The 109,740-nt window shown below is 67.6% G+C and carries 113 protein-coding genes, 1 pseudogene and 1 riboswitch (2 of these 115 cut by a window edge); of the genes and pseudogenes, 64 read left to right on the top strand and 50 right to left on the bottom strand.

The genetic code is table 11. From position 1 onward, the window contains the following. The 4 genes in view from hslV to BDW16_RS16505 are tightly spaced (at most 41 nt apart) and all read left to right on the top strand, a layout consistent with a single transcriptional unit that may run on beyond the window. Positions 1-39 carry the final stretch of an ATP-dependent protease subunit HslV gene (gene hslV / locus BDW16_RS16520; RefSeq protein WP_066576908.1) on the top strand. It extends 513 nt beyond the left edge of the window, so 39 of the gene's 552 nt are visible here — the last part of the coding sequence; the start codon falls outside the window, past its left edge; its stop codon occupies positions 37-39. Between the two features lie 10 nt (positions 40-49). Continuing rightward, positions 50-1,105 (top strand): aldo/keto reductase, encoded by a 1,056-nt coding sequence (locus BDW16_RS16515; protein ID WP_066576909.1) that lies wholly within the window; start codon positions 50-52, stop codon positions 1,103-1,105. A 17-nt stretch (positions 1,106-1,122) separates the two neighbouring features. After that, positions 1,123-2,415 carry an ATP-dependent protease ATPase subunit HslU gene (gene hslU, locus BDW16_RS16510; RefSeq protein ID WP_066576910.1) on the top strand — a complete coding sequence of 431 codons (1,293 nt, stop codon included), beginning with the start codon at positions 1,123-1,125 and terminating at the stop codon, positions 2,413-2,415. 41 nt (positions 2,416-2,456) lie between these two features. Continuing rightward, positions 2,457-3,473, top strand: a complete 1,017-nt coding sequence (locus BDW16_RS16505; RefSeq protein ID WP_066576915.1) for a hypothetical protein — start codon at positions 2,457-2,459, stop codon at positions 3,471-3,473. 9 nt (positions 3,474-3,482) lie between these two features. On the opposite strand, the gene BDW16_RS16500 is transcribed toward BDW16_RS16505, so the two are convergent. The 3 genes from BDW16_RS16500 to BDW16_RS16490 form a co-directional block, all read right to left on the bottom strand. Beyond that, positions 3,483-3,887, bottom strand: a complete 405-nt coding sequence (locus tag BDW16_RS16500) for a copper uptake system-associated protein (RefSeq protein WP_066576923.1) — start codon at positions 3,885-3,887, stop codon at positions 3,483-3,485. After that, positions 3,887-5,929 carry a TonB-dependent receptor family protein gene (locus tag BDW16_RS16495; protein ID WP_066576926.1) on the bottom strand — a complete coding sequence of 681 codons (2,043 nt, stop codon included), beginning with the start codon at positions 5,927-5,929 and terminating at the stop codon, positions 3,887-3,889. The genes BDW16_RS16500 and BDW16_RS16495 overlap by 1 nt, the downstream gene beginning before the upstream one ends. Before the next feature lie 65 nt (positions 5,930-5,994). After that, positions 5,995-6,384: a hypothetical protein gene (locus BDW16_RS16490; RefSeq protein WP_066576927.1), complete on the bottom strand. Its 390-nt coding sequence runs from the start codon at positions 6,382-6,384 to the stop codon at positions 5,995-5,997. A 77-nt stretch (positions 6,385-6,461) separates the two neighbouring features. Here BDW16_RS16490 and BDW16_RS16485 point away from each other — a divergent pair, with 77 nt between their 5' ends. From BDW16_RS16485 to BDW16_RS16470, 4 genes and pseudogenes are all read left to right on the top strand, one after another. Continuing rightward, complete coding sequence (locus tag BDW16_RS16485) at positions 6,462-7,985, top strand: fumarate hydratase (protein ID WP_066576929.1); 1,524 nt, start codon at positions 6,462-6,464, stop codon at positions 7,983-7,985. Positions 7,986-7,987: 2 nt separating this feature from the next. After that, entirely contained in the window at positions 7,988-8,458 is a 471-nt protein-coding gene (locus tag BDW16_RS16480) for a hypothetical protein (protein ID WP_198585804.1), read from the top strand. Further along, positions 8,455-9,374: pseudogene (locus BDW16_RS16475) on the top strand (EamA family transporter). Before BDW16_RS16480 ends, BDW16_RS16475 begins: the two are co-directional and overlap by 4 nt. Positions 9,375-9,413: 39 nt before the next feature. Further along, complete coding sequence (locus tag BDW16_RS16470; protein ID WP_066576932.1) at positions 9,414-10,598, top strand: MBL fold metallo-hydrolase; 1,185 nt, start codon at positions 9,414-9,416, stop codon at positions 10,596-10,598. A gap of 16 nt (positions 10,599-10,614) precedes the next feature. Here BDW16_RS16470 and BDW16_RS16465 read toward each other — a convergent pair whose 3' ends face one another. Genes BDW16_RS16465 through BDW16_RS16445 form a run of 5 tightly spaced genes read right to left on the bottom strand, consistent with a single transcriptional unit; the run spans position 10,615 to position 15,734 of the window. Beyond that, positions 10,615-11,241, bottom strand: a complete 627-nt coding sequence (locus BDW16_RS16465; RefSeq protein ID WP_066576934.1) for a nickel uptake transporter family protein — start codon at positions 11,239-11,241, stop codon at positions 10,615-10,617. 17 nt (positions 11,242-11,258) lie between these two features. After that, positions 11,259-11,540, bottom strand: coding sequence for a DUF3325 domain-containing protein (locus BDW16_RS16460; protein WP_066576937.1), 282 nt, complete (start codon positions 11,538-11,540; stop codon positions 11,259-11,261). Continuing rightward, positions 11,537-13,150: a PepSY-associated TM helix domain-containing protein gene (locus BDW16_RS16455; protein WP_066576941.1), complete on the bottom strand. Its 1,614-nt coding sequence runs from the start codon at positions 13,148-13,150 to the stop codon at positions 11,537-11,539. The genes BDW16_RS16460 and BDW16_RS16455 overlap by 4 nt, the downstream gene beginning before the upstream one ends. Further along, on the bottom strand, positions 13,147-13,410 hold the full coding sequence (locus tag BDW16_RS16450) for a hypothetical protein (RefSeq protein WP_066576942.1): 264 nt from the start codon (positions 13,408-13,410) through the stop codon (positions 13,147-13,149). The genes BDW16_RS16455 and BDW16_RS16450 overlap by 4 nt, the downstream gene beginning before the upstream one ends. 50 nt (positions 13,411-13,460) lie before the next feature. After that, positions 13,461-15,734 (bottom strand): TonB-dependent siderophore receptor, encoded by a 2,274-nt coding sequence (locus BDW16_RS16445; RefSeq protein WP_066576944.1) that lies wholly within the window; start codon positions 15,732-15,734, stop codon positions 13,461-13,463. A gap of 163 nt (positions 15,735-15,897) precedes the next feature. On the opposite strand from BDW16_RS16445, the gene BDW16_RS16440 reads away from it, so the two are divergent. Further along, positions 15,898-17,085: a CaiB/BaiF CoA transferase family protein gene (locus BDW16_RS16440; RefSeq protein ID WP_066576947.1), complete on the top strand. Its 1,188-nt coding sequence runs from the start codon at positions 15,898-15,900 to the stop codon at positions 17,083-17,085. Here BDW16_RS16440 and BDW16_RS16435 read toward each other — a convergent pair. The 7 genes from BDW16_RS16435 to BDW16_RS16405 form a co-directional block, all read right to left on the bottom strand. After that, a complete protein-coding gene (locus BDW16_RS16435; RefSeq protein ID WP_066576948.1) occupies positions 17,075-18,025 on the bottom strand; it encodes an alpha/beta hydrolase fold domain-containing protein in 951 nt (316 codons plus the stop codon). The two genes, BDW16_RS16440 and BDW16_RS16435, sit on opposite strands and share 11 nt — an antisense overlap. Continuing rightward, complete coding sequence (locus tag BDW16_RS16430; RefSeq protein ID WP_066576950.1) at positions 18,022-21,216, bottom strand: amidohydrolase family protein; 3,195 nt, start codon at positions 21,214-21,216, stop codon at positions 18,022-18,024. The genes BDW16_RS16435 and BDW16_RS16430 overlap by 4 nt, the downstream gene beginning before the upstream one ends. 88 nt (positions 21,217-21,304) lie before the next feature. After that, on the bottom strand, positions 21,305-22,642 hold the full coding sequence (locus BDW16_RS16425; RefSeq protein WP_083954255.1) for an MFS transporter: 1,338 nt from the start codon (positions 22,640-22,642) through the stop codon (positions 21,305-21,307). A gap of 39 nt (positions 22,643-22,681) precedes the next feature. After that, positions 22,682-23,458: a pyrroline-5-carboxylate reductase gene (proC, locus tag BDW16_RS16420; protein ID WP_066576954.1), complete on the bottom strand. Its 777-nt coding sequence runs from the start codon at positions 23,456-23,458 to the stop codon at positions 22,682-22,684. Beyond that, positions 23,458-24,714: an amidohydrolase family protein gene (locus BDW16_RS16415; RefSeq protein ID WP_241230466.1), complete on the bottom strand. Its 1,257-nt coding sequence runs from the start codon at positions 24,712-24,714 to the stop codon at positions 23,458-23,460. The genes proC and BDW16_RS16415 overlap by 1 nt, the downstream gene beginning before the upstream one ends. Beyond that, positions 24,714-26,075 carry an amidohydrolase family protein gene (locus tag BDW16_RS16410; RefSeq protein WP_066576965.1) on the bottom strand — a complete coding sequence of 454 codons (1,362 nt, stop codon included), beginning with the start codon at positions 26,073-26,075 and terminating at the stop codon, positions 24,714-24,716. Before BDW16_RS16410 ends, BDW16_RS16415 begins: the two co-directional genes overlap by 1 nt. Before the next feature lie 2 nt (positions 26,076-26,077). After that, complete coding sequence (locus tag BDW16_RS16405; protein WP_241230467.1) at positions 26,078-26,695, bottom strand: FMN-binding negative transcriptional regulator; 618 nt, start codon at positions 26,693-26,695, stop codon at positions 26,078-26,080. A 193-nt stretch (positions 26,696-26,888) separates the two neighbouring features. On the opposite strand from BDW16_RS16405, the gene pdxR reads away from it, so the two are divergent. The 8 genes from pdxR (at position 26,889) to BDW16_RS16365 (ending at position 37,870) form a co-directional block, all read left to right on the top strand. After that, positions 26,889-28,349: a MocR-like pyridoxine biosynthesis transcription factor PdxR gene (gene pdxR, locus BDW16_RS16400; protein WP_066576969.1), complete on the top strand. Its 1,461-nt coding sequence runs from the start codon at positions 26,889-26,891 to the stop codon at positions 28,347-28,349. 82 nt (positions 28,350-28,431) lie between these two features. After that, positions 28,432-28,920 (top strand): hypothetical protein, encoded by a 489-nt coding sequence (locus tag BDW16_RS16395; RefSeq protein ID WP_100362787.1) that lies wholly within the window; start codon positions 28,432-28,434, stop codon positions 28,918-28,920. After that, positions 28,920-30,584: an amidohydrolase gene (locus BDW16_RS16390; protein ID WP_174532029.1), complete on the top strand. Its 1,665-nt coding sequence runs from the start codon at positions 28,920-28,922 to the stop codon at positions 30,582-30,584. The genes BDW16_RS16395 and BDW16_RS16390 overlap by 1 nt, the downstream gene beginning before the upstream one ends. Before the next feature lie 175 nt (positions 30,585-30,759). Then, complete coding sequence (locus BDW16_RS16385; protein ID WP_066573869.1) at positions 30,760-32,922, top strand: TonB-dependent receptor; 2,163 nt, start codon at positions 30,760-30,762, stop codon at positions 32,920-32,922. 183 nt (positions 32,923-33,105) lie between these two features. Continuing rightward, entirely contained in the window at positions 33,106-34,146 is a 1,041-nt protein-coding gene (locus BDW16_RS16380; RefSeq protein ID WP_066573867.1) for a substrate-binding domain-containing protein, read from the top strand. Positions 34,147-34,333: 187 nt separating this feature from the next. Then, positions 34,334-35,422: a PepSY-associated TM helix domain-containing protein gene (locus BDW16_RS16375; RefSeq protein WP_066573866.1), complete on the top strand. Its 1,089-nt coding sequence runs from the start codon at positions 34,334-34,336 to the stop codon at positions 35,420-35,422. Positions 35,423-35,426: 4 nt separating this feature from the next. Next, on the top strand, positions 35,427-36,671 hold the full coding sequence (locus tag BDW16_RS16370) for a putative porin (RefSeq protein WP_066573863.1): 1,245 nt from the start codon (positions 35,427-35,429) through the stop codon (positions 36,669-36,671). Next, complete coding sequence (locus tag BDW16_RS16365) at positions 36,671-37,870, top strand: carbohydrate porin (RefSeq protein ID WP_066573861.1); 1,200 nt, start codon at positions 36,671-36,673, stop codon at positions 37,868-37,870. Before BDW16_RS16370 ends, BDW16_RS16365 begins: the two co-directional genes overlap by 1 nt. Positions 37,871-37,957: 87 nt before the next feature. Here the strand turns inward: BDW16_RS16365 and purT are convergent, their stop codons facing one another. The 6 genes from purT to BDW16_RS16335 form a co-directional block, all read right to left on the bottom strand. Further along, on the bottom strand, positions 37,958-39,124 hold the full coding sequence (purT, locus tag BDW16_RS16360) for a formate-dependent phosphoribosylglycinamide formyltransferase (RefSeq protein WP_066573859.1): 1,167 nt from the start codon (positions 39,122-39,124) through the stop codon (positions 37,958-37,960). Positions 39,125-39,216: 92 nt separating this feature from the next. After that, positions 39,217-39,609 carry a DUF1801 domain-containing protein gene (locus tag BDW16_RS16355; protein ID WP_066573856.1) on the bottom strand — a complete coding sequence of 131 codons (393 nt, stop codon included), beginning with the start codon at positions 39,607-39,609 and terminating at the stop codon, positions 39,217-39,219. Between the two features lie 9 nt (positions 39,610-39,618). Continuing rightward, positions 39,619-40,026 carry a DUF1801 domain-containing protein gene (locus BDW16_RS16350; protein WP_066573855.1) on the bottom strand — a complete coding sequence of 136 codons (408 nt, stop codon included), beginning with the start codon at positions 40,024-40,026 and terminating at the stop codon, positions 39,619-39,621. Continuing rightward, the gene (locus BDW16_RS16345; RefSeq protein ID WP_066573853.1) at positions 40,023-40,229 is read right to left on the bottom strand and encodes a hypothetical protein; all 207 of its coding nucleotides are present in this window, start codon (positions 40,227-40,229) and stop codon (positions 40,023-40,025) included. The genes BDW16_RS16350 and BDW16_RS16345 overlap by 4 nt, the downstream gene beginning before the upstream one ends. 19 nt (positions 40,230-40,248) lie before the next feature. Beyond that, the gene (locus BDW16_RS16340) at positions 40,249-40,656 is read right to left on the bottom strand and encodes an SRPBCC family protein (protein WP_066573851.1); all 408 of its coding nucleotides are present in this window, start codon (positions 40,654-40,656) and stop codon (positions 40,249-40,251) included. Further along, on the bottom strand, positions 40,653-40,976 hold the full coding sequence (locus BDW16_RS16335) for an ArsR/SmtB family transcription factor (protein ID WP_066573850.1): 324 nt from the start codon (positions 40,974-40,976) through the stop codon (positions 40,653-40,655). Before BDW16_RS16335 ends, BDW16_RS16340 begins: the two co-directional genes overlap by 4 nt. A gap of 133 nt (positions 40,977-41,109) precedes the next feature. Between BDW16_RS16335 and BDW16_RS16330 the strand changes: the two genes are divergently transcribed. From BDW16_RS16330 to BDW16_RS16320, 3 genes are read left to right on the top strand one after another with little or no spacing between them, the layout of a single operon-like run. Further along, positions 41,110-42,054, top strand: coding sequence for an alpha/beta fold hydrolase (locus tag BDW16_RS16330; RefSeq protein WP_066573847.1), 945 nt, complete (start codon positions 41,110-41,112; stop codon positions 42,052-42,054). Positions 42,055-42,101: 47 nt separating this feature from the next. Beyond that, on the top strand, positions 42,102-42,647 hold the full coding sequence (locus BDW16_RS16325) for a helix-turn-helix domain-containing protein (protein WP_083629791.1): 546 nt from the start codon (positions 42,102-42,104) through the stop codon (positions 42,645-42,647). Between the two features lie 53 nt (positions 42,648-42,700). Continuing rightward, a complete protein-coding gene (locus BDW16_RS16320; protein ID WP_066573844.1) occupies positions 42,701-43,888 on the top strand; it encodes an MFS transporter in 1,188 nt (395 codons plus the stop codon). A 3-nt stretch (positions 43,889-43,891) separates the two neighbouring features. On the opposite strand, the gene BDW16_RS16315 is transcribed toward BDW16_RS16320, so the two are convergent. Continuing rightward, on the bottom strand, positions 43,892-44,689 hold the full coding sequence (locus BDW16_RS16315; RefSeq protein ID WP_100362786.1) for a hypothetical protein: 798 nt from the start codon (positions 44,687-44,689) through the stop codon (positions 43,892-43,894). Positions 44,690-44,978: 289 nt separating this feature from the next. Between BDW16_RS16315 and BDW16_RS16310 the strand changes: the two genes are divergently transcribed. From BDW16_RS16310 to BDW16_RS16290, 5 genes are all read left to right on the top strand, one after another. Next, positions 44,979-45,536, top strand: a complete 558-nt coding sequence (locus tag BDW16_RS16310) for a fasciclin domain-containing protein (RefSeq protein ID WP_066573840.1) — start codon at positions 44,979-44,981, stop codon at positions 45,534-45,536. A gap of 71 nt (positions 45,537-45,607) precedes the next feature. Then, complete coding sequence (locus tag BDW16_RS16305) at positions 45,608-46,426, top strand: outer membrane protein (protein WP_066573834.1); 819 nt, start codon at positions 45,608-45,610, stop codon at positions 46,424-46,426. A gap of 161 nt (positions 46,427-46,587) precedes the next feature. Then, positions 46,588-47,277: an MOSC domain-containing protein gene (locus BDW16_RS16300; protein WP_066573831.1), complete on the top strand. Its 690-nt coding sequence runs from the start codon at positions 46,588-46,590 to the stop codon at positions 47,275-47,277. Positions 47,278-47,566: 289 nt separating this feature from the next. Beyond that, a complete protein-coding gene (gene acnA / locus BDW16_RS16295) occupies positions 47,567-50,239 on the top strand; it encodes an aconitate hydratase AcnA (RefSeq protein WP_066573829.1) in 2,673 nt (890 codons plus the stop codon). A gap of 98 nt (positions 50,240-50,337) precedes the next feature. Beyond that, complete coding sequence (locus tag BDW16_RS16290) at positions 50,338-50,628, top strand: putative quinol monooxygenase (RefSeq protein ID WP_066573981.1); 291 nt, start codon at positions 50,338-50,340, stop codon at positions 50,626-50,628. Between the two features lie 19 nt (positions 50,629-50,647). On the opposite strand, the gene BDW16_RS16285 is transcribed toward BDW16_RS16290, so the two are convergent. After that, a complete protein-coding gene (locus BDW16_RS16285) occupies positions 50,648-50,986 on the bottom strand; it encodes a hypothetical protein (RefSeq protein ID WP_066573827.1) in 339 nt (112 codons plus the stop codon). Positions 50,987-51,079: 93 nt separating this feature from the next. Here BDW16_RS16285 and BDW16_RS16280 point away from each other — a divergent pair, with 93 nt between their 5' ends. Next, positions 51,080-51,439: a hypothetical protein gene (locus BDW16_RS16280; protein WP_066573825.1), complete on the top strand. Its 360-nt coding sequence runs from the start codon at positions 51,080-51,082 to the stop codon at positions 51,437-51,439. 40 nt (positions 51,440-51,479) lie between these two features. Beyond that, positions 51,480-51,800 carry a hypothetical protein gene (locus tag BDW16_RS16275; protein WP_066573823.1) on the top strand — a complete coding sequence of 107 codons (321 nt, stop codon included), beginning with the start codon at positions 51,480-51,482 and terminating at the stop codon, positions 51,798-51,800. A gap of 73 nt (positions 51,801-51,873) precedes the next feature. On the opposite strand, the gene BDW16_RS16270 is transcribed toward BDW16_RS16275, so the two are convergent. After that, positions 51,874-52,272: a PRC-barrel domain-containing protein gene (locus BDW16_RS16270; protein WP_066573820.1), complete on the bottom strand. Its 399-nt coding sequence runs from the start codon at positions 52,270-52,272 to the stop codon at positions 51,874-51,876. Positions 52,273-52,502: 230 nt separating this feature from the next. On the opposite strand from BDW16_RS16270, the gene BDW16_RS16265 reads away from it, so the two are divergent. Then, positions 52,503-52,790, top strand: a complete 288-nt coding sequence (locus BDW16_RS16265; RefSeq protein ID WP_066573818.1) for a CsbD family protein — start codon at positions 52,503-52,505, stop codon at positions 52,788-52,790. A gap of 58 nt (positions 52,791-52,848) precedes the next feature. Then, a complete protein-coding gene (locus BDW16_RS16260) occupies positions 52,849-53,106 on the top strand; it encodes a GlsB/YeaQ/YmgE family stress response membrane protein (protein WP_066573816.1) in 258 nt (85 codons plus the stop codon). A gap of 55 nt (positions 53,107-53,161) precedes the next feature. Here the strand turns inward: BDW16_RS16260 and BDW16_RS16255 are convergent, their stop codons facing one another. Further along, on the bottom strand, positions 53,162-54,094 hold the full coding sequence (locus tag BDW16_RS16255) for a right-handed parallel beta-helix repeat-containing protein (protein ID WP_066573814.1): 933 nt from the start codon (positions 54,092-54,094) through the stop codon (positions 53,162-53,164). A gap of 119 nt (positions 54,095-54,213) precedes the next feature. Here BDW16_RS16255 and BDW16_RS16250 point away from each other — a divergent pair, with 119 nt between their 5' ends. From BDW16_RS16250 to BDW16_RS16235, 4 genes are all read left to right on the top strand, one after another. Beyond that, positions 54,214-55,233, top strand: a complete 1,020-nt coding sequence (locus BDW16_RS16250) for a DNA topoisomerase IB (RefSeq protein ID WP_066573812.1) — start codon at positions 54,214-54,216, stop codon at positions 55,231-55,233. A gap of 10 nt (positions 55,234-55,243) precedes the next feature. Beyond that, complete coding sequence (locus BDW16_RS16245; protein ID WP_066573810.1) at positions 55,244-56,425, top strand: mechanosensitive ion channel family protein; 1,182 nt, start codon at positions 55,244-55,246, stop codon at positions 56,423-56,425. A 156-nt stretch (positions 56,426-56,581) separates the two neighbouring features. Beyond that, on the top strand, positions 56,582-57,046 hold the full coding sequence (locus BDW16_RS16240; RefSeq protein WP_066573807.1) for a MaoC family dehydratase: 465 nt from the start codon (positions 56,582-56,584) through the stop codon (positions 57,044-57,046). Between the two features lie 27 nt (positions 57,047-57,073). Further along, positions 57,074-58,249 carry an acetyl-CoA C-acyltransferase gene (locus tag BDW16_RS16235; protein WP_066573805.1) on the top strand — a complete coding sequence of 392 codons (1,176 nt, stop codon included), beginning with the start codon at positions 57,074-57,076 and terminating at the stop codon, positions 58,247-58,249. 83 nt (positions 58,250-58,332) lie between these two features. Here the strand turns inward: BDW16_RS16235 and BDW16_RS16230 are convergent, their stop codons facing one another. Then, on the bottom strand, positions 58,333-58,803 hold the full coding sequence (locus BDW16_RS16230) for a hypothetical protein (protein WP_066573803.1): 471 nt from the start codon (positions 58,801-58,803) through the stop codon (positions 58,333-58,335). 57 nt (positions 58,804-58,860) lie between these two features. Further along, positions 58,861-59,328, bottom strand: coding sequence for an Lrp/AsnC family transcriptional regulator (locus BDW16_RS16225; protein WP_066573800.1), 468 nt, complete (start codon positions 59,326-59,328; stop codon positions 58,861-58,863). Between the two features lie 120 nt (positions 59,329-59,448). On the opposite strand from BDW16_RS16225, the gene BDW16_RS16220 reads away from it, so the two are divergent. The 3 genes from BDW16_RS16220 to BDW16_RS16210 all read left to right on the top strand — a co-directional run bounded on the left by BDW16_RS16220 (position 59,449) and on the right by BDW16_RS16210 (position 60,791). Beyond that, positions 59,449-59,808 carry a VOC family protein gene (locus BDW16_RS16220; protein ID WP_066573797.1) on the top strand — a complete coding sequence of 120 codons (360 nt, stop codon included), beginning with the start codon at positions 59,449-59,451 and terminating at the stop codon, positions 59,806-59,808. 64 nt (positions 59,809-59,872) lie between these two features. Further along, a complete protein-coding gene (locus BDW16_RS16215; RefSeq protein WP_066573793.1) occupies positions 59,873-60,241 on the top strand; it encodes a YkvA family protein in 369 nt (122 codons plus the stop codon). Next, positions 60,234-60,791, top strand: coding sequence for a demethoxyubiquinone hydroxylase family protein (locus tag BDW16_RS16210; RefSeq protein WP_083954158.1), 558 nt, complete (start codon positions 60,234-60,236; stop codon positions 60,789-60,791). Before BDW16_RS16215 ends, BDW16_RS16210 begins: the two co-directional genes overlap by 8 nt. On the opposite strand, the gene BDW16_RS16205 is transcribed toward BDW16_RS16210, so the two are convergent. After that, positions 60,788-61,189 carry a GFA family protein gene (locus BDW16_RS16205; RefSeq protein ID WP_066573785.1) on the bottom strand — a complete coding sequence of 134 codons (402 nt, stop codon included), beginning with the start codon at positions 61,187-61,189 and terminating at the stop codon, positions 60,788-60,790. The genes BDW16_RS16210 and BDW16_RS16205 overlap by 4 nt on opposite strands. Positions 61,190-61,199: 10 nt before the next feature. Continuing rightward, a complete protein-coding gene (locus BDW16_RS16200) occupies positions 61,200-62,432 on the bottom strand; it encodes a polyhydroxyalkanoate depolymerase (RefSeq protein ID WP_066573784.1) in 1,233 nt (410 codons plus the stop codon). A 152-nt stretch (positions 62,433-62,584) separates the two neighbouring features. Here BDW16_RS16200 and BDW16_RS16195 point away from each other — a divergent pair, with 152 nt between their 5' ends. The 6 genes from BDW16_RS16195 to arsC all read left to right on the top strand — a co-directional run bounded on the left by BDW16_RS16195 (position 62,585) and on the right by arsC (position 68,012). Next, positions 62,585-64,372 (top strand): ABC transporter transmembrane domain-containing protein, encoded by a 1,788-nt coding sequence (locus BDW16_RS16195; RefSeq protein WP_066573783.1) that lies wholly within the window; start codon positions 62,585-62,587, stop codon positions 64,370-64,372. A gap of 170 nt (positions 64,373-64,542) precedes the next feature. Next, positions 64,543-66,090: an N-acyl-D-amino-acid deacylase family protein gene (locus tag BDW16_RS16190; protein WP_066573781.1), complete on the top strand. Its 1,548-nt coding sequence runs from the start codon at positions 64,543-64,545 to the stop codon at positions 66,088-66,090. Between the two features lie 65 nt (positions 66,091-66,155). Then, a complete protein-coding gene (locus tag BDW16_RS16185) occupies positions 66,156-66,599 on the top strand; it encodes an ArsI/CadI family heavy metal resistance metalloenzyme (RefSeq protein ID WP_066573780.1) in 444 nt (147 codons plus the stop codon). Beyond that, positions 66,599-66,943 carry an ArsR/SmtB family transcription factor gene (locus BDW16_RS16180; RefSeq protein ID WP_066573778.1) on the top strand — a complete coding sequence of 115 codons (345 nt, stop codon included), beginning with the start codon at positions 66,599-66,601 and terminating at the stop codon, positions 66,941-66,943. The genes BDW16_RS16185 and BDW16_RS16180 overlap by 1 nt, the downstream gene beginning before the upstream one ends. A gap of 41 nt (positions 66,944-66,984) precedes the next feature. Continuing rightward, on the top strand, positions 66,985-67,605 hold the full coding sequence (locus tag BDW16_RS16175) for an aquaporin (RefSeq protein WP_066573978.1): 621 nt from the start codon (positions 66,985-66,987) through the stop codon (positions 67,603-67,605). Beyond that, positions 67,602-68,012 (top strand): arsenate reductase (glutaredoxin), encoded by a 411-nt coding sequence (arsC, locus tag BDW16_RS16170; protein ID WP_066573775.1) that lies wholly within the window; start codon positions 67,602-67,604, stop codon positions 68,010-68,012. The genes BDW16_RS16175 and arsC overlap by 4 nt, the downstream gene beginning before the upstream one ends. Here the strand turns inward: arsC and BDW16_RS16165 are convergent. Further along, a complete protein-coding gene (locus BDW16_RS16165; RefSeq protein ID WP_125958799.1) occupies positions 68,009-68,401 on the bottom strand; it encodes a hypothetical protein in 393 nt (130 codons plus the stop codon). The two genes, arsC and BDW16_RS16165, sit on opposite strands and share 4 nt — an antisense overlap. A gap of 57 nt (positions 68,402-68,458) precedes the next feature. On the opposite strand from BDW16_RS16165, the gene BDW16_RS16160 reads away from it, so the two are divergent. Both BDW16_RS16160 and BDW16_RS16155 read left to right on the top strand, forming a co-directional pair. Next, a complete protein-coding gene (locus BDW16_RS16160; RefSeq protein ID WP_066573769.1) occupies positions 68,459-69,130 on the top strand; it encodes an HPP family protein in 672 nt (223 codons plus the stop codon). A 139-nt stretch (positions 69,131-69,269) separates the two neighbouring features. Then, the gene (locus BDW16_RS16155; protein WP_066573767.1) at positions 69,270-70,436 is read left to right on the top strand and encodes a saccharopine dehydrogenase family protein; all 1,167 of its coding nucleotides are present in this window, start codon (positions 69,270-69,272) and stop codon (positions 70,434-70,436) included. Here BDW16_RS16155 and BDW16_RS16150 read toward each other — a convergent pair. Both BDW16_RS16150 and rnr read right to left on the bottom strand, forming a co-directional pair. Next, the gene (locus BDW16_RS16150) at positions 70,433-70,735 is read right to left on the bottom strand and encodes a hypothetical protein (protein ID WP_125458946.1); all 303 of its coding nucleotides are present in this window, start codon (positions 70,733-70,735) and stop codon (positions 70,433-70,435) included. The genes BDW16_RS16155 and BDW16_RS16150 overlap by 4 nt on opposite strands. An 18-nt stretch (positions 70,736-70,753) precedes the next feature. Then, positions 70,754-73,060: a ribonuclease R gene (gene rnr, locus BDW16_RS16145; protein WP_066573763.1), complete on the bottom strand. Its 2,307-nt coding sequence runs from the start codon at positions 73,058-73,060 to the stop codon at positions 70,754-70,756. Positions 73,061-73,114: 54 nt separating this feature from the next. Here rnr and glpD point away from each other — a divergent pair, with 54 nt between their 5' ends. Both glpD and BDW16_RS16135 read left to right on the top strand, forming a co-directional pair. After that, positions 73,115-74,248 carry a glycerol-3-phosphate dehydrogenase gene (glpD, locus tag BDW16_RS16140; protein WP_066573758.1) on the top strand — a complete coding sequence of 378 codons (1,134 nt, stop codon included), beginning with the start codon at positions 73,115-73,117 and terminating at the stop codon, positions 74,246-74,248. 143 nt (positions 74,249-74,391) lie between these two features. Next, entirely contained in the window at positions 74,392-74,571 is a 180-nt protein-coding gene (locus BDW16_RS16135) for a hypothetical protein (RefSeq protein WP_066573755.1), read from the top strand. Between the two features lie 45 nt (positions 74,572-74,616). On the opposite strand, the gene BDW16_RS16130 is transcribed toward BDW16_RS16135, so the two are convergent. Then, positions 74,617-76,152 (bottom strand): aminoacyl--tRNA ligase-related protein, encoded by a 1,536-nt coding sequence (locus BDW16_RS16130; RefSeq protein WP_066573752.1) that lies wholly within the window; start codon positions 76,150-76,152, stop codon positions 74,617-74,619. 84 nt (positions 76,153-76,236) lie between these two features. Between BDW16_RS16130 and BDW16_RS16125 the strand changes: the two genes are divergently transcribed. Then, complete coding sequence (locus tag BDW16_RS16125; protein WP_066573751.1) at positions 76,237-77,139, top strand: DMT family transporter; 903 nt, start codon at positions 76,237-76,239, stop codon at positions 77,137-77,139. On the opposite strand, the gene BDW16_RS16120 is transcribed toward BDW16_RS16125, so the two are convergent. From BDW16_RS16120 to BDW16_RS16090, 8 genes are all read right to left on the bottom strand, one after another. Continuing rightward, complete coding sequence (locus BDW16_RS16120) at positions 77,136-77,765, bottom strand: DUF938 domain-containing protein (RefSeq protein ID WP_066573750.1); 630 nt, start codon at positions 77,763-77,765, stop codon at positions 77,136-77,138. The two genes, BDW16_RS16125 and BDW16_RS16120, sit on opposite strands and share 4 nt — an antisense overlap. A gap of 2 nt (positions 77,766-77,767) precedes the next feature. Next, entirely contained in the window at positions 77,768-78,880 is a 1,113-nt protein-coding gene (locus BDW16_RS16115; RefSeq protein WP_066573747.1) for a serine hydrolase domain-containing protein, read from the bottom strand. Between the two features lie 58 nt (positions 78,881-78,938). Next, positions 78,939-80,507, bottom strand: a complete 1,569-nt coding sequence (gene gcvPB, locus BDW16_RS16110; protein ID WP_066573745.1) for an aminomethyl-transferring glycine dehydrogenase subunit GcvPB — start codon at positions 80,505-80,507, stop codon at positions 78,939-78,941. After that, the gene (gcvPA, locus tag BDW16_RS16105; RefSeq protein ID WP_066573743.1) at positions 80,504-81,862 is read right to left on the bottom strand and encodes an aminomethyl-transferring glycine dehydrogenase subunit GcvPA; all 1,359 of its coding nucleotides are present in this window, start codon (positions 81,860-81,862) and stop codon (positions 80,504-80,506) included. The genes gcvPB and gcvPA overlap by 4 nt, the downstream gene beginning before the upstream one ends. A 3-nt stretch (positions 81,863-81,865) precedes the next feature. Next, entirely contained in the window at positions 81,866-82,192 is a 327-nt protein-coding gene (locus tag BDW16_RS21140) for a hypothetical protein (RefSeq protein WP_125958800.1), read from the bottom strand. 89 nt (positions 82,193-82,281) lie between these two features. Beyond that, a complete protein-coding gene (gene gcvH, locus BDW16_RS16100; RefSeq protein WP_066573742.1) occupies positions 82,282-82,653 on the bottom strand; it encodes a glycine cleavage system protein GcvH in 372 nt (123 codons plus the stop codon). Then, the gene (gcvT, locus tag BDW16_RS16095) at positions 82,650-83,819 is read right to left on the bottom strand and encodes a glycine cleavage system aminomethyltransferase GcvT (RefSeq protein ID WP_083954168.1); all 1,170 of its coding nucleotides are present in this window, start codon (positions 83,817-83,819) and stop codon (positions 82,650-82,652) included. Before gcvT ends, gcvH begins: the two co-directional genes overlap by 4 nt. Before the next feature lie 169 nt (positions 83,820-83,988). Then, positions 83,989-84,082, bottom strand: a riboswitch (glycine riboswitch). Positions 84,083-84,235: 153 nt separating this feature from the next. Beyond that, positions 84,236-84,838: a hypothetical protein gene (locus BDW16_RS16090; RefSeq protein ID WP_164513751.1), complete on the bottom strand. Its 603-nt coding sequence runs from the start codon at positions 84,836-84,838 to the stop codon at positions 84,236-84,238. Positions 84,839-84,986: 148 nt separating this feature from the next. Between BDW16_RS16090 and ispH the strand changes: the two genes are divergently transcribed. From ispH to rnhA, 3 genes are read left to right on the top strand one after another with little or no spacing between them, the layout of a single operon-like run. Further along, positions 84,987-85,952 carry a 4-hydroxy-3-methylbut-2-enyl diphosphate reductase gene (ispH, locus tag BDW16_RS16085; protein ID WP_066573734.1) on the top strand — a complete coding sequence of 322 codons (966 nt, stop codon included), beginning with the start codon at positions 84,987-84,989 and terminating at the stop codon, positions 85,950-85,952. 3 nt (positions 85,953-85,955) lie between these two features. After that, the gene (gene thrB, locus BDW16_RS16080; RefSeq protein ID WP_066573732.1) at positions 85,956-86,915 is read left to right on the top strand and encodes a homoserine kinase; all 960 of its coding nucleotides are present in this window, start codon (positions 85,956-85,958) and stop codon (positions 86,913-86,915) included. Further along, positions 86,912-87,355: a ribonuclease HI gene (gene rnhA, locus BDW16_RS16075; RefSeq protein ID WP_066573730.1), complete on the top strand. Its 444-nt coding sequence runs from the start codon at positions 86,912-86,914 to the stop codon at positions 87,353-87,355. Before thrB ends, rnhA begins: the two co-directional genes overlap by 4 nt. Here rnhA and BDW16_RS16070 read toward each other — a convergent pair. Then, positions 87,352-88,278, bottom strand: a complete 927-nt coding sequence (locus BDW16_RS16070) for a LysR substrate-binding domain-containing protein (RefSeq protein WP_066573728.1) — start codon at positions 88,276-88,278, stop codon at positions 87,352-87,354. The genes rnhA and BDW16_RS16070 overlap by 4 nt on opposite strands. 114 nt (positions 88,279-88,392) lie before the next feature. Here BDW16_RS16070 and BDW16_RS16065 point away from each other — a divergent pair, with 114 nt between their 5' ends. Both BDW16_RS16065 and BDW16_RS16060 read left to right on the top strand, forming a co-directional pair. Then, on the top strand, positions 88,393-89,259 hold the full coding sequence (locus tag BDW16_RS16065) for a pirin family protein (RefSeq protein ID WP_066573725.1): 867 nt from the start codon (positions 88,393-88,395) through the stop codon (positions 89,257-89,259). Between the two features lie 139 nt (positions 89,260-89,398). After that, a complete protein-coding gene (locus tag BDW16_RS16060) occupies positions 89,399-90,079 on the top strand; it encodes a hydrolase (RefSeq protein ID WP_066573722.1) in 681 nt (226 codons plus the stop codon). Positions 90,080-90,186: 107 nt separating this feature from the next. Here the strand turns inward: BDW16_RS16060 and BDW16_RS16055 are convergent, their stop codons facing one another. From BDW16_RS16055 to BDW16_RS16045, 3 genes are read right to left on the bottom strand one after another with little or no spacing between them, the layout of a single operon-like run. Next, positions 90,187-90,360 (bottom strand): YegP family protein, encoded by a 174-nt coding sequence (locus tag BDW16_RS16055; protein WP_075153369.1) that lies wholly within the window; start codon positions 90,358-90,360, stop codon positions 90,187-90,189. Between the two features lie 52 nt (positions 90,361-90,412). Continuing rightward, positions 90,413-91,516 (bottom strand): NAD(P)/FAD-dependent oxidoreductase, encoded by a 1,104-nt coding sequence (locus BDW16_RS16050; RefSeq protein WP_066573714.1) that lies wholly within the window; start codon positions 91,514-91,516, stop codon positions 90,413-90,415. Further along, positions 91,513-92,457 carry an alpha/beta fold hydrolase gene (locus BDW16_RS16045; RefSeq protein WP_066573711.1) on the bottom strand — a complete coding sequence of 315 codons (945 nt, stop codon included), beginning with the start codon at positions 92,455-92,457 and terminating at the stop codon, positions 91,513-91,515. Before BDW16_RS16045 ends, BDW16_RS16050 begins: the two co-directional genes overlap by 4 nt. A gap of 49 nt (positions 92,458-92,506) precedes the next feature. On the opposite strand from BDW16_RS16045, the gene BDW16_RS16040 reads away from it, so the two are divergent. From BDW16_RS16040 to BDW16_RS16005, 8 genes are all read left to right on the top strand, one after another. Beyond that, entirely contained in the window at positions 92,507-92,977 is a 471-nt protein-coding gene (locus BDW16_RS16040) for an A24 family peptidase (protein WP_066573708.1), read from the top strand. Positions 92,978-93,029: 52 nt separating this feature from the next. Next, entirely contained in the window at positions 93,030-94,058 is a 1,029-nt protein-coding gene (gene cpaB, locus BDW16_RS16035) for a Flp pilus assembly protein CpaB (RefSeq protein ID WP_066573705.1), read from the top strand. Between the two features lies 1 nt (position 94,059). Then, positions 94,060-95,691 carry a type II and III secretion system protein family protein gene (locus BDW16_RS16030; protein WP_066573699.1) on the top strand — a complete coding sequence of 544 codons (1,632 nt, stop codon included), beginning with the start codon at positions 94,060-94,062 and terminating at the stop codon, positions 95,689-95,691. Positions 95,692-95,712: 21 nt separating this feature from the next. Continuing rightward, complete coding sequence (locus tag BDW16_RS16025; RefSeq protein WP_066573695.1) at positions 95,713-96,348, top strand: CpaD family pilus assembly protein; 636 nt, start codon at positions 95,713-95,715, stop codon at positions 96,346-96,348. Further along, positions 96,345-97,634 (top strand): CpaE/TadZ family protein, encoded by a 1,290-nt coding sequence (locus BDW16_RS16020; protein ID WP_066573693.1) that lies wholly within the window; start codon positions 96,345-96,347, stop codon positions 97,632-97,634. The genes BDW16_RS16025 and BDW16_RS16020 overlap by 4 nt, the downstream gene beginning before the upstream one ends. Positions 97,635-97,684: 50 nt before the next feature. Beyond that, on the top strand, positions 97,685-98,662 hold the full coding sequence (locus tag BDW16_RS16015) for a type II secretion system F family protein (RefSeq protein ID WP_066573692.1): 978 nt from the start codon (positions 97,685-97,687) through the stop codon (positions 98,660-98,662). Between the two features lie 4 nt (positions 98,663-98,666). Continuing rightward, positions 98,667-99,665, top strand: coding sequence for a type II secretion system F family protein (locus BDW16_RS16010; RefSeq protein WP_066573691.1), 999 nt, complete (start codon positions 98,667-98,669; stop codon positions 99,663-99,665). Between the two features lie 61 nt (positions 99,666-99,726). After that, complete coding sequence (locus BDW16_RS16005) at positions 99,727-99,963, top strand: hypothetical protein (protein ID WP_066573689.1); 237 nt, start codon at positions 99,727-99,729, stop codon at positions 99,961-99,963. Positions 99,964-100,024: 61 nt separating this feature from the next. Here the strand turns inward: BDW16_RS16005 and BDW16_RS21135 are convergent, their stop codons facing one another. Next, entirely contained in the window at positions 100,025-100,321 is a 297-nt protein-coding gene (locus BDW16_RS21135) for a hypothetical protein (protein ID WP_125958801.1), read from the bottom strand. A gap of 168 nt (positions 100,322-100,489) precedes the next feature. Here BDW16_RS21135 and BDW16_RS16000 point away from each other — a divergent pair, with 168 nt between their 5' ends. Next, positions 100,490-100,717 (top strand): hypothetical protein, encoded by a 228-nt coding sequence (locus BDW16_RS16000; RefSeq protein WP_066573687.1) that lies wholly within the window; start codon positions 100,490-100,492, stop codon positions 100,715-100,717. Between the two features lie 35 nt (positions 100,718-100,752). Here BDW16_RS16000 and BDW16_RS15995 read toward each other — a convergent pair whose 3' ends face one another. From BDW16_RS15995 to BDW16_RS15980, 4 genes are all read right to left on the bottom strand, one after another. Next, on the bottom strand, positions 100,753-101,262 hold the full coding sequence (locus BDW16_RS15995) for a hypothetical protein (protein ID WP_066573681.1): 510 nt from the start codon (positions 101,260-101,262) through the stop codon (positions 100,753-100,755). Positions 101,263-101,312: 50 nt separating this feature from the next. Continuing rightward, positions 101,313-103,982 (bottom strand): pyruvate, phosphate dikinase, encoded by a 2,670-nt coding sequence (ppdK, locus tag BDW16_RS15990; protein ID WP_066573679.1) that lies wholly within the window; start codon positions 103,980-103,982, stop codon positions 101,313-101,315. A gap of 296 nt (positions 103,983-104,278) precedes the next feature. Continuing rightward, positions 104,279-106,552, bottom strand: coding sequence for a glycine--tRNA ligase subunit beta (glyS, locus tag BDW16_RS15985; RefSeq protein WP_066573976.1), 2,274 nt, complete (start codon positions 106,550-106,552; stop codon positions 104,279-104,281). Next, positions 106,549-107,430 (bottom strand): glycine--tRNA ligase subunit alpha, encoded by an 882-nt coding sequence (locus BDW16_RS15980; protein WP_066573974.1) that lies wholly within the window; start codon positions 107,428-107,430, stop codon positions 106,549-106,551. Before BDW16_RS15980 ends, glyS begins: the two co-directional genes overlap by 4 nt. Positions 107,431-107,802: 372 nt before the next feature. Between BDW16_RS15980 and BDW16_RS15975 the strand changes: the two genes are divergently transcribed. From BDW16_RS15975 to pth, 3 genes are all read left to right on the top strand, one after another. Next, the gene (locus BDW16_RS15975) at positions 107,803-108,648 is read left to right on the top strand and encodes a TraB/GumN family protein (protein WP_066573677.1); all 846 of its coding nucleotides are present in this window, start codon (positions 107,803-107,805) and stop codon (positions 108,646-108,648) included. A gap of 153 nt (positions 108,649-108,801) precedes the next feature. Beyond that, positions 108,802-109,485: a 50S ribosomal protein L25/general stress protein Ctc gene (locus BDW16_RS15970; protein WP_066573674.1), complete on the top strand. Its 684-nt coding sequence runs from the start codon at positions 108,802-108,804 to the stop codon at positions 109,483-109,485. A gap of 167 nt (positions 109,486-109,652) precedes the next feature. Further along, positions 109,653-109,740, top strand: partial view of an aminoacyl-tRNA hydrolase gene (pth, locus tag BDW16_RS15965; protein WP_066573671.1) — the 5' end (the start) only. Its footprint extends 488 nt past the window's final position; the window shows 88 of its 576 coding nt (coding positions 1-88); it begins with the start codon at positions 109,653-109,655; its stop codon lies off the right edge, out of view.

Below are 109,740 nucleotides of genomic sequence, written 5' to 3'. Positions count from 1 at the left end.
GACCGGCTGACCGTCGAAGCGCTCGACACGGCCGCGTAAGGACACCGCAATGCTCTATTCCCGCCTCGGCGACAGCGGCCTGATCGTGTCGCGCCTGTCGCTCGGCACGATGACCTTCACTCGCGGCGGCGGCCTCAAGGCCATCGCCAAGACCGACCTCAAGGACGCTGCCGCGCTGGTCGACCACGCGCTCGCGGCCGGGATCAACTTCATCGACACCGCCGACGTCTATTCGGACTTCGAGTCCGAGGAGATGCTGGGCAAGATCGTCGCCGGGCGGCGCGACGAGCTGGTCATCGCGACCAAGGCCGGCTGGCGCACCGGCCAGCCGCTCAACCGCTCGGGCCTATCCGCCGCGCATCTCCACTGGTCGATCGACCACAGCCTCAAGCGGCTCGGTACCGACCATGTCGACGTCTATATCGCGCATCGCGACGACCGGAACACGCCGCTGGAGGAGACGCTGCAGGCGCTCGACGCGATCGTCCGCGCGGGCAAGGCGCGCTATCTCGGCGTGTCCAACTGGCCGGCATGGAAGGTCGCGGCGGCAATCGAGCTGCAGCGCGCCAATGGCTGGGCACCCTTCACCCATGCCCAGATGCTCTATTCGCTGATGCACCGCGATATCGAGCAGGAATTCCTGCCGATGGCGCGCCGCTACGGCCTGGGCATCACGCCATGGAGCCCGCTCGGCGGCGGCTTCCTGACCGGCAAGTACACGCGCGACAATGCGGGCGGCGCCGACGACCGGCTCGCCAGCCATGACGACATCCCGCTCGACAGGGAGATGGGTTACAAGCTGATCGACACGATGCGCGGCATCGCCGACGGGCATGGCGTCAGCATCGCGCAGATCGCGCTCGCCTGGCTGCTCTCCAAGGATCAGGTGTCGAGCATCCTGCTCGGCGCGACCAAGCTGCACCAGCTCGACGACAATCTCGCCGCGGTGAATGTGAAGCTTAGCGACGACGAGATCGCCGCGATGGAAGAGATCAGCGCCCAGCGCCGCGCCTATCCCGGCTTCTTCATCGACCGCATCGACCAGCCGATCGCGCACGCGCTCGGCGCCCGGCCCGGCGCCCCCTATTCCCCTGCAAAAGCCTGAGAATCGAACCCCCTGGAATGAACGACAACCTGACCCCCAAGACCATCGTCGCTGCGCTCGACGCGCACATTATCGGCCAGAAGGAAGCCAAGCGCGCAGTCGCCGTTGCGATGCGCAACCGCTGGCGCCGCCAGCAGCTCAAGGCCGATCTGCGCGACGAGGTCACCCCCAAGAACATCCTCATGATCGGGCCGACCGGCTGCGGCAAGACCGAGATCAGCCGCCGCCTCGCCAAGCTGGCCGACGCGCCGTTCGTCAAGGTCGAGGCGACCAAGTTCACCGAAGTCGGCTATGTCGGCCGTGACGTCGAGCAGATCGCCCGCGACCTGGTCGAGGAAGCAATCCGGCTGGAGCGCGAACGCCGCCGGACCGCCGTCAAGGACAAGGCCGAAGCCGCGGCGATGACCCGCCTGCTCGACGCGCTGACCGGCAAGGACAGCAGCCAGGCGACGCGCGAGGCGTTCCGCGAGCGGCTCAATGCCGGCCATCTCGACAACACCGAGATCGAGATCGAGGTCGAGGCGACCGGCGGGATGCCGTTCGAGATCCCCGGCGCCGGCCCGCAGATGATCAACCTGGGCGAGATGATGAAGGGCTTTGGCGGCCCGCAATTGAAGCGCCGCAAGATGAACGTCCATGCCGCCTGGGCCAAGCTGGTCGAGGAGGAAGCCGACAAAAGGCTGGACCAGGACGATGTCGCGCGCGTGGCGCTGGCGGATGCCGAGGCCAATGGCATCGTCTTCCTCGACGAGATCGACAAGATCGCGGTGAGCGACGTGCGCGGCGGTTCGGTCAGCCGCGAGGGCGTGCAGCGCGACCTGCTGCCGCTGATCGAGGGTACGACGGTCTCGACCAAATACGGGCCGATGAAGACCGACCATATCCTGTTCATCGCATCGGGCGCGTTCCATGTCGCCAAGCCGAGCGACCTGCTGCCCGAGCTTCAGGGCCGTCTGCCGATCCGCGTCGAGCTGAAGGGCCTGACCGAGGATGATTTCGTGTCGATCCTTTCGGACACCAAGGCATCGCTGCCCGAACAGTATAAGGCGCTGATCGGGACCGAGGGGGTAACGATCGCCTTCACCGACGACGGCATCCGCGCGATCGCGCGCATCGCCGCCGAGGTGAATGCCGAGGTCGAGAATATCGGCGCGCGCCGGCTCCAGACCGTGATGGAGAAGCTGCTCGAGGAAGTCAGCTTCGACGCCGAAGACCGCAACGGCGCCTCGCTCACCGTCGACGCCGCCTATGTCGACGGCCAGCTCGCCAGTATCGCGCGGAACACGGACCTCAGCCGCTACGTGCTCTGACCCTGCTTGCCGCCGCCCCGCCCGGACGGCAGGGTGGCGGCATGCACAGAGGGATCATCGCGCTCGCGGCGCTATCGCTCGGCTGGATGGGCACCGCCGCCGCGCAGGATCGCCCGCCTTGCCGCGAGGTGGGCGACCTGCCCCATATCGTCATCGACCCGCAGGCCGCGCCCCAGCTCGCCCAGATCGGCCTCGACCGCGCCGAAATCTTTGCCCGGATGCGCGAGACCTCGATCCCCGAGACGATGGGCTGCTGGGCGATGCCGGTCGGTAATTTCGACTCGATGCTGGTCTCGGTCGGCATGTCGCAATGGAATTACGGCACCGGCAGCCTCCAGCCCGTCCTCAAGGCGTGGCGCGACGGCTTCCGCAGCCGCGGCCGCTTCAAGCGCACCCTTCGCGATCTCGCCCCGACCTATGGCAAGCTGTTCTTCTCGAAACACTGCCTGGACACGCCCGTCCGCGACACATGCCGCGCCGCGATCCTCGCTGCCCATGGCCCCGACGGAAAGCTCAACCCCGTCGCCCTCGCCGAGCTGACCCGCCTCTTCGAGCATGACGCGATGCTCCAGGTGCAGACCGACACCTATGTCGCGCTGCTGCTCGAAGTCCGTGCCGAGCTGTTCCGCCTCTGGCCAACCGGTCCGATCACGCCACGCAAAGTCCGCTGGGCGATCGACACCCGCGTCCAGCAAAAGACCCTGCCCAATGACGAGGACGCCGCCCGCCTGCGCCGCAAGCTCGCCGCGCTCCCCGTCACCGAGCGCCCGGCGCGGCTCAAGGCGATGCTCGCATGGTACAAGGGGTTGAGCGAAGCGGTCGACCAGGACGGTGTCGGCCGCGACTATCAATGGAATGTCGATCAATGGACCTGCCTGATCGACACCGGCCGGATCAACGACGAGCAGGTCGAGCTGCTCCACCTCACCTTCCTGCGCAGCCGCACCGCCACCGGGAATTCGGGGCGGTGGCAGGCGCTGACCTTCTCGCGCCGCGCCAAGATCATTCTCGGCACCGGCAGCGTCAGCGGGGTCAGGGACGGCGGCTGCACGTCCTGACCCGCGTCGTCACATCTCGACCGTGCCCTTGAAGCTGGCCATGCGCGTCAGCCGCTCGGCGGGAACCGATCGCTCGGCCTCCGCCAGCCCGGCGGCGATCGCCGCGGCATCGGCCTCCGGAACGCGCGCCGCCCGCAGCACCGTCGCATCGCGCAGTGAATCGCCGCTGCACAAACGGATCACCCATTTTCCGCCACGCCGCTCCAACAGTGCACGTCCACCCATCGCCCCCTGAGTCCAGTCGGCCACGGCATGCGCGCCGCTCACCGCGACCGGCCCGGCATCGAGCGGCAATCCGGGCTTGTCGAACAGGCCCCGCATCACTGCGGTGATCGCCGCGGCCTCCCGATCCTGCGACGGCGAACACGCCGCCGCAGGAAGGAGCAGGGCGAGCGCAAGGATCGCCCCGCGCATCAGAAGCGCACCCGCACGCCGCCGAACAGCGAGCGTCCTTCGCCGGGATAGAACACCGCCTGATCGGCGCCATCGGCGTTCACCACCGCCCCGAACTCGGGGACATGGATCTTGTCGGTGAGGTTGCGCGCGTCGGCGAACAGCGTCACACCGCCCGGCAGATCGATCCCGGCGGAGAGGTGCACCAACACGTAGCCGGGCGCCTTCAGCGTGTTGCGATAGTCCACCCACACGTCCTTGGGCCGCCAGTCGAGCATCGGCTCGATCCATGCGCCCACGGGATGCTCGTAGCGCAGCGAGGTGCGCAACTGATGCTCGGGCACCACCGGCAGGCGGTTATCGCCATAGGTCGCGTCCTTCACGAAGGTGAAGTCCGACCAGGCCCAGGTCTGGCGCAACCGCAGCAACGTTCCGCCCGCATCGACGATCCGCCAGTCGACGCTCGCCTCCATGCCCGTATGCCGGGTTCGCTCCGCATTGAAGGTCGCCGCCGGGATGTTCGGCGTAACGTTGAAGTTGAGCATCTCGCCCCGCACCGCGGCGCGATAGGCGGCGACATCCCATGAGAACGCACCGCTGCGCCCGCGCGTGCCGATCTCGACCGTCCAGGCGCGCTGCGGCTCGACGGGCACGAAGGCGAAGCCCGAATAACCCGATTGCGCCAATGCGCCGAAGGTCGGCGGCTCGACCGATTTGGTGATGTTGAAATAGACCTGGGTCCCGCCGCGTTCCCACAGCGCACCGAAGCGCGGGGCGAGCCATTCGAAGTCGGTCTCGTCCCCGCGATTGGCCAGCCGGTTGGTGAAGTCGCGGCTGGCATGGCCCCAGCTCGCACCCGCCACCAGCGCCAGCTCGTCGGTCACGAAGAACCGCCCTTCGGCGAACAGGTCCAGCCCGCTCGCCTTCTGCAGCGCGTCGCCGATCCTCATCCCGTTGGCACCGGCATTATTGACGTAGATCTGCTGATCGACCGCCCCGGTGCGGAAGCTCGCCCCGAAGAACAGATCGGCGCGATGCCCGCCGATCTCGCCCGACAGGTCGAAGCGGCCGAACGCGCCCTCGGTATGGATATCCTGCTCGATCACGATCGGGATCGGGTGGCGCAAATCGGTGCCGGTGGCATAGACCCCGCCCTCGAACACCAGCCCTTCGGACAGACGCAGCCGGGTCTGCAGCGTTATGCGGCGCACATCCTGATCGCGCGACCAGCGGCCGGCCAGCGCCGCCGCACTCGCCTGACGCGGATTGGCGCGCGTCTGCGCCAGCGTCAGCGTGCCGGGCACGCCTTGCTCGATCGTCGCCGCGGTGGCGATCAGGCGAACCTCGCTGTCCTCGCCCAGCCGGTAGCCGAGGTTGATCGTGCCGCGCAGCTGCTCGCTGTCAGAACGCTCGCGATAGCCATCGGCCTTGTAGCCATTGATCGAACCATAGAGGTCGAACTTGCCGATCACCCCGCCGGCCGCGGCCTGGCCGCGCCAGCTGTCATAGCTTCCGCCCTCGGCGCGCAGCAGCAGCGTGGACGGCGTGGTGCGGCCATTGGTGGTGACGAGGTTCACCGCCCCGCCGAGTTGCGCCCCGCCGAAGCGCAGCGCATTGCCGCCCTTGTACACCTCGACCAGCCGCGCGGTGAGCACGTCGGCCTTCTGGAAGTCCGAAAAGCCGTCGGCATCGGCGAAGGACACGCCATTCTCGGCGATCAGCACGCCGCGCTGGTGAAAGCCCTGCCCGATCCCCGATCCGCGGATCGACAGGCGCGATTCCTCGCCATAGCGTTTGTTGGCGAGTACGCCCGGCACGTCGCGCAGCACATCGGGCATGCCGATCGCGAGCCGGTCCTCGAACGTCTCGGCCGCGACCACCGCGACCGCGCCGGGGGTGCGCGAAAGGCGCTCACGCGCTTCGGCAACCACCGGCGGGTCGTCGGGATTGGCCTTGCCGGTCACGATGATCTCGGGCTCGCGCGCCTGTGAGTCCTCGGCCGCCCATGCGGGAACGGCAAGACAAGTGGCGGCGAGCAGCGCCGCCGCAGTGTAGGTTTTCATGTCGAATGGTCCTGATCGGCGCACGGCACTTGCCGCACGCGCGTTTCGTCAATTGGGCGAAAGGATCAGGCGGTCGTCGGCGGTCCGCGCAACGGCGGCCGCAAATAGGGGGGGCGCACAAGCCGCGGCGCGGCCACCGCAACGAAGCCCAGCGCAAGGATGAAGACCAGCGCCGCGGCGAGCAGCACCGCGTCCGCGCCGGGCAGCCATGCCAGCCCCAGCCCGGCAAAGGCGCAGGGCGGGTCCATCTTGGCGGCGTCGTCCGGCTTGGCTGGCATTCCCGGCACGTCGATCGCGACCTGCTGCGGCCCGAATTCGGTGCACACCAGCACCATCATCTGTCCCGGCGCCGCGACGGGCATGAACCCGGCGGGGACGGCCACCTTCATCGCCAGCGCCAGCGCGGTCAGCGCGGCGGCCAGCCTGGGATGGTGGAGGACAAGACGCCGGAACACGCCGCGCGGTTAGCGGGTGGCGCCCGGCCTGTCATCCGCTAAAGGGTCCCGCAAAACAGACATGCAGGGACATGCACATGACCGTCACGATCAAGGCCGCCGATCTGATCGACAGCGTCGCCGACGCGCTCCAGTTCATCAGCTACTATCACCCGATGGATTACATCCGCGCGCTGGGTGAGGCGTACACGGCCGAGCAATCGCCCGCCGCCAAGGACGCGATCGCCCAGATCCTGACCAACAGCCGCATGTGCGCCGAGGGGCACCGCCCGATCTGCCAGGACACCGGCATCGTCAACGTGTTCGTCAAATGGGGCATGGACTGCCGCCTCGACGATACCTCGCGCAGCCTGCAGGAAGTCGTCGATGAGGGCGTGCGCCGCGCGTACCTCAACCCGGAGAACAAGCTGCGCGCCTCGGTCCTCGCCGATCCCGCCTTCACCCGCCGCAACACCCGCGACAACACGCCCTGCGTGCTCCATGTCGAGATGGTCGCGGGCGACAAGGTGCATATCGACGTCGCGGCCAAGGGCGGCGGCAGCGAGAACAAGTCCAAGTTCAAGATGATGAACCCCAGCGACTCGATCGTCGACTGGGTGATCGAGATGCTGCCCCAGATGGGCGCCGGCTGGTGCCCGCCGGGCATGCTCGGCATCGGCATCGGTGGCACTGCGGAGCATTGCGTGCTCCTCGCCAAGAAGGCGCTGATGGAGCAGATCGACATGGCGACGCTCAAGGAACGCGGCCCCCGGAACGATATCGAGAAGCTGCGCATCGAAATCTTCGACAAGGTCAACGCGCTCGGCATCGGTGCGCAGGGGCTGGGCGGCCTCGCCACCATCCTCGACGTCAAGATCATGGACGCACCGTGCCATGCCGCGGGCAAGCCGGTGGCGATGATCCCCAACTGCGCCGCCACCCGCCATGCGCACTTCACCCTCGACGGCTCGGGTCCGGCCTATCTGGAGGCGCCCAAGCTGGACGAATGGCCCGACGTCAACTGGACGCCGGACAAGGCCGCGATCCGCGTCGACCTCGACGCGCTGACGCCTGAGGTCGTGCAGAGCTGGAAGCAGGGCGACCGCCTGCTGCTCAACGGCAAGATGCTCACCGGCCGCGACGCCGCGCACAAGCGCATCGCCGACATGCTGGCGGCGGGCGAGGAACTGCCCGTCGAGTTCAAGGGCCGGGTCATCTATTATGTCGGCCCGGTCGATCCGGTCGGCGAGGAAGTGGTCGGCCCCGCCGGCCCCACCACCGCGACGCGCATGGACAAGTTCATGCGGATGATGCTCGACCAGGGCCTGCTCGCCTGCGTCGGCAAGGCCGAGCGCGGCCCGGCGGCCACCGATGCGATCCGCGATGCGAAGAGCGCGTACCTGATGGCCGTCGGCGGCGCCGCCTATCTGGTGGCGCGCGCGATCAAGGGCAGCAAGGTCGTCGGCTTCGAGGATCTGGGCATGGAAGCGATCTACGAGTTCGAGGTGCAGGACTTCCCCGTCACCGTCGCCGTCGATGCCGAGGGCAACAACGTCCACCAGCTCGCCCCGCTCGTCTGGAAAGAGAAGATCGCGAAGGAAAAGCTGCTCGAAGGGGCGTGAGGTTGGCGGCTGAAGCGTCTCCCCACAACATTCGTGCACTTTTGCGCGAAGCTAAGCAGTTGGCCGCCCGCTACTATATGGCGACCGGAAAACCGCTGGGCGTGACCGGCGAAGTCGCCGAGCTGGAAGCGGCGGAGAAGCTGGGTATCGACCTCGTCCCGCCACGCACGCCCGGTTACGATGCCACGCAAGTGCGTGACGGAAAGCTCTGCCGCATCCAGATCAAGGGGCGCGCTGTTGATCCCGCAGATCGCTATCGCGGCCTCTGCCCCTCGATCAAATGCGGCGATCAGTTCGACGTCGTGCAGTTGGTGCTGCTCGACCGCGGCTCGCTCGATGCGCTGGAAATCTGGGAGGCAAGCGAAGCCGCCATCGCAGCCCGCCTGGCTGGTGTCTCCGCGGCGAAACAGAAACGAAACGCGCTCGCGATCACGCAATTCAAGAGCGTCGCAAAACGAATCTGGCCGCTATGATCACCTCCGCCATCTGGCTTCCCGCGACGCTGATCGCGGCGGTGTTCCAGCCGTGGCGCACCGCGGTGCAGCGGCGGGTAAGCAAGATCTGTCGATCAACGCCGCAGGGCTGGTCCGCTACCTCTACGGCCTGCCCTTCGCGCTGGCGATGATGGCCGCCTATGAGTTCGTCCTGTTCCCCGGCGCCTTCCCGTCGCTCGGCCCGTGGTTCCTGGTCTATTGCCTCGCCGGGGGTCTGGCGCAGATCGTCGCGACGAACCTGCTGCTGATGGCGTTCGACCATCGCAACTTCGTGGTGGGCACCGCCTATTCGAAGACTGAGGCGGTGCAGGGCGCGCTGCTCTCGATCGCGCTGCTCGGCGAGCGGCTCAACCTGTTGAGCTGGATCGGCATCGCGCTCGGCGTCGCGGGGGTGATGATCCTCTCGGCCGACAACAAGCGCATGAGCCCCGGCGAGCTGTTCCGCGCGCTCGGCCAGCCCGGCGCGCGCTACGGCATCGCCTCGGGCTTCTTCTTCGCGCTCACCGCGATCGCGATCCGCAGCGCGACGGTTCAGGTCGAGACCGAGGACCATGTCCGCGCCGTGCTGATCGTCCTCGCGGTCACCGTCGCGCTCCAGACGCTGATGCAGGGCGGGCTGCTGGTTTGGCGCGAGCGCGATCAGGTCGCCGCGGTCTTCCGCACCTGGCGCGTCTCCGGGCAGGTCGGGCTGCTCTCGGCGCTCGGTTCGGCCTGCTGGTTCACCGGCTTCGCCACCGCGCCGGTCGCGCTGGTCCGCGTCGTCGGCCAGATCGAGGTCGCCTTCACCATGGCATTCGGCCATTTCTACCTCGGCGAGCGCGTGTCGCGCGGCGAAATCTCCGGCCTCTTCCTCGTCACCATGGGCGTCGTCGCCGCACTCGCCGGCAATCTCTGAGCTTGAGTTCAGCCGCCGCAATCCGCATCTAGGATCGCGATGTCCTTCGTCCGCCCGGTCCTGCGCTGGACCTCGATCCTCCTGCTCTGGTCCGTGGTTACCGCCTGCCTCGCGGTGACGATCGTCCCGCGCTATCTCGACCGCATCTATTATCATGGTCCCGACAGCGGCCATTATGACGGCGAGCGGTTCTTCAATCCCGATGGCGAGGACACGGTGCGCGTCCCCGGCAACCGCCGCGGCGGGCGCGCGGGCTTCCTGTGGCGCCAGGCGACCGGCGCCGACGGTCGCCCCGAATGGCCCGATCGCGTCGCGGTGCACAAGGAGATGCCCCCCGCCCGCGTCGATGGCGGCGGGATGCGCGCCACATGGGTCGGCCATGCCACGGTGCTGATCCAGGCCAATGGCCTCAATATCCTGACCGATCCGATATGGAGTGAGGTCGCCGGCCCCTTCGGTCTTGCCGGCCCCCGTCGCACGACCGCGCCCGCGATCGATTTCGACAAGCTACCGAAGATCGACCTGGTGCTCGTCAGCCACAATCACTACGATCATCTCGACCTGCCCACGCTCAAGCGGCTGTGGGCACGCGACAAGCCCGCGATCATCACCAGCCTCGGCAACGACACGATCCTGCGCTCCGCCGGGATCGAGGCGCGCGGGCTGGACTGGGGCGAGCGCGCTGCGCTGCGGCCCGGCGTCGAGGTGATCGTCAACCGCAACCATCACTGGGGCAGCCGCTGGTTCACCGACCGCAACCGCGCGCTCTGGTCCAGCTTCGTCGTCACCCTGCCCGGCGGAAACCTGTTCTTCGCCGGCGACACCGGTGCGGGCGATTACAAATGGGCCGATCAGGCCGCGTCCTATGGCCCGATCCGCCTCGCGATCCTGCCGATCGGCGCGTTCCGCTTCCAGGAGGGGGAGATGCGCACCGGCAGCCATATCGGCCCGGGCGAGGCGATCAAATTGTGGAACCGCATGGGCCGCCCCACCACCTTGCCGATGCACTGGGGCACGTTCCGGCTGTCCTGGGAAGGCTATTGGACCCCGCCGCGGATGCTGCGCGCGATTCAGGCCTGCGCGGGCGAAACCTCGGGCCGTTTCGCCCCGCAATCGCTCGGCCGCGCATGGGATATCCCCACCCTCGCCGCCGCGCCGCCACCCGTGAGCGACGCCCGCGTCGACGCCTGTATGAAGGACCCCGCCGTCACCGCATTGCGCTGACGGCGGCGCGCTTGGGTCAGTTGACGAAGCTGGTGGTGGTCACGCGGCTCAACACCGCGACCTTGCCGGCCGGCAGCGTGAAATCGCCCTCGTCCTTGACCGACGCCTTGAGGATATAGCGACCCTTCTCGGTCAGCGCCGGCAGCACGACCTCTCCCTTGTCGTCAGTCTTGAGCGCGAGCTGCCAGCGGCCCGGCGACACCAGCGAGACGTCTTCCTTCGCTACCGGCTTGCCGTCGCGCGTCAGCACGAAGCGGTTGCCGTTCGCGGTCACCGGCGCCAGCTCGAACGGCATCACCGCCTTCGCTTCGCTGCGGCCCGAACGGGCATAATAGATCACGCCAGCCTTCTTGCCGTCCTCGTCCCACGGCTTGAACACGTCGTCGTCCCAGGCGCGCACGTCGCCCGCGGGCAGCGCGACCTCGATATAGCCAGGCCCGCGCGTCTGCGTGCCGGTCGCGCCGATCAGCTTGGGCGCCTTGAGCGAGGGAAAGGCGGGATCGCCCCCGGCCGGAAGCGGTAGCTCGGGCTCGCCCAGCCAGATCTGCGCCGCGCCGTTGGCCCCACGCTCGATCCACACCTCATGCGCCTGCGCAAGGCTCGCGGTCCCCAGCGCCAGCGCGGCGATCAGCAGCTTCTTCATCGTCTTGTCTCCCGGTTCTATTTGCGGCCCGCAGGCGCGGGGATCAGGTTGAGCGCGAGGAACACCAGCCCCGCGCCCAGCATCAGCAGGGCGACCCACAGGATCGGCCCGAACACCCATCCCTGCGCGGCGATCGCGAAGGGGAAAGCGGCGCCGATGGCGGCCCAGGCGCCGCCCCGCAGCCGCAGCACCGTCACTGCATCGGGCCGGCTGCCCAGCCGCTTGCGGTGATGCTCGTCGGTCGAAAGCCCGAACAGCGCGAAAGCCAGCGTCGCGAGGATGAAGGCGAGCGCGGTCATTCGGCGGGCTCCAGCTGCGCGGCGGCAGGTTCGGCGGATTGCACGGCCGGTGCAGCCCGGCGGCGCACCCGCGGCGCGGCGGGCTTGTGCCGCGCCACCCGCCGCGCGAGCGCGAGGAAAGCCGCACCGAACACCAGCAGCGCGATGTCGATCCCGGCCAGCATCATGTCGCCGCTCGACAGGCTGGCGATCAGCCCGCGCTGCGTTCCGAACAGGTTGTAGACGGGCAGCGCCGCGAGCAGCACGCCGGTCAACCCCAGCAACGCCACCCAATTATGCTGCGGCTTGCGCACGATCGACAGGATCAACGCCGCGCCCCAGGCGAGGAACAGGCAGTGCACCTCCCATGCCGCGCGCCCGGCCATCTCGACCGGCAGCAGCCGGTTGGCCCAGAACATCACCGCGACGCCCAGCGGAAAGCCAGCGATCGCCGCGACATTCGTTCGCTCGACCAGTTTGAACCCGAAGTGCGGCCGGGTGGGATCGGGCAGCTTCTCGCGCCGCTTCACCGTCCAAAGCACCATCCCGCTCGCCACCATCACCGATCCCGCGACCCCGCACAGGAAATAGAGGAAGCGCAGCCAGTCGCTCGAAAAGCGCCCGGCGTGCAGACCGATCATGCTGCCCGCGGTCACCACCGCCGCACCGGTCTCGGGCGAGCGCCGCAGCGGCTTGCCGGTCACGCCGTCATAGGTGATCTGCGGGGTGCGTGAGGACAGCATCGTCGATCCCGAACGGATCACGGTCACCCGCGCCGCCGCGTCGCCCGGTTCCACCACCTCGACATAGCCGGCCTTGCCGCCCAGCCGGGTCTCGGCGTCACGAACGATCGCGGTCAGATCGATCAGGGGCGCCGGCCGGCCTGTGCGCTCGACGGGAGGGCCCTCGGGATAGAGCGCCTCGAAGAATGCCCCTTCTTTGGGAAAGGTGACGGCCGTCGCCCAGGGCAGCAGCATCACCGCCAGCGTGACGAGGCCGGTATAGGTGATCATCAGGTGGAAGGGCAGCGCCAGCACCGCGGTGGCGTTATGTCCGTCGAGCCACGAGCGCTGGCCCTTGGCCCGCCGCAAGGTGAAGAAGTCGCGGAAGATCTTCTTGTGCGTGACGATGCCCGAGAGGATCGCGACCAGCATGAACAGCGCGGCGATGCTGACCAGCCAGCGCGCATAGATCACCGGCATGTAATAGAGGTCGAAATGGAAGCGGTAGAAGAACTCGCCGCCGCGCGTCTCGCGCGCCGTGACGGGCTGGCCATCGGCCCCGATCGTCGCCTGATTGTCGCTGCGGCGCCGGCGGCGCGTCTCGCCTTCCTTGGGCTGCGGCACCCAGAAGGCGGTCGCGCCATGCGACGTCGCGCCCGGCATGGTGATGAACCAGCTCTTGGCGTCCGGCGCCTTGCCCTCGAGGAAGCGCTGCGCCCCCGCCAGCACCTTCTCGGGCTGCTCGACCCGCGCCAGTTCGGGCCGCATCCAGCGGTTCAGCCCTTCGCGATAATAGGCGATCGTGCCGGCGGCGAAGACCGCGAAGAGTACCCAGCCGAGCAGCAGCCCGGACCAGGTGTGCAGGAACGCCTGCGACTGACGAAAACCCTTGTCCCCAAGGTCGCTCATGCCACGCCTCCCCCGCGCGTCACTATCCAGGTGAGCGCCGCGGCCACGCCGCCCGCCACCGCCAATACCCACATCGCCTTCCAGCCGCTCTTCGCCGCGAACGCCCACATCGCCGCGACGGCACAGATCGCGAGGGCGACCAGCATCCCCACCGTCGTCGCCTGTTCCGGGCGCATCGGCAGCGTCACCGACAGCGCGATCGCCCACAGCGTCGCCACCGCATAGCCGAGCGGCAACGCGGCGAGGATGCGCAGGATCATATCCCCCCGCTTCCGCCACGGCGAAGCCGCCGCCGCATTGCCGCGCCCGCTCACGGGTAGCTCACCCGCAGCGTCGCGAACACGGTGCGCGGGCTGCCGTAGTAATTGCCGCGGCCGGTGGACGAGATGCGCGCATAATAGGTCCGGTCCAGCAGATTGTTGACGTTGACCGACAGCGAGAACCGGTCGTTGACCTTGTACCCCGCGCGCAGATCGACCACCGCATAGCTGCCCTGGCGCACGATCGTCGAGAGCGTCGTCACCGTCCCGGCCGCGTTGCGCACCGCCGGGTTGCCGCCGTACGTCTCGCTGAACCAGGTCACGCCGCCGCCGATGCTTGCGCCCTTGAGGAAGCCCTCGGGCGCCTCATAGTTGGTGAACAACTTGACCATATGCTCGGGGATGATCGGCACCAGCGGCAGCCCTTCCAGCGACGCATTCTGGTCCTCGAGATATTTGGTCCTGGTGTAGCTGTAGCCGCCATTGACCCGCCATCCGGGCAGCACCTCGCCCGCCACCTCGGCCTCGACGCCGCGCGCGCGGACCTTGCCGATCTGCAGCACGATCTTGTCGTCATCGGGGTGGTTGAACAGGCGCCCGCCCTGCTCGATCTGATATCCGGCGAGCGACAGCAGCAGTCTGTCCCCCGCCAGCGACAGCTTGGTCCCCGCCTCGAACTGCTTGCCCGTCATCGGGCGGACCGGCTCGCCGTCCGGACGGACGCGGCCGCTGGGCGCGGTCTGCGGCGTGAAGCTGTCGGCATAGCTCGCATAGACATTGAGGTTTCCGGTCACGTCCCAGACGATGCCGGCATAGGGGGTGAAACGCCCCTCGACGCTCGATCCGGTGACGGTGCCGAGCGTAGGCAGCAGCACCTGATTGTTGGTATCCCACCAGGTCAGGCGCCCGCCGCCGACGAGCGTCAGCCCCTCGACGGGAGAGAGGCGCATCTGGCCATAGATGCCGTACTGCTCGGTCCTGGTGTTGGTCGCGCCATAGGTCTGTCGCAGGCAATTCGCGGTCGGAACGGTGACGCCGCTGCAATCGGCATTCGAACCCTGCAGCGGGTAGAGCGACGACGGCCCATAGGGGTTGAGCGGCGGCTCGAGCGGCGAGCGCGGGTTGAACACGTCGATCTTCGCATAGTTCGACAGGCGCGTATAATAGCTGTCGTAATCCAGCGCCTGATAGTCGGCGCCGACGATCAGCGTCTGATCGCGCCCGAACAGCGGGAAGGTGCCGACCCCGTTGAAATCGAACGCCTTCGTCGTCGCGAAGTTGTCGCCGCGATAGGCGATGTGGTTGGTCACGCCGTTGTTCGGCGCGCCGGTCAGCGGCGGGTTGGCCGCGGTCGTCACCGCCTGGTTGCCGATATAGCTGTAGACGTCGATACGCTCGACATCGGTGTAGAGGCCGCTCGCGCGCAGCGTCCAGCGATCGCTGATCCTGTGCGACAGTTCGGCCCATGCGGTCCAGGTCTCGGACCTGAAGCGGTTCCAGTCGGCGCCCAGATAGGTCGAGCGATCGACGGTCATCAGCCGCCCCTCGCTCCCATCCTTGCCGCCCAGATAGCCCGGCAGGCCCGACTGGATCGCCGGCTTGAACCGGTCGTAGCTGCCGCCGAAGGTCAGCGTCGTGTTGTCGCCGATCTCGACCTTTGCAGTGGCGAAGGCGGCGACGCGGTTGCGATGCCCGACATCGAAGAACTGGTCCTGGTCCTGAACCATCGCGCCGGCCCGCAGTGCCACGCCCTTGGCGACCGGCGCCGACAGATCGATCTCGCCGCGGATATTCTGCCAGCTGCCATAGCCGATCGAAGCGCGCGCCTTGAACGCATCGCCCGGCCGCTTGCGCACCAGATTGACGCTGCCCGCCGGGTTGCCGGACCCGCTGAACAGCCCGGCCGGGCCGCGCAGCACCTCCAGCCGGTCGTAGAAGAACAGGTCCGGCACCACCGACGGATAGCCGAATGCCATCGTCGCGACGCCATCGACCAGATAATTGTTGATCGTGAAGCCGCGCGACATGAACGACGGGTCCTCGCTGCCGATGCCCGTCACGGTGATCCCTGGCGTCGCGGTGACCGCATCTTCCAGCGTGAACAGATTCTGCGCCTCGATCTGGGCGGCGTCGATCACGGTGATGGTGTTGGGAACGTCCTTCAGCGGGGTGACGGTCTTGCCGACTTCCTGCCCGCTGCTCTTGCCGAGGATCACGACATCGTCGTCGTTGCCGGCACCGGGCTCGCCATCCGGATTCGCCCATGCCGCGGGCGCCATCGCGATCATCGCAACTCCGGCCAGCAACGCTTCGAATTTACGCATATTTTGTACACCCCTTCGCTTCGCGGGGGCGCTTAGCGCATTGTCTTTTGCGAGTCACTAGCAATAGCGATAATAGTTATCTCCCCGGCCCCTTCCTCTTCACGGACTTGGCCCCTGCACCGTCGAGTCCATCGGCCTAGAGCGGTCAGGAGGGAGAAGGACGATGCTGCCGCTGCTGGAGGGGATTCGAGTCGTCGAGGTGGGCGCGGTGGTGCTCGGCCCCTATGCGGGCCAGATCCTCGCCGACCTGGGCGCCGAGGTGATCAAGGTCGAGCCGCTGGAGGGCGACATCGCCCGCAACGCCCACCCTTCGGGCACCGGCGGCGGCGCGCTGTTCGTCAACAACAATCGCAACAAGCGGATGCTGGCGCTCGACCTAAAGGCGCCGGAGGGCCGCGCCGCGCTCGCCCGGCTGATCGGCACCGCCGACGTGCTGTTCCACAATATGCGCGTCGACGCCGCCGAGCGGCTCGGTCTCGGCTTCGAAGCGGTCGCGGCGATCAACCCGCGCATCGTCCATTGCGCCGCGATCGGCTTCGGCCAGCGCGGCCCCTATCGCGATCGCCCGGCGTTCGACGACATCATCCAGGCCGCGAGCGGCATCGCGGGCCTCGCCACCGCCACCGGCGGCGATCCGCGCTTCGTGCCGACGATCCTTGCCGACAAGGTCGCCGCGCTCCACGCGGTCTACGGCATCCTCGCCGCCCTGGTTGCCCGCGCCAACGGCCGGGAAGGCGCGATCCAGGTCGAGGTGCCGATGTTCGAGGCGCTCGCCGCCTTCCTGCTCAACGAGCATCTGGCGGGCGCGACCTTCGCCACAGACGGGGCGGTCGGCTATCCCCGCCTGCTCTCCCCCGACCGCCGCCCGTTCCGCACCGCCGACGGCTGGATCGCGGTTCTTCCCTATACCGACCGCCAGTGGCGCGCCTTCCTCGCCGAGATCGGCCGCGAGGACGTGATCGCGCAGGACTGGTTCGCCGATCCCCGTCAGCGCCAGTCCCGCATCGGCGAACTCTACGCGCTGGTCGCCGCCGCGCTTCCCGCGCGCGCCACTGCGGACTGGATCGCGGCGCTCGAGGTGCGCGACGTGCCCTGTTCGAAGGTCAGCGGCATCGGCGATCTGCTCACCGACCCGCATCTGACCGAAATCGGCTTCTTCGACGTGCCCGCGGGCTATCCCGACGGTATCCTCCGCGCTCTGCCCCAGCCGGTGCGCTACGATGGCGTGGAGACCACATCCGACACCGCCCCGCGCGAGCTCGGCGCGGACAGCCGCTTGGTGCTGGCAGAGTGCGGCTTCAGCCCGGACGAGATCGACGCGCTGTTCGCCAGCGGGGCGGTCAGCGGCTGAGCCGCGCCTTCACGAACGCCGCGCCATCGGCAATCCCGCGCCGCGCCACCGCCGCCACCGACATCGCCTCCAGGAAGCTGTGCGTCGCGCCGGGATAGACGATCGCCTGCGTCTCGACCCCCGCGACGCGCAGCCGCGCGTCCATCGCCAGCGACTGTTCGGTCAGCAGATCGCACTCGGGGATGACCAGCAGCACCGGCGGCAGCCCGGCCAGATCGGCGAGCAGCGGGCAGGCGAGCGGGTCGCTGCGCTCGCGGTCAAAGTCGGTCAGATAGTTGGCATAATAGGCAACCGCCTCGGCCCGATCCATGATCGACCCCGGCCCGCCGAACGCCGCCTCCGCCGCATCGGACACCGCGGTCGAGAAATAGCCGTAGTTGGACAGGACCGCGCGCACGATCCCGCCCGCCCCCCGGTCGCGCAGCCGCAGCGCGGTGGCAAGGCTTAGGTTCGCCCCCGCCGAATCCCCGCCCATCGCAAGGCGTGACGGATCGACTCCCAGCTCGCCGCCATGATCGCTGAGCCACAGCATCAGCGCCTCGATCCGGTTCAGCGCCTCGGGATATTTATGCTCGGGCGAGAGCGGGTAATCGACCCCGATCACCGCGAACCCGCCCGCCGCGGCATAGTCGCGCATCAGCCGGTCATGCGTGTCGATCGAGAACAGGGTGAACCCGCCGCCGTGCAGATAGACCAAAGCCGATGCAGGCTCGCTCGCCCCCTCGGGGAAATGCACCCGCACATGCAGCTTGCCAGCACCCGGATCGAACACGCGTTCGATCGTCCGCGCCATCTGCGGCCCGCCCTCGGCCCAGCGCGCGCGCACCGCCTCGCACACCGTGCGCTGTTCGGGAAAGTCCAGCGTCTCGAACGACGGATGCTGCGCCCAGCGCGCCTTCATTTCGGCCAGGAACGCCGCGATCTCTGGATCGAGCGTCATTTCACCGGCAGCCACTGCGCATCCTTGCCCTGCACGAACCACGGTGCGGGCAGCTTGCGCGCCACTGGCCACAGCTCGTCGAGCGTGTCTGCGTCGAACAGCTGCCCGCCACGCATCACCAGGCTGACCGATCGCGTGTTGCGGATATCCGCCAGCGGATCGCGGTCGAACACCACCAGGTCGGCATATTTGCCCACCTCCAGCGTGCCCATGTCGGCCAGCCGCCCGATCGTCTCCGCCGCACCCGCAGTCGCCGCACGCAGCACCGCCAGCGGCGTCATCCCGCCCAGCGTGTGGGCCTCCATCTCATAGTGGATGCCGATCCCCGGCTCGTCGCCATGCGATCCCATCCCGACGAGCGCGCCCGCATCCGCGAGCCGCTTCACGTCCGCCGCGAGGGCCGGCATGCGCGACGCATCGAGCGAGCCCCAGCCGCGACGCGCCAGCTTGTGCGCGACTGCGGAGGGCGGCCAGAAGCGCTTCACCTTCGCGTCCAGCGCCGGATCGTACTTCGCGACATAATAGTGCCGCCCGGCCGGCCCGCTGGTGTTGATCAGCAGCGTCGAGACATAGCTGGTCCGGGTCAGCGCATAGAGTTTGAGCACATCCTCCTGCAGCGGCGCGATCGGCAGCGCATGTTCGTTCCCGGCATAGCCGTCGAGCATCTGCGTGAGGATCAGCTTGGGATTATGGCTGCCCTCGGTGGTCGGGAGGATGCCCTGCTCGCGCGCGGCCATCGCGATCCATTGCCGCACCGTCCGGCTCTCGCCGCGATACTGTTTGATGTTGCGCAGCCCCCAGGCCTCCCGATAGCGCCGCAGGATCGCCCGCGCCTCGTCGAGCGAGGTGATCCGCTCCTTCGAGAACAAGGCCGGCCCGGTCGAGCGCAACCTTGGCCCGACGATCAGCCCGGCATCGATCAGGTCCTGATAGGCGACCTGGTCGATCCCCAGCGTCGAAGGATCGAACGACGTCGTCACGCCATAGGCCAACCGCGCGCGCAGCCCCCATTCCTCATACCCGATGACGTTGCGGCGGACCCCGCCGATATGATCGTGATCGTCGATCAGCCCGGGCGCGACGGTCTTGCCGCCCAGCTCGCGCACCGGCGTCCCGGCGGGTATCGCAAAGCTTCCGCGCGGCCCGATCGCCGCGATGCGATCGCCGGTGATCAGGATGTCGGCATCGGCGATCGCCTTGTCGCCGCCCGCCATCGTCAGCGCGCGTGCGCCGCGTAGCAGAATGCTCCCCGCGGGCCTGGCGCGCGGCAGTTCCGCGACCAGCTCGACCTGCGCTTTCGGTACCGGCGCTTTCGCGTCGGGCAGCAGCTGCACGAAATTGCCGACCGACCAGATCAGGCTCCCGTCCGCGCGCCAGTCGAAATAGTCGGCGCCCATGCCGGTCACCCGCCGCCCCGGATTGCCGGGCGCGGTCAGGTCGATCTCGATCTTCGGATCGGCGGGCGTAGGAACGACATAGAGCTGCTCGCTGGTCTGCGCCGCGATCCACTTGCCGTCGGCGCTGATCCGCATGTCGTCGGCAGTCGCGAGGACATCGGTGAAGTAATAGCCCTGCGCCTTGACCATCGCGACGCGCCGCTTCGCGCCCGAAGCAAGATTGACCGCAGTCAACCCGTCATCGCTCATCAGGTAAGCGATACCCGGCTGTCCGTTCACGAAATGCGGCTTCTGCCCCAGCCGCCCGCTCGTCACCACGCGCGCCGCGCCGCCCATGGCCGGGATCGCCACCAGCTCGCCCGGCCGGACCGTCCCGAACTCGAAGCTCGATTGCTGCCGCGCCGCCGCCGGGGATCGCACGGCGAGGATCGTCCCGCCGTCCGGCGTGAAGGCCGGATGCGTATAGAAGGCCGAAACGTCGCTCACCTTCACCGGTTCGCCGGATCCGTCGGCGGCGATGCTCCACACCGCCCCGCCCGCGCCCTCGCTCCAGGTGACATAGACAATGCGCTTGCCGTCCGGACTCCATGCCGGCAGCGACGGAGGATCGCCCGCGATCGGCAATCGCGCCGCCGCGCCGCCGGCGAGCGGCTGCACATAGACGCTGCCCAACGCCGCGAACGCCACACGCTTGCCGTCGGGCGATGGCGTCGTTCCCTGCGGCAGCTTCGCACGCACCGCGCCCGTCTCCTCGCGAAAGCCGATGCGCGTCCCCGGCCCGACCTCGAGATCGAGCTTGGCGGTGAACGGAATCCGCGCTGCCGCCGATCCGTCGACCGGCCGCCGCTCGATCCTGCCGTTCACCGCGATCAGGATCGCCTTGCCGTCGGGCGTGAAGGTGTAGCGCGGGATCAGGTCCATCCACGCCGCACCGTTCATCAGGTCGAGCGGCGCCGGCCCCAGGTCGCGGTCCACCCCCGTCGCCAGCTCGCGCACCCGCAGCCGCGTTTCCGCCATCCGCCGCGTCGCATAGGCGAGCAGCTTGCCGTCGGGGGAGATCGCCGGGCGGAAGAAGGTCTCGCCCCCCGCCTCGCGCCCGCCCGAGCTGCCGATCACCGTTTCCTCCTCGCCGGTCGCAAGGTTCCGCCGCATGATCGTCCAAGCCACCGGCTCGTCAAAGGAAAGGTCGCCCGTGCGCCGCGCGAAATAGAGCCACTTGCCGTCCTTCGACGCCGCCGCGCCGAGCGTGCTCTGCCATGCCGCACGCGGGGCATCGGGCTTCAATTTCGCCGGCGCGACCAGCTCGCCCGGGCCGCCATCCACCGGATGCTTCCACAGCTCGTACCGGTCCCAGCGGATGCGGACACGGCTGACATAGACATGCTTGCCGTCCGCGCTCCATTCCGGCGAGGTGCGCACCGCACCGTCATCCTCGTCGGTGATCCGCCGCGCCTCGCTGCCGTCCGCGCGCGCGATCCAGACATTGTCGCCGCCGGACCGGTCGCTGACATAGGCGATCCATTTGCCGTCGGGGGAGAAAGTGGGCTGCACCTCGAACGCGATGCCCTGCGCGACCGGCACCGCGCGGCCGCCGCTCGCGGGCATCGCGTAGAGCTCGCCCAGCATGTCGAACAGGATCGTCTTGCCGTCGGGCGAAACCGCGAGCGACATGAAGGTGCCGCTCGACACCTCGTAGCTCAGCGTGCGCCGCTCGGTCATCGGCAGCGCGTCCTTCGCCAGCGCGGGCGCCGCCAGCGCGACGATCGAGACCAGCCCCAGCAATGTCCGCTTCATGCCCCAACTCCCGCGAATGATTCGCAATGCCTACCCTGCCCCACTCCCGTCAGGAACGGGCCAAGACGCACATTCCCGCTCCGCCAACTCAGCGCAGATGCCCGTGCGCCCGCGGCTCGCGCATCTGCCACGCGACGACGAAGGCGACCGCGCAAACGGCCGAGACATACCAGGCGAACAGCCCTTCATGCCCCATCTGCTTGAGCATCAGCGCGGCCCATTCGGCCGTCCCGCCGAAAATCGCGGAGGCGATGGCATGGCCCAGGCCGACCCCCAGCGCACGCACCCGCGCCGGGAACAGCTCGGCTTTGAACAGCCCGGAGACCGAGGTGTAGAAGCTCATGATCGCCAGTGCCGCGAACACCAGCAGCCCGGCGCTCCACATCGTCTGCGCCTGCCCGATCGCGCCGAGCAGCGGCACCGCGAACAGCGTCATCCCGCCACTGAAGATCAGCAGGTTGGTCCGCCGACCGATGCGATCCGAAAGCGTGCCAAGCACCGGCTGGAGCAGCAGGAAGGCGAAGGTGACGATCAGCATCGTCCGGCTCGCGCTCGCCACGTCCATGCCGGCGGTGTTGACGAGGTATTTCTGCATGTAGGTGGTGAAGGTGTAGAGCGTCACCGCCCCCGCCGCGCTCAGCGCCATCACCACGAACATCGCGCGCGGATGCTGGAACAGTGCCTTCAGCGACCCCGCATCCTCGCCCTTGCTCGCGGGCTCGGCGGTCTCGTGCATCACGTCGCGGAACAGGATGAACACCCCCGCGAGCACCGCGCCGAGGAGGAAGGGCAGGCGCCAGCCCCATTCGCGGATCGCCGTCTCGCTCATCGTCGACTGCAGCGCGAAGACCACCAGCAGTGCGAACAATTGCCCGCCGATCAGCGTCACGAACTGGAACGAGGCATAGAAGCCGCGCTTGCCCGGTTCGGCGATCTCGCTCAGATACGTCGCTGCCGCGCCATATTGCCCGCCGGTGGAAAAGCCCTGCATCAGCCGCGCGACCAGCAGCAGCGCCGGGGCGGCCGCACCGATCGTCGCATAGGTCGGCAATACCCCGACGAGCAGCGATCCCGCGCCCATCAGCACCACCGACGCGATCATCGCCGCGCGCCGCCCGTGACGGTCGGCATAGCGCCCGAAGAACCAGCCGCCGAGCGGCCGGATCAGGAAGCCCGCGGCATAGATCGCCGCGACGTTGAGCAACTGTGCGGTCCGGTCCCCCGCCGGGAAGAAGGCCGAGGCGAAATAGAGCGCCGTGTAGGCATAGGCGTAGAAGTCGTACCACTCGATCAGGTTGCCGACCGATCCCGCCACCGCGGCGCGCGCCCGCGTCCTGCGGTCGAGCGGCACGGCATGCGCCGGGCGCGTGTCGAGGGGGGCGTCCCCGTCTGCGGGCACGCCGATCATTCCGGGAATCCGGGCCATCATTCCTCTCCTGAGCGGGCGGCCTCGCGCCCGCTGTGTCTATCCGGCCAGCTCGCGCGAACGTGCCGCCGCCGCTTCGACGACCTTCCGGACGAGCCGGTCGATCGCATCGTCGTGATCCAATTGCCCAAGCCCCGCCGCGGTCGTCCCGCCGGGGCTGGTCACCTGCCGCCGCAACTCGGCCAGCTCGGCCGGGTCAGCGCCTGCCAGCGCCGCCGCGCCGGTAAAGGTCGCGCGCGCCAGCTGCATCGCCAGCTCGGGCGGCAGTCCCTCCTCCGCGCCCGCCCTGGCCAGCGCCTCGGTGAAGCGGAAGAAATAGGCCGGGCCGCTGCCCGACACCGCCGTCACCGCGTCGATCTGCGCTTCCTCGTCGATCCACACCACCTGTCCCGTGGGACCGAGCAGTTCGTTGACCGTGGCGAAATCGCCCATCCGCACGTCGCGCCCGGCGACCGCGGCGGTGATCCCCTGTCCGATCGCGGCGGGGGTGTTGGGCATGGTCCGCACCGTCCGTCCGCTGCCCAGCGCATCGCTCAGCCCCTGCAAGGTGATCCCGGCCATGATCGACACGAACAGCGCGTCGTGGCGCGCCAATGGTCGCAGCGACTCCCCGATCGACGGAAACACCTGCGGCTTCACCGCCAGCACCACGGCCATCTCGCCGCCCGCCTCGACATCGTCGAGCGAGTCCACCCGCTCCGTGCCCTCGGGCAATTCGGCCGCCATCGGATCGAACACCAGCACGCGATGCGCGCCATTCCAGCCACGCGCCATCGCGCCGCCCATCCGTCCGCACCCGACCAGCAACACGTTCATCAGCGAGCATCCTTGTAGCGTTCGGCAAGCAGATCCTGCCGCGAGCGCGCCGATACCCGACGTCCCTCGACGATGACAGCCGCCGCATTGGTCGACGGCTCCAGCGGATCACCGTCCCACACCACCAGATCGGCGTCGGCACCGGCGCTCAGCGTGCCGCCGCCCTTGCTCCAGATGCTCAGCGGGTTGACCGTCACCGCGCGCAACGCATCGGCATAGGGCAGGCCGTTCGCCACCGCGATCCCTGCGCCTTCGCGCAACGCCATGCCGGCATTGTAGTTGGTGTGGATCTTGCCGCCCGCAAGGCCGAAAGCGACCCTCACCCCCGCCCGCGTCAGGATCGCGGCATTGTCCTGCCGCGCGCCCAGCTCGTCGAAGCCGCCGGGCAGGTTGGTCGACGGATCGAGCACCACCGGGATCTTCGCCTCCGCAAGCTGATCGGCCACGCGCCAGGCCTGCGCGCCCTCGACGATGATGACGCGGATGCCAAACTCCGCGGCGAGCGTGATCGCCTCGCGAATGTCCGACTCGCGGTTGGTGTGGATCGCCAGCGGCGCCTCGCCCGAGATCACGCCACGGATCGCTTCCTCGCCCGCGCGGCGGCCGCGCCGCGGTGGTGGATCGTGGCGATCGCGCTTCTTGTCCTTGCCTGTCTCGGGCGCCGTCATCGCGCGCTTCGCGTCGCCCAGCGCCTTGCGCAGCACCGCCCATTGCTGCGCGCGCGATCCGACCCGGTCCCATGCCCCGCCGCCGATCACGGCATAGACCGCTACCTCGCGCTCGCCCAGGATGTCGACACCCTCACGGAACCGCGCGATCGCCGGCTCGCCCGCGAACACCGGGATGCGCGAGGGCGAAGGATAGACCAGGGCGCGGGTGATGCCGTCGGCGCGGATCAGGCTGACCAACGTCGAATTGCCGTTGAGCGCGCGCGAGGGATCGAAGCCGGGATTGCGGTCGTCGGCCGATCCCTGATCGCGCGTGTCGCCCGACGCGGTCTCGATCAGCCCCACCTGCGTTGCGCCGTTCATCAGCCCCGGCGTCACCGGCTTTCCGCGCGCGTCGATCACGCTCGCGCCCTGCGGCACGCCGCCGCCCGGCGTGACCGAGACGATCCTGCCATTCTCGATCAGGATCGTGGCATCCTTCACCGGCTCGCCCGTCTCCATCGTCCAGGCCTCGGCATGAGTGACGGCGATGGTCTGCGCGGCGGCGGGCGTCGCGGCGAATGCCAGCAGCATTGCGATCGTCCGCATCATCGCACGCCTCCCCGGCCGAGCTCGAAGTCCGACACCGGCGCGCCCGGCGGCTTCGACCGGTCCCACGCCACCGCGCCGTCGATCAGCACCAGATCGGCCCTTGTGTAGATGCTGAACGGATCGCCCGACCACAGCACCAGATCGGCCGACAAGCCGGGCTTCAGCGTGCCCACCTTGCCCTCCAGCCCCAGCAGCTTCGCCGGGTTGCTCGTGGTCCATTTGATCATCGTCTCGGGTGGCGTCTCGATGCCGATGCGGCGCCCCGCCGCCGCCGCCTTGGCCGCGGCGATGTTGAGCCGCTGGCCGTCGGCGGCCGAATCCGAATGCATCATCACGCACACGCCTGCGCGCTCGAGCATCGGCGCCTCGGCGCGCACCGCATCCTGCGCTTCCATCTTGAAGCCCCACCAGTCGGCCCAGACCGCCGCGCACGTCCCGCTCTCACGAAGCAGGCCGGGGATCTTGTATGCCTCGGTCGCGTGGTGGATCGCGCCGATACGGAAGCCGAATTCCTTGGCCACCGCCAGCACCGACGCGATGTCGTTGGCGCGATAGCAATGCAGATTGACGCGGATGTCGCCCGCCATGATGCCCAGCAGCGCTTCCTTCTTGAGGTCGCGTCCGACCTTGCCCGCCGCGCGCTCGCGGCCATAGGCCTGCGCGTCGAGGAACGCCTGGCGCATATAGGCGATCACGCCCTGCCGGCTGGTCGGCCCGTCATTGTCGTCGTCGGCGCCCCAGCTCTTGGGGTTCTCGCCGCACGCCATCTTGAAGCCCTGCGCGCTGCCCGCGGCCTTCATGTCCCACACCGTCGCGCCGCGCACCGGCTTCACCACCACCGAACGCCCGGCGAAGATCGGGGTCGATCCGGGCAGGATCTGCATCGTCGTCACGCCGTTCATCAGGCCGCGGTCGAAGCCCATGTCCTGCGGGTTGACGGCGGTCTCGATCCAGGTGTCGGCGCCATTGGGGCTGCTGACCTCGGACACGTCGCTCGCCTCGCGGTCGATGTCGGTCAGCGGAACGACGAAGGTGCCGTTGTGCGTGTGCACATCGATCACCCCCGGCGTGATCCAGCGCCCCTTCGCATCCACCTCGCGCACGCCGGGATTGGTCAGCGCCTTGCCGACTGCGACGATCTTGCCGCCGCGCACCAGCACGTCGCCGCCGTCGATGCGCCCGCCCGCGCCGTCGAGGATCGTCGCCCCGCGCAGCAGCATGTCGCCAGATGGCGCGGGCGTGTAGCGGCTCGGGAACGGATCGTCCTTCCACTCCGCGGAGCGGACCTGCGCCGCCCCTGGCGCGGCCAGCAAGGCCGCCGCCGCAATCACCGAGCCGAACCGTGCCCCCGTCCGCATCTTCAACGCCCCCCGTTGAACCGTTTCATCCACGCCACGCTCTGCGCGTCCGGCAGCGCCCCCAGGATCGCATGCAGCGTCGCATCGTCCTCGTCCTGCCCCAGCTTGAACTTGCCCGAAAGCGCAGTGACGCGCGCCCGGAAGCCGATGATCCGCGTCAGCATGCCCTGATAGCGCGGCCCCAGCTCCTCGACGCTCCATGGCTCGGCGCGGCCGGCCTCCATCGCGTCGATCAGCACCTTCAGCGAAGTTTCGGTCAGCGCCTCGTCGAACGCGATCTCCGCGCCGACCTTCACCTGCGCATAGTTCCAGGTCGGCGCCCAGTCCCGGCGGCCGGCATGTTCGGGGCTGACATAGGCATCGGGGCCGCTGAACAGGATCGTCGCGCGCGGATCGGCGGTCAGCGCGGCATGGAGGGGGTTGGACCGCATCAGATGCCCGATCAGCTCGATCAGCCGGCCCTCGCCGTCATAGACGCCGATCAGCGGCAACAGGCTCGCTTCCACCGCACCCGCGCCGCCGCCGCACACCCAGGCGAGCGGAAACCCCTCGATCAGCGCGCGCACATCGGCGTCGCCGAACCGCTCGAACAGCGGCCGGTTTTCCTGCGCTTTCGTCACGCCTGCGCTCGCTTCAGCCCCGTCCATCTGCCCCGATGCCTGTGATTGATGGCCCCCTTCTTCCCCAGCGTTCGGAACCCGACAAGCGCCAAGACCGAAAAGCATCGGGGTCCAGCCGGGCGTTGCCAGCGGGCAGTTGCCGCGTTACTCTTGGTCCCCATCATCGTTTTCATTGATGGAAGGAACCGGTCCAATGCTGCGTCCGTGGCAGGTCAGCCTGGGAGAGCGAATCGATCCCGCGCGCGACGTTCCGATCTACATGCAGATCATCCAGGCGCTGATTCGCGACATCGAGCGCGGGCGCCTCACCTCGGGCACCTACCTCCCCTCCAGCCGCGAACTGGCGCAGGTGCTGGGCGTCAATCGCAAGACGGTCGTCCTCGCCTATGAGGATCTGATCGCGCAGGGCTGGCTCGATTCGGCGGGCACGCGCGGAACGATGGTCTCCGCGTCGTTGCCCGAACCCGCCAAGAAGCAGCGGGCCGAGGCCGAGGCGACGATGAGCAACGTGCCGGTCGACTATCGCTTCGCCGCCCCGCCTCAACGCCCGCTCGCCTTGCCCTCGGGCCCGGGCCTCAAGCTCGACGAGGGCGCGCCCGACGGCCGCCTGTTCCCGGCCGATCTGCTCGCCCGCGCCTATCGCTCGGCGGCGCACCGGGCGTCGCGGGAGAATCGTTTCCAATACGGCAATCCGCGCGGCACCCCGGCACTGCGCGAGAGCATCGCGACGATGCTCAAGAGCCAGCGCGGCCTGCCCGTCACCGCGGAGAATATCTGCATCACCCGCGGCAGCCAGAACGGCATCTTCCTCGCCGCGCAGGTGCTGGTCCGTCCCGGCGATACGGTGATCGTCGAAGCCCTGACCTACGAACCCGCCGTCGCCGCCTTCCGCGCGCTTGGCGCCAATATCGTCGCGGTCGGGCTGGACGAGGACGGGATCGACATCGACGCGGTCGAGCATGCCTGCCGCCGCAACGCGGTCCGCGCGGTGTTCGTGACGCCGCACCATCAATTCCCCACCACCGTCTCGCTCCGCCCCGAGCGCCGCCTGCGCCTGCTCGAACTCTCCCACCAGTTCGGCTTCGCGATCATCGAGGACGATTACGATCACGAATTCCATTTCGAATCGCAGCCGTTGCTGCCCATGGCCGGCTACGGCCCGGGCCATGTCATCTATGTCGGATCGATGTCGAAGCTGCTGCTGCCCGCGCTGCGCATCGGCTATGTCGCCGCGCCGCCGCCGGTGATCGACGCGATCGCCCACATGGTCTCGCTCACCGACGGCATGGGCAATGCGCTGACCGAGGACGCAGCGGCGGAGCTCATCGAGAATGGGGAACTCCGCCGCCATGCGCGGAAAGTGCGGCAGGTCTATGCCAAACGGCGCGAGAATTTCGCCGCGGAGATCGACCGCACGCTCGGCGACATCGTCGACTACAAGATGCCCGACGGCGGCCTCGCCTTTTGGCTGCGCTTCCACACCGATCTCGATGCGATGGAGGCACGCGCCGCGGCGATGGGGCTGCGCTTCGCCGCCTCGCGCTCGTTCATGACCCGCGACGACGCCCCGCGCGGCCTGCGCATCGGCTTCGCCAGCCTCAACGAGCATGAGGCGAAGACCGCGGTCGCGGCACTGCGCGAAGCGGCGGGATGACTGGTCCCTTCAAAAACCAGGGAGTTGGATGTTCTCCGATCCATCGCAAAGGTGGAGCGTTGGCCGAAAGGGAGGACAACAGATGAAGTATCTCACGCTCGCCATTGCCGCCTTGGCCCTGCCGGCGGTTCCCGCTGCGGCGCAGGACGCACCCAAGCCCGCCGCTGCGCAGGAGGCCTGGCCCGAAGCCTGGTTCGAGATCTTCAAGCTCGCGCCGGGCAAGCAGGAGGAGTTCATCCGCCGCATCGACCAGGCGGATCAGGTCGCGGCGGCCGGCGGCCAGCCGCCGATCCAGCTCTTCTTCCATGAGAATGGCGCGGACTTCGACGTCATCATCTTCAAGCCGGTGACCGGCTTCAAGCCGACCCCGGCGCAGGAAGCCGCGATGACCGCCAAGCGCAAGGAACTCGGCCTGCCGAGCGGCCCCGCCTATTTCGTCAACATCCGCGAACTGATCGCCGAGCACACCGACTCCAAGACCTACGGCCCGCTCTCCGCGGCGACCTGGCTCGCCCGGCTCGACAAATGGCGCGCGGAAAACCCGCCCCGCAAATCGGCGATGGGCAAGTGATGCTCGGCCGCCGCGGACTTCTCGCGCTTGGCGCCGGCGCCGCGGCGGCCGCGGTCACGCACAATGCCTTCGCTGCCGGGGGCGATCTCGACACGGCATATATCAACGCAAGGATCTGGACCGGCGCCGGGCCCGATAGCCGCTCCGACGCGATCGGGGTGAAGGGCGAGCGCATCGCCGCGATCGGCGCCGATGCGGTGCGCGCCCGCACCGGCAAGCGCACCCGCGTGATCAACCTTCAGGGCGCGTTCGTCACGCCCGGCTTCATCGATCCGCACGTCCATTTCGTGAAGGCCGCGACGATGCTGTCGCAACCCTCGCTGCGCGACGCCGCCGATCCCAGGGAGCTCGTCGCGCGCATCGCCGCCGCAGCGAAGGCGCTGCCCAAGGGCGCCTGGCTCGAGGGCGGCAACTGGGATCAGGATCGCTGGGGCGGCGAGATGCCGCACCGCAGCTGGATCGATGCGGTCACCCCCGACACGCCCGTCGCGGTGATCCGCTACGATCTCCACATGCTGTTCCTCAACTCGCTCGCGCTCCGGCTGGCTGGGATCGACCGCAACACGGTTTCGCCGCCGGGCGGGTTGATCGAGAAGGACGCGAACGGCGAGCCCACCGGCATCGTCAAGGACGCCGCCAAGGACCTGGTCCTGCGCGCGATCGGCGAGCAGACGCCCGAACGCATCGATGCTGTCACGCGCAAGGGCATCGCCCTCGCGCTGAGCAAGGGCGTCACTCAGGTCCACCCGACCGAGCTCGAGACGATCAGCTTCGATTCGACCCGCCGCCTGCGCGCGAAGGGCGAAACGGGGCTTCGCTTCCGCCACTATCTCCCCCTCAAGGACTGGGAAGCGCAGGTTGCGCTGATCAAGGAGCAGGGGCGCGGCGACGACTGGGTTCAGTGGGGCGGGTGCAAGGTGGTGTTCGACGGGTCGCTGGGCTCGCGCACCGCACGCTTCTACGAACCCTATCTCGACGAGCCCGGCACGCGCGGCATCGTCGTCACCGATCCAAAGGATCTGCTGAACTGGATCGCCGGCGCGGACAAGGCCGGGCTTCAGGTCACCGCGCATGCCATCGGCGACGAGGCGAACGACATCGTCCTCGATACCTTCGCCGCGGTCGCCAGAACCAACGGCCCGCGCGACCGCCGCTTTCGCGTCGAGCATGTCCAGCACATGAAGCCTGCGGCGATCCCGCGCTTCAAGGCCCAGGACGTGATCGCCTCGGTCCAGCCCTATCACGCGATCGACGACGGCCGCTGGGCGGTGCGCCGGATCGGCGAGGAACGGCTCAAGACCAGCTTCGCCTTCGGTTCGCTCGTCCGCTCGGGCGCGCATGTCTGCATGGGATCGGACTGGCCGGTCGCGCCGATCGATCCGCTCACCGGGCTCGAAGCCGCGATCGATCGCGAGACGCTCGACGGCAAGAACCCCGATGGCTGGTTCCCCGAACAGCGCATCACGCTGGCTCAGGCGATGCGCTGCTACACCCGCGAGGCCGCCTATGCCGGTTTCAACGACAGGAAGATGGGCCTGATCGCCGCCGGGCTCCTCGCCGACTTCGTCGTGTGGGACCGGGATTTCTTCGCGATCGACTCCCATCTGCTGACCAAGGCCAGCGTGCTGCGCACGATCGTGGGGGGCGTACAGCGCTTCGGCTGAACCTGCTTGGCCGTCGCGGTCGCCAGATTGCCCGACTGGACCCTTGCACATCCCCAAACTGGATGTTTCGCGGACCAACCCCGACTCGCATGTTACCCTCACGATACAGAGCCTGGCTCAGATCAGACCCGTATCGGGAGGGACACGCAACACCAGCTCGGGGGAGTATTTGAACATGGTTGCCCACCGTATCGCAGTCAGGGGAGCCGCCGTCGCCGCTCTCGCCGCCGCGCTCGCCGCACCCGCCTTTGCGCAGGAAACGGCAGCGGGCGAAGACGTCGTCATCACCGCTCAGCGCGACAACCAGACCCAGGTCAGCCGCAACGGCTCGCTCGGCGCGCTGGGCGACAAGGATGCGATGGATACGCCCTTTGCGGTCAAGAGCTACAACGAAGCGCTGATCCTCAACCAGCAGCCGCTGACGCTCGGCGCGGTGCTCGAGAACGACCCCTCGGTCCGCACCACGCTCGGCTTCGGCAACATGTCAGAGCAGTTCGTCGTCCGCGGCTTCAACCTGTTCGGCGAAGACATCGCGATCGACGGCCTGTTCGGCGTCACCCCGCGCCAGCTCGTCTCGCCCGAACTCTACGACCAGATCCAGATCCTCAACGGCGCCAGCGCCTTCCTGTTCGGCGCCGCGCCTGGCGGCTCCGCGCTGGGCGGCACGGTCAACCTCACGCCCAAGCGCGCGAAGGACCGGGACACCAACCGCCTCACCGCCAACTGGCTGTCCGACAAGCATTTCGGCGGCGCATTCGATTTCGGCCGCCGCTTTGGTGAAGGCAAGGCGTTCGGCTTCCGCCTCAACGGCGCATACCGTTCGGGCGATATCGCGATCGACGGCGAATATCGCCGCTCGGCCGTGGTCGGCGGCAGCTTCGACTGGCGCACCGACAATCTGCGCGTCAGCCTCGATCTCGCCTATCAGAGCGTCAAGGCGCAGCACATGCGCCCGATGGTCCAGCTCAACAACAAGTACGGCACGGTCACCGCGGTACCGCGTCCCCCGCGCGCCGACCTCAACTATGGCCAGCCCTGGTACAACCAGACGATCCGCGACGTCTTCGGCATCTTCAAGCTCGAATATGACGTGACCGAGTCTCTGATGTTCTATGCCTCGGCGGGCGCGCGCGATACCGCCGAGCGCGGAATCTATCAGGGCTTCCAGCTGCTCAATTCGACCACCGGCGCAGCGTTCGTCACCGGCTCGAACATCCCGCGCAACGACAATAACGAAGCGGCCCAGGCCGGGCTGCGCTTCAAGGGCGAAGGCTGGGGCATCACCCATCAGCTCAACATGGGCTATTCGCACAGCCGCTACGTCAACCGGAATGCCTATGAGTTCGGCCGGTTCGACGACGATGCCGTCAACGGCACCAATCTCAACAACCTCTATACGCCCCGTGCTGTGGCGATCCCCGCGTTCACGGCGCTGCGTGCGGGCAACCTCGCCGACCCCAATCCCGCCAACCGGACGCGTCTCGACAGCATCTTCGTCTCCGACACGCTCGGCTTCGCCGACGATGTGGTGCAGGTGACGCTGGGCCTGCGGCACCAGAATATCCACTTCCGCACCTACAACATCACCACGAAGGCGCAGAACACCGAGTATAGCGAGAGCACGACCACCCCGGTTGTCGGCATCGTGATCCGTCCCAGCGAAAAGATCTCGCTCTACGCCAACCGCATCGCAGCGCTGATCCAGGGACCGGTCGCCGGTGCGGGCACGATCAACGTCGGCCAGGTGTTCCCGCCCTATCAGGCGGTCCAGTATGAGATCGGCGGCAAGGTGGCGCTCGGCCGCTTCAATGCCTCGATCGCGGCGTTCACGACCGATCGCCCTCAGACGCTGAACGAGGTGACGCCGGGCGGCACCGTGTTCACCCTCAACGGCCTTCAGCGCAACAGGGGCGTCGAGGTCAGCGTCGATGGCGAGCCGCTCAAGGGCCTGCGTATCATCGCCGGCGTTTCGGTCACCGACGCCAAGCAGCGCCGCACCGCCGGCGGGCTGACCGACGGCCGCGACGCGATCGGCGTGCCGGAATATACCGCCAACGCCAATGTCGAATGGGACGTCTATGGCGGCCTGACGCTCACCGGCCGCGTGATGCAGACCGGCAAGCAGGCGGTGAACCTCACCAACACCCTCGAGCTGCCGGAATGGACCCGCTTCGACCTCGGCGCACGCTACGTCGTCGCCATTGGCGATGCGCCGGTCACCTTCCGCTTCAACGTCGATAACGTGGCGAACAAGCGCTACTGGGCCTCCTCGCTCGGCGGCTATCTCGTCCAGGGCATGCCGCGCACCTTCAAGGCATCGGCGACGATCGACTTCTGATCCCGCGATCGCGCGTCGCACCCTGGGGCCCGGCTGGCGACAGCCGGGCCTTTTTGCGCCGCCCGGCTTCGCTCCCTGTCACACGCCGGTAACCGCTCGGGCGCACAGCGTCACCTGACGGTCGCATGTGTTTCTGCGCCCCCGGCGTACCGATGGGGAGGAAGTCCAATGCTTGCCCGGCCCATGCTTGCCAGACTCGGCCTGATCACGCTCGCCTCGTTCACCCTCGCCGCGTGCGACGCGCTCTCGGCGCTCACTCCGCGGGAGATCCGCGTCGTCGGCTCCTCGACCGTCTATCCCTTCACCAGGACGGTCGCCGACGCCTTTGTCGAAGCGAAGAAGGGCCGTCGTACCCCCGTGATCGAATCGACCGGCACCGGCGCCGGCATCGCCCGCTTCTGCGAAGGCGCTGGCTCCTCGCACGCCGATATCGTCAACGCCTCGCGCCGGATGCGCCGAGTCGAATTCGATACGTGCAAGGCCAACGGGGTCGGCGACATCATCGAAGTGCCGATCGGGCTCGACGGCATCGCGCTGGCCGAGTCCAATGCGGGGCCCAAGCTCGCGCTGACCCGCAAGGATCTCTACCTCGCTCTCGCCGCCAACCCGCTGGGCAAGCCCAACACCGCGAAGACGTGGAAGGACGTCAACCCGGCGCTCCCCGCGATCCCGATCCTCGTTCTCGGCCCGCCCTCGACCAGCGGCACGCGCGACGCGTTCGTCGAGCTGATCCTCGAAGCGGGCTGCCTCGCCGCGATGCCCGCCGCTGCGGACCTCAAGAAATCCCCCGATCCCGCGCTGTTCGAAACCACCTGCCGCAAGCTGCGCAGCGACGGCGCCTATGCCGAAAAGGGCGAGGACGACACGCTGATCGTCCAGGGCCTGGCCGAAAACCCCAATGCGATCGGGCTGGTCGGCTATTCCTATCTCGACGCCAACCGCACCCGTCTCCACGGCGTGCCGATCGAGGGCGTGGCGCCGACCTATGCCGATATCGAAAGCGGCAAATATCCCGGCGTGCGCAGCCTCTATCTCTACGTGAAGAAGAAGCATCTCAATGCGATGCCCGACCTCAAGGAATTCCTGCACCTCTATTCGGCGATGTGGGAGCCCGGCGGTGCGCTCACCAAGCGCGGGCTGATCGCGGTGCCGCAAAAGGTTCGCGACCGGTCGGCAGAGGTGATCGAGCTCGCGCTGCCGCTCGACACCACCGCCCTACCCTGATCGGCCCGGTCCAGCAGCCCGAACGGACAGGTTTAAGGGTCCACCCCATCCGCGCCTGCTATCGCGAGTAGATCTCAACACCTCGGCAATGCCGGGAACCAACCGCGAAGCCGGCAGCGGCTTGGTCCCCAATCCTTTCCAGAAAGTGGATGTGTTGCGGTCCTGATCCACGCGTCACACCGCGGGGATGACCGCCCCCGCTCCCTCCGCGCGGCCATCGCTGCGCCGCACCCTGCTCAAGCTCCATCGCTGGCTCAGCCTCGGTGCCGCCGTCTTCTGGCTGCTTCAGGCGCTCACCGGCATCCTGATCGTCTTCCACTGGGAGATCACCGACGCGGGAATCGCGGGCGCGCACCGCCCGACCGATCTCGCCGCGATCGAACGCCGCATCGATACGCTCGCCCCGCCGGGGAGCGCAGCCAGGGCCGCGTCGATCTGGACCGCCGCGGGCGCGGCCGATCGCTACAATGTCTATTACGAGGATGCCGAGGGCAAGGATCGCTCGGTCCGTATCGCCGGGGACGGCACGATCCTCCATATGCCACGTCCGGACGAGGAAAGCGTGATGGGCTTCCTCGTCGGCTTCCACCACGATCTGCTAGGGTCGTGGGGCAGCTGGATCGTCGCGATCAGCGGCGTGCTGCTCTGCTCCAACCTCGTTCTCGGCCTGGTCGCCGCCTGGCCCAAACGCGGCACCTGGCGGATCGCGCTCAAGCCCGCGACGCGCGGCCCCGCCGCCGCGCGCCTCTACACCTGGCACCGAGCGGTCGGTCTGTGGGCAGCGATCCCCGCTTTGGTCATCGCTGCCACCGGCACGATGCTCAAGTTCGAGGACGGGATCGGCGACCTGATCGGGGCCGAGTCGGTCTCGCTCCCCGCCAATCCGCCCGCGGGCGAACCGATCGGCTTCGCCGCCGCCGCGCGCGCGGGCCTTGCCGCGATACCCGGCAGCACGCTGACTCAGGTCGCCTGGCCCAAGCCCGACGACGCCACCTGGCGCGTCCGCGTCCGCGCGCCCGGCGAGATCCGCCGCGCCTATGGCGGCAGCTTCGTGCTGGTCGATGCCAACACCGGCAAGGTCCGGGGCACCTTTCCGGCCGGCGAGGCGGCGCCCGCCAACGCCTTCATGAGCGCGCTCTTCCCGATCCACACCGGCGAGGCCGGCGGCATTGTCGGCCGCATCCTCTCGATCGCGATCGGCCTGTGGCTGGTGACGATGATCGTCGCCGGCACGCTGCTCTGGTTCAGGCGCCGAAAGCCGCGCGCAAGGGGGTAGGCCGATGCGTATCCGTTCCGTCCTTCTCGCCGCGACGGCACTCGCCGCCGCGCTTCCCGCGCATGCGCAGCACAGCCGCCTCGACGCGCTCGAGCGCCGCCTCGCCGAACAGCAGGCGCGCATCGAACAGCTCGAGGCGCTGGTCGCCCGCCAGTCCGCGCAGCTCGACCAGCCTGCCCCCGAGGCCAGCCCCGCGCCCCGGCTCGCCACCGCAGCCCCCGCGCGCGCCGCCGCCTTCCGGATCCCCGGCCTCGACGTCGGCGGCGATCTTCGCGTGCGGCAGGAGTGGAATTACGGCACCGCGCGCGATCGCTCGCGCTCGGTGCTGCGCGCTCGCGTCCGCGCCAGCTATGCGGTCAACGACCGTATCTCCATCGGCGCCCAGCTCGCCACCGGCGACCCCGACGATCCCAATTCGACCGACGTCACGCTCGGCAATTTCGCCGACGATCTCGCCGCCTCGCTCGATCAGGCCTGGATCCGCTACGCCCATGGCGGCCTCACCGTTCAGGCGGGCAAATTCCCCCAGATCTTCCAGCGCACCGACATGGTGTGGGACGGCGACGTCTCGCCCCAGGGCGTGGGCGCGATCTATGCGCTCGATCCCGGCAATGGCGCCAAGCTCGACGCGCGTGCGCTCTGGTTCGTGATCGACGAAGCCTCGGTCGCGCGCGACAGCGACCTGCTCGGCGGCCAGCTCAACGCCGCCGCGCCGCTCGGTTCCGATCTCAAGCTCGCGCTCGCGGGCAGCTATTACCACTATCGCCTCGGCTCGGTCGCTGGCGCGGATGCGGGCGATTTCCGCGGCAACCTCATCTCCGGCGGCCGCTATCGCTCCGACTTCCATCTGATCGAGGGGCTCGGCAGCCTCACTTATGCCGGCCTGTCGCCGCGCTGGCCGCTCGCCTTCACCGCCGACTATATCCGCAACCTTGGCGCGGCGGTGCCGGGCGATACCGGCTTCGCCCTCGAATTCGCCGCGGGCCGCATCGCGCAGCGCGGCGACTGGCGCATCGCCTACACCTATTCGGAGGTTCAAGTGGACGCGGTCTTCGCCGCCTTCAGCCACGACAATCTCGATCTCTCGACCAACTACCGCCTCCACGGCGTCGGTCTCGGCTATGTCCCCGCGCCCAGCCTGCTGGTCGACCTCGCCTGGTATCACTACCGCCCGCTCGACGCGCGCTACACCGCCGCGCCGCTCGGCTGGCTCGATCGCGTCCGCCTCAATTTCATGGTGAGTTTCTGATGCTCCTCCCCGCCCTCGCCCTCGCCGCCATTGCCGATGCGCCGCCCGCCGCTCCGCCGCAGGACGGCACCCGCCCGCACAGCCACACCCACGCACCCGCCGAGATCGAAGAGGCGCACGGCCCGCTGCTGTTCCAGGTCACCTACACGGCGGAGCTGATCGGCAACGCCGCAGGCGGCCTCCGGCGCGGCGCGCGCTATCTCGACAATCTCGATATCGTGTTCGAGGCCGATCTGGAGAAGGTCGCGGGCTGGACGGGCGCGCAGCTCCACCTTTACGGCCTCTACAACAACGGAAGTTCGATCAGCGACTGGGTCGGCGACAGCCATGCGGTCAGCAATATCGAGACCGGCGTTCGCGCCTTCCGCCTCTATGAGGCATGGATCGATCAGAAGTTCGGCGAGCGCGTCTCGCTGCGCGCCGGCCTCTACGACCTCAATTCCGAATTCGACGCGCTCGACGCTTCGGGCCTGTTCGTCGGCAGCGCGCACGGCATCGGCACCGATTTCAGCCAGAGCGGGCAGAACGGCCCGTCGATCTTCCCCTCGACCTCGCTCGCCGCGCGGATCCAGGTCGAGCCGGCAAAGGGCTGGGCGGCGCGCGCCGCCGTGCTCGACGGCGTTCCCGGCGATCCCGCCCGCCCCGGCCGTACTGTCGTGCGCCTCAGCAAGGACGAGGGCGCACTGCTCGTTGGCGAGGTGCAGGCGCCGCTCGGCGAAGGCGGCAAGCTGCTGCTCGGCCACTGGCGCTACACCGCGCGCTTCGACCTCACCGACGGCAGCGGCACGGCGACCGGAAATAGCGGCACCTATCTCCGCGCCGAGCTGCCCCTGTCCGCTGCACCCGGCCGCAGGCTCGACGGCTTCGCCCGCTTCGGCACCGCCAGCGGCCGCTTCAACATGTTCGATTTCTTCATCAGCACCGGGCTCAAATTCACCGGCTGGATCCCCGGCCGCGACGAGGACGAGTTCGGCATCGCGCTCGCCGCCGGCTTCACCGCCGAACCCTGGCGCACCGCCACCGGTGCTTCCGCCGCGGAAATCGCGATCGAGGCGACCTGGCGCACCCAGCTATCTCCCTGGCTCGCGGTCCAGCCCCATGCCCAATATATCCGCCGTCCCTCGGCCGATCCGACGGTCGCCGACGCCCTCGTCCTCGGCATCCGTACCGAGATCGGCGTCGATCTGTTCGGGCTCTAGGGTGGCAGTCTATTCCTCCCCGGCACGGGGAGGGGGACCGCCGCAGGCGGTGGAGGGGCCGCCCCGTGGAGGGAAGAGAAACAGACTCTAGCCGTAGTTGATCCGCACCTTGCCCGCCGCTTCCGCCGCCAGCGTACGCGCGGCACCGGTGTCGCCCGCCAGCGCCAGCGCCACGCCCATCCGCCGGTACGGCCGCGTCGTCGGCTTGGCGAAGATGCGCAGGTCGATCTCGCCGCCCGGCACCGCCAGCGCCTCGGCGACGCCCTCATAGCCCGGCGCCTCGCCGTCGCGATCCGCCAGGATCACCGCCGACGCCGACGGCCCGTACAGCCGCACCTCGGGCACCGGCAGCCCCAGCACGGCGCGCGCGTGCAGGTCGAATTCGCTCAGATTCTGCGAGATCAGCGTCACCATCCCAGTGTCGTGCGGCCGCGGCGACAGCTCGGAGAAGATCACCTCCTCGCCCTTCACGAAGAACTCGACCCCGAAGATGCCATAGCCGCCCAGATCGTCGACCACCTTGCGCGCCATGTCCTGCGCATCGGCGATCGCCTGCGCCGACATCGCCGCAGGCTGCCAGCTTTCCTGATAGTCGCCACGCTCCTGCCGGTGCCCGATCGGCGGGCAGAAGCTCACACCCGCGCGCGATCGTACGGTCAGCAGCGTGATCTCGTAATCGAAATCGACGAACTCCTCGACGATCACCCGCGCCCGGTCGCCGCGCATGTTCGCCACCGCATAGTCCCATGCCGCCTCAAGCGCGCTCGCCTCGCGCACCGTGCTCTGTCCCTTGCCGGACGAGGACATGACCGGCTTGATCACGCAGGGAAGCCCGGTGTGCTCCGCGCCCGCCAGCACCTCTTCGAGGCTCTCGGCATAGCGGTAGCGCGAGGTGCGCAGCCCCAGCTCGACCGCCGCGACCTCGCGGATGCCGTCGCGGTTCATCGTCATCTGCGCCGCGCGTGCCGAGGGGACCACCGTCACCCCCTCCGCCTCGACGTCGGCAAGCACCTCGGTGCGGATCGCCTCGACCTCGGGCACGACATAATCGGGCGCGTGCTTCGCGATCGCGGCGCGCAGCGCCTCGCCATCGAGCATCGAGAAGACTTCATGCCCGTCCGCGACCTGCATCGCCGGCGCGTTCGCATAGGAATCGCATGCGATCACCTGCGCCCCCAGCCGCTTGGCGGAGATCACGAACTCACGCCCCAGCTCGCCCGATCCGAGCAACAGGATCTTCGCGGTGAATGTCATGGTCCTCGGTTCCTTCTCGCCAGCGGTCGGTTCATGCCACTGGCCGGAACCGGGCGGCTTGTCACCCCGCCTCATCCGCTATTCGACGCCCCTTACCCCTTCACATTGGCCTTCACCGCCGCCCGCACCAGGGCCTTCAGCGCCTCGCCATCGATCGCATCGTCCTCCCGGAAATCGATCGCGCGGCGTGTGCCCCCGTCCAGGCTGGCGTTGAACAACCCCTTGGGATCGTCGAGCTGTGCGCCCTTGGCGAAGGTCAGCTTGACCTTGTCCTTGTAGGTTTCGCCGGTGATCAGGATTCCGCCCTTCGACCAGGTCGGCACGCCAGAGAGATTGCTGGGCTTGCGCCATTTCACCTCCTCGGCGATCTCCGGATCGGCTTCGCGGACCAGCGCGCGCAACCTGCCCAGCATCGGTCCGCGCCATCCGCCCATCGCCGCGATCTTGGCGTCGATCTCGTCCGACGCGCTCACTTCGTCCGCCATGTCGTTCTCCTACGGCTTCCAGCCGGGCAGCGCCGCGGCCTGCCTGACCCAATCCATGATCCGCGCCTCGTCCCAGTCGTCATCCTCATGGATGTGGAAATAGCGCGTGTCCTTGTCCTTCGACTCCACCGGCGGCTTCGGCTCGATCCCGCCGCCCCTGAAGAACGCGACCTTGATGTACTTGTTGAAGCAATGGACGCCGAGGAAGAAGGTCCCGTCCCCGGCGCCGTAGAGCGGCGAGTTCCACTTCATCGCCTTGGCCACGCCCGGCACCGCCGCCTCGATCAGCCGGTCCAGCCGCTCCCCCGCCGCGCGCTTCCACCCCGGCATGGCCGCGATATAGGTCTGCACCGGCGCATCGCCGTCGCCCTTGGGTATCTGCGGATTGCCGCCGGAGAGGAGCTTCGGCTCGGTCACGCGGCGCGCCGTCGGAAATAGGGCCGGAAGAACATGTAGAGCCCCGTCACCAGCAGGAAGGCGAGCGGCGGCAGCGGCAGGTAATAGACCCACTCGACCGGCTCATGCCCCAGCCCAAGCATCGCGAAGATCGCCACGACGATCAGCGCGAACAGCAGCGACACCCAGCGGTGCACTACACGGATCGACTTGCTCAACCCCATTGTCCCCTCCTCCATGATCTCAGTCCAGCCTCGCCAGCACCGTCTCCAGCCGGTCGAGGAAGCGCGGCCACCCGGCGCGCGCGCCATGATAGGCCAGCTTCTGCTCGGGCAGGAATCCGGCCTGCACCATCGTCAGCCGCGTGCCGCCGTCCATCGGCGTCAGCGTCCAGGTGACCACGCTGTCCAGCCCCAGCCCGGCCCAGCGATAGGCCAGGGACCGTTCCGGCTCGATCTCCAGCACCTCGCAATCAAGGTCGCCCCATTCGGCCTTGAAGCCGAAGCGATGCCCGACCTCGGGTACGAAATCATTCGCCATCAGCCATTCGGCGATCAGGTGCGGCTGGGTCAGCGCGCGCCAGATGCGCTCGGCCGGATGCGCGAACTCGCGCTCGACCGTCACCGTCCGCGTCTCGACTGGTGCGCTCATTGGTCCATCCTGTTCAGCAGATCCTCGAGCCCGTCCATGCGGCGTTCCCAGAACCCCTTCATCTCGCGCGCCCAGTCGTCGAGCGGGTCGAGCGCGCGCAGCTCGGCGCGGTAATGCGTCTGCCGCCCGGCCTGCCGGTCGTGCACCAGTCCCGCGCGCTTGAGCACCGCCAGATGCTTCGACACCGCCGGCTGCGACACTCCCGCGCCCGCGGTGAGCACGCCCACCGTCTGCTCGCCCTCGCGGCACAGCCGCTCGAACAGCCCGCGCCGCGTCGGGTCTGCGAGCGTGCGGAACAGCAGGTCGGGGGTCAGGGGCATCACCAATTCATAACTCACAGGCTATCGGTCAGGTCCGATAACCAGCGGGTTATGGGTATGTCAAGCCATCTACTATTGACACAGATGTCAATATCGGCCTTGATCGTGGCTTCGATAGGGGGAGCCCGCGGCGATGACGATCTTCATTCCCTTGGTCGCCGGCGCGGCGGGGCTCGTAGGCGGCGGCGCGGCGATCGCCGCCGCCTATTCCCGGCGCATCGCCCGCCAGGTCGAACGCAACATCCCGCCCGACGGCAGCTTCCACACGATCCGCGGACGGCGCCTCCACGTCCGCGATATCGGCCAGGGCCCGGCGATCGTGATGATCCATGGCCTTGCGGGCCAGATGCGCAACTTCGCGGCGGTGGTACCGCTGCTTGCAGCCGGCCATCGCCTCGTCCTGATCGACCGCCCCGGCAGCGGCCACAGCCCCGGCCGCGGCGACGACAGTCTCACCGATCAGGCCGCCATCGTCGCCGAGCTGATCGACCGGCTCGGGCTCGATCGCCCGCTGATCGTCGGCCATTCGCTCGGCGGCGCGGTGTCGATGGCGCTCGCGCTCGACCATCCCGGCAAGATCGCCGGCCTCGCCCTGATCGCTCCGCTGACCCAGGTCCAGGAAGAGGTGCCCGCCGCCTTTCGCGGCCTGGTGATCGAAAAGCCCGCAGTGCGCGCGATCATCGCCAACACGCTCGCCATCCCGATGATGCGCCTCAACTCGGACAAGTCCCGCATCACCCTGTTCGCGCCCGAGCCGGTGCATCCCGGCTTCGACATCGACTATGGCGGCGCGATGCTCGCCCGCCCGCGCGCCTTCTTCGCCTCCTCGTCGGAGCTGGTCGCGGTCAACGGCGCGCTCGCCCCGCTCGTCGCGCGCTATGGCGAGATCGCGCTGCCCGTCCGCATCCTGTTCGGCGAGGGCGATCAGGTGCTCCCCGCCGCCGTCCACGGCACCCGCACCGCGGGCGAGGTCCGCGGCGCGCAATGCACCATCCTGCCCGATGCCGGCCATATGCTCCCGGTGACCATTCCCGCCCGCGTCGCCGCCTTCGTCGCCGAGGCCCGCGCCGCCGTCTGAGCGCGCAACGGCTTCCGCGGCGGCGGGGATGGAGCTATGGCAGCCGCATGCTCCACGACCTGCCTCTCGGAAGAGCGCTCCGCCGCTTTCGCCGGTTGAACGGCATCAAGCAGGGGCATGTCGCCGAGCTTCTCGCCGTGTCGCAGGCCGCGGTCTCGCGCTGGGAAAGCGGCATCCACGAGCCCGAGGCACATCAGCGTGAGCGCATCCTCGATCTGATCGCCGCCAATGCCAGCAACGACGCCGATGCCACGCTCAAACGGTTGATCGAAAGCTCGATCCTGCCCGTGCACCTCGTCTGCGACGCCACCCACAATCTGCTTGCCGCTTCGCCCGAGCGGACCCGGTCGTGGGGCGCTGGGGCGGACGCGTTCATCGGCAAGTCGCTGTGGCGCTTCGCCAGTCCGGAGATCGTCGCGGCGCAAGAGGGCCTCCAGAACCGCGGCTGGTTCGAGCGGCCCTGCCAGCGGATGCAGTTCGAAACCGGCGCCAACGACAGCGACCTCGTCACCGTGCTCCCCGGCACCTTGCTCTGGGAAACCATTCCCCTCGCCGACGGCCGCACCGGACGCATCTCCACGACTCTCGCCTGACCGCGTATATCTTTTACGTGGCCGCGCCTCGCGCACCCGGCTAGCGGCGGGGCATGCATCGTTCCTGGCCTCCCATCCTCGCGCTCTGGCTGCTCGGCATCCTAGCGGCCGCCCAGTTCGCCAAGATGTCGGTGATCGCCCCGATCCTGCGCACCGGCTTCGGCCTGTCGCTGCCCCAGCTCGGCTGGCTGATCTCGCTGATGGAGGTCGGCGGCGCGGTGTTCGGGCTCGTCTCGGGCCTTGCCCTCGCCCGCTTCGGGATGCGCGGCTTTCTGCTCTCCGGTCTCGCAATCCTCTCCGCCGCCAGCCTGATGCAGGCGTTCGCGCCCACGGCGCCGCTGCTGTTCCTCGCCCGCGCGATCGAGGGCATCGGCTATGTCCTCGTCGTCATCGCCGCGCCGACTGCGATCGCGGCGACCGCCGACAACCAGCTGCGCCCCCGCGCGCTGGCGTTGTGGAGCACCTTCGTGCCCGTCGGCATCGCGGCCGGCGGCGCGATCACCGGGCTTGCCGCGGGCATGCTCGGGATGCGCGGGGTGATGCTGCTCTGGGCCGCGATGATCGCCGCCGCGATCCCGCTCGCGCTGCGCCTGCCCCTCGCCGCCATGCCTCCGGCGCGGATCCGTTTCCCCGCCACCGCCGCCTGGATCTCGACCTTCGGCTTCGGCCTCTACACCGTGTTCATCAGCGCCGTGACGATGCTGCTGCCCAGCTTCCTGATCGAGCGCTGCGGCGCCTCGATGGGGCAGGCCGCCATTGTCGCCGGCATCGCCTCGCTCGCCGTCCTCCCCGGCGCAGCCGCCGCGATGTGGCTGATGCGCGACGGCGATATCGGCATGCGCCGCACGCTCGCCTTCTCCGCCGTCGCCCTCGTCCCCACCGTGCCGCTGGTCCTTCTGCTCTATGGCGATGCCAGCGCCGATCTGCTGCGGATCGGCACGATCGCGGTGCTTGCGGTGGCGGTCAGCGGCCTCGTCCCGCCACTGGTCTTCGCCCGCCTCCCGCTCCTCGCGGGCGCGTCGAGCCCGGAGGATCCCCGCATCGCCACCGCCAACGGCCTCGTCACGCAATTCGGCGCAGGCGGCGCGCTGATCGGCCCGCCCGCCGGCGGCATCATCGTCAGCCTCTCGGGCTGGCAAGGCCTCGGCGCCGCCGCCGGTGCGCTGGTCATCGCCATCCTGGCAGCGGTGATCGCGTCCGAATATGCCGGGCGGGGAAGCGCACAACCCACCGCCGCCTGAGCCTCACCTGCCCGGGCCTCGCGTTCCCCCCCGCACCCAGCCGTCGCCATCGCCGCCGCCCGCGTCGCGCTGCATCGCCTCCCACGCCTCGGCCTGGGCCAGCTGCTTCGCCCGCGCTTCGGCCCGCATCCTGCGGCCCGTCCCGGCGAGCAGCTTCATCAGCCGGGCGTTGGTCTCTTCGCGCGTCGCAATGCGCGGCCCGCGCTTCCCGGCCTTGGCCTCCGCCGCCGCCTCGACCCGCCGCGCCGCCTGCACCTGTCCCAACAGCATCCGCAGCAGCGATTCCGAAAAGCGCCGCCGCGTGCCGACCACCTCGCCGCGCACCACCACCGGCTCTTCCCAGCCCTCGACCGCGCGCTCCCACGCAATCTGCTCGATGAGTGGCGGCGAGCGCTGCAGCGCGGCCTCGCATTGGCGCGCAAAATCGGGATCGCGCCCGCGCAGGTTGCGCGCCGCGGTCTCCGAAATGCCCACCCGTTCGGATGCCAGCTTGTACTGCCCGGTCTCCGACAGGGCGCGCAGGAAGGCGCGGCGGCGCAGCGGGGTGAACCCGTCCAGCCGCGCATGCGATTCCTCGCGATCAGCCGGAACCCCGTGCCGCGCGGCCCATTCGGCCTGTTGCGCATCGACCACCTCGATCCACCGCAGCGCGAATTCCGGATAGCGTTTGCGCCGCGCATAAGCGGCACCATAGGACCGGCCGATCGTCCGGGCGGCAAGCTGGACATTCCCCGTCTGCCTGAGTGCCAGCAGGAACGCGATCTCGGTGTCTCGGCTCCAGCGACTGTTCGGTTTGTGCATCTCCCCTCGCCCCGCATCTGCGTCGAAGGGAATCCAGTTATACAAAACGGCGCGTGTAGGAAAGAACATTTTGAGAACATATGGCTCCGCCATATTCAAACGGCTGGCCTGCGACTCGAAGGACGTGCGCGATTCCCCGCCATGGCGCGCGCAGCACTTCGCGAAGTCCATGATCGCACGGCGCCGGAAAAAATCTCGAAAATCCGGACCGCGTCTGCATCCGCGGCGCGATCCGCTCCGTAGCTTGGCCAGCACCTCCCCGGGGGTGCCATCCAAGAGGAGCAGATCGATGACTCGTACTCTATCCAGAATCGCCTTCGGGTTCGCCGGCATGGCGCTGGTCGCCACCGGCGCGCTCGCCGCGCAGAAGAACCCGATGGTCGGCGGCGCCGCGATGTACCCGACGAGGAACATCGTCCAGAACGCCGTCAACTCGAAGGATCACACGACGCTGGTCGCCGCGGTCAAGGCCGCCGGGCTGGTCGACACTCTGTCCGGTCCCGGTCCCTTCACCGTCTTCGCGCCGACCGACGCGGCGTTCGCCAAGCTGCCCGCCGGCACCGTCGACACGCTGGTGAAGCCCGAGAACAAGGCAACCCTCACCGGCATCCTCACCTATCATGTCGTCCCCGGCCGGATCACCGCCCAGGATATCGCGGCCAAGGCGATGAAGAATGGCGGCAAGGCGATGTACAAGACCGTCGCCGGCGGCACGCTGACCTTCTCGAAGAAGGGCAAGGGCTGGCAGGTGTGGGACGCAAAGGGCGGCCACGCCGACATCACCATTGCCAATGTCATGCAGTCGAACGGCGTGATCCACGTCATCGACACCGTCCTCATGCCTTGAGCTTCCCCGGGGGCGGCCCGCGCACCCTTTCGCGCGGGCCGCTTCGGGAAGCCCCACAAGGGGAGGTTCACATGCGCAGATTTCTCACAGCCAGTATCGCCGCGATCGCCTTCGCCACGCCCGCGCTCGCGCAGGATGGCGAGGCCGAGTTCGACGGTTTCTATATCGGGGGTTCGGTCGGCTATTCCGTCCAGAACAACGATGTCGGGGAGCGGATCCTGTTCGATCGCGGCTCGAACGGCAGCTTTGGCGAGACGATCACCACGGCGGGCGGGGCCAACGCCTTCTCGCCCGGTTTCTGCAACGGCGCCGCGACGTCGAATCTCAACACCGCCTGCACCAACGACAAGGACGGCATCGACTATCACCTGCGCCTCGGCGGCGACCGGCAATATGGCAAGTTCGTCGTCGGGTTCGTCGTCGAAGGCGGAAAGTCCGACATACGCGACAGCGTGTCGGCGTTCAGCACCACGCCCGCCTTCTACACGATGACGCGGGAGATTGAGTGGAACGCCGCGCTCCGCGCCCGCGCCGGCTACACATTGGGACCCAAGACCCTGGCCTATGCCACCTTCGGCGGCACTTATGCCAAACTCGACCACAGCTTCACCACCGGCAACACCGCCAATTCCTTTGCGGTCGTCGGCAGCGACGACGCGTGGGGCTGGCAGGCCGGCGGCGGGATCGAGCAGAAGCTGGGCCGCCATGTCTCGGTCGGCGTCGAATATCTCTACAGCCGTTACAATGACGACGACGCCCGCATCCGCGTGACTCAGGGCACGGCCGGGGCGACCAACCCGTTCGTACTGGCCGGCGGTACGGATTTCCGCCGCGATACCAACCGGTTCGACTTCCACTCGATGCGCGCAACGCTCGCATTCCGTTTCTAACGCCGCGGGGCCGGCTCCTCCCGGACGGCCCCGCGGCGGGGCCGGCGAGGCACTCTTCTCTCCTGACGGCCTCGCCGGCCCTTCCGCCTATTCTCCTTCGCTGCTAACGGGCCGGGCGAAGCTTCGGCTTCGCCGCAGGGACGCGGCATCGAGGAGAATCGATCTTCCCCCACCCCACCATCCTCTCGCTGAACACCGCCCCGGTCCGCCCGCTCGGGCCGAAGTCGATCCCCAGCGCGATCGCCAAGCAGCCGGCCGATCGCCCGCTCCGCCTCACGGCGCTCGGCCTCGCCGGTGACGAACAGGGGGACACCCGCGTCCATGGCGGTGTCGACAAGGCGGTGCATCACTATCCCCGCGACCATTACGCCGCGTGGCGCGCCGATCTCGGCGACCATCCGCTGCTCGACGGCCAAGGCGCGTTCGGGGAGAATATCGCCACCCTCGGCCTCACCGAAGCCGATGTCGCGATCGGCGACCGCTTCCGCATCGGCACGGCGCTGGTCGAGGTGTCGCAGGGCCGCCAGCCCTGTTTCCGCCTCAACCTGCGTTTCGAGGCGCCCGGCGTCGCGCTGCGCATGCAGGAGAGCGGCCGCACCGGCTGGTATTATCGCGTGCTGGAGGAGGGCGTGGTCGCCCCCGGCGACACCGTCCGGCTGACCGACCGCCTCGCCCCCGACTGGACCGTCGAGCGTATCCGCCGCGTCTTCTACGTCGACATGCTCGACCGCGAGGCGCTCCGCGCCATCGCCGCGCTCACCCTGCTGCCCGAACGCTGGCGCCTGCTCGCGCAGAAGCGGCTGGCGTCGGGCGCCGTCGAGGACTGGAGCCCCCGGCTGAAGGGCAGCTAGGGCGGATTGATCCTCCCCCCTTAGGGGGAGGTGGCACGCGAAACGTGACGGAGGGGGAGGAAGCGGGCCGCTGAAGTTCCGACATTCGTTCTTCAGCCACCCCTCCTAGCCCCCGCAACCTTGCCTTCCGCGCAACCAACCACCGCTCCCCTTCCCCCCGCCCCCCTCCCCTGCTATCGGCCCTCGCGAATCTTCGCATTCGCTTCGCACCGGCGCGCCCGTGCGGCTCTCCAGCCGCCTCCCCCACGCCGCTCCGGTGGCACATAGATAGGGAAAGGGACCCGCACCAATGACAGCCATCGGCCAGGACAGCCTCGGAACGCGTGAAACGCTCACCGTCGGCGGCAAGAGCTACAGCTATTACAGCCTGGAAAAGGCCGCCGCGAAGCTCGGCGACGTCAGCCGCCTCCCCTTCTCGATGAAGGTGCTGCTGGAGAATATGCTCCGCTTCGAGGACGGCGTCACCGTCACGCCCGAGGATGCCCAGGCGATCGTTGACTGGCAGAAGAACCCCAACGCGCCGGAGCGCGAGATCCAGTACCGCCCGGCGCGCGTGCTGATGCAGGATTTCACCGGCGTGCCCTGCGTGGTCGATCTCGCCGCGATGCGCGACGCGATCACCAAGCTCGGCGGCGACGCGGCCAAGATCAACCCGCAGGTGCCCGTCCACCTCGTCATCGATCACTCGGTGATGGTCGACGAATTCGGCACGCCCAAGGCGTTCGAGGAGAATGTCGAGCTCGAGTACCAGCGCAACATGGAGCGCTACGACTTCCTGAAGTGGGGTTCGAAGTCGCTCGACAATTTCAAGGTCGTCCCCCCCGGCACCGGCATCTGCCACCAGGTGAACCTCGAGTACATCGCCGATGCGATCTGGAGCTCGACGGCCGCTGACGGCACGACCGTCGCCTATCCCGACACGCTGGTCGGCACCGACAGCCACACCACGATGGTCAACGGCCTCGGCGTGCTCGGCTGGGGCGTGGGCGGCATCGAGGCAGAGGCCGCGATGCTCGGCCAGCCGGTGTCGATGCTCATCCCCGAAGTGGTCGGCTTCAAGCTGACCGGCAAGCTCCAGGAAGGTATCACCGCCACCGATCTGGTGCTCACCGTCACCCAGATGCTGCGCGCGCGCGGCGTGGTCGGCCGCTTCGTCGAGTTCTTCGGCCCCGGCCTCGCGACGATGACGCTCGCCGATCGCGCGACCATCGCCAACATGGCGCCCGAATATGGCGCGACCTGCGGCTTCTTCGGCATCGACGACAAGACGCTCGATTACATGCGCCTCACCGGCCGCGACGACGACACCGTCACGCTGGTCGAAGCATACTGCAAGGCGCAGGGCATGTGGCGTTACGACGACATGGCCGATCCGATCTTCACCGACACGCTCGAGCTCGACATGGCGACCGTCACCGCGTCGCTCGCCGGCCCCAAGCGCCCGCAGGACCGCGTCAGCCTCAACAAGGTCGATGAGGTGTTCAACGGCGACCTGTTCAAGGTTTATGGCAAGGAGAACGGCCACCGCGTCGCGGTCGAGGGCAAGGACCACGACATCGGCGACGGCGACGTCGTGATCGCCGCGATCACCAGCTGCACCAACACCTCCAACCCCTCGGTCCTCATCGCCGCCGGCCTCGTGGCGCGCAAGGCGCGCGCCAAGGGCCTGACGCGCAAGCCGTGGGTCAAGACCTCGCTCGCCCCGGGGTCGCAGGTCGTCACCGACTATCTCAATAAGGCGGGCCTCAGCGAGGATCTCGACGCGATCGGCTTCAACCTTGTCGGCTATGGCTGCACAACCTGCATCGGCAATTCGGGTCCGCTGGCCCAGCCGATCTCGGACGCGATCAACGGCAACGACATCGTCGCCGCCTCGGTCCTGTCGGGCAACCGCAACTTCGAGGGCCGCGTGTCGCCCGACGTGCGCGCCAACTTCCTCGCTTCGCCGCCGCTGGTCGTCGCCTATGCGCTCAAGGGCACGGTGACCGAGGACATGATCGAGACCCCGATCGGCGAAGGTACCGACGGTCCGGTGTACCTCAAGGACATCTGGCCCACGAACGAGGAAGTCCAGGGCGTGATCAACGCCAATATCGACTCCGAGATGTTCAAGTCGCGCTATGGCAACGTCTATCTCGGCGACGCCCATTGGCAGAAGATCAACGTCGAGGGTTCGGCCACCTACAGCTGGCCCGCCGCCTCCACCTACATCGCCAACCCGCCCTATTTTGCGGGCATGACGATGACCCCGGCGCCGGTCGCCGACATCGTCGATGCCAAGCCGCTGGCGATCCTCGGCGATTCGATCACCACCGACCACATCTCGCCCGCCGGCTCGATCAAGGCCGACAGCCCGGCCGGCAAGTGGTTGATGGAGCGCCAGGTTTCGAAGGCGGACTTCAACAGCTACGGCGCGCGCCGCGGCAACGACAACGTCATGGTCCGCGGCACCTTCGCCAATATCCGCATCCGCAACGAGATGGTTCCGGGCGTCGAAGGCGGCATGACCAGCTATGCCGGCGAGACCATGCCGATCTACGACGCGGCGATGCGCCACAAGGCCGACGGCACCCCGCTCGTCATCGTCGCAGGCAAGGAATATGGCACCGGCTCGTCGCGCGACTGGGCGGCCAAGGGCACCAACCTTCTCGGCGTCCGCGCCGTCATCACCGAAAGCTTCGAGCGTATCCATCGCTCGAACCTGGTCGGCATGGGCGTGCTCCCGCTCCAGTTCGCCGAGGGCGTCACCCGCCAGACGCTGAAGCTCGACGGCAGCGAGACCTTCACCATCACCGGCGTTGCGGGTCTCCGCCCGCGCCAGGATGTCGAGGTCAAGCTGACGCGTGCCGACGGCTCGAGCGAGACCTTCCTCACCCGTTGCCGCATCGATACCGTCAACGAGCTGGAATATTTCCTCAACGGCGGCATCCTGCAGTACGTGCTGCGGAACCTCGCCAAGTAAGGAATGGTGACGTGAACATCGGGCGCAGGCACGCGATCGCCGGGGGACTGGCCATCGCGTTGCTTGCGCCCCATTCGCAGGCAACGGAGAGGAACGGCATGTACGGACTGCTCGGCAAGATGCGTGCGCAACCCGGCAAGCGCGCCGAACTCATCGCGATCCTGCTCGAAGGCACCGATGCGATGCCGGGCTGCAAGGCCTATATCGTCGCCGAGGACGTGAAGGAGCCCGACGCGATCTGGATCACCGAAGTGTGGGACAAGGCCGAGAGCCACAAGGCCTCGCTCCAGCTCCCAGCCGTGCAGGCCGCGATCGCCAAAGGCCGCCCGCTGATCGCCGGCTTCGACAGCCAGGTCGAACTCAACGTCGCGGGTGGAATGGGGCTGTAGAACGGACGAAGCCGCTCGATCAGCGCTGCTTCTTGGTGATGGTCGCGGTGAAGTCCGGATCCTTGTTCGCCACCCAATCCACGAATTTGCGCACATTCGGATTGTCGAGCAGCCCCGTCACGTCCATTCCGTGACGCTGCAGCTCGGAATTGGTGAAATTGGCGACCAGCGTCTGCTGGCAGATCGAGTGCATCGGCACGACATCGCGGCCGCCGCGGCTCTTCGGCACGGGATGGTGCCAGACGATGGTCGTGCCGGTCGGGCGACCGCACAGCCAGCAGAGCACGGGCGCAGCCGGCGCCTCGTCTTCGCGCGGCAAATGGTCATAGGGGTCGTATTTCGAATTCTTGCGGGCCATGGGTCGATCCGGCTGTCTGGATGATCGCCGGCCTATAGCGATGTGAACGGCCCGACACATCGGCAATTGTCACTTCGGGAGATTGGGTGAGCGATGACGACACCGCCGAAACCATGGGATGGCGAGCAGGTCCGCAAATGGCTTGAGCGCCGGTTCGAGGTATCCCGGCTGGATCAGGCCGCCGCGGACAGGCGCGGCTATGAGGCGCGCGACGACTATGACAAGGCCGCCGCCGAGGAATGGGCCTGCCGCGCGCTGAAGGGGGCGGAGTGCTCGAACGATCAGGCGGCATTCGCGAGCCGGCTGAAGGAACTCATCGGCCAGGACGACTATCCGGCGACGGGCATTTATGACGATGACCGGTTCGAACGGCATGTCCGCACCTATCTCCGCAAGCTCGCCAGGATGACCAAGGCGAATGAGGGGTTTGAAAAGATGCTCCGCCATCAGTGAGACGGGTGAAGTGCGACCATCGCCATGCTAGGGACACGCCATGCATCACCCGCGCGCCCTTGGCGGAACCGTCGAAATCGACGGATTCAACTATGATTGGGAATTCCTGAGCGAACCCCAGCTGTCCGATGGCGATGGCTGGAAGGGCATGACGGTCTCGCTGCGACAACACGATATGCCGCGCGAGGCGGTGCTGGAATTTCCGACACCCAAGCGGCTCCTCAAAGGATTGCCCAAGGGGCGCTCCCACATCAACGACACGATTGCCGCAAGGGGGGTGCGCGCGGCGCTGTCGGCGGGGTGGGATCCGGCCTCGCGGGGCAAGGCCATGGTCTTCATGGTCGACGCCAACGGCGACTAGCGGACCCGCTTTCGGTACGGGTCGATCGGCGCCGAACAATCCGGATGCGCGATCTGGCCGGGTCGCAGCGGCGCTAGGCGTCGGACGCCCCGGCAACCGCGCCGCCGAGCGACAGATCCTGCTTGGAAACCTGATAGTAGCTCGCCACCCGATCGGCATATGCCTGGTCGAAGATCGGGGGATTGGCGGCCCAGCTCGGACCGCCCTCAAGAACGCGTCGGTCGATTGTCACGACATAGGCGTCCGAAGTCGGCTCGAACTGCAGCAGCTGGAACGGGATCGGGTAATAGGCCTTGCCCAAACCCAGGAAACCGCCGATCGAGAGGATCGCATACGCCGTCCCGCCCGTGCGCTTGTTGATCATGAAGGCATAGACCGATCCGAGCTTGTCACCGTCACGGGTCTTGACGGTCATGACATCAGCCTTGTTCGACTGGATCAGCAGCTGGGTAGGTTCATCGAGTTCGGCCATGGGCCCTCCCTTTCGACCTATCAAAACATGCGGGCGCGATAGGGGTTCCGGAAGGGGCGCGGTCCGGCAGCCGCGGTGCCTTCAAAGGCTGAACGCCCGGAAGCGCTCAGTCGCAACCGCCTGCCACGCGGCATTCTTCACCGAGCGGGCATGATTTACCGCCAGGCAGATACGGCAATGATCCTTTTCCGGATTGGCTCGTTGTCGCCAGGCAATTTGGAGCTAGGCAAATGAATCAGGACACTCTTCAGGGCGAAGGCCGCGACATTGTTGGCAAGATCAAGGAAACCGCCGGTAACGTGACGGGCGACCGGGCTCTTCAGGGTGAAGGGCTGATCGATCAGTTGAATGGCAAGACGCAGAAAGTGGTTGGCGCGGCGCGTGACGCACTCGCGACCAACGGTGCTCCACTTCTCGACAAGGCCCGCCAGTTTGCGCGCGAGCGCCCGTTCGCGTCGGCGGCGCTCGCAGGCGTTGTCGGACTCGCCATTCTCAACACGTTGCGCGGCAAGCGCTGATATGAGCAGCCTTGCACCGGCAAGGCAGTCGTCTGCAAATCGGATACAGGAGAACAAGATGGGTTTGATCGTGTGGCTCATCGTCGGCGGCGTCATTGGCTGGCTGGCCAGCATCATCATGCGCACCGATGCGCAACAGGGCATCCTTCTCAATATCGTCGTCGGCATCGTCGGGGCATTCATCGGAGGCCTGCTGCTAAGCGGCGGCTCGATCAACTCTGCGCCGCTGACGATTTCCTCGTTCCTCGTGTCGCTGCTTGGAGCGATCGTCTTGCTTGCGATCGTCAACCTCGTTCGCCGCGGCAAGGTACGATAATCTCAGTCGATGCATCGCAGGTGCGGCTACCGCACCTGCGATCAGCTGACGGCTTCTAACGCTGCGCGACGGGCGCGATCCGGTCGGCCAGTTCGTTGCCCCGCACCACCACCGCATCGCGCGACCAGTTGCCGACGAACGTCGTGCGCTCCTTGAACGCAGGGGAAAGCCAGGCCTTGTTGCCCTCGATCACAAGGCCGGCCGAGCTGTGCTTGGCCCCTTCGGGGGCCACCGCGATCATCGTCGCGTAATTGTCCTTGTTCGGCCCCTGCTCGAACGAATTGCCTGCGATCCGCCCAGTCGCGCCGTTCGAGATGTCGATCGAATAGTTGGTGTTGCGGCCCTGGCTGTCGTCGAAGCTGGAATCGAGGATCTCGATCCGCGGCGCGCGCACCTTCACATAATGGCCGCCCGTGCCGCGCTCGAACCGCGACTGGACGATGCGCAGGCTGCCATAATCGCCGATGTACAGTGCGTGCGCGCCATTGCCGGTCGGATCCTTGCCCAGGCCGGCAAAGGTCGATCGCTCGATCGTGATCTTCCCCTGCGGGAAGCTCGCGGTCAGGATGCCGCACTGGCCGTCGATGAACATCGCGTTGGTGACGTGGAGGTCGCCGGTCTCGAGCCTGATGCCCGCACCATTGCCGTCCTCGACCAGCGTGCGCATGAACACGATGCCATCTACCTTCGCGCCGCGCCCGCGCAGCACCAGCGTCGCCTTGCCCTCGCAGATCGCGCGATCGAAGATCGCCTTGCCCGGCACTTCGGATACGAAGCTGACCTCGCCTGCTTCCTGCACCGCGCACTCGCCATAGCGGCCCGGCGCGATACGGATCGTCCCGCGGCCGTCGCCGATCGCCGACACGGCTTCCTGGAGCGAAGCATAGGAACGTCCACTCTCCTGCACGGTGAACGGCCCGCTGTGCGCCTGGGGCAGCGCAGGTGCGGTGGAAGCGAGCAGGGCGGCAACAGCAAGGACGAGGCGCATGGAGAGACTCCGATGGTTTCGCGCGACTATGCCCCAACCGGCGCAGCGGCGCTCTATCTTGCGGGCACGGTTCCTGTCCCGCTTCGGAACGATGCGCGAAGACGCGCATTCTCAAGCACATGAAGCACGGCCTGCGATATTGCGACGACAGCCGGCCAGGCATCACGCGGCGCAAGCTGAGCCAGGGCTGGGGCTATTGGGACACCGACGGGCACCGTATCACCAACCGTGACGAGATCGACCGGCTGAACGCCGTGGGCCTGCCCCCGGCCTATACCGACGCCTGGTATTGCCCCCATCCCAACGGCCACCTCCAGGCCACCGGCATCGACGCTCGCGGCCGCAAGCAGTATCGCTACCACCCCGAATTCCGCGCCGCGCAGGAGGCGGCCAAGTACGACCGCTGCGCCGCCTTCGGCCATCTGCTTCCAGGGCTTCGCGCGCGGATCGAAGCGGATCTGCGCAAACGCTCGCTGTCGAAGGAACGCGCCGTCGCTGCCGTGGTCCGCCTGCTCGACCGTGGCCATGTCCGCGTCGGCAACGAGGGATACGCCAAAGCCAATAAGAGCTTCGGCGCGACCACGCTGCGCAAGCGCCACGCGAAGCTCAATGGCACCAGCCTCAAGCTCCAGTATCGCGCCAAGTCGGGCAAGCTGCGCACGCTGACCCTGACCGACACCAGCCTGCGCAGTTTCGTCAAACGCTGTCAGGACCTGCCCGGCCAGCATCTGTTCGGCTGGCTCGATGGTGCCGGCGAAGCGCATCCGGTGACCTCGACCGACGTCAACGACTATATCCGCGACGCGATGGGAGACGATTTCACCGCCAAGCATTTCCGCACCTGGGGGGCGAGCGTGATCGCGTTCGAGGCGCTGGTGGATGCGGAGGCGCCCATCGGCCTCAACACGATGCTCGAGCCGGTGACCGAGGCACTCGGCAACACCCCCGCCATCGCCCGCAAATCCTATGTCCATCCCCAACTGATCGAACTCGCCAAGGATCGCGATGCGCAGCGGGCGTTTCGCGATGCCCTCACCCTGCCCCGGGCCACCCGCCATCTCAGCCGCGCCGAACGTGGGCTGATCGCCTTTCTCGAGCACAATGCTATGGCTGCGCCAAGCGCCCGCAACGCCGCCTGAAGGACCCCGAATGACCAACAAGACCGCCGCCGCCGAAAAGGCCGCTGGAATCGATTCGGTAGCGATCGAGGCGCAGACCCGCGCCTTCTTCACCGACAGTGTCGCGTGGTTGCAGGGCCACTGGCTCCAGATCCTGATCGCCGCGGGCATCGCGACCGTCATTTTCTTCGGCCTGCACATGGCTCGCCGCTGGGGCATGAGATTGTGCGAAACGTCGGAAGGCCCGGCAGGCTGGGGTACGATCATCGGCCGCGCGGTCGCGCGCACCGGCAATTTCTTCATCGTCATGGTCGCCGCACGGCTCGTGTCGGGCTACGCCAACACGCCCTCCACGCTCGACAAGACGATCGGCTTCCTCTTCACCGTCGCCGCGGTGTTCCAGGCGGCGATCTGGGCGCGGGAGATCATCCTGGGTGCCATCGAAAAACGGACCGAGAGCGAGAACTACCATGGCGAAGCGCTGCTCTCGGCGCTCGGCCTGATCCGCCTGCTGGTCACCTTCGCGCTGTTCGCGATCGCGCTGGTGGTGGTGCTCGACAATCTCGGGGTCAACGTCACGGGTCTTGTCGCGGGTCTTGGCGTCGGCGGCATCGCGATCGGTCTGGCAGCGCAGGGCATCTTCGCGGACCTGTTCGCCGCGCTCGCGATCATCTTCGATCGCCCGTTCCGCCGCGGAGATAAGATCCAGTACGACCAGACGCTCGGCTTCGTCGAAGCGATCGGCCTCAAATCCACGCGCATCCGCACCTTTACCGGAGAGCAGCGGGTAATCGCCAACAAGCAGCTTCTGGACAAGGAGATTCAGAACATCTCCGGCCGCGACCATACGCGGATCGAAATGACGATCGGCGTCGCCTATGAAACCGCGCCCGACCTGCTCGAGCAAATCCCCCAGATGATACATGACGTGGTCGAGGCACAGGGGGCGACCGTCGCGCGCTCCAGCTACGAGGCATTCGGCCCGAGTTCGATCGACCTCAAGCTGCAGTTCGACATACCCGGCGACGACTGGCCGCGAGCCCATGCGATCCGCGACAAGGTGATCGTCGGCATCGTCCGCAAGTTCGCGCAGGAAGGCGTGAGCATCCCCTACCCCACCCAGACCACTTATACCGCAGCGCCCGACGGTACGCTGATCTTGCCTTATGCCGAACGCGAGCCGCGCCAGACTCGCTCTGAATCTCCCGCGTGACGATTCGCACCGGATTTCTTAGAATGTTGGGTTTGGACTCAATTGCGCAGATTTACGCTACGTAAGACCCTGTTTTCGCGTTTGCAGTAGGCACCCCCTTGCCGTGCGCGTCAAGTTGCGCCTACATGCGCCGCGAGGATGCCAACAGGAGCCTTCATGGCCGACGCCGAGACCGTCACGATCCAGCAGCTCGCCGCCCGCACGGGCGAGGAGCGCGTGTCCGATTGGGTCGAGGTGACCCAGGCCATGATCGACACGTTCGCCGAGGCGACCGGCGATCACCAGTTCATCCATGTCGATCCCGCCAAGGCCGCGATGACCCCGTTCGGCGGTACCATCGCCCATGGTTTCCTCACGCTGTCGCTGATGCCACTGCTCAACTCGCTCACGCCGCAACCCCGGATCGAAGGGGTGAAGATGGGCGTCAATTACGGCGGCAACAAAGTCCGCTTCCTGACCCCGGTCCGCTCGGGCAAGCGCGTGCGCGGCCGCTTCAAGACGCTGGAGCTGGCCGAGAAGCGCCCCGGCCAGTGGCAGCAGACCGTCGAGTTCACCGTCGAGATCGAGGGCGAGAGCAAGCCCGCGATGATCGCCGAATGGATCAGCCAGATTTTCGTCTAACGATCATAGCAAAAGGATAGCCACCCCATGCGTTCCGCCGTCATCGTCTCCACCGCCCGCACCCCGATCGGCCGCGCCTATCGCGGCGCGTTCAACGCGCTGCCGGCCCAGACGCTTGCCGCCCGCTCGATCGAGGCCGCCGTCCAGCGCGCCGGGATCGAGGGTGGCGAAGTGCAGGACGTCGTCTTCGGCGCCGCGCTCCAGCAGGGTCACCAGGCCGGCAACATCGCCCGCCAGGCGGCGCTGCGCGCGGGCCTGCCGGTCAGCGTCTCGGGCATGTCGGTCGACCGCCAGTGCGCCAGCGGCTTGATGGCGATCGCCACCGCTGCCAAGCAGATCATCGTCGACAATATGGACATCGCCATCGGCGGCGGCGTCGAGAGCATCAGCCTCGTCCAGACCCCGCAGATGCGGATCGCCGCCGATCCCGAACTGCTGGCGATGCACAATGACGTGTACATGCCGATGCTGCAGACCGCCGAGGTCGTCGCCGCGCGCTACAATATCAGCCGCGAGGTCCAGGACGAGTACAGCCTCCAGTCGCAGCAGCGCACCGCCGCCGCACAGGCCGCGGGCAAGTTCGACGACGAGATCGTGCCGGTCACCGCGACGATGAACATCGTCAACAAGGAGACCAAGGAAGTCACGCAGAAGGAGGTCACCCTCACCAAGGACGAGGGCAACCGCCCCGAAACCACGCTCGAGGGCCTTCAGGCGCTCCAGCCGGTCGTTCCCAACGGCGTGATCACCGCAGGCAACGCCAGCCAGCTCTCGGATGGGTCCTCCTCCTCGGTGCTGATGGAAGAGAAGCTCGCCGAGAAGCGCGGCCTAACCCCGCTCGGCCGCTATGTCGGCATGGCGGTCGCGGGCACCAAGCCCGACGAGATGGGAATCGGCCCCGTCTTCGCGATCCCTGCGCTGCTCGAGCGCTTCAACCTCAAGATGGACGATATCGGCCTTTGGGAGCTCAATGAAGCGTTCGCGGTGCAGGTCCTCTACTGCCGCGACAAGCTCGGCATCCCCAACGAGCTGCTCAACGTCAATGGCGGCTCGATCTCGATCGGCCACCCTTATGGCATGACCGGCGCGCGCTGCACCGGCCATGCGCTGATCGAGGGCAAGCGCCGCGGCGCCAAGTACGTCGTCGTCACGATGTGCGTCGGCGGCGGCATGGGCGCGGCGGGGCTGTTCGAAGTCCTCTGAGCCCTCCGGAGCCTGAATGAACAAAGGGCCGGCGGAGCGATCCGCCGGCCCTTTCCAGTTCAGGCTGCGATGCGATCGACGCCCTACTTCACCCGCGTGAAATAATTGGTCCGCATCACCGGCTTGCCGTCGCGGAAATAGACCGCGGTCTCGGTCATCGTCTTGCCGTCGGGCGCGACCGCATAGATGCGGGTCGATGCCGGGATCCCGCCCTTGGCCAGCGCCATGATCATGACATTCGCCTCGGGTAGCCGCGCCGCAGTCGTGTCCGCCTCGAAATTGCCTGTAACCGGCACTGAGGTACCGTCGAGCGGATAGACGCTCTCGGCATGGTCCTTCGATCCGTCAGGCCGCATCACGACCACGTCGGCGCGCCATTTGCCGGCACCGGCATCGCTATAGGTGATGGTGACGCTCTTGGGCCGGGCTTCGGGCGGGATCGGCAGGCGCGTGAGATCGACCGACCAGCTGCCGAGCAGCGGAGAGGCAGGCGCGGGCCCGGCCGCAGCCGGTACCGCCGCGGCAAGCAAAAGAGTTCCAAGCAACGCCTTCATACAGCCTCTCCATCGTCGTTGAGGCCGGGATGATACATAACCTGACGCCTCCGGCAATCACGCGATCGGCAGCGTCAGCCCTACCTTGGTCCGCCCCATCACCACCGAGGTGCGGAACCGCCGAACATTCTCGTCGCCAAAGAACAGCCGCCGCGTCAGCTCCTCGAATTCAGCCATGTCGCGCGCGACGCAGACCAGCACGAAATCGGCCTCGCCCGTCACATAATAGCATTGCTGAACGTGCGGTTCGCGCATCACCTTGCGGCGGAACGCATCGAGCTGGTCGATCCGCTCGCGCTCCAGCTCGACCATCACGACGAAGCTCATGCCGATACCGGCCGCGCCAGGATCGATCACCGCGACCTCGCGGGCGATCGCCCCGCGATCGCGCAGACGCCGCAGCCGCCGCTGAACCGATGCCGGCGACAGGCCGGTCTCGGCCGCCAGCGTGTTGATCTGTGTAACGCTGTCTTCGTGCATCAGTGCCAGCAACTGGCGGTCGGCGGGATCGAGATCGACAGGCATGACTGGTTCCAATCAATATGTTTCAAAATATGATCGATATCGATCAAACTATCGCCCGCGCCGCACGTACTCCGCGCTTTCGTGCCCTTATCTGCATGCCTCCGACCAAGGAGACAAGCATTGCTCGACCATCTCGAAATCAAGACCCCGGACCTCGCCCGCACGTTGCACTTCTACGGCACCCTGCTCGCCCCGATCGGCTACCGCCTGATCGTAGACTCCGCCGCCAAGGGGTTTGGCGACGGCAACCGCCTCGACTTCTTCCTGGTCGAGGGTGACGCCTCGGAAAATGTCCATTTCGCCTTCACCGCGCCCGATCGGCCAGCGGTCGATGCGATCTACGCGATCGGACGCGACGCCGGCTTCGAGCTGGACCGCGCACCGGCGCTCGCGCCGCATATCCACCCCGATTACTATGCCGGCTATCTGCGCGACCCTGACGGGCGGCTGGTCGAGTTCGTCTGCCACGCCCCGGTCTGATGCCGGGGCGCTGTCCGCAGCGGCGACGCTTGACCCGGACGATACGCCGGACGATCCCTTCCCGATGGGGAAATCGCTCGTCCACCGCATCCGGATCGAATCGCACGCCGTCTGGCTCGCCGCGCGCGATCCGCGCACGCCGCTCATTGCCAAGCTGATCGGATTGCTCGTCGCCGCCTATGCGCTCTCGCCGATCGACCTGATCCCGGACTTCATCCCCGTCCTGGGCCTGCTCGACGACGCGGTGCTGATCCCGGCAGGGGTGTGGCTGTTCGCCCGTCTCGTCCCGCCCGAACTGATGGCGGAGCATCGCGCCACCGCAGAGGCCGCCGCCGCGCGCCCGGTGAGCAAATGGGGCGTCGCCATCGTCATCGCGATCTGGGCGCTGGTCGCGTTCGTCACCTATGAATTCGTGATGCTCGGCTATGACTGAACCCGGCGCCCGCCTGACCGCAAGTTTGCATGGATCGGAAACGCTGGGCGACCGCATAATGAAGGTCAACCATGCCGGCGAGCAGGGGGCGATCGCCGTCTATCTGACCCAGCGATGGATCGCGCGGTGGCGTGCACCGGAAATGGTCGCGGAGCTCACCGAGTTTCTTGCCCATGAGCGGCGGCATCGTGCCCTGTTCGCCGCTGAACTGAAAGCGCGCGGCCGTCCGCGGTGCCGCAGCTTTCACCTGTGCACCGCCAGCGGGATCATGGCCGGCCTGATCACCGGGCTGATCGGCCGCCGTGCGATCGCCGCAACCACAATCGCGATCGAACGCGTCGTGCTCCATCATCTGACGCTGCAGCTCGCCGCACTCGAGGGTGAGGACCCCCGCGCCGCCGCCACGATCCGCGCGATCATCGACGACGAGCAGGAGCATCACGACCGGTCCGTTTCACGGCTCGGCGAGGCGACGATGCTGGAACGCCTGATCGACCGCGCCATCGCCTTCTCGACCGGCGCGATCATCTGGCTCGGCATGCGGCTCTAGGTCGGGCGCGGCCCCGGCCATTCGGGTCGCGGATCGGCAGACTCAACTGTCATATTCGCCCCTTCCGTCGCACGGACCGGGAGACGCGACGGGTCGAAACGGTCGAGGCAGAAGATGTTCACGCCGAAATGGTCGGGCGCGGCGCGCTTGCGGTGGAAGACATAGATGCCGCAGCGGTCGCAGAAATAATGCTTCGCCCGGCGGGTATTCCACTCATAGAGCGTCAGATGCTCAGTGCCCGCGTCGATCCGCAGGTCGGCTTCGGGCACCTTGGTCATCACCGCGTTGCGCTTGACGCAGAGCGAGCAGTCGCAGGTCGTCAGCTCGGCCGGATCGCTCAGCAGGGTGAAACGGATCGCCCCGCAATGACAGGATCCGGGATGCGCGATTGCGCTCATCCCCGCTCTTTCATGCGCTGTGCTTGGCGATCCATTCTTCCAGCACCGGCGCGATCTTCGTCCGCCACTTGCTGCCGTTGAAGATGCCGTAATGGCCCACGGCCGGCGCCATGTGGTACTTCTTCATCCTGGCGGGCAGGCCGGTGGCGATCGTCAGTGCCGCCTTGGTCTGGCCCAGGCCCGAGATATCGTCGCGCTCGCCCTCGACCGCCAGCAGCGCGGTGTCGGTGATCGTACCTGGATCGACGCGGCGGCCGCGATGCATCATCTCGCCCTTGGGCAGCGAATGCGCCTGGAACACAACGTCGATCGTCTGGAGGTAGAATTCGGCGGTCATGTCGCACACGGCGCGATATTCGTCATAGAAGCGCATCGTCGAATCCGCGCTCTCGCCATCGCCCTTCACCAGATGTTTGAACATCTCCCAGTGCGAAATCATGTGGCTGCCCAGATTCATCGTCATGAACCCGGCAAGCTGCAGGAAGCCCGGATAGACCCGTCGGCCCGCGCCCGGATAGGTCGCCGGCACAGTCGCGATCACGTTCTGCGCGAACCAGGCATGCGGGCGCTCGGTCGCCAGCGTGTTGACCGCGGTCGGCGCCTCGCGCGTGTCGATCGGTCCGCCCATCATCGTCAGCGTTCGCGGGCGGTTGGGATGCTTGTCCGCGTTCATCAGCGCGACTGCGGCATAGACCGGCACCGAAGGCTGGCAGACGGCGAGCACATGGGCGCGCTGATCACCCTCCGCCCCGATCGCCGCCATGAACTCGATCACGTAATCGACATAATCGTCGAGATCGAAACGGCCGTCGCTGAGCGGCACCTGCCGCGCATCGCGCCAGTCGGTGATGTAGACGTCGGCCGTCGGCAGCATCCGCTCGACCGTGCCGCGCAGCAGCGTCGCGAAATGGCCGCTCATCGGTGCGACGATCAGCAGCTTGGGCCCGCCCTCGACGCCTTCCCGCACGAATCGCTTGAGCTGGCCGAACGGCTTGCGCAGCACGATCTCCTCGCGGACATCGATTCGCTTGCCGTCGATGGTCGTGAAGTCCAGCCCGAAATCGGGCTTGCCGCGCGGCGCGGCGGCGTGCGCGAACACTTCAAGCGCGGACGCCAGGATCGGCCCGCCGCCGAAATAAGCAAAGGGATTTGCAGGATTGTTCAGCAGCCCGGCACTGAAATTGGCCAGCGCGCTGGCACCCGCCAGCATGGAGCGCTGCATCTCGTAAGCATCATACAACATCGGTCGTTACTGTCCCCGCCCCACGCAGACCGTCTGACAACGGTGGCAGGGGGTTATAGCGGCCGGGTGCTGCGGTGCAATGTCCATCCATACCCAATGTTCGAGGTGGGAATGATGTTCCCTTGGCGCGCGCTTCGGGCTAGGCGCCGCGCATGGCCGAGCCCGCTTCGAAGCCCGAGACTTCCCCGACGCCCCGCAAGCTGTCCAGCCTGCGTATCGTCTGGCGACACACCAGCCGCTACCCGCTCCAGCTCGGACTCGCGATCGTCGCGCTGATTCTTGCGGCGGGCGCGACGCTGTGGATCCCGCGCACCTTCAAGGAAGTGGTCGACAAGGGCTTTGGTGCCGATGCCGACCCCAGCCGGATCGGCGCCTATTTCCAGGGGCTGCTGCTGGTGGTCGTCGTGCTCGCCTTCGCGACCGCGATGCGCTTCTACTTCGTCTCCTGGCTGGGCGAGCGCACCGTCGCTGACCTGCGCGCCGCCGTGCACCGCAATCTCCTCCGCCTGCCCCCAAAATGGTTCGAGGAGAACCGCCCGTCGGAAATCGCCAGCCGGCTCACCGCCGATACCGCGGTCGTCGAGCAGATCGTCGGCACGACCGTCTCAGTCGCACTGCGCAACCTGCTGATCGCGATCGGCGGCACCGTCTATCTCTTCGTCCTCGCGCCCAAGATCGCCGCCTATCTCATCATCGGCATCCCGGTGATCGTGCTGCCGATCATGTGGCTTGGCGGCCGCGTGCGCCGTTTCTCGCGCACCAGCCAGGATCGGGTCGCGGATATCGGCGCGATCGCCTCCGAAACGCTCGGCGCGATGCGGATCGTCCAGGCCTTCGGACAGGAACGCCGCGAGGGCGAGCGCTTCCAGACCGCGGTCGATGCCGGCTTCGCGACCGCCCGGAAACGATTCGCCACCCGCGCGCTGATGACCGCGCTCGTCATCTTCGCCCTCTTCACCGCGATCACCCTCATCATGTGGGACGCGGTCTATGGCGTTGCCGAGGGACGCATCTCCGGCGGCTCGATCACCGCCTTCGTCATCACCGCGGGTCTCGTCACCGGCGCGTTCGGCGCGCTGACCGAAGTCTATGGCGATCTGCTGCGCGCCTCGGGCGCCGCCAGCCGCCTGGCCGAACTGCTCGCGCAGGAGCCGGACATCGCCGCGCCCGCCAATCCCGTCCCGCTGCCCGTCCCGCCGCTGGGCGCGATCGATTTCAAGAATGTCACCTTCCGCTACCCGACGCGCCCGGAAGTCTCGGCGCTCCACCAGTTCACGCTGTCGGTCGCGCCGGGCGAGACCGTCGCGGTCGTCGGCCCCTCGGGCGCCGGCAAGTCCACCCTCTTCCAGCTCGTCCAGCGCTTCTACGATCCCGAAGGCGGCGAAATCCGCGTCGACGGCATCCCCGTCCGTTCCGCCGATCCGGGCGAGGTTCGCGCGCGCATGGCGATGGTGCCGCAGGAAACGGTGATCTTCGCCGCCACCGCGCGCGACAATCTCCGCTACGGCCGCTGGGACGCGACCGAGGAGCAGATCTGGCAGGCTGCCGAGGCCGCCAACGCCGCCGAATTCCTGCGCGAGCTTCCCCAGGGCCTCGAAACCTTCCTCGGCGAAGATGGCGCGCGCCTGTCGGGCGGCCAGCGCCAGCGCCTCGCGATCGCCCGCGCTTTGCTGCGCGACGCCCCGATCCTGCTGCTCGACGAAGCGACCAGTGCGCTCGATGCAGAGAGCGAGCGGCTCGTCCAGGACGCGCTCGAGCATCTGATGCAGGGCCGCACCACCCTCGTCATCGCCCACCGCCTCGCCACCGTGCGCGCGGCCAAGCGCATCATCGTGATGGATGAGGGCCGCATCGTCGAAACCGGCACGCATGCCGAGTTGGTGGCCAAGGGCGGCCTCTACGCCAAGCTCGCCTCGCTCCAGTTCAACGACGCGCCCTAGAACCGGGTAACACCTTCTCACCGGGCACACCGGCACAAGGCTGGAGTGACGGTGGTAGAACGTCCGCAGCGCGACCCAGAACCCCAGTCTATAGGGGCAGAACCTCTCGCGCGTTGCCGGAGAAGCTCCGCCCCGCCTAGTCTCCATCGGGTCTTGCGAGGGGGATATCCATGAACCAGCATCTGTCGCGCCGGCAGCTCATCGGCGGCGCGGTCGCCAGCGGCCTCACCCTCCGCACCGCGTCTGCGGCGACTGCTCCCGCGACGCTGTTCCGCGAAGTCACGCTCGTCGACGGCACCGGCGCGCCGCCCCGCCCAGCCGACGTCCTCGTCAGCGGCGACCGCATCGCGTCCATCTCGGCCCCGTCCGCGCGCACCCGCGTTGCCGCCGCCCGTATCATCCCGGGCGACGGCCGCGTCCTCGCCCCCGGCTTCATCGACACCCACACCCATGGCGACCCGCTGAGCGACTCCTATGACGCTTTCCTCGCCATGGGCGTCACCACCATCACGCTCGGCGTCGATGGTGGCGGCCCGCGGATCAAAGGCGATCTCGACCTGCGCGGCTGGATGCGCGCCGCCGACCGCGCGCCGCTCGACCTCAATGTCGTCGCGCTCGCCAGCCACGGCACGCTGCGCCGCGCGGCCAATATCCCCGACTCCGTCCGTCGCCCCGATGCCGCGGCGCTCGCCCGGCTCGAAGCCCAGCTCGACGCCGAGCTCCGCGCAGGCGCCTTCGGCCTCACCTACGGCCTCGAATATGTGCCCGGCATCTATTCGCAGACGCCCGAGCTGACCGCGCTCGGCCGCGTGGTCGCGCGCCATGACGGCGTGGTGATGAGCCATATGCGGTCGGAGAATGACGACGAGATTGAGACGTCGATCGACGAGCTGATCGCCTCGGCCGGCCCCGCCCGCCCGCATATCTCGCACCTCAAGGTGGTGTTCGGCAAAGGCGAGGCGCGCGCCCGTGCCCTGCTAGACGATCTCGCCGCCAAGCGCCGCGCCGGGATCGACCTCACCGCCGACGCCTATCCCTATAATGCCGGCTTCACCGGCATCGCGATCCTGTTCCCGCAATGGGCGCTGCCGCCCACCGACTATGCCACCATCCTTGCCACCCGCCGCGCCGAGCTGCGCGACTATCTCGAAAAGCGCATGATCCGCCGCGGCGGGCCGGAGATGCTGCTGCTCGGCACCGGCAAGCACGCGGGCAAGACCGTCGCGCAAGCCGCACAGGAAGCCGGCCTCGCCTTTCCCGATTTCCTCATCCAGCTCGGCCCCAATGGCGGCTCCGGCGCGCATTTCACCATGGATCAGGCATTGCAGGACGTGTTGCTGCTCGACCCCATGGTCGCGATCTCCACCGATGGCGGCCCGGGCATGCGCCACCCGCGCGCCACCGGCACCTATGCCAAGCTGATCGAGGACTATGTGGTGAAGTCGAAGCGGATCCCGATCGAGGAGGCGGTGCGCAAGGCCACCAGCTTTCCCGCGCGCATCCTGCGCCTAACCGATCGCGGAACGATCCGCGTAGGCGCCAAGGCCGACCTCATCCTGTTCGACCCTGCGAAGGTCCGCGCCCGCTCGACCTATCTCGATCCGTTCGCCCGCGCGCAGGGGTTCGATCTGGTGATGGTGGGCGGCCAGGCGGCGTTCGAGACCGGACAGCGCGTCGCGCGCCCCGGCCGGCTGCTTCGGGCGACGCGACCGGGATGAACGCTCCGGCTTGACGTTTCGATATTTCGAGAATATTCGAATTATTGAAACGTGGGAGTACAGTCATGAAGCGCCTTCACCTGCACGTCAGCGTTCCGGAGATCGAACCCGCGATCGCCTTCTACACCACGCTGTTCAACGCCTCGCCCACCGTGGTGAAGGGCGATTATGCGAAGTGGATGCTCGACGATCCGCGGGTCAATCTCGCCATCTCCTCACGTGCCCGCGCCACCGGGATCGACCATGTCGGGGTCCAGGTCGACAGCGCCGCGGAACTGGGCGAGCTTGCCGGACGGCTCAAGGCCGCGGGCGCGCAGACCTTCGATCAGGAAGCGACCACCTGCTGCTACGCCCGGTCGGACAAGTCGTGGGTGACCGACCCCGCCGGAGTGCGCTGGGAAACCTTCTTCACCCATGGCGACGCCACCGCCTATGGCGAGGACGAGGTGATCCCCGACGCCGCCAGCGCCTGCTGCACGCCCGAGCCCGCCAAACCGGCCTGCTGCTGATGCAACTGCCCGTCGCCGTCGACGCGCTGTCCGCGCTCGCCCATGCCAGCCGCCTTGCCGTATTCCGTCTGCTGGTCCGCGCCGGGATAGACGGCCTCCCCGCGGGCGAGATCGCGCGCGAGGTCGGCCTGCTGCCCAACACGCTGTCCACGCATCTGACGATCCTCGGCAATGCCGGACTCGTCCGGTCGCGCCGTGAGGGGCGGTCGATCATCTATTCGGCCGACTATGACGGAATGCGCGCGCTGCTCGGCTTCCTCGTCGCCGATTGCTGCGCCGGGCGCCCGGAGATTTGCGGTTCGCTCACCGACGTCGCACGCAAGGCCGATTGCTGCGCGTCGTGACGCTGGCCCGACGCGTCATCGCCGAATTCACCGGCACGGCAATGCTGCTCGCCATCGTCGTCGGCTCCGGGATCATGGGCGAACGGCTTTCGGGCGGCAACGACGCGATCGCACTGCTCGGCAACACGCTTGCAACCGGCGCCGGCCTGATCGTGCTCATCCAGATGTTCGGACCGATTTCCGGCGCTCACTTCAATCCCGCGGTCACGCTCACGCTGCTGCTGAAACGCGAATCGGATGCACGCACCGCCGCCCTCTATGCCGCCGCGCAGTTCGCCGGCGCGATCCTCGGCGTGTGGGTTGCGCATGCCATGTTTGCCGAACCGGTGCTCCAGCTCTCGGCCAAGGCCCGCGACGGGCTTCCGCAGGGCCTTGCCGAGGCGGTCGCCACCTTCGGCCTGATCGGCACGATCCTCTGCACCGGCCGCCACCGGCCCGACGCCACTCCGGTCGCGGTCGGCCTCTACATCACCGCCGCCTATTGGTTCACGTCATCGACCTCCTTCGCCAATCCGGCGGTAACCGTGGCGCGGACCCTGTCGGACAGTTTCGCCGGGATCGCCCCCCATTCGGCGCCCTTGTTCGTCGCCGGGCAGCTTGCCGGCGCGATCGCGGCGCTCCTCTTCTTCACCTGGCTGCTGCGCGAGGAACGCCCGCAATGACCGATGCCTTCCCGATCACCATCTATCACAACCCCGATTGCGGCACGTCGCGCAACGCGCTCGCGATGATCGAGGCTGCCGGATACGCGCCGCGCATCATCGACTATCGCACGGCAGGCTGGACTCGCGTCCAGCTCGACACCCTGCTCGCGGCCATGGGCGCCACGCCGCGCGCCCTGCTGCGCGAGAAGGGCACCCCGGCCGCCGAACTCGGCCTGCTCGACCCCGCCATATCCGGCGACACGATCCTCGAGGCCATGATCGCGCATCCGATCCTGGTGAACCGTCCCGTCGTCGTGACGCCGCTGGGCACCAGGCTCTGCCGCCCGTCGGAAGTGGTGCTCGACCTTCTGGAGAGCAAACCCGCAGAATTCACCAAGGAGGATGGCGCAATCGTTCGCCCCTAGCCCCGCGCCAGCAGGATCGTGAGGATCGCAAGCACGATCCCCAGCACGATCGCGATCACCTTCTTCGGGTTCCGCCGGCGCTTGCGGCCGTGCCCCATACGGTCGAGATCGAACCAGTAATAGGCTGGCTGCGCCTCGCGGATCACGCCCGTGGCGCGAAGCTGATCGAACGCCCTGCGCTCGACCGGTCCTGCCGGCGCATATTCGATCGCATCGCCGGGCGCGAACGCGCGGTGATCGGCAAAATGCCTCTGGACCCGAAACTGCCCCAGGTCTGACGAACCGCCGAGCGGCATCCCTATCCTTCCTTCGCTTTCACGCCGCCGATAGTCGGAAACCCGCCGTGCCGTTTCAAGTACGGAAAGCTGCGGCACAGCCGCCAGCTTCACCCGTCGAAAGAATCTGCTGCTCTCGCCTATCCCGGCAACGCCGCTAAAGCCGTGGCGATGCCCGTTCGCCTCTTTCGCCCCATCCTTGCCGGTGCCCGGCCCTTCGATCGCATCGTCGCCTGTATCGGCGCGACGGTCTGCCTGGCGCTCACGGTTCTCATCTGCGCGCAGTTTCCGCTCGCCGCGTCGGACCTGCCGCTGATCGTCGCGCCGATGGGCGCGTCGGCGGTCCTGATCTTCGCGGTCCCCGCCAGCCCGCTCGCCCAGCCCTGGCCGGTCGTCGGCGGCAACACGATCTCCGCACTCGTCGGGGTCGCGGTGTTCCGGTATGTCCCCGATCCCATGCTCGCGGCGGGACTTTCGGTCGGGCTCGCCATCCTGGCGATGTCGGCCTGCCGCTGCCTCCACCCGCCGGGCGGCGCCGCCGCGCTAACCGCAGTGATCGGCAGCCAGGGCATCCATGCCGCGGGCTACGCCTTCGCCTTCGCCCCGGTCGCGATCAACTCGATCGCGCTGGTCTCGCTCGCGATGCTCTTCCATCGCGTCTCGGGCCACAGCTATCCGCACGTCCCCGTGCCGGTCGATACCGGTGCGCCGGGCCTTCACCTCGACGATATCGACAAGGCGCTTGCCGAATTGCCCGACAGCTTCGACATCAGCCGCGAGGATCTCGACGTGCTGCTCTCCAGGGCCGAAGCCCACGCCATCGCCCGCCGCCGCAAACGCTGAGCCACCCCTTGCAATGTTGGAGCGCGTCTGCTCCGCTAGCGACCAGAGTATGCTCTGAATCCCAGCCGACTCACGTACGCGTGAGCGTGACTTTCGGGACCTTTGGAGCCTTCGGTATGGCGATTGCGGGAGAGGAAACATGGCACGCGAGTTCGATCTGATCGTCTATGGCGCCACCGGCTTCACCGGCCGTCTCGTCGCCGAATATCTCGCACAGCGCTATGGCGACGGCAGCGTCAACTGGGCGATGGCCGGCCGCTCGCTCACCAAGCTGGAGCAGATTCGCGACGAAATCGGCGCTCCCGCGTCCACCCCGCTGATCGCCGCCAATGCCGACGACCCCGCCGCGCTGCGGGCGATGACCGCGCGGGCCAAGGTCGTGATCTCGACCGTCGGTCCCTATCAGCTCTACGGCAACGATCTCGTCGCCGCCTGTGTCGAGACCGGCACCGGCTATGTCGACCTGTGCGGCGAGCCCAACTGGATGCACGACATCATCGCCCGGCACGACGCCGCGGCCAAGGCGAGCGGCGCGCGCATCGTCCTGTCGTGCGGCTTCGATTCGATCCCCTTCGATCTCGGCGTGTGGACCGTGCAGCAGGCGGCGAAGGCGAAGTTCGGCCAGCCCGCCCCGCGCGTCAAAGGGCGTGTGCGCAAGATGCAGGGTACCTTCTCCGGCGGCACCTTCGCCAGCGGCAAGGCGACCGCCGCAGCCGCCGCGAAGAACCCGGCGGTGTTCAAGGTGCTGCTCGATCCCTTCGCGCTCACCCCCGGCTTTACCGGGCCCGATCAGCCCAAGGGCATCATGCCCGAATATGACGAGGCGGTCGGCGGCTGGGTCGCGCCGTTCATGATGGCGGTGATCAACACCAAGAACATCCACCGCACCAACTTCCTCACCCACCACCCCTATGGCCGCGATTTCCGCTATGACGAGATGATGGTCGCGCCCGGGCTGGGCGAGCTAGGCAAGGCCGCCGCCGAAGCGATCGCCAAGATGAACCCGATGAACGCGGACAAGGGCCCTGCCCCCGGCGAGGGCCCGTCGAAGCAAGAGCGCGAGGCCGGCTTCTACGAGATCGACTTCATCGCCGAAATGCCGTCGGGCGAACGCCTGACGGCCACCGTCACCGGCGACCGCGACCCCGGCTATGGCTCGACCAGCAAGATGATCGCGGAGGCCGCGCTCTGCCTGCTCCGCGACGTCGATGGCGGGGGCGGCGTCTGGACGCCGGGCGCGCTGATGGCCGAGCCGTTGAAGGCAAGGCTCGAGGCCAATGCCGGCTTGACCTTCCGGGTCGCCTAACCGGCGTAGAACAGCATCGCGACCGCCGCGAGCAGCACCGACACCGCGATCGTCACCGGCACCAGCTTGCGCCGCCGCCGCTCGACCGCCGCCTCATAGGCGCGCAGGTCGAGCCAGTAATAGGCATGCCCCTCCTTGCGGATCAGCCGCTCGGCGAGCAGCCCGTCGAACGCCGGCTTGAGCTCGGCCGGCGGGGTATAGAGGATCGTATCGTACGGCGTGATCGCATGCTGGGCGCAGAAATGGTCGACCAGTTTCCGCCGCGCCCGCCCCGCTGCCGTGATTGCGACCGACTCCACCGCCATATCCAGTCCCGCTTATCGCTTCTTGCCCTGATGCTTGATGTTCGCCGGCCGCCCGCGACGCTTGAGCGCGCGCGGCGGCCCCGGCTTGCGCGGCCGCTCGGGCCGCGGCCCGGACCCGCTGCCTTTGCCGTCGGGCAATTCGAAGCGCAGCGCGCCGGATACCGGGTTGGCTTCGACCAGTCTTAGCGGCAGCCGCTGCCCAAGGCAGAATTCCTCACCGGTCTCCTCGCCCACCAGCTTCTGCGCCGCCTCGTCATAGCGGAAATATTCGCGCCCCAGGTCACGTGCCGGCACCAGCCCGTCGCCACCGACGCCGTCGACCGTGGCGAAGAAGCCGAAATTCTGCACCCCGGTGATCCGCGCCTCCATCACCTCGCCGACATGCGCCGACAGATACGCGGCGACATAGCGGTCGACCGTCTCGCGCTCGGCCTCCATCGCCCGCCGCTCGAGCTGACTGATGACCTCGCCGGTCTTCGCCATTTCGGCATCGGTGGGCAGTTCGCCGCCCGGCCCAAGCTTGTTCGATTCGACCAGCGCGCGGTGCACGACCAGATCGGCATAACGCCGGATCGGCGAGGTGAAGTGCGCATAGCTGCCCAGCGCGAGGCCGAAATGCCCCGCATTCTGCGGCCCGTAATAGGCCTGGGTCTGGGTGCGCAGCACCTGGATCATCACCTCTTCGCGGAACTCGGCCTCGGCCACGCGCGCGATGACATGGTTGAACGTGCCCGGACGGATCACCTGCCCCAGCGCGAACTCGACCTCCAGCGTCTTCAGATACTCCTTGAGCGCGACCAGCTTCTCGCGGCTCGGCGGCTCGTGGACACGGTACATCACCGGCGCCTTGCGCGCTTCCAGCGCCTTGGCGGCCGCGACGTTGGCGGCGATCATGTAATCCTCGATCAGCTTGTGCGCGTCGAGCCGCTCGCGCGGCGCGACCGAGAGGATGCGCCCCTTCTCGTCGAGCATGATCCGCCGTTCGGGAAGGTCGAGGTCCAATGGCTCGCGCTTCTCGCGCGCCTTGTTGAGCGCGCGCCAGCACGCCCAGAGCGGCCGCAGCGTCGAATCGACCAGCGCCGGATCGACTCCGGCCAGTTCCTCCGCGGGCATCCCGCACGGCGAAGAGGTGACGTCCGCCTTCTCGCCCGCCGCATCGATCGCCGCCTGCGCGTCCTCATAGGCGATGTTCGCCGCGAGCCGCACCACCGCCCGCGTGAAGCGCCAGCCCTTGATCTCGCCCTTGTCCGAAATCTGCAGGTGGCACGCCATCGCCGCGCGATCGACGCCCTGCTTCAGCGAACACACATCCGCCGACAGGATTTCGGGCAGCATCGGCACGACGCGGTCGGGGAAATAGACCGAATTGCCCCGCTTGCGCGCCTCGCGGTCGAGCAGCGATCCGGGACGGACATAGAAGCTGACGTCCGCAATCGCGACGATCGCCTTCCACCCGCCCTCGTTCTTGGGATCGTCGTCGGGCGCCGCCCAAACCGCGTCGTCATGGTCGCGCGCGTCGGAGGGATCGATCGCCACGATCGGGATATGGCGCAGATCCTCGCGCCCCTTGCCCAGATCCTGCTTCGCGACCCGCTCGGCTTCCGCAAGCAGTTCCTCCGAGAACACGTTCGGGATGCTGTGCTTGTGGATCGCGATCAGGCTGAAGCTGCGCGGGGCGAACGGATCGCCCAGCACTTCGGTCACCTTGGCGAAGATGCGCGGACCGCGCCCGCTCTTCTCCGCCATGACCAGATCGCCCGGCTCGGCGCCGTTACGCTCGGAGATGACGAAGCTGTTGCGCTCCTTCTTCTCCAAGCCGTGGAGATAGAGCCGTCCGCCCTCCTCCTTGACGACGCCCAGCACCGCTTCCTCGCCGCGGGCGAGCTTCTTCATCGGATGCGCGATCAGCCCGCTTCCGGCTTCTTCGGTCCGCGCCAGGATGCGGTCGCCCACGGCCAGCGCGCCATGCTTGCCGCGTTCGCGCACGCGCAGCCGCGGCACGGGGACGCCCTCGGCCTCCCAGCGTTCGGGCACCGCCCAGACGGTATCGCCATCGGCGTCGGTCACGCGCAGCACGGTGACCTTGGGTACGCCGCCCATCTTGTGGAAGGCGCGGCCGGGCGCGCTGTCGATCAGGCCTTCGTCGGCCATGTCGCGCAGCAGCGCCTTGAGCGTGATCTTCTCCTGCCCCGCCAGCCCGAAGGCGCGCGCAATCTCGCGCTTGCCCGCGGGCTGATCGGAAGAGGTAATGAAATCGAGAATCTGTTGCCGCGTCGGCATGCCGGGCGCGGGCTTCTTTGCTTTGCTCTGTTTTGCCATTGGCCCTGAATATAGGGACTGTGCGCCCGATTCCCAACCGAATAGGCTGCTGGCGTGACCTACGACCTTCTCATCGCCGGCGGCGGCATCAACGGCTGCGCGATCGCACGCGAGGCCTCGCTGCTCGGCCTGTCGGTGCTGCTGGTCGAGAAGGACGATCTCGCCGCGCACACCTCCTCCGCCTCCAGCAAGCTGATCCATGGCGGGCTGCGCTACCTCGAAACCTATGAGTTCCGTCTGGTGCGTGAAGCGCTGCACGAACGCGAGCGGATGCTCGCCGCCGCGCCGCACCTGATCCATCCGATGGCGTTCGTCCTGCCGCATGCGCACAGCGTCCGCCCCTGGTGGATGGTCCGCGCGGGCCTCTATCTCTACGATCTGCTCGGTCTCGGCTCGTCGCTGCCGCGCTCGCGCGCGCTGCGCCGCGACGATCCCCGACTCGCACCGATCGCTCACAATGTCGGCGGGTTTCTCTATTGGGATGCGCAGGTCGATGATGCCGCGCTGGTTCGTGCCAATGCCGCCGACGCCGTTGCCAATGGCGCGCAAGTCGAAACCGGAGTCGCCGTCACCGGGGCCGAACGCGGCGGCATGGGCTGGCATGTCTTCCTCAGCGACCGCCGCACCATCGACACCCGCGCCATCGTCAACGCAACCGGTCCGTGGGTGAAGGCCTTTCTCGACACGATCCGCATCCGCACCACCAGCGGCCTGCGCCTCATCAAGGGCAGCCACATCGTCGTGCCGGCTTTGTGGGAGGGCGATCACGCCTATATCCTGCAACAGCCCGACCGCCGCGTGGTGTTCGCGACGCCGTGGCGCGGCGGCACGATGATCGGCACCACCGACGTGCCGGTCGAGCGGCCCGAGGACGCCGGAATCACTTCGGCCGAGATCGACTATCTATGCGCCGCCGCGAACCGCTATTTCCGCCGGCAGATCGCTCCCGCCGATGTCACCGGCACCTGGTCGGGCATCCGGGCGCTGTACGACGACGGCAAGGACGAGGCGCGCACGATCACCCGCGACTATGTGCTCGAACTCGATACGAGCAGCGCGCCGATCCTGTCGGTGTTCGGCGGCAAGATCACCACTGCCCGCGCCCTTGGCGAGCACGCGCTGGCAAAGCTCGCCCCCGCGCTGGGCTTCACGGCCCGGCCGGTCACGCGCGACCGGCCGCTGCCCTGACGCCCCCCCTGCGGGCCCGGGTCGCGCGACCGCCGCCGTCGCGCGTGAACCTCGGTTGATCGCTCCACGCCGGTTTAGCTGGAACCCTTTCGTCGCCACATGCGCTTTAATTACCGTCACTTACGGCAATCAGGAGAAAGCGCATGAGCGTCGAAGGAAAGCTCAAGGAAGCCGCCGGCTTCGTGAAGGAAGAGCTGAATGAGCACGGCGAGTCGCCCGAAGCCCAGAAGCGCGCCCAGGAAGGTCGCGACCTGCGCAACGAAGGCCGGATCGAAGACGGCAAACCGCCCAAGACGTCCGAGCCGGGCACCGGAGCCAAATAGTCGAACACTGCCCCCGCCTCGCGCGGGGGCAGTCCTTTCAAGCTCTCAATAGGCGCGCGCGACCAGGATCCGCTCGACCGCCGGGCGGCCGGTGAACATGCAGGTCCCGTCCGCCGGCGCCGCGTCCAGCGGCACGTTGCGGAAGGTGAGCTTCAGCGCCTTGATCCGCTCGACCGCCTTGTCCAGCTCTTCGCCGGTCGGCTTCGCCCATTGCACCTCGACCCAGCCGGGATATTTGCCCGAGCCTTCGAAATGCGCCTTGAGCGCGTCGAAGCTGTCGACCCCGCGGACGATGTTGGCGTCCAGCTTGGTGCGCGCCTGGCTGTGCAGCGCGGTCTGGATCTCCTCCAGCAGCCCCGCCGCCTGCGCGACGAAATCGCCCTTGGCCAGGATCGCGCTGTCGAGCTTGCCGTCCTCGCGGTACAGCCGGTCGCGGCGGATCATCGAGACGTTGCCGCCCGCCATGTCGCGGCCGCCGACCTCGATCACCACCGGCGCGCCCTTCTTGACCCAGCCCCAGCGCTTGTTCGCCGCCTTGGCCGCGCGGGTGTCGAGCAGCACGCGCACCGGCTCGCCGAACGCGCTCTGCTTCACCAGCTCGGCCTTAAGCCCCTCGCAATAGTCGAGCAGCGCGGCATCCTCGTCGCTGTCACGCAGCATCGGCACGATCACCACCTGCCACGGCGCGAGCCGCGGCGGAACGCGCAGGCCGTCATCGTCGCCATGTACCATGATGATGCCGCCGATCATGCGCGTCGACATGCCCCAGCTGATCGTGTTGGCCAGTTCGAACTCGCCATTCGCATTCTGGAAGCGGATATTCTGCGCCGAGGCGAAATTGGTGCCCAGGAAATGGCTGGTGCCGGCCTGCAGCGCCTTGCCGTCCTGCATCATCGCCTCGATCGAGAAGGTCGCGACCGCGCCGGGGAAGCGCTCATTCTCCGGCTTCTCCCCCGCGATCACCGGCATCGCCGCGACGTCCTCGGCAAAGCTGCGATAGACTTCGAGGCCCACCATCGTCTGCTCGCGCGCCTGTTCGGCGCTGGCATAGGCGGCGTGCGCCTCCTGCCACAGGAATTCGGCGGTGCGCAGGAACATGCGCGTGCGCATCTCCCAACGCACCACGTTGGCCCATTGGTTCACTTGCACGGGCAGGTCGCGCCACGACTGTACCCAGCGCGAGAACGCCGTGCCGATCACCGTCTCCGACGTCGGGCGCACGACCAGCGGTTCCTCCAGCTTCGCCTCGGGATCGGGGGTCAGGCCGCCCTTGCCGTCGCCGACCAGCCGGTGGTGCGTGACCACCGCCATCTCCTTGGCGAAGCCGTCAACATGCTCGGCTTCCTTCTCGAAATAGGACAGCGGGATGAACAGCGGGAAATAGGCATTGTCATAGCCGACGCCCTTGATGCGGTCGTCGAGCAGGCGCTGTATCCGCTCCCAGATGCCGTAGCCCCATGGCCGCATGATCATGCAGCCGCGCACCCCCGACTCCTCGGCCAGATCGGCTTCCGAGATGACAGCCTGATACCAGGCGGCGAAGTCCGCTTCGCGGGTGACGTTCAGTGCGTGCTTGATCATGGGCGGCGGATAGCGTGTCGCGAACCGCGCGTCACCCCGCTTCGCCGCTTGCCCCCTGCCCGGCGCGCTCCTAGGCGGAAGCACATGTCATCGGATCGCATCATGCTCGGCCTCGGCCTGCGCCTGCTTGCGATCCTGATGCTCTCGACGATGGGCGCGCTGATCAAACTGGTCGAGACGCACGGCGCGCATCTGGTCGAGATCATGTTGTTCCGCCAGTTCTTCGCGATCCCCTTCGTCCTCGCCTGGGTGATGATGGGGCCGGGCCTCGCCTCGCTGAAGACGCGGCATTTCGGGCTTCATGTCAGCCGCTCGGCGGTGGGCCTCACCGGCATGGTGTTCAATTTCGGCTCGGTGCTGCTGCTCCCGCTCGCCGAAGCCACCACCTTCGGCTTCACCGTGCCGATCTTCGCCACGATCCTCGGCGCGCTGGTGCTCAAGGAGCGGACCGGCTGGCACCGCTGGGGCGCCGTGCTCGCGGGGTTCGTCGGCGTGCTGATCGTCACCCAGCCGGGCAGCGGGCACATCCCGCTCGGCGGCGCGCTCGTCGGCCTCACTGCCGCGCTGTTCGTCGCCATCGTCGCGATCCAGCTGCGGCAGATGGGCCGCACCGAAAGCCCGGCCACCACCGTCTTCTGGTTCTCGACCCTCTCCGTCCCGCCGCTCTTGATCGGCTACGCCTTCGTCGCCGCGCCGCACGACTGGCAGACCTTCGCGTTGCTGATCCTGATCGGCTTCGTCGGCGGCGCTGCCCAGCTCGCGCTCACCGCCTCGCTGCGCTTCGCCCCGGTCTCGGCGGTGGTGCCGATGGATTATTCCAGCCTGATCTGGGCGACGCTCTACGGCTATCTGCTGTTCGGCGTGCTCCCCGGCTCCTGGACCTGGGTCGGTGCGCCGATCATCATCGCCAGCGGCCTCTACATCGTCTGGCGCGAACGCCAGCGCGGCCTTCGCGCCACCCCGGTCGCGACCGACGAGAAGGCCTAACGGCGATAGACCAGCATGATGTTGTTCGCCGGCATCTCTGCCAGCCGCTCGAACGCCAGCCCGCGCTCCGCGGCGGCCGCAGTCACATCCGCGACATCGCGCAGTCCCCAGCGCGGATCGCGCGCCTTGAGCGAGGCATCGAACGCCGCGTTCGATGGCGCCGTCTCCACCTCCGCCCGGCGATAGGGGCCGTAGAGGATCAGCGGCGCGCCATCCGGCAACACCCGCGCCGCGCCTTCGACCAGCCCCAGCGTCGCTTCCCACGGGCTGATATGCACCATGTTGATGCACAGCAGCGCATCGGCGCGCTCGACGGGCCAGTCCGCAGCCGCCGCATCGATCGCGAGCGGCTCAGCGACGTTCGCCAGTCCGGCACACCACGACGCGATCGAAGTCAGTGCCGACGGCTCGGGATCGCTCGGTTGCCAGCGCAGCGCGGGGAAACGCCCGGCGAAATAGGCGCAATGCTCCCCGCTCCCGCTCGCCACTTCCAGGACCAGGCCCGCTTCCGGCAACACCTGTGCCAGCACCGCCGCGATCGCCTCGCGGTTACGCAGTGTCGCCGGGGCATGCTTGCGTGCCGCGCCTTTATCCTCGGCGGCGATCCATGGCGTCGGATCGGCCATGCTCAGTTCGCCGCAAACAGGTCGAGGAATTTGAGCGCCAGCGAACTCTTCTCGATCTCCGCCACCTGGGTGCGATTGCCCCAGTGCAGCCCGTCGGTGTTGCCCAGCGCCACCAAAGTCAGCCCCTTGCGCGGCACCTTGAGCAGGAACCCGGCATAGGCGTCGGGCCACCACCCGCCATGCCATACCAGCTGCTGCCCGCGCCAGTTCTGCGTCCACCAGCCATAGGCATATCCGGCGGGTTTGCCATCGGGATCGGTCGGCGGCGTCCACATCTTCGCGCGCAACGCCGGAGGCAGGATCCGCCCCTGATCGAGCGCCAGCGAATATTCGGCCAGGCTGCGCGCGCTCGCGATGATCCCGCTCGACGCGTTCATCTCGGGATTGGGCAACGGCGTCGGCGCCAGACTGTCCCACCCATTCTTGCCGCTGGTGAACGGCGGCGCGAGGTTGAGCAACGCAGCCCCGCCCTTGGGATCGCGCCAGCCCGCGGCGATATCCTTGAGGCCCGCCTTGTCGATCACATAAAGCCGCACCCAATGTTCCAGCGGCTTGCCGGTCTTCTCCTCGACCCAGTTGGCCAGTCGCCCGAACACCACCGGATTGTACATGAAGTTGCTGCCCGGCGTGCCCAGCACGCGCATCTGCAGCACCTGCCGAACGCTGATCTTCGCGGCGCAGTCGAGCTTGGGCGGGACATAGCCGTCTTCCAGCTTCACCCCGCCACCGAACATATTACCGCTCTTGGTCAGCCGGTCGCACCGCTCCTTCCAGTCGGAGAGGGTGGTGAATTCGTCGTCGAGGCGGATCACCTTGTCCGCGTCCATCTGCAACAGCGTCGCGCCGGTGAAGGTCTTGGTCATCGACGCAACGAGGTAGCTCGTATCGCCGGTCGCGCGCTCCTCGGCATCGTGATCCTGCCAGCCGACCCCCTCGGCCGCGACGATCCTGCCATCCTTGACGATGGCATAGGACAGGCTGAGCACCGCGCGCTCCTTGCGGAACGCGGTCGCGAACGCCTTGAACTCGGCGAGCTTCGCGGTGTCGTCAGCGGATTGTGCATGGGACGGCGCGGCAAACAGCAGCGCGGCGAAGGTCAGAACCCGGCGAATCATGCGACATCCCCCTGTTTCGCCCCAGACTAGGCGAAACAGGGGGCTTGTCATCCCGCGGTTACTCCGCGGCTTCGGCCTGCGCCGGCTCCTTCCACACCAGCACCGGCTTGCGCGCGGCCTGGGTTTCGTCGAGGCGACGGCGCGGCGCGAAGTGCGGCGCCGACTTGAGCGCGGCGTCACCCGCCTTGGCCCGTTCGGCGACCGAACGGAACGCGCCGATGAACTGGTCCAGCGCCGCCTTGCTCTCGGTCTCGGTCGGCTCGACCAGCATCGCGCCGTGCACCACCAGCGGGAAATAGACCGTCATCGGGTGGAAGCCCTCGTCGATCAGCCCCTTGGCGATGTCGAGCGTCGAGAAGCCCTCGGGCAGGCCCTTGTCGCTGAAGATCGCCTCATGCATGCACGGCCCGCTCTTGGCGAAGGGCGCGTCGAGCACGTCTTCCAGCGCGCGCAGCACATAGTTGGCGTTGAGCACCGAATCCTCGGCAACCTGACGCAAGCCATCCGCGCCGTGCGACAGGATGTATGTCAGCGCGCGCGTGAACATGCCCATCTGGCCGTGGAACGAAACCATCCGGCCGAAGCTCTCGGCATGGTGCGTGCCCGCCGTCTCTTCCTCGATCAGCACGAAACGGTCGCCCTGCTTCTCGACGAAGGGCAGCGGCGCGTAGGGCGCCAGCGCCGCCGACAGCACCACCGGCCCCGAGCCCGGCCCGCCACCGCCATGCGGGGTCGAGAAGGTCTTGTGCAGGTTGATGTGCATCGCGTCGATGCCAAGGTCGCCCGGGCGCACCCGGCCGACGATCGCGTTGAAGTTGGCGCCGTCGCAATAGACGTACCCGCCCGCTTCATGCACCGCGTCGCTGATCGCCTTCATGTCCGGTTCGAACAGGCCACAGGTGTTCGGGTTGGTGATCATCACCCCCGCCACGTCCGGCCCCAGCCGCGCCTTGAGCGCTTCGAGGTCGACGCGCCCGGCCTCGGTCGCGGGGATATCCTCGACGGTGAAGCCGGCGAACGCCGCGGTCGCCGGGTTGGTGCCGTGCGCGCTCTCCGGCACCAGCAGCACCTTGCGTGCCTGCTCGCCCTTGGCGTCGAGCGCCGCGCGGATCGCCAGCACGCCGCACAGCTCGCCATGCGCGCCCGCCTTGGGCGACATCGCCACCGAATGCATGCCGGTCAGCGTCACCAGCCAGTGCGCGAGCTGGTGGATCACCTCGAACGCGCCCTGCACGGTATCGACCGGCTGGAGCGGGTGGACGTCGGCGAAGCCGGGAAGCCGCGCCATCCGCTCGTTGAGGCGCGGATTGTGCTTCATCGTGCAAGACCCAAGCGGGAACAGGCCCAGGTCGATCGCATAATTCTGACGGCTCAGGCGCGTGTAATGGCGCACCGCCTCCGGCTCGGACAGACCGGGCAGGCCGATATCCTTGTTGCGCGCAAGGCCGCCGATCCGCGACGCCGCCTTGGGCGCCTCGGCGAAGTCGACGCCGGTGGTGTCGAGCGAGCCGATCTCGAAGATCAGCGCCTCGTCGAGCATCAGCGCACGGTTGCCGGTGAAGGTCGCGTCATCGCTGCGCGCGCCGGCGTTCATCTCGGGACGCCATCCGGACTGGTTGATGCTCATGCCAGCGCCTCCTCAAGCGCGGCGGCAAGCGTCTCGACGTCCTCCGCGGTGGTGGTTTCGGTGACCGCGACGACCAGGCCGTTCTCCAACGCCCCCTCGCCCGGATAGAGGCGGCCCAGCGACACGCCGGCGAGGATGCCCTTGTCGGCCAGCTCGCGCACGATCGGGCGCGCTTCCTTGGAGAGCTTCAGCGTAAACTCGTTGAAGAAGACCGGCGTGACCAGCTCGACCCCCGGCACCTTGGCCAGACGGTCCGCCGCGGCGCTCGCGCCGGCATGGTTGAGCGCGGCGAGCTGCCGCAGCCCCTTCTCGCCCAGCAGGGTCATGTGGATCGACCAGGCGAGCGCACACAGCACCGAGCTGGTGCAGATGTTCGACGTCGCCTTTTCGCGGCGGATATGCTGCTCGCGGGTCGAAAGCGTCAGCACGAAGCCGCGCTTGCCTTCGGCATCCACCGTCTCGCCGGTGAGGCGGCCCGGCATCTGGCGGACATATTTCTCCTTGCAGCCGAACAGGCCGACATAAGGCCCGCCGAACTGCAGGCCGACGCCGATCGACTGGCCCTCGCCAACGACGATGTCCGCGCCCATCTCGCCCGGCGACCGAATCGCGCCCAGCGCCACCGGCTCGGTGACGACCGCGACCAGCAGCGCCTTCTTCGCCTGGCACGCGGCGGCGAGATCGGAGAGGTCGGAAATGCGGCCGAGAATATCGGGATACTGGACGACGACGCACGACGTCTCGTCGTCGATCATGCCGATCAGCGCGTCGGTGTCCGGCTCGGCGGTCAGCTCGGGGATGGCGGTCACCAGCGTGTCGCCGGTGTATTTCGCCATCGTGTTGGCGACCGAGACGTAGTGCGGGTGCAGGCCGCCCGACAGGATCGCCTTGCCGCGCTTGGTGATGCGCCGCGCCATGCCGATCGCCTCCCAGCACGCGGTCGAGCCGTCATACATCGACGCGTTGGCGACGTCGGTGCCCAGCAGGCGCGCGACCTGAGTCTGGAACTCGAACATCACCTGCAGCGTGCCCTGCGCGATCTCGGGCTGGTAGGGCGTGTAGGCGGTCAGGAACTCGCCGCGCTGGATGATGTGGTCGACGCTCGCCGGCACATGGTGGCGATACGCGCCGCAACCGAGGAAGAACGGCGCTTCCCCCGCCGACAGGTTCTTGCGCGCCAGCGCGGCCATGTGCCGCTCGACCGCCAGTTCGCTGGCATGCGGCGGCAGCCCCGCGATCGGGCCGCTCAGACGGGCGCTCTCGGGCACATCGACGAACAGGTCGTCGATCGCCGCCGCGCCGACCGCGGCGAGCATCGCCTGCCGGTCGTTGGGAGTCAGGGGAAGATAGCGCATCAATTATCCTTTGGGGGCAGGACGCAGAGTGGTGATGGAAATTGGCGTGATATCGGGCGCCCGGTCGGTGCAGCGGATGTTTCTGGATCGACAGTGCGAGCTGAGAACACCTTTAAGGACGACTTCCTTGCCTTGATTCTCGGTCAGGCTCGCCTCGACCAGGGTCTCTGCGGCGATCGAGAGGCGCGGCCCATCCGGCCATTCCTGCCCCCGTTTCACTGGCACAGGAAAGATGGAACAGCTGAGGTCGCCGCAGGGGTCGGCCAGCCAACCACGAACGCTGACCGTCCGCCCGTTCCACGAGCCGATATTCGCGTCGGCATCCGCCACTGTTGTCGCCGCGTCAGGCCGCGGGGCTTCCGCCCCACATGCGCCGAGACACAACAACGCCACAGCAAAGGATGCCTTTCGCGCCACCGCTAGAGCTTGCTGACGAAGTCCTGATACTTGCCCTCGTCCATCAGGCCGTCGAGCTCGCTGGTGTCGGACAGGGTCATCTTGAAGAACCAGCCCTCACCCTCCGGGTCCTCGTTCACCAGCGCCGGCTCGTCCGCCAGAGCGGGGTTGCCCTCGACGATCGTGCCCGAAACCGGGGCATAGACGTCGCTCGCCGCCTTGACGCTCTCGACCACCGCGGCGTCGTCGCCCTTGCTCACCTGCTTGCCCTCATCGGGCACCTCGACGAACACGATGTCGCCGAGCTGGCTCTGGGCGTAATCGGTGATGCCGACGGTCGCGATCTCGCCGTCGAGCTCGATCCACTCATGATCTTCGGTGAAATAACGGCTCATTTGGGTCCTCCCTCACGGACGTAATTGTGCGGGACGAAGGGCATGGGAACCACTTCGCCATGGTGAATCTTGCCGCGCTGGCTCAGCGTCACGCGAGTGCCGACCTCGGCCATCGCGGTCGGGACATAGGCCATCGCAATGGGCTTCTGCACGGTCGGGGCAAAGCCGCCGCTGGTGACGCGGCCGACCTCATTGCCTTCGTCGTCCAGCACCAGCGCGCCCTCGCGCACCGGCTGGCGCCCCTCGACGATCAGGCCCACCCGGCGCTGGATCGCGCCCTGCTCGCGCTCGAGCAGGATGCGCTCGGCGCCGGGGAAGTTCGCTTCCTCGCGCCGGCGCTTGCTCGCGACCGCGAAATTGAGCGCCGCCATGATCGGCGTCGTCTCGGTGTCGAGGTCATGGCCGTAGAGCGGCAGGTCGGCTTCGAGCCGCAGCGAATCGCGCGCGCCAAGGCCGATCGGCTTGACCTCGGGCTGCGCGGTCAGCGCGCCCGCCAGCGCCGCGGCCTTGTCCGCCTCGACAGAGATCTCGAACCCGTCCTCGCCGGTATAGCCCGAACGGCTGATCCACAGGCTGGTGCCGTTCCAGTCGAACCGGCCGCCGCGCATGAAGATCAGGCCCTCGACGCCCGGCACCAGACGGCTCAGCGCATCGACCGCCTTCGGCCCCTGCAGCGCGAGCAGCGCGTGCTCGTCCATGTGGTTGATCTCGATCTCGTCGGGCAGATGCTCGCGCAGATGCGCGATATCGTCCCATTTGCACGCGCCGTTGACGACCATGTACAGGCCGGCCGCGCCCGGATGGGCGCCATTGTCGGCGTCCCAGCGCGTGAACATCAGGTCGTCCAGGATCCCACCATTCTGCGCGAGCAGCAGCGAGTATTTCTGCCCATTGACCTTCACGCCCGCGACATCCGCCGGGATCAGCGCCTCGAGCGCGGCGTCGAGGCCGTCGCCCGACAGGAACAGCTGGCCCATGTGGGAGACATCGAACAGGCCGGCGCTCTCGCGCACCCACAGATGCTCGGCCATGATGCCTTCATACTGGACCGGCATCTCATAGCCCGCGAACGGCACCATCCGGCCGCCCTTGGCGCGGTGCCAGGCGTCGAGCGGAAGCAGCGCCAGTTCTTCGACGATCTCGGGTTCTTGCGTGGCGTCGCTCATGTCCATCTCCAAAGGAATCGACGGAATCGCCGCAAGATGCGGCCATTCACCGTCGCCCCCTCTGTCACGGAACCTGAGAGCTTTCGCCTGCCTCCGCCACCTTCTGGCAACGGACAGGCTTACCCCTTCGGTGGCCCGGACCTTCGCCCGCGCGCTTTCCAGAGTGTCGTGGCCCCGCGCGGTCCTGGGTGCCTGAGAGATTCCGGGGCGGTTGCTCCTTCGGCGGAGGTGTTTGACCACCCCTGCTCTCCCGCGCGTGCCTTCAACGGCTGCCCGCTGACGACGGCCCCCGTCTGATCGGGCGCAACGACGGAGTCAATCACTAACGATCGTCACCCCCAGCGAAAGCTGGGGTCTGCTGCCACAAGCTCGCGCCTGGAGGTCGAGGACCCCAGCTTTCGCTGGGGTGACGCCCCTCAGCGCGTCGCGTTGTACTTGAGCTGCTCGTCGGTCAGCTGGAAGCCGACCAGCGCCTCGAACGTCGCGCGCAGCACTGCCTGGCGCACCTCGGGGCGTGCGAGCGGATCGACCGCGGCAGTCTCGTCGCCGGCCTTGCGCTTGGCCAGGATCTGCTTGCGGATATCCTCGGGCAGCGTCGCTGCCGAGCGCGAGACGATGGCATAGCCGGTCGCCGTCGCCGACGCACGGCTCTGGCCCTCGGCGAAGTTCAACGTCACCTGCCCCAGCCGCTTCGACACGACCGAGCTGCCGCCCTGCACCACCGCGACATAATAGGGCAGCGTCACCTGACGCGCCTCGCTGCCGAACCGGCGGCTTCCCAACACCTCGAAGCTGATCGTGGTCTGGATGTTCTCCGCCGCATCGTCGCAAACCGAGGTGACGTTGGTCATCACCGCCGTCACGTCGATCGCATTGGCGTCGCGGCTGGTCGGCGAGTTGAACAGGGTGACGTCCCCGGTATGCGCCGCCACGCCCACGCGCGGACAGGCCGAACGGACCTGGGTGATGCCACCCTCGGCGATATCGCCGGTCTTGGCACATCCTGCGAGCGCCAACATCGTCGTCGCGACAAGAGCAAGTTTGCGGATACGCAAGGGGACACCTTTCCTGAAACCTTGATATGCCGCCTTCGCTTTGGAAACCGGCGCGGCCCGTCATAGGAACCGCCTTTCGCCCGCGCAAGCAATCGCGTAGAGCCCCCTCAACATGAGCGATGCAATCAACTCCGGCGAAAAGCCCGTCCTTGAACTGCTGATCGCTGCCCCGCGCGGGTTCTGCGCCGGCGTCGATCGTGCCATCCAGATCGTCGAACGCGCGATCGAGAAACATGGCGCTCCCGTCTATGTCCGGCACGAGATCGTCCACAACAAGTTCGTCGTGGATTCGCTCAAGGCCAAGGGCGCGGTGTTCGTGGATGAGCTGAACGAAGTGCCCGACGGCGTCCCCGTCGTCTTCTCCGCCCATGGCGTTCCCAAGTCGGTCCCGGCCGAAGCGCAGGATCGCGGCCTTTCCTATCTCGACGCCACCTGCCCCCTGGTTTCGAAGGTCCATCGCCAGGCCGAACGGCTGGTCGCGGCCAATCGCCACATCCTGTTCATCGGCCATGCCCGCCACCCCGAGGTGATCGGCACCTTCGGCCAGGTGCCCGATGGCTGCATGACGCTGATCGAGACCGAGGCGGATGCCGAGGCGCTGACGGTCGAGGATCCCGAGAACCTCGCCTTCCTCACCCAGACCACGCTCTCGGTCGACGATACCGCCTCGATCCTGTCAATTCTCCAGCGGCGTTTCCCCAATATCGTCGCGCCAAAGGCCGACGATATCTGCTACGCTACCTCGAACCGCCAGGCCGCGGTCCGCGCGATCGCGCAGTCGTGCGATCTGGTGCTGGTGATCGGCGCGCCCAACTCATCCAACTCGTTGCGGCTGGTCGAGGTGGCGGAGCGCGAGGGGACCGACGCCAAGCTGATCCAGCGCGCCGACGATCTCGATTTCGACTGGCTGCGCGGCATCGGCACGCTCGGCATCACCGCGGGCGCCTCGGCCCCCGAGCTGCTCGTCCGCGAAGTGATCGACAAGCTCGCCACCCGTTTCGAGGTGACCAAGCGCGAGGTCGAAACGGCGCAGGAAACCATCGTCTTCAAGCTGCCCCGCGATCTCGAAGCGGCCTGAACCATGGCAGTCTATACGCAGGTCTCGGCGGAAGCGCTCGCCGGCTTCCTCGCCCGCTATGATGTCGGCGAGCTGGTCTCGGCCAAGGGCATCGCCGAAGGGGTCGAGAACAGCAACTATCTCGTCGAAACGACGCGCGACCGCTTCATCCTGACGCTCTACGAAAAGCGCGTCGAGGCCGCCGACCTGCCCTATTTCATGGGCCTGCTCGATCATCTCGCCGCCAAGGGCCTGCCCGTCCCGCCCGCGATCAAGGATCGGGGCGGCGTCGAGATTCAGGAGCTCAACGGCCGACCCGCCTGCCTCATCAAGTTCCTGTCGGGCATCTCGCTCTCGCACCCCACCCCGGCCCAGGCGCGTGCCGCCGGCGAGGCGATGGCGCAGATGCACCGCGCCGTCGCCGATTTCCCGCTCGACCGGCCCAATTCCATGGGGGTCGACACCTGGCAGCCGCTGTTCGAGAAATGCGGCCACAGCCTCGACCAGATCGTCCCCGGCCTCTACGACGACTTGGGCTTCGCGATCGCGCGCGTCGTGCCCGCCTGGACCCGAAACGATTTCGATCGCTGCGCGATCCATGCCGATCTCTTTCCGGACAATGTCCTGATGCGCGGCGATCAGGTGACGGGTCTGATCGACTTCTATTTCGCCTGCACCGACATCCGCGTCTACGACCTCGCGGTCATGCACAGCGCGTGGAGCTTCGACGCGCATGGCCGCAACTACGACCCGGCCGTCGGCGACGCGCTGATCGCGGGCTACGAGGCCAGCTTCCCGCTCACCGAAGTCGAGCGCGCCGCATTCCCGACACTGGCGGCGGGCGCCTGTATCCGCTTCTCGCTGTCGCGCGCGTGGGACTGGCTCAATACCCCGGCCGATGCGCTGGTGATGCGCAAGGACCCGCTCGCCTATGTCCGCCGGCTCAAGCACTACGCCCCCGATCTGGTGAAGCACGTCGCATGATCGCCGAGATGCCGCTGGTCGAGATCGCCACCGATGGCGCGTGCAAGGGCAATCCCGGCCGCGGCGGCTGGGGCGTGGTGCTGCGCATGGGCACGACCGAGAAGGAGCTTTCGGGCGGCGAGCCGCACACCACCAACAACCGCATGGAGCTGATGGCCGCGATCCAGGGGCTGAACGCGCTCAAGAAGCCGTGCCGGGTCAAGCTCTCGACCGACAGCCGCTACGTCATGGACGGCCTGACCAAGTGGATCAAAGGCTGGCAGCGCAACGGCTGGAAGACTGCGGACAAGAAACCGGTCAAGAACGCCGATCTTTGGCAGCAGCTGCTCGACGCCGCCAAGCCGCACCGGATCGAGTGGATCTGGGTCAAGGGCCATGCCGGCCACCCCGACAATGAACGCGCCGACGGGCTGGCAAGCGACGCGGCGCTGCGGGCCTAGCAGTCGGCACCCGTTTCCGGAATCCGCCTCCGCTGCTCCCCGCATTCGTCGGCCAGGAAATCGAGCAGCGCCCGCACCGACGGCAGCAGCCCACGCCGTGACGGGAATACGGCATGGACGATCTCGTTTGCCGGTCGCCAGTCGGGCAGCACCGTCGCCAGTCGCCCGCTCTGCAGATCGTCCCAGACGACCAGCGTCGGAAGCCGGACTGCGCCGGCACCCGCAATCGCGGCAGCACGCAGTGCCGCCATATCGTCGGTTACGAGCCGCGGCTGGTGACCGACTTCGGCGACGCTGCCATCGGCATGCGTCAGGCGCCAGCGATGCTGTCCGCCCGCCGGGCCGAAATCGAGGCTCGGCAACCCGCCGAGATCGGCCGGCACGGCGATGCTGCGGGTCCGCAGCAAGTCCGGGCTGGCGACGATCCGGATCGTGCGCTCGTCGAAGCGGCGCATGACCAGTTCGCTCTCGGTGAGCGGCGGCGGGCGGACGCGGATCGCGAGATCGAACCCCTCGCCGATCACATCGACGCGGCGGTTGGTGCTTTCGACGTGCAGCTCGACGTCGGGGTGGAGCGCCATGAAGCGCCCGAACAAGTCCCCGAACTGGAAGGCGATCAGGCCAGTCGGGCAGCTCAACCGGATGATGCCGCGGGGCGTCGCGCGGGACTGGTCGATCGCCATCTGCGCGGCTTCCGCCTCGATCAGCATGGCGACGCAATGGCGATGATATTCGCGGCCGATCTCGGTGACGGAGAAGCGGCGGGTCGATCGCTGGATCAGCCTGACGCCCAGCCGCTCCTCGAGCAGCCCGATGCGCCGGCTGAGCTTCGACTTCTGCATCCCCAGCGCCCGCGCCGCCGCGGCGAAACCGCCATGATCGACCGCCTGGACGAAGAGATAGAGGTCGTTGAGATCCTGCATCGTCCTATTGATAGGACGCTGAGTCCATTTTCACAATCTTCTGCGCGGATTGGTGCATGGCTATTGTGTTCGCCAACAGTTGCCGTTCCCTATGGAAGGCATGGGAGACAGAAGATGAAGACGATCCTCGGCACCTACAGCAACCCCAACCAGCACTGGGTCGGCGACGGCTTTCCGGTTCGTTCGCTCTTTTCGTACAACAGCCTGGGCGGGCAGGTGAGCCCGTTCCTGCTGCTCGACTATGCGGGGCCCTATAATTTCGCGCCGACCACCGATCGGCGCGGCGTCGGCCAGCATCCGCATCGCGGGTTCGAAACGGTCACGATCGTCTATGACGGCGAGGTCGAGCACAAGGATTCGGCCGGAAACGGCGGCATCATTGGCCCCGGCGACGTCCAGTGGATGACCGCCGCGGGCGGGATCCTGCACGAGGAGTATCACTCCTCCGCGTTCGGCAAGACCGGCGGCCCGTTCCGGATGGTCCAGCTCTGGGTGAACCTGCCCGCCAAGGACAAGATGGCTCCGGGCGGCTATCAGGGCATCACCGCGGCGGACATCCCCACCGTCGAGCTGCCCGGCGGCGCCGGCCTCGGCCGGGTGATCGCGGGCGAGCTGCTCGGCGCGAAGGGCCCCGCGCGGACCTTCACCCCGATCAATGTCTGGGACGTCCGCCTGAACCGCGATGCCGACCTGACGCTCGACCTGCCCGAGAGACATACCGCGATGCTCGTGGTGCTCGGCGGCCATGTCACCGTCAACGGCAGCGAAACCGCGCGCGAGGCGGAAATGATGCTGCTCAGCCGTGACGGCGACGGCGTCCGGATCCATGCGGACGGCGACGCGATGGTCCTCGTCCTCACCGGCGAGCCGATCGACGAGCCGATCGCGGGCTACGGCCCCTTCGTGATGAACACCGAAGCCGAGATCCGTCAGGCGATCGACGACTTCAACAGCGGCAGGTTCGCGACCGCCGCGGCCTGACGCGGACCCGGCTCCTCTCTTTCCCCAAGGGAGCCGGGTCCCCCTTTCCTATTGGCCCATTGACGGCGGCAGCGCGCCCCGCCGCAACGGCAGTCCCTGCCGAACCCTGGCGCGCATCCGAAGCAAATGGAGAAGCCTCATGCCCGCCCCCGCAAATTTCGACGGCGGTCGCCCGGTGATCGATCCCGATGACGCCATCATGCTGCTGATCGATCATCAGAGCGGCCTGTTCCAGACCGTCGCCGACATGCCGATGCCAGTGCTGCGCAATCATGCCGCCGCGCTCGCGAAAATGGCGACGCTCGCCAACATGCCCGTGATCACCACCGCATCGGTGCCGCAGGGTCCGAACGGCCCGCTGATCCCCGAGATTCACGAGAACGCCCCGCATGCCCGCTATGTCGCGCGCAAGGGCGAGATCAACGCCTGGGACAATCCCGATTTCGTCGCCGCAGTGAAGGCGACCGGCCGCAAGACGCTGATCGTCGCCGGCACCATCACCAGCGTCTGCATGGCTTTCCCGGCGATCAGCGCGGTACAGGACGGCTACCGGGTGTTCGCGGTCGTCGATGCCTCGGGCACCTACTCGAAGATGGCGCAGGAGATCACGCTGGCGCGCGTCGTCCAGGCAGGCGTGGTGCCGATGGATACCGTCGCCGTGGCGTCGGAACTCCAGCGTACCTGGCATCGCGACGACGCCGCCGACTGGGCGCAGGTCTATACGAAGATCTTCCCGCCCTATCAGCTGCTGATCGAAAGCTACGCCAAGGCGCAGCAGGTCGCGACCGATCGCGAACCGCTCGATTCGCAGCGCGACTGAAGAAGCCGCAAGCAAGGACCGCTCCGGAAGCCTCGGTCCCCGGAGCGGTCTCTATGCAGACAGGTCTGAACCGCACGCCGTCGCGCGAGCATGCGGAATGAAAGCGCTCAGCCTTCCTCGACCGGCGCACCCGGGCCGTTCTTCAGGATCGATTCGATCGCGTTCTTGGCCGATGCCTTGCTGGTATAGCCTTCGGTCCAGAAGATGATTTCGCTGTTGTATTTGAACTTGGCGACATACTCGCCGGCCTTGTTCTGCTCGATCACGAACTTGTGCGCCATCCGGGCCTCCATCGTTGCGGCCCACGAACGATAGCCATTCCGCGCGGCGCGTCTAGTCGCGGAATCGCCGGATCGAATAGGTTGCGGGATCGATCTGCGCGATGGACGGATCCGGCGCGGTACCGAGCAGCATCGACGCCGCCAGCGCCGAAGCCGCGGGTGAGGTCTGGATGCCGAAACCGCCCTGCCCGGCGCACCAGAACAGCCCCGGCACCAGCGGGTCGAAGCCATAGACCGGCTTGCGATCGGGGGCGAAGCTGCGCAGCCCCGCCCATTTGCGCTCGACTGCCTCGATCCGCCAGTCGACGGCGCTCTGCAGCTTGTCGATCGCGATCGCGACGTCGAGCTCATCGGGCGCCGCATCGCACGGGATGCTCGGAATCTCGTCGTGGGGAGAGAGCCACAGCCGCCCCGCCTCGGGCTTGAAGTAGAACCGGTCGCGCGCGTCGGTCACCAGCGGCAGCGCTGCCGTCGCCGGGGGATCGACGCGCAGCTGGACCATCGTCCGGCGCAGCGGCGTCACCCCGATCGCCGAAGCCCCAGCCAGTTGCGCCACCGGATCGGCCCAGGCCCCCGCCGCGTTGACCAGCACATCGCCCTCGAACATGCCCGCGCGTGTTTCGACCCGCCAATGCCCTTCGCGCTTCGCCCGGGTCACGTTGGCGGAACAGACCAGCTCCGCGCCGCCACGCCGCGCCAGAGCGAGCCAGGCCGCGTGCAACCGCGCGACGTCGATGTCGGAACAGGTCGGGTCCCACAGGCCCTCGCTCCATTCGGGGCGCAGGCCGGGACAGCGCGTCGCCGGGTCGGTTTCGGTCAGCGTCACTCCCGCCGCCGCGAACGTCTCCGCGAATCCGTCCAGCACCTGCCGGTCGGCGCGCGCGGCGATGAACAGCTGCCCGCGCGGCGTCAGGAAGCTCTCGCCGCCCATCTCCGCTGGCGGATCGATCAGGAACGGGTGCGATGCGATCGACAGCGGCTGGATGTCCGGCCCGCCATAGGTTTCGGACCAGAAGGCGGCCGAGCGGCCGGTGGCGTGATAGCCCGGCTGCGTCTCCGCCTCGATCATCAGCACGCGCGCATGGGGGGAGACCCGCGCGGCAAGGCTGGCGCCGGCGATCCCGGCGCCGATGATCACGATGTCGTACCGGCTCATTTCCTCGGCGCGTACGCCTCCAGAAAGCCGTCGATTTCACTGATGGCGCGATCGCGCACGGAATCGATCTCCCGCAGAATCTCGTGCGCGCTTTCGTTGCCGAAGCGCACGACGCGCGCATCGGGGAGTTTGGCGAGCATGGCAAGCCCTGCCTTCGCATCGACGAGCCCGTCCGCCTCCGCGACCAGCGCGAGCAGCGGCACGTTCATCGCGGCCAGCGCCGGGCTGTCGCGCAGCTCGCGGGTCGATCGGAACGCCTCGATCAGCCATGTCCAGCTGGGCGGACCGGTGACGTTGGCGGGGTTCGCCTGCTGCCACCACAATTCGTCCTGATAGCGGTCGCGGTCATGGGTCAGCAGCGATTGCCGCGACTCGATCGTATAGGGCCGCTCATTCGCCTTCCATGCGGCGCGGGCCGGATTGCCGAGACTGCCCATCAGCCGCGCGAACCGCTCGCCGACCGCGGCGAGGCCGAGCGGCGACTTGAGGCCCAGCATCGGCGCGACCAGCACCGCCGCGTCGGGCCTGATCGCCCGCTCGACCAGTGCGCGCAGCACCAGATGCCCGCCCATCGAATGCCCCATCACGACGTGCGGGCCGGGCGTCGATGCCTGCCATTCGCGCGCGAAGCTGCGATAGTCGGCGATATAGTCGGCGAAATCCCGGATATGGCCGCTCGTCGCGCCGTCGATGCGGCCCGATCCGCTCTGCCCGCGCCAGTCGAACCAGGCGATGTTCCAGCCCTGCGCCTGCCAGTGCGCCAGCGTTTCCAGATACTTCTCGACGACATCGCCGCGGCCGCCCTGGAACAGGATCGATCCGCGTGGCGCCCCCGGGGCTGGCCAGTCGAACCGCCGCAACGGCCAACCGTCCTCTGCATGCCAGACCCCGATTGCGGCCCCTGCCGGGATCGCCCGGCGATCGAATGGTGAAGACGCCATTTGGACTGGTTACGTTTTGGAAAGCCCCCTCGTCTAGGCATTAGTCGACATGGGGGCGGTTGCATCTTTGATTCTGCTGGCCGTGCTGGGCCTGCTTCTGGTCTCCGCCGGGATCGAGGATGCGCGCAAGCGTGAGATCGCCAACTGGAAGAACGCCGCCATCGCGCTGCTTGCGGTGCCGTGGTGGATCGCCAACGGGCTGGCCTTCTGGCCGGACATCGTCATCCAGATCGGCATCGCGCTGGCGGTCTTCGCCTTGTTCGCCGCGGCCTTCCACTTCGGGATGATGGGCGGGGGCGACGTCAAGATGATCGGCGCCCTCGCGCTCTGGTTCCCGTTCCAGCCGCTGGTGACGATGCTGATCATCATGTCGCTGGCCGGCGGCGCCATCACCCTGCTGATGCTGATCGACAAATGGCTGCGGCGCCAGACCGCCCAGCCGGAGGTGCCGTACGGCATCGCGATCGCCATCGCCGCACTGCTCACACTTCGCGAACCGATTCTTAACCAGTTCTCGTGAATGATTAACGCCGGTGAAACCCGGTCCTGAAGACTGAAAGGCCTGAGACGTCATGGATGGACGGAAGATCATTTTGCTGGTCGGTGCGCTGATTATCGCCGCCGTCACTGCATTCATGGCCCGGACCCTGATGGTCGGGACCCCTGCCCCCGTCGCCGACGCGGCGCCCAATGCCGGCGGCCCGCCGCCGATCCAGGGGGTCGAGGTTCTGGTCGCGACCAAGGCGCTGCCGGTCGGCACGATCCTGGGGCCGGAGTCGATCAAGTTCGTTCCCTGGCCCGAAGAGCTGGTCGAGGGCGCCTATTACCGCAAGGCGGATACCGATCTGAAAGCGCTGCAAGGCACCGTGGTCCGCTTCGCGGTCCCGGCCGGCCAGCCGATCACGCAGGGCGGGCTGGTCAAGCCCGGCGATCGCGGCTTCCTCGCCGCGGCGCTCGGCCCGGGCATGCGTGCCGTGACGGTGCCGGTTTCGGCCCAGAGCGCGGTCGCGGGCTTCGTTTTCCCGGGCGACCGGGTCGATCTGCTGCTGACCCAGACCGTGGCCGGCGGCGGCGACGGCCCGCCGCTCAAGGCATCGGAAACCGTGCTGCGCAACCTGCGCGTGCTCGCCACCGACCAGAAGACCGACAAGCAGACCGACGAGAGCGGCAACACCGTCGTCACCACCTATTCGACCGTCACGGTCGAGGCGACGCCGCGCATCGCCGAGAAGATCGCGGTCGCGCAGACATTGGGCTCGCTGTCGCTGTCGCTGCGCTCGATCGCCGACAATAATGGCGAACTCGAGGAAGCGATCGCCGCGGGCGACGTTTCGGTGCCCGAGGGCAATGACCCGAAGGCCGAGAAGGCGATGCTCGCCCGCGTGGCCGCACGACCGGTGGAAGGCCGTTCGACCTTCTCGACCGGTGCCGACGTGTCGCGCTTCCAGCGCAGCTCCGTGCCCGGACGCCCGGTGGAACGCGGCGGCACGGGTGCGTCCGGAGGGGCCTATCCCGGCGCCGCGCCCAAGGGCGAGGGTCCGGTCGTCAAAATTGCTCGGGGCAATTCCGTTACGGTTGTCCCGGTTGGGGGGAAGAACTGAGATGCGTTTCAGGGGGAAACTCGGGGCGCCGTTCGCGCTGGCCGCCGTGGCGGGAATGACCGCCGCGGTGCCGATGCCGGCCATCGGCCAGACCGTTCACGCCGCACCGCGCGACATGGTTCAGATCGCGACCGGCCGGGGACGGATGGTCACGCTCAACGCGCCGATGTCGGACATCTTCGTCGCCAATTCGGACATTGCCGACGTCCAGGTCCGCTCGCCCACCCAGCTCTGGGTGTTCGGCAAGAAGGCCGGCGAGACGACGCTCTACGCCACGACCAAGTCGGGCAAGGTCGTCTATTCGGCCACGGTCCGCATCGGCAACAATTTCGACAGCGTCGATTCGATGCTGGCGATGGCCATGCCCGAAGCCGATATCGCCGCGACGCCGATGAACGGCTTCGTGCTGCTCACCGGTACGGTCGCCACACCGGGCGACGTTGCGGAGGCCGAACGGCTGGCGCAGGCCTTTGTCGGCGACGAGACCAAGATCATCTCGCGCCTGCGGACCGCGACGCCGCTTCAGGTCAACCTGCAGGTGCGTTTCGCCGAAGTCAGCCGCAGCTTCGTCAAGAACATCGGCGTCAACTTCGCCACGAAGGATTCGACCGGCGGCTTCCTGTTCGGCCTCGGTCAGGGCCGCGCCCCGGGGGCATTCACTTCCGCGGATCTCAGTAAATTCCCGGTCGCGACGCTCCCGGTGCCGGGTGGCGGCTCGGTCACAGGGCCCTATGACCCTTCGACCGGGAAGTTCCTGAATCCCCGTGCCACCGGCATCACCGACATCACGCGCGGATCGGACCATGCGACCATGGGCCTCGCCGGCCGCCTGCTCGGTCTCGACGTGCTCGCCGCGATCGATCTGGGCGAGACGATCGGCCAGGTGACGACGCTCGCCACGCCCAACCTCACCGCATTGTCGGGCGAGACCGCCAGCTTCCTCGCGGGCGGCGAAATCCCGATCCCGGTGGCCCAGGGCCTCGGCACCACCACGGTCGAGTTCAAGCAATATGGCGTCAGCCTCGCCTTCACCCCGACGGTGCTGGCCGATGGCCGCATCTCGCTGCGCGTGCGGCCGGAAGTCTCGCAGCTTTCGTCGGCCGGCGCGGTTCAGCTCAACGGCGTCACCATTCCTGCGCTGACCACGCGCCGCAGCGAGACCACGGTCGAGCTCGGCTCGGGCCAGAGCATGGTGATCGGCGGTCTGCTGCAGAACGCGCACAACAACAGCATCTCGAAGACGCCGGGCCTCGGCGACGTGCCGATCCTCGGCACGCTGTTCCGTTCGAACGGCTTCCAGCGCAACGAGACCGAGCTGATGATCGTCATCACCCCCTATCTGGTGAAGCCGGTCAACGCGAACGAGATCGCGCTGCCCACCGACGGCTACAGGTCGCCCGGCGATGTGGAGCGCGTCCTGATGGGGCAGCTCAGCAGCAGCAGCAACAGGGCCGGCGACCGGCCGAAGCCGACCATGGCGGCGCCCGCGGGCGCCACGCCCTCGCTCGGCGCCATGACGCCCGCAGCACCGGCCGCCCCGCAGCCGCAGGACCAGCAGCCCAAGGCCGTGCCGAACGCACGCGACTCGAAGAAAAAGAAGGACGACGGCGCGGCTCCGGGCTTCGGCTTCTGACGCGCGGTTGAGGAGATAGAGATGTTCAAGCATATCGCCCTTCCCCTCCTCCTGGTCCCGGCGGCTCTGCTGAGCGGCTGCGGCACCTATAATGGCGGGATGGAGTCGCTCCACCAGCCGGTCGTCCAGCGCACCGACTATGCGCTCGACCTCACCGCCGCGGGCGCCTCGCTTGCGCCGGGCGAAAGCGAGCGCCTCGCCGGCTGGCTGCGCGCGATGCGCCCGGGCTATGGCGACCGCATCTCGCTCGATGACGGCGGGGACGGCACCACCGGCCGCGATCAGGTCGCGGCCGAAGCCGGCCGCTACGGTCTGATGCTCGGCGACAGCGCGCCGGTCACCGCCGGCGCGATCACGCCGGGCACCGTTCGCGTCGTGGTGACGCGGATGAGCGCAAGCGTCCCGAGCTGCCCCGATTTCTCGCGGGTCTACGAACCCGACTATCAGGCGAGCACGACCTCGAACTTCGGGTGCGCGACCAACAAGAGTCTCGCCGCCATGATCGCCAATCCGGCGGATCTGGTGCGTGGCGAGCCGGGATCGGGCACCGCCGACCCGGTTCAGATCACCAAGGCGATCAAGGCGTATCGCGAAGCCGTCCCGACGGGCAGCGGCGGAACCGCCGTGAGGGCCGAGAGCGCGGGAGGCAAGAAGTGAACGCTCCCTTTGGCGCCGGGCGCACCGCGCATCGCGAACCGTTCGTCGCCTTCGTCTGCGACGAGGCGACGGCGGAATCGCTCCGTCCGATCGCGATCGAACAGGGCTGGAACCCCGAAAAGGTCAACAAGGGCGGCCTGCGCAACGCCGTGCAGACGCTGTCGGTCTCGGCCAGCCCCAATGTGCTGTTCGTCGACCTCTCCGAGAGCGGCGATCCGCTCAACGACATCAACGCGCTGGCCGAGGTCTGCGAGCCGGGAACGGTGGTGATCGCGTCGGGCCAGGTCAACGACGTCCGCCTGTATCGCGACCTCGTCGCCTCGGGCATCCAGGACTATCTGCTCAAGCCGCTCAATCCCGATGTGCTGCGCGAAACCTTCGTGCAGGCGCAGGCAGCGCTGAGCGCGCCCAAGCAGGCCGACGCCACGTCGGATCGGCCGCATTGCGCGGTCGCCGTGATCGGCACGCGCGGCGGGGTCGGCGCATCGACGCTGGCGACCTCGATCGCCTGGCTCCTGAGCGAGAAGAGCAATCGCACGACGGCATTGCTCGACCTCGACGTGCATTTCGGGACCGGCGCGCTGGCGCTCGATCTCGAGCCGGGGCGCGGCCTCACCGACGCGATCGAGAATCCGAGCCGTATCGACGGGCTGTTCATCGAACGCGCGATGGTCAAGGCGTCGGACAAGCTGGCCGTCCTGTCGGCCGAGGCTCCGATCAATTCGCCGGTGATGACCGACGGCGCCGCCTTCTTCCAGCTGCAGGAAGAGATCCGCAGCGCATTCGAATGCACCGTGGTCGATCTGCCGCGGGCGATGCTGGTCAACTATCCGCACCTGATCACCGACGTTCAGGTCGCCGTGCTGGTGACCGAACTGACGCTGGCTGCGGCGCGCGATGCGATCCGCATCCTGTCCTGGTTCAAGTCGAACGCGCCGCACACCCAGATGATCGTCGTCGCCAACCGCGTCCCCGCGGGCGGGCAGCTCGAGATCAGCCGCAAGGACTTCGAAGGCTCGATCGAACGCAAGATCGATTACCTCATTCCCTATGATCCCAAGACCGCGGTGCAGGCCGCCAAGCTCGGCAAGCCGCTCGCGGAAGCCGGCAAGAACGGGAAGGGCCTGGGCTCGCTCGCCGAGATCGCCGCGCGCGTCCTCGCCTATACCGACGCCGGCGAAAGCGCGCCGAAGGACAGCAAGGGCAAGGGAGACGCAGGCAAGGGCGGGTCGCTGCTCGGCAAGCTTTCGAGCCTGTCGATCAAGCTGCCCAGCAAGAAGAAGTAGGGCGCGCCGGCATCCGCCGTCGCATCCAGGTTTCGGAGTCGTAGCAAGGCATGGACATGCTGCCGATCATGCTGCTCGCGGGGGGCACCTTCATGGTGCTGCTGCTGCTCATTCTCGCCTTTTCGGGACCGTCGGCGCAAAAGGCCGGTTCGCGCCGGCTGACCTCGCTGCGCGATCGCCATGCCGGCGTCGTCGGCAGCGGCGCGGTCGAGGCGCAGATGCGCCGGATCTCGACCGCACGTGCCAGCGGCATGGACAGGGCCGCAGCGCGATTCCTGCCCAACCCGGCGCTGCTCGGCAAAAGGCTGGAGATGACCGGCAAGGGGTGGTCGGTCGGCCAGTACGGGCTCACCACGCTCTGCCTCACTCTGGTCGTCACCGCGGCAATGGCAGTGCAGGGGCTGCCGTTCCTGCTGGCGCTGCTGGTCGGGCTGGTGGTGGGCGTCGGTCTTCCGCATTTCGTGGTCGGCTTCTTCATCTCCAAGCGGATCGACAGGTTCACCGCCAAATTCCCGGACGCGATCGAACTGCTGGTGCGCGGCCTGCGCTCGGGTCTTCCGATCACCGAGACGATGGGTGTCGTCGGCGTCGAGGTCGAGGGCCCGGTGGGCGAGGAATTCCGCTCCATCTCCGACAAGATGAAGATCGGCCGCACGCTCGATCAGGCGCTGCAGGAAACCGCCGACCGGCTCGGCACGCCCGAATTCCAGTTCTTCTGCATCACCATCGCGATCCAGCGCGAGACCGGCGGCAACCTCGCCGAAACCCTCGCCAATCTCGCCGACGTGCTGCGCAAGCGCGCGCAGATGAAGCTCAAGATCCGCGCCATGTCCTCGGAATCCAAGGCATCGGCCTACATCATCGGCTCGCTGCCCTTCATCGTGTTCGGGCTGATCTGGTTCATCAGCACCGATTACATGCAGAAGTTCTTCGTGGACGAGCGCCTGATCATCGCCGGCGGCGGCGGGCTCGTCTGGATGGGCATCGGCGCCTTCATCATGAAACAAATGATCAGCTTCGAGATCTGACGCGATGATCAGCCCCACCGACGGCCCTACCCTCCTCGGCGTCGACGTCATCTACGTCGCGACCCTGCTCGCGGGCGTGGCGGCGTTCTGCGTGCTCCTCGCCATCTATGCGGCGACCACGGTTCGCGATCCGATGGCGAAGCGCGTCAAGGCGCTCAACGAACGCCGCGAACAGCTCAAGGCCGGCATCAGCGCCTCGACCAGCAAGCGCCGCGCAAAGCTGGTCCGCCAGAACGACACGACCGATCGTATCCGTTCGCTCCTGTCCTCGCTCAAGGTACTGCAGGACGAGCAGGTCAAGGTCGCGCAGACCAAGCTGCTCCAGGCCGGGATCCGCTCCAAGGACTATGCCTATGCCGTGATCTTCGGCCGGATGGTGCTGCCGATCGTGATCGGCGGCATCATGCTGTTCCTCGTCTATGGCACCGATCTGTTCGCCGACTGGTCGTCGCTCAAGGCCTATGGCCTCGTCGCGGGCAGCTTCATCCTCGCCTACAAGGGCCCGGACATCTACCTCAAGAACAAGATCCAGAAGCGCAGCGCGGCGATCCGCAAGGGCCTTCCCGATGCGCTCGACCTGCTGGTGATCTGCGCCGAGGCGGGGCTTACCGTCGATGCCGCGTTCGGCCGCGTCGCCAAGGAACTGGGCAAGGCCTATCCCGAGCTGGGCGAGGAATTCTCGCTCACCGCGATCGAGCTCGGCTTCCTCACCGACCGGCGCCAGGCGTTCGAGAACATGGCGCATCGCATCGACGTCGATTCGGTGCGCGGCGTGGTCACCACGATGATCCAGACCGAGAAATACGGCACTCCGCTCGCCTCGGCGCTGCGCGTGCTGTCGAACGAGTTCCGCAACGAGCGCATGATGCGCGCCGAGGAAAAGGCCGCGCGCCTGCCCGCGATCATGACCGTGCCGCTGATCCTGTTCATCCTGCCAGTATTGTTCGTCGTGATCCTCGGGCCGGCGGCCTGTTCGATCAACGATGCGCTGATGAGTGGCTAGGCCGCGACCGGTGCGCACAAGCCGCTGGCCATGCTGCCCGCGTTGCAGCTAGGAAACCCCGATGCCGTTCACCTCTCCCTTCGGATGGGTCCTGCTCGCCGCGGCGCTGGCGGCCGGTTGGCTGCTCGGCTCGGTGACCAGCCCCGACGGCCGCAGATGGCGCAAGCGCTACCGCGAGCGCGAAGTCATCATCGCCAAATACCGCCGCGAGATGGAAAAGGCGCTGGTCAAGGCACGCGACCGCGTGCGCAAGCTCGAACGCGAACGCGACCCCGCTGGCGCTCCGCCAGACGACTAGGCGGTGAACCCATAAACGACCGCTTTCGGCAGAAGGACTGAACGTCTGGGATGAGTGGACATCAAGTCGAAGGGTTTGAACGAGGCGGAAACCGGCCCGTTATCAGCAACCAAGCGTAAGCACCGCAGATCACGCCGGTAACCAGCAAGCCAATCAGCCGTTCGTCAAACGTGAGACTGGGCTTGAATATCACTATTGAAACATTGAAGGCAGCGGGCAGTGCGATGACGCTCCACAGCTTTGCACGTTCGTCGGGCCGCGGCGACAGGGCGCCATATATTATCGAGCCAAAGATCAGCACGTTGGCAATAGCGCCGGCTCCTAATTCATACGGCATCGTCGAAATCCCAAGGCTCACGAGGGTACCTTCTCGCAAACTTAGAATGTCCGCAATGGGGTCGCTTACTGCCAGTCCGCTTTTGGCTCGCGGCTCTCGCGCCAGAACGACCGGAAAGGGGTGGGAAGCGGTCAGGCAGCTTGCATCAATGATCTGGCGTCTAGCAGCATTGTGATTTACCTCCCCTCCATGCACCCGTCGAACTTCATCGATGCTGATCGGCCTTCCGCAGAGGAAGTCGAGGCGGCGGCCCGCGAACTTCACCAATGGGGCGAAATGCATGGATGGTGGCCTGAAGCTGTGGCCGCATTCGATGCGATCGATCCGGTGGGGCGAGAAGAGTTTGAAGCGATTATTGAGCGCCTCCTGATGGCAGCAGCAGCAGCCAAGCGAGGCGTGAAAGCAGACACGCCCTAACGACGGCAATGGGGTCGCTTCGAGACAGTCCGTTTCTATGAGTCCGCGGCCTGGGCCCCGCTCACCAGCACGGCGCGGTAATTCTCGATCACCTCGGCCAGCGGACGGCCCTGCCCGTCCACCACCAGCGCGCGATGGCGCAGGATCGTCGTGGGAGCCGCGCCGTTGCCGTCCCACAGGATCCGCGTCGAGACCGTGCGGCGGCTGGGTCCAAGCGGCAGGATCACTCGGCCGAACGGCACGTCGCTCGTCTCGAGCGCCTCGTTCATCGCCGGGGTCAGCCGGCTGGCGACATACCAGTTGACCGCCTCCGACAGCACATGCTCGCCACACATCAGGTGAACGCGGCGATAGGCGAGCCGTTCACCTTCGGCATTCAGACGACGGCGCGCCGCCGCCTCGCCCGCGACCAGCCGGTCGCGTCGCACCTGCGCGCGCACGCGCGGCGCCCCGGCAAGCCCCAATGCGACCGCGCGCTCCTCGAGCACTTCGGTGGCAGTACGGCCGTTCAGGAGTTCTGCGTTGAGGCGGTCGACAGGATTCATTTCTGGGCGCGGCTTCAAAATCACCGCGCCACTTGTCGCCGCCACCCGCGTCAGCCCCCCTTGAGCAGTGCCGCCTGCGCAGCGGCGAGCCGCGCGATCGGCACGCGATAGGGCGAGGCGGAGACATAGTCGAGGCCTGTCTGCTCGCAGAAGGCGATCGACGCCGGATCGCCGCCATGCTCGCCGCAGATGCCAAGCTTGATTCCCGGCCGCGCCTTGCGCCCGCGCTCGGCGGCGATCTCGATCAGCTCGCCCACGCCCTCGACGTCGATCGAGACGAACGGGTCGCGGGCATAGATGCCCTTTTCGACATAGGTGGTCAGGAACCGGCCGGCATCGTCGCGGCTGACGCCCAGCGTGGTCTGGGTCAGGTCGTTGGTGCCGAAGCTGAAGAACTCGCCGACCTCGGCGATCTCGCCCGCACGCAGCGCAGCGCGCGGCAGCTCGATCATCGTGCCCACCAGATACTCGATCGTCCGGCCCTTCTCGGCGAACACCGCCTGCGCCGCCTTGTCGACCACCGCCTTCATCAGCTCGAGCTCGCGCCGGGTCGCGACCAGCGGGATCATCACCTCAGGCACCGGTGCGGCGCCGGACTTCTCCGCCACCTCGCACGCCGCCTCGAAGATCGCGCGCGCCTGCATCTCGTAGATTTCGGGATAGGTCACGCCCAGGCGGCAGCCGCGATGGCCGAGCATCGGGTTGAACTCGTGCAGCTCGGCGGCACGCCGGCGCAGCGTCTCGACGTCGAGCCCCGCGGCAGCCGCGACCTCGGCGAACTCGGACTCCTCGTGCGGCAGGAACTCGTGCAGCGGCGGATCGAGCAGGCGGATCGTGCAGGGCAGCCCCGCCATCACCTCGAAGATCTCGGTGAAGTCCTTGCGCTGCTCGGGCAGCAGCTTGTCGAGCGCGGCACGGCGGCCCTTCTCGTCCGCCGCCAGGATCATCTGGCGCACCGCGGTGATCCGCGCCGCGTCGAAGAACATATGCTCGGTCCGGCAAAGCCCGATGCCCTCCGCGCCGAACTCGCGCGCGGTGCGGCAGTCGAGCGGGGTCTCGGCGTTGGTGCGCACCTTGAGGCGGCGGACCTTGTCGGCCCATTCCATCAGCGTGCCGAAGTCGCCCGCCAGCTCGGGCTGGATCGTCGGGACTTCGCCCAGCATCACCTCGCCGGTCGATCCGTCGATCGTGATCACCTCACCCTCGCGGATCTCGCGCGTGCCGACCCGCATCAGGCCTTCCTTGGCGTTGATCGAGAGCGTGCCCGCGCCGGAGACGCAGGGGCGGCCCATGCCGCGCGCCACCACCGCCGCGTGGCTGGTCATGCCGCCGCGCGCCGTCAGGATGCCCTTCGCCGCGTGCATCCCGTGGATGTCCTCGGGCGACGTCTCCACGCGCACCAGGATCACCGCGTCTCCCGCAGCCGCGCGCTTCTCGGCGGTGTCGCTGTCGAACACCGCAAAGCCCGATGCGGCGCCGGGCGAGGCGGGCAGCCCCTTGGTCAGCACGTCGCGCGGCGCATCGGGATCGAGCGTCGGGTGGAGCAGCTGGTCGAGCGCCGCCGGATCGACGCGGGCGATCGCCTCTTCCTGCGTGATCAGCCCTTCATTGGCCATGTCGACCGCGATCTTGAGCGCGGCCTTGGCGGTGCGCTTGCCGCTGCGGGTCTGCAGCATCCACAGCTTGCCGCGCTCGACGGTGAACTCGATGTCCTGCATGTCGCGATAATGGCGCTCGAGCTGGTCGAACACGCGCGCCAGCTCGGCATAGGCCTCGGGCATCGCCTCTTCCATCGACGCGGGCTTGGCCCCCGCCCTCTCGCGCGCCGCCTTGGTCAGATATTGCGGCGTGCGGATGCCCGCGACCACGTCCTCGCCCTGCGCGTTGATCAGGAACTCGCCATAGTACGCGTTCTCGCCGGTCGCCGGATCGCGGGTGAAGGCGACGCCGGTGGCCGAGGTATCGCCCATATTGCCGAACACCATCGCCTGGACGTTGACCGCGGTGCCCCAGTCGCCCGGAATGTCGTTAAGGCGGCGATAGACCTTCGCCCGCTCCGACTGCCACGATCCGAACACCGCGCCGATCGCGCCCCACAGCTGGTCGTGCACGTCCTGCGGGAACGCCTTGCCGTCCCACAATTCGACCACCAGCGCCTTGTACTCGGCGACCAGCGCCTGCCAGTCGCTCGCGGTCATCTCGGTATCGAGATGATAGCCGCGATCCTCCTTGGCGATCTCCAGCGCTTCCTCGAACCGGCCGTGATCCAGTTCCAGCACCACGTCCGAATACATCTGGATGAAGCGGCGATAGCTGTCCCACGCGAAGCGCGCGTCGCCGCTGATCGCGGCCAGGCCCTCGACGGTCTCGTCGTTGAGGCCGAGGTTGAGGACCGTGTCCATCATGCCCGGCATCGACGCGCGCGCGCCCGAGCGGACCGACACCAGCAGCGGATCGGCGGCAACGCCGAACTTCTTGCCGGTGATCCCCTCGATATGCGCGACGCCATTGGCGACTTCGGCCTTGAGGCTGTCGGGGAAGGTGCCACCATTCTCGTAATAGAGCGCGCACACCGGGGTCGAAATCGTGAAGCCGGGGGGCACGGGCAGGCCGATCGAGGCCATGCCGTCGAGATTGGCGCCCTTGCCGCCGAGCAGATTCTTGTCGCCGGCGCCACCGTCCGAAACGTTGCCGCCGAAGCGGTACACATAACGAGTCATTCAAACCCCTTCCGTGGCGCCCTCCCCGGCGCGTTGGGCGCGCCTACCGCAGGTGCGAAGAAGGGGGAAGACCCTGTCCAGCGCTGTCACCGAACAGATTTGCTTGTGTTGCGGAAAAATGACGCGTGGTGCAGGCGGTAAGGTCGGGTTGGATCGCATCTCAAAAAATCCTCCCCGCCAGGGGGAGGTGGCGCCGAAGGCAACGGAGGGGGCGGATGCCAGAACCAGCGTTGGGGCTTCCTCCCCCTCCGTCAGCTACGCTGACACCTCCCCCTTGGGGGGGAGGATAACTACCCTCAGCCCTCGATCTTGCCGAAGTCCGCCACGCGATGCACCGCGTCGCGCATCCGCGCGAGCAGCGCCAGCCGCGACTCGCGCTTGGCCGGATCGGCATCGTTGACCGTCACATCGGTGAAGAACGCGTCGATCGGCGCGCGCAGCGTCGCGAGCGCGGCCATCGCTTCCTCGAACCGCTCGCCCTCGACCGCGGCGGCCGCCTTGGGCTCGGCCCCGTCGAGCGCAGCGATCAGCGCCGCCTCGGCGGGTTCGGGCGCATAGGCAGGCGCGGACCACACGGCGTCGGTCACGCCCTCCTTCTTGAGGATGTTCGCCGCGCGCTTGTACCCGGCGAGCAGGTTGGCGCCGTCGTCGGTCGCCATGAACGCCTGCAACGCATGGACGCGCGCGAGCAGCCGGACGAGATCGTCCTCGCCGCCAAGGGCGAACACCGCGTCGATCAGGTCGTGGCGGACCCCCGCCTCGCGCTGCTGGACCTTGAGGCGGTCAATGAGGAAGGCTAGGACCGAGGCGGGATCAAAACCCTCCACGCTCTGCCAGAGCCCTGTCGCCATTTCGAGCCGAGCTTGCACCTCAGCATTTTCAGGTAGGTCGACCGAAACAGAGACAGGCTGCGGCAGAATCCACTCGCCCACCGTTTCGGTTTCCATGCTCCGAGCAACCGCCTCAACCTGCTCGCGGGCGCGTTGCTGAGTCATGACCTGCCGGCCATGGGTCGACATAATGGTCTTCGATGCAAAGTGTACGTGATCGGTCCACGTCGCAAAGAGTCGGCTCAATGGCAGCTTGACCCCATTCTTGCCGGTGAGCCCGATAACACCGAGCGCACTTCGACGAAGCGCGAACGGGTCTTTGGAACCGGTCGGACGCTCATCAATGAGGAAGAACGCCAGAATCGTATCCAGCTTGTCCGCCAGCGACACCGCCACCGTCACCGGTGCGGTGGGCACGTCGTCGCCCTGCCCGATGGGCTTGTAGTGATCGCGGATCGCTTCGGCGACCGCGGCGTCGTCGCCCTGCGCGGCGGCGTAATAGCCGCCCATCAGGCCCTGTAGTTCGGGGAACTCGCCGACCATACCGGTGACGAGATCGGCCTTGGCGAGCCGCGCGGCGCGTTCGGCCCGTGCCGGGTCCGCGCCCTTGACGATCCCTTCCTCGACCAGCCACCGTGCCAGCTTCGCCACCCGCTCGACCTTGTCGGCGACCGTGCCCAGCTTCTCGTGGAACACGATCTTCTCGAGCTTCGTCGCCTGCTCCGCGAGCGGCACCTTCAGGTCCGTCTCGTAGAAGAAGCGCGCATCGCTCAGCCGCGCGGCGAGCACCTTCTGGTTGCCCTCGACGATCCTGGCGCCGCCATCGGCCGCGTCGATGTTCGCGGTGCATACGAACGCATTCGCCAGTTTCCCGGCGGCATCCTGGCACACGAAGTACTTCTGGTTCACGCGCGCCGTCAGCTGGATCACCTCGGGCGGCACGTCGAGGAACGCTTCGTCGAAGCGGCCGAGCAGCGGCACCGGCCATTCGGTCAGCCCGGCATTCTCGATCAGCAGCCCCTCGTCCTCGATCAAGGTCAGGCCGGCCTTGTTCGCCGCCATCTTGGCGCCGAGCGCGATGGTCGCGCGACGCTCATTCTGGTCGACGATGACATGGCAGGCGCGCAGCTTCTCGACATAGTCCGAAGCCGATCCGATCGTGATGACGCCCGGATGGTGGAAGCGGTGGCCGACGGTCGCCGCGCCCGAACGGACGCCCGCGACCTCGCACTCCACCACATCGTCGCCGAACAGCGCGACGATGCCTTGCAGCGGACGCACCCAGCGCAGGCTCTCGGTCGACAGCGAGGCATCGCCCCAGCGCATCGACTTGGGCCACGGGAAGGCGCGGATCACGGCCGGGATCACCTCGGCCAACACGCCCGCCGTTGGGCGGCCCTGCTTGCTGATCACGGCAAAGAGGGTGGCCCGTCCCTTGACGTCTCGCGTCTGCAACGCCTCGCGGGCCAGACCCGATTTGCGCAGAAAGCCTTCAATCGCCGCATCCGGCGCATCCGCCGGCGGCCCCTTGACCTCCTCTATGACAGAGGCGGTCACGTCCGGAAGGCCACGCGCGATCAACGCAAGGCGGCGGGGCGTCGCATAGGTGACGGTCTCGCTCGCCTCCATCCCGGCGGCCTTCAGTTCGGCCGCGAACAGGCGCGCAAGGTCCTCGCGGGCCTTGTCCTGCATCCGTGCCGGGATTTCCTCCGAGCGGAGTTCGAGCAGGAAATCGGTCACAGCGACCACTCCGGATATTTGGCGGTCCATTCGGGCGTCATGTGCGCGATCCATGCCTCGCAGCTGCCCTTGGCCAGATCGCGGACGCGGCCGATATAGGCCTGGCGCTCGGCGACCGAGATGACGCCGCGCGCCTGAAGCAGGTTGAAGAGATGGCTCGCCTCGATCGCCTGCTCATAGGCGGCGATGGGGACATTGTTCGTCAGGCAGTTCTCGCACTCGGCGACCGCCTTGCGGAACGAATCGAACAGCGTCTCGGTGTCGGCGACCTCGAAATTGTACTTCGACATCTGCTTCTCGTTCTCGAGGAAGACGTCGCCATAGGTGAAGGCCGGCTTGCCATCCTGCGCATCGTTGAACGCGAGGTCGTACACGCTGTCCTTGTTCTGGATGTACATCGCCAGCCGCTCGAGCCCGTAGGTCAGCTCGCCCGCGACCGGCTTGCAGTCGAACCCGCCCATTTGCTGGAAATAGGTGAACTGGGTCACCTCCATCCCGTCGCACCACACTTCCCAGCCCAGGCCCCAGGCGCCGAGCGTCGGCGATTCCCAGTCGTCCTCGACGAAGCGAATGTCGTGCTTGGTAAAGTCGATGCCGATCGCGGCCAGCGATCCCAGATACGCTTCCTGCAGGTCGGGCGGGCTCGGCTTCAGGATCACCTGATACTGGTAATAATGCTGAAGGCGGTTGGGATTCTCGCCATAGCGGCCATCGGTCGGGCGACGGCATGGCTGGACGAACGCCGCGTTCCACGGATCGGGGCCGAGCGCGCGCAGCGTCGTCGCGGTGTGGAAGGTGCCCGCACCCATGCGCATGTCATAGGGCTGGAGGATCAGGCATCCCCGCTGGCTCCAATAGTCGTGGAGCTTGAGGATCATGCCCTGGAAGCTGAGCGGCTGGGTCATATGGGTTCGCGCTTTGGCGCAGGGGCCATGCACGGTCAACTGCCCGCACTGGATCGGCTTGGCGCCAAGCCCCTCTCCACCGTCACCCCGGCCTTGTGCCGGGGTCCACCGGGAGACCAGGCGTCATGCAAGAGGTTCTTGTCCAATCGGCGAGGCCAAGTGGACCCCGGCACAAGGCCGGGGTGACGATGGGAGTGGATGAAGCGGGAGGAATCCTGGCCGGACGGCTCAAACTACCTCACCACCGAAACGGGAATGGACGTGCCATCCGGAACAGGACTGGCCTCCACTGGTTAACGGCGCGACAGTTGACGGCCCGGCGAGACATGGGCTTGGTAGGACCAGATGCTCCGACGCACATTTCCAATCCTTTCCGCCCTTCTCCTCACCGGTTGCTCGCTGTTCGGCCATGATGCCGATCCGGCTTTGTGGGTGGTGAAGGACGAGGACACGACGATCTATCTGTTCGGCACGGTCCATGTGCTCGAGCCCGGCACGCGCTGGTTCGACGACGGCGTGCGCGAGGCGTTCGACGCCAGCGACGAGCTGGTGCTGGAGATCGCCCGGCCCGATCCCGGCGCGATCGCCGCGCTGACGGCGCAGCTCGGCACGCGCGGCGGCCCGCCCTTCGCGCCCGAAGTCGACGCGGCAGCGCAGAAGCTCGGCATGGCCAAGGGCGAGATCGACAGGATGGAACCCTGGCTCGCCGCGCTGACGCTCAACCAGCGCGCGGTGGTGAAAGCCGGCTATTCCTCCGACGACGGGGTCGAGGCCGCGCTGTCGAGCGCCGCGGAAAACGCGGGCAAGCCGGTCAAGGCGCTGGAGAGCGCGCGCGGCCAGCTGATGGCGTTCGACAGCCTGTCGGGCGCGGCGCAGAGCGCGATGCTCGACGCGACGGTCAAGGAGTTGCCGTCCGCGGGCGAACGGCTCAAGCGCTTCGTCCAGGCTTGGGGTGCAGGCGATGCCGAAAGCGTCGGTGCCGAGATGAACCGCCTGGCGGAAGCCTCGCCCGAGGTGGCAGAAGCGCTGGTCGCACGCCGCAACGCGCGCTGGGCGGACTGGGTCGCGGCGCGGATGGCCCAGCCGGGCACGGTATTCGTCGCGGTCGGCGCCGGCCACCTCGCCGGTAAGGGCAGCGTCCAGACGCTGCTCGGCGAAAAGGGCCTGACCGTGGAGCGAGTGGCGTATTAGGTTGTGCGGGCGGTGCCCGCAGCGGGAGCGGGCCGGTGCCGCAACCCAAACTTGCTTTCCCCCCCGCCCTCCCCTATAGGCGCGCGCTTCGATCAGGGTCATCCCTGGAGGCCTGGTCGAAGATGAACCAATTAGCGCACAGGAATTCGACACATGAGCGATACGCTTACGCTGTCGGCCGAGACGCGCGACCGGGTTGGCAAGGGAGCCTCCCGTGCGCTTCGTCGTGAAGGCCGCGTACCCGCCGTTATCTACGGCAACAATCAGGAACCGCTGAGCATCCACCTTGAAGAGCGCGCGCTCATCAAGGCGCTGAACACCGGCCACTTCTTCAACTCGGTCATCATGATCGAGGGCGCCGGCGGCAAGCCGGTCCGCACCCTCGCCAAGGATGCCGCGCTTGACGTCGTGACCGACCGCCCGGTCCATGTCGACTTCCTGCGCATTTCCGAGCACGCCAAGGTGCACGTCAACGTGCCCGTCGTGTTCACCGACGAGGAAACCTCGCCCGGCCTCAAGAAGGGCGGCGTGCTGAACATCGTCCGTCACGAGCTCGAGCTGGTCTGCGACGCCGCCGAGATCCCGAGCGAGATCACCATCTCGCTGGACGGCCTCGACGTCGGTGCCTCGCTGCACATCTCGGCCGTGACCCTGCCCAAGGGCGTCGAGAGCGCGATCGAAGACCGCGACTTCACCATCGCCACCATCGTCGCTCCGTCGGCGCTGAAGTCCGAGGAAGCCGAAGCGGCTGCCGAGGCCGAAGCTGAAGGCGAAGCCGAAGCGCCCGCCGAAGAGGCTGCCGCCGAGGGCGAGACCGAGGCGAAGGAAGGCGAGTAAGCCTTTCCCGCCCTTTCGGGTTGTTCTAGAGCGCCCTCGCACTCCGGTGCGGGGGCGTTTTATTTGGTTGCGGCGCCGCCCGCTCCCCCACCCGGCCACCCATAGAATACACGGGTTGGGTGGCCGGGTGGGGGAACGGGCTGGCACCGCCTAACGGACAAACAACGATGCAGCTGTGGGTGGGCCTCGGCAATCCGGGGCCGCAATATGCGATGAACCGGCACAATGTGGGCTTCATGGCCGCCGACGCGATCG

It is taken from the genome of Sphingomonas koreensis (assembly GCF_002797435.1).
Taxonomy (GTDB): domain Bacteria; phylum Pseudomonadota; class Alphaproteobacteria; order Sphingomonadales; family Sphingomonadaceae; genus Sphingomonas; species Sphingomonas koreensis.
Note: the sequence above shows the minus strand (reverse complement) of the source record. Positions and strands in the feature narration are given on the sequence as shown.

What these genes read in the sequence shown, in the direction of transcription:
- BDW16_RS16515 (WP_066576909.1), top strand. Translation starts at nt 50, where the DNA reads ATGCTCTATTCCCGCCTCGGCGACAGCGGCCTGATCGTGTCGCGCCTG.
- hslU (WP_066576910.1), top strand. Translation starts at nt 1,123, where the DNA reads ATGAACGACAACCTGACCCCCAAGACCATCGTCGCTGCGCTCGACGCG.
- BDW16_RS16505 (WP_066576915.1), top strand. Translation starts at nt 2,457, where the DNA reads ATGCACAGAGGGATCATCGCGCTCGCGGCGCTATCGCTCGGCTGGATG.
- BDW16_RS16500 (WP_066576923.1), bottom strand. Translation starts at nt 3,887, where the DNA reads ATGCGCGGGGCGATCCTTGCGCTCGCCCTGCTCCTTCCTGCGGCGGCG.
- BDW16_RS16495 (WP_066576926.1), bottom strand. Translation starts at nt 5,929, where the DNA reads ATGAAAACCTACACTGCGGCGGCGCTGCTCGCCGCCACTTGTCTTGCC.
- BDW16_RS16485 (WP_066576929.1), top strand. Translation starts at nt 6,462, where the DNA reads ATGACCGTCACGATCAAGGCCGCCGATCTGATCGACAGCGTCGCCGAC.
- BDW16_RS16470 (WP_066576932.1), top strand. Translation starts at nt 9,414, where the DNA reads ATGTCCTTCGTCCGCCCGGTCCTGCGCTGGACCTCGATCCTCCTGCTC.
- BDW16_RS16465 (WP_066576934.1), bottom strand. Translation starts at nt 11,241, where the DNA reads ATGAAGAAGCTGCTGATCGCCGCGCTGGCGCTGGGGACCGCGAGCCTT.
- BDW16_RS16460 (WP_066576937.1), bottom strand. Translation starts at nt 11,540, where the DNA reads ATGACCGCGCTCGCCTTCATCCTCGCGACGCTGGCTTTCGCGCTGTTC.
- BDW16_RS16455 (WP_066576941.1), bottom strand. Translation starts at nt 13,150, where the DNA reads ATGAGCGACCTTGGGGACAAGGGTTTTCGTCAGTCGCAGGCGTTCCTG.
- BDW16_RS16450 (WP_066576942.1), bottom strand. Translation starts at nt 13,410, where the DNA reads ATGATCCTGCGCATCCTCGCCGCGTTGCCGCTCGGCTATGCGGTGGCG.
- BDW16_RS16445 (WP_066576944.1), bottom strand. Translation starts at nt 15,734, where the DNA reads ATGCGTAAATTCGAAGCGTTGCTGGCCGGAGTTGCGATGATCGCGATG.
- BDW16_RS16440 (WP_066576947.1), top strand. Translation starts at nt 15,898, where the DNA reads ATGCTGCCGCTGCTGGAGGGGATTCGAGTCGTCGAGGTGGGCGCGGTG.
- BDW16_RS16435 (WP_066576948.1), bottom strand. Translation starts at nt 18,025, where the DNA reads ATGACGCTCGATCCAGAGATCGCGGCGTTCCTGGCCGAAATGAAGGCG.
- BDW16_RS16430 (WP_066576950.1), bottom strand. Translation starts at nt 21,216, where the DNA reads ATGAAGCGGACATTGCTGGGGCTGGTCTCGATCGTCGCGCTGGCGGCG.
- BDW16_RS16425 (WP_083954255.1), bottom strand. Translation starts at nt 22,642, where the DNA reads ATGGCCCGGATTCCCGGAATGATCGGCGTGCCCGCAGACGGGGACGCC.
- proC (WP_066576954.1), bottom strand. Translation starts at nt 23,458, where the DNA reads ATGAACGTGTTGCTGGTCGGGTGCGGACGGATGGGCGGCGCGATGGCG.
- BDW16_RS16415 (WP_241230466.1), bottom strand. Translation starts at nt 24,714, where the DNA reads ATGCGGACGATCGCAATGCTGCTGGCATTCGCCGCGACGCCCGCCGCC.
- BDW16_RS16410 (WP_066576965.1), bottom strand. Translation starts at nt 26,075, where the DNA reads ATGCGGACGGGGGCACGGTTCGGCTCGGTGATTGCGGCGGCGGCCTTG.
- pdxR (WP_066576969.1), top strand. Translation starts at nt 26,889, where the DNA reads ATGCTGCGTCCGTGGCAGGTCAGCCTGGGAGAGCGAATCGATCCCGCG.
- BDW16_RS16395 (WP_100362787.1), top strand. Translation starts at nt 28,432, where the DNA reads ATGAAGTATCTCACGCTCGCCATTGCCGCCTTGGCCCTGCCGGCGGTT.
- BDW16_RS16390 (WP_174532029.1), top strand. Translation starts at nt 28,920, where the DNA reads ATGCTCGGCCGCCGCGGACTTCTCGCGCTTGGCGCCGGCGCCGCGGCG.
- BDW16_RS16385 (WP_066573869.1), top strand. Translation starts at nt 30,760, where the DNA reads ATGGTTGCCCACCGTATCGCAGTCAGGGGAGCCGCCGTCGCCGCTCTC.
- BDW16_RS16380 (WP_066573867.1), top strand. Translation starts at nt 33,106, where the DNA reads ATGCTTGCCAGACTCGGCCTGATCACGCTCGCCTCGTTCACCCTCGCC.
- BDW16_RS16375 (WP_066573866.1), top strand. Translation starts at nt 34,334, where the DNA reads ATGACCGCCCCCGCTCCCTCCGCGCGGCCATCGCTGCGCCGCACCCTG.
- BDW16_RS16370 (WP_066573863.1), top strand. Translation starts at nt 35,427, where the DNA reads ATGCGTATCCGTTCCGTCCTTCTCGCCGCGACGGCACTCGCCGCCGCG.
- BDW16_RS16365 (WP_066573861.1), top strand. Translation starts at nt 36,671, where the DNA reads ATGCTCCTCCCCGCCCTCGCCCTCGCCGCCATTGCCGATGCGCCGCCC.
- purT (WP_066573859.1), bottom strand. Translation starts at nt 39,124, where the DNA reads ATGACATTCACCGCGAAGATCCTGTTGCTCGGATCGGGCGAGCTGGGG.
- BDW16_RS16355 (WP_066573856.1), bottom strand. Translation starts at nt 39,609, where the DNA reads ATGGCGGACGAAGTGAGCGCGTCGGACGAGATCGACGCCAAGATCGCG.
- BDW16_RS16345 (WP_066573853.1), bottom strand. Translation starts at nt 40,229, where the DNA reads ATGGGGTTGAGCAAGTCGATCCGTGTAGTGCACCGCTGGGTGTCGCTG.
- BDW16_RS16340 (WP_066573851.1), bottom strand. Translation starts at nt 40,656, where the DNA reads ATGAGCGCACCAGTCGAGACGCGGACGGTGACGGTCGAGCGCGAGTTC.
- BDW16_RS16335 (WP_066573850.1), bottom strand. Translation starts at nt 40,976, where the DNA reads ATGCCCCTGACCCCCGACCTGCTGTTCCGCACGCTCGCAGACCCGACG.
- BDW16_RS16330 (WP_066573847.1), top strand. Translation starts at nt 41,110, where the DNA reads ATGACGATCTTCATTCCCTTGGTCGCCGGCGCGGCGGGGCTCGTAGGC.
- BDW16_RS16325 (WP_083629791.1), top strand. Translation starts at nt 42,102, where the DNA reads ATGCTCCACGACCTGCCTCTCGGAAGAGCGCTCCGCCGCTTTCGCCGG.
- BDW16_RS16320 (WP_066573844.1), top strand. Translation starts at nt 42,701, where the DNA reads ATGCATCGTTCCTGGCCTCCCATCCTCGCGCTCTGGCTGCTCGGCATC.
- BDW16_RS16315 (WP_100362786.1), bottom strand. Translation starts at nt 44,689, where the DNA reads ATGCACAAACCGAACAGTCGCTGGAGCCGAGACACCGAGATCGCGTTC.
- BDW16_RS16310 (WP_066573840.1), top strand. Translation starts at nt 44,979, where the DNA reads ATGACTCGTACTCTATCCAGAATCGCCTTCGGGTTCGCCGGCATGGCG.
- BDW16_RS16305 (WP_066573834.1), top strand. Translation starts at nt 45,608, where the DNA reads ATGCGCAGATTTCTCACAGCCAGTATCGCCGCGATCGCCTTCGCCACG.
- acnA (WP_066573829.1), top strand. Translation starts at nt 47,567, where the DNA reads ATGACAGCCATCGGCCAGGACAGCCTCGGAACGCGTGAAACGCTCACC.
- BDW16_RS16290 (WP_066573981.1), top strand. Translation starts at nt 50,338, where the DNA reads ATGTACGGACTGCTCGGCAAGATGCGTGCGCAACCCGGCAAGCGCGCC.
- BDW16_RS16285 (WP_066573827.1), bottom strand. Translation starts at nt 50,986, where the DNA reads ATGGCCCGCAAGAATTCGAAATACGACCCCTATGACCATTTGCCGCGC.
- BDW16_RS16280 (WP_066573825.1), top strand. Translation starts at nt 51,080, where the DNA reads ATGACGACACCGCCGAAACCATGGGATGGCGAGCAGGTCCGCAAATGG.
- BDW16_RS16275 (WP_066573823.1), top strand. Translation starts at nt 51,480, where the DNA reads ATGCATCACCCGCGCGCCCTTGGCGGAACCGTCGAAATCGACGGATTC.
- BDW16_RS16270 (WP_066573820.1), bottom strand. Translation starts at nt 52,272, where the DNA reads ATGGCCGAACTCGATGAACCTACCCAGCTGCTGATCCAGTCGAACAAG.
- BDW16_RS16265 (WP_066573818.1), top strand. Translation starts at nt 52,503, where the DNA reads ATGAATCAGGACACTCTTCAGGGCGAAGGCCGCGACATTGTTGGCAAG.
- BDW16_RS16260 (WP_066573816.1), top strand. Translation starts at nt 52,849, where the DNA reads ATGGGTTTGATCGTGTGGCTCATCGTCGGCGGCGTCATTGGCTGGCTG.
- BDW16_RS16255 (WP_066573814.1), bottom strand. Translation starts at nt 54,094, where the DNA reads ATGCGCCTCGTCCTTGCTGTTGCCGCCCTGCTCGCTTCCACCGCACCT.
- BDW16_RS16250 (WP_066573812.1), top strand. Translation starts at nt 54,214, where the DNA reads ATGAAGCACGGCCTGCGATATTGCGACGACAGCCGGCCAGGCATCACG.
- BDW16_RS16245 (WP_066573810.1), top strand. Translation starts at nt 55,244, where the DNA reads ATGACCAACAAGACCGCCGCCGCCGAAAAGGCCGCTGGAATCGATTCG.
- BDW16_RS16240 (WP_066573807.1), top strand. Translation starts at nt 56,582, where the DNA reads ATGGCCGACGCCGAGACCGTCACGATCCAGCAGCTCGCCGCCCGCACG.
- BDW16_RS16235 (WP_066573805.1), top strand. Translation starts at nt 57,074, where the DNA reads ATGCGTTCCGCCGTCATCGTCTCCACCGCCCGCACCCCGATCGGCCGC.
- BDW16_RS16230 (WP_066573803.1), bottom strand. Translation starts at nt 58,803, where the DNA reads ATGAAGGCGTTGCTTGGAACTCTTTTGCTTGCCGCGGCGGTACCGGCT.
- BDW16_RS16225 (WP_066573800.1), bottom strand. Translation starts at nt 59,328, where the DNA reads ATGCCTGTCGATCTCGATCCCGCCGACCGCCAGTTGCTGGCACTGATG.
- BDW16_RS16215 (WP_066573793.1), top strand. Translation starts at nt 59,873, where the DNA reads ATGGGGAAATCGCTCGTCCACCGCATCCGGATCGAATCGCACGCCGTC.
- BDW16_RS16210 (WP_083954158.1), top strand. Translation starts at nt 60,234, where the DNA reads ATGACTGAACCCGGCGCCCGCCTGACCGCAAGTTTGCATGGATCGGAA.
- BDW16_RS16205 (WP_066573785.1), bottom strand. Translation starts at nt 61,189, where the DNA reads ATGAGCGCAATCGCGCATCCCGGATCCTGTCATTGCGGGGCGATCCGT.
- BDW16_RS16200 (WP_066573784.1), bottom strand. Translation starts at nt 62,432, where the DNA reads ATGTTGTATGATGCTTACGAGATGCAGCGCTCCATGCTGGCGGGTGCC.
- BDW16_RS16195 (WP_066573783.1), top strand. Translation starts at nt 62,585, where the DNA reads ATGGCCGAGCCCGCTTCGAAGCCCGAGACTTCCCCGACGCCCCGCAAG.
- BDW16_RS16190 (WP_066573781.1), top strand. Translation starts at nt 64,543, where the DNA reads ATGAACCAGCATCTGTCGCGCCGGCAGCTCATCGGCGGCGCGGTCGCC.
- BDW16_RS16185 (WP_066573780.1), top strand. Translation starts at nt 66,156, where the DNA reads ATGAAGCGCCTTCACCTGCACGTCAGCGTTCCGGAGATCGAACCCGCG.
- BDW16_RS16180 (WP_066573778.1), top strand. Translation starts at nt 66,599, where the DNA reads ATGCAACTGCCCGTCGCCGTCGACGCGCTGTCCGCGCTCGCCCATGCC.
- BDW16_RS16175 (WP_066573978.1), top strand. Translation starts at nt 66,985, where the DNA reads ATGCTGCTCGCCATCGTCGTCGGCTCCGGGATCATGGGCGAACGGCTT.
- arsC (WP_066573775.1), top strand. Translation starts at nt 67,602, where the DNA reads ATGACCGATGCCTTCCCGATCACCATCTATCACAACCCCGATTGCGGC.
- BDW16_RS16160 (WP_066573769.1), top strand. Translation starts at nt 68,459, where the DNA reads ATGCCCGTTCGCCTCTTTCGCCCCATCCTTGCCGGTGCCCGGCCCTTC.
- BDW16_RS16155 (WP_066573767.1), top strand. Translation starts at nt 69,270, where the DNA reads ATGGCACGCGAGTTCGATCTGATCGTCTATGGCGCCACCGGCTTCACC.
- rnr (WP_066573763.1), bottom strand. Translation starts at nt 73,060, where the DNA reads ATGGCAAAACAGAGCAAAGCAAAGAAGCCCGCGCCCGGCATGCCGACG.
- BDW16_RS16135 (WP_066573755.1), top strand. Translation starts at nt 74,392, where the DNA reads ATGAGCGTCGAAGGAAAGCTCAAGGAAGCCGCCGGCTTCGTGAAGGAA.
- BDW16_RS16130 (WP_066573752.1), bottom strand. Translation starts at nt 76,152, where the DNA reads ATGATCAAGCACGCACTGAACGTCACCCGCGAAGCGGACTTCGCCGCC.
- BDW16_RS16125 (WP_066573751.1), top strand. Translation starts at nt 76,237, where the DNA reads ATGTCATCGGATCGCATCATGCTCGGCCTCGGCCTGCGCCTGCTTGCG.
- BDW16_RS16120 (WP_066573750.1), bottom strand. Translation starts at nt 77,765, where the DNA reads ATGGCCGATCCGACGCCATGGATCGCCGCCGAGGATAAAGGCGCGGCA.
- BDW16_RS16115 (WP_066573747.1), bottom strand. Translation starts at nt 78,880, where the DNA reads ATGATTCGCCGGGTTCTGACCTTCGCCGCGCTGCTGTTTGCCGCGCCG.
- gcvPB (WP_066573745.1), bottom strand. Translation starts at nt 80,507, where the DNA reads ATGAGCATCAACCAGTCCGGATGGCGTCCCGAGATGAACGCCGGCGCG.
- gcvPA (WP_066573743.1), bottom strand. Translation starts at nt 81,862, where the DNA reads ATGCGCTATCTTCCCCTGACTCCCAACGACCGGCAGGCGATGCTCGCC.
- gcvH (WP_066573742.1), bottom strand. Translation starts at nt 82,653, where the DNA reads ATGAGCCGTTATTTCACCGAAGATCATGAGTGGATCGAGCTCGACGGC.
- gcvT (WP_083954168.1), bottom strand. Translation starts at nt 83,819, where the DNA reads ATGAGCGACGCCACGCAAGAACCCGAGATCGTCGAAGAACTGGCGCTG.
- BDW16_RS16090 (WP_164513751.1), bottom strand. Translation starts at nt 84,838, where the DNA reads ATGTTGGCGCTCGCAGGATGTGCCAAGACCGGCGATATCGCCGAGGGT.
- ispH (WP_066573734.1), top strand. Translation starts at nt 84,987, where the DNA reads ATGAGCGATGCAATCAACTCCGGCGAAAAGCCCGTCCTTGAACTGCTG.
- thrB (WP_066573732.1), top strand. Translation starts at nt 85,956, where the DNA reads ATGGCAGTCTATACGCAGGTCTCGGCGGAAGCGCTCGCCGGCTTCCTC.
- rnhA (WP_066573730.1), top strand. Translation starts at nt 86,912, where the DNA reads ATGATCGCCGAGATGCCGCTGGTCGAGATCGCCACCGATGGCGCGTGC.
- BDW16_RS16070 (WP_066573728.1), bottom strand. Translation starts at nt 88,278, where the DNA reads ATGCAGGATCTCAACGACCTCTATCTCTTCGTCCAGGCGGTCGATCAT.
- BDW16_RS16065 (WP_066573725.1), top strand. Translation starts at nt 88,393, where the DNA reads ATGAAGACGATCCTCGGCACCTACAGCAACCCCAACCAGCACTGGGTC.
- BDW16_RS16060 (WP_066573722.1), top strand. Translation starts at nt 89,399, where the DNA reads ATGCCCGCCCCCGCAAATTTCGACGGCGGTCGCCCGGTGATCGATCCC.
- BDW16_RS16055 (WP_075153369.1), bottom strand. Translation starts at nt 90,360, where the DNA reads ATGGCGCACAAGTTCGTGATCGAGCAGAACAAGGCCGGCGAGTATGTC.
- BDW16_RS16050 (WP_066573714.1), bottom strand. Translation starts at nt 91,516, where the DNA reads ATGAGCCGGTACGACATCGTGATCATCGGCGCCGGGATCGCCGGCGCC.
- BDW16_RS16045 (WP_066573711.1), bottom strand. Translation starts at nt 92,457, where the DNA reads ATGGCGTCTTCACCATTCGATCGCCGGGCGATCCCGGCAGGGGCCGCA.
- BDW16_RS16040 (WP_066573708.1), top strand. Translation starts at nt 92,507, where the DNA reads ATGGGGGCGGTTGCATCTTTGATTCTGCTGGCCGTGCTGGGCCTGCTT.
- cpaB (WP_066573705.1), top strand. Translation starts at nt 93,030, where the DNA reads ATGGATGGACGGAAGATCATTTTGCTGGTCGGTGCGCTGATTATCGCC.
- BDW16_RS16030 (WP_066573699.1), top strand. Translation starts at nt 94,060, where the DNA reads ATGCGTTTCAGGGGGAAACTCGGGGCGCCGTTCGCGCTGGCCGCCGTG.
- BDW16_RS16025 (WP_066573695.1), top strand. Translation starts at nt 95,713, where the DNA reads ATGTTCAAGCATATCGCCCTTCCCCTCCTCCTGGTCCCGGCGGCTCTG.
- BDW16_RS16015 (WP_066573692.1), top strand. Translation starts at nt 97,685, where the DNA reads ATGGACATGCTGCCGATCATGCTGCTCGCGGGGGGCACCTTCATGGTG.
- BDW16_RS16010 (WP_066573691.1), top strand. Translation starts at nt 98,667, where the DNA reads ATGATCAGCCCCACCGACGGCCCTACCCTCCTCGGCGTCGACGTCATC.
- BDW16_RS16005 (WP_066573689.1), top strand. Translation starts at nt 99,727, where the DNA reads ATGCCGTTCACCTCTCCCTTCGGATGGGTCCTGCTCGCCGCGGCGCTG.
- BDW16_RS16000 (WP_066573687.1), top strand. Translation starts at nt 100,490, where the DNA reads ATGCACCCGTCGAACTTCATCGATGCTGATCGGCCTTCCGCAGAGGAA.
- BDW16_RS15995 (WP_066573681.1), bottom strand. Translation starts at nt 101,262, where the DNA reads ATGAATCCTGTCGACCGCCTCAACGCAGAACTCCTGAACGGCCGTACT.
- ppdK (WP_066573679.1), bottom strand. Translation starts at nt 103,982, where the DNA reads ATGACTCGTTATGTGTACCGCTTCGGCGGCAACGTTTCGGACGGTGGC.
- BDW16_RS15980 (WP_066573974.1), bottom strand. Translation starts at nt 107,430, where the DNA reads ATGATCCTCAAGCTCCACGACTATTGGAGCCAGCGGGGATGCCTGATC.
- BDW16_RS15975 (WP_066573677.1), top strand. Translation starts at nt 107,803, where the DNA reads ATGCTCCGACGCACATTTCCAATCCTTTCCGCCCTTCTCCTCACCGGT.
- BDW16_RS15970 (WP_066573674.1), top strand. Translation starts at nt 108,802, where the DNA reads ATGAGCGATACGCTTACGCTGTCGGCCGAGACGCGCGACCGGGTTGGC.